The organism is Fredinandcohnia onubensis (genome assembly GCF_002734215.1).
GTDB lineage: Bacteria > Bacillota > Bacilli > Bacillales > Bacillaceae_L > Ferdinandcohnia > Ferdinandcohnia onubensis.
The window spans coordinates 17523-132865 of the sequence record NZ_NSEB01000003.1; the positions used below are offsets into that span (position 1 = coordinate 17523).

Annotated in this window: 118 protein-coding genes and 2 riboswitches (1 of these 120 only partly in view); of the genes, 73 read left to right on the forward strand and 45 right to left on the reverse strand. The window is 38.0% G+C overall.

The annotated features are described in order from the left end of the window. Nucleotides 1-213: 213 nt before the first annotated feature. The 4 genes from CKK03_RS01960 to CKK03_RS01975 are packed head-to-tail and all read right to left on the reverse strand — an operon-like array spanning nt 214 to nt 3994. Complete coding sequence (locus tag CKK03_RS01960) at nt 214-1287, reverse strand: ABC transporter substrate-binding protein (protein WP_099360954.1); 1074 nt, start codon at nt 1285-1287, stop codon at nt 214-216. Further along, nucleotides 1284-2087: an ABC transporter permease gene (locus CKK03_RS01965; RefSeq protein ID WP_099360955.1), complete on the reverse strand. Its 804-nt coding sequence runs from the start codon at nt 2085-2087 to the stop codon at nt 1284-1286. The genes CKK03_RS01960 and CKK03_RS01965 overlap by 4 nt, the downstream gene beginning before the upstream one ends. After that, nucleotides 2077-2895: an ABC transporter permease gene (locus tag CKK03_RS01970; protein WP_099360956.1), complete on the reverse strand. Its 819-nt coding sequence runs from the start codon at nt 2893-2895 to the stop codon at nt 2077-2079. The genes CKK03_RS01965 and CKK03_RS01970 overlap by 11 nt, the downstream gene beginning before the upstream one ends. Beyond that, the gene (locus CKK03_RS01975) at nt 2885-3994 is read right to left on the reverse strand and encodes an ABC transporter ATP-binding protein (protein ID WP_099360957.1); all 1110 of its coding nucleotides are present in this window, start codon (nt 3992-3994) and stop codon (nt 2885-2887) included. The genes CKK03_RS01970 and CKK03_RS01975 overlap by 11 nt, the downstream gene beginning before the upstream one ends. A 270-nt stretch (nt 3995-4264) precedes the next feature. Continuing rightward, nucleotides 4265-4350: riboswitch (cyclic di-GMP riboswitch) on the forward strand. Between the two features lie 159 nt (nt 4351-4509). Between CKK03_RS01975 and CKK03_RS01980 the strand changes: the two genes are divergently transcribed. After that, nucleotides 4510-5700, forward strand: a complete 1191-nt coding sequence (locus CKK03_RS01980) for a sensor domain-containing diguanylate cyclase (RefSeq protein WP_099360958.1) — start codon at nt 4510-4512, stop codon at nt 5698-5700. Nucleotides 5701-5729: 29 nt separating this feature from the next. On the opposite strand, the gene CKK03_RS01985 is transcribed toward CKK03_RS01980, so the two are convergent. From CKK03_RS01985 to CKK03_RS01995, 3 genes are all read right to left on the reverse strand, one after another. Beyond that, nucleotides 5730-6020, reverse strand: a complete 291-nt coding sequence (locus CKK03_RS01985; protein WP_099360959.1) for a YxcD family protein — start codon at nt 6018-6020, stop codon at nt 5730-5732. After that, complete coding sequence (locus tag CKK03_RS01990; protein WP_099360960.1) at nt 6008-6454, reverse strand: hypothetical protein; 447 nt, start codon at nt 6452-6454, stop codon at nt 6008-6010. Before CKK03_RS01990 ends, CKK03_RS01985 begins: the two co-directional genes overlap by 13 nt. A gap of 205 nt (nt 6455-6659) precedes the next feature. After that, nucleotides 6660-7997, reverse strand: coding sequence for a gluconate:H+ symporter (locus CKK03_RS01995; protein WP_099360961.1), 1338 nt, complete (start codon nt 7995-7997; stop codon nt 6660-6662). A 358-nt stretch (nt 7998-8355) separates the two neighbouring features. Here CKK03_RS01995 and cyoE point away from each other — a divergent pair, with 358 nt between their 5' ends. From cyoE to CKK03_RS02060, 14 genes are all read left to right on the forward strand, one after another. Continuing rightward, nucleotides 8356-9258, forward strand: a complete 903-nt coding sequence (cyoE, locus tag CKK03_RS02000) for a heme o synthase (protein WP_099360962.1) — start codon at nt 8356-8358, stop codon at nt 9256-9258. Nucleotides 9259-9397: 139 nt separating this feature from the next. Continuing rightward, nucleotides 9398-10648, forward strand: a complete 1251-nt coding sequence (locus tag CKK03_RS02005; protein ID WP_099360963.1) for a phytoene desaturase family protein — start codon at nt 9398-9400, stop codon at nt 10646-10648. A gap of 16 nt (nt 10649-10664) precedes the next feature. Then, nucleotides 10665-11549 carry an RNA polymerase sigma-70 factor gene (locus tag CKK03_RS02010; RefSeq protein ID WP_099360964.1) on the forward strand — a complete coding sequence of 295 codons (885 nt, stop codon included), beginning with the start codon at nt 10665-10667 and terminating at the stop codon, nt 11547-11549. A 25-nt stretch (nt 11550-11574) separates the two neighbouring features. Next, the gene (locus CKK03_RS02015; protein ID WP_099360965.1) at nt 11575-12180 is read left to right on the forward strand and encodes an SAM-dependent methyltransferase; all 606 of its coding nucleotides are present in this window, start codon (nt 11575-11577) and stop codon (nt 12178-12180) included. A gap of 174 nt (nt 12181-12354) precedes the next feature. Beyond that, nucleotides 12355-14691, forward strand: coding sequence for a helix-turn-helix domain-containing protein (locus CKK03_RS02020; protein ID WP_180271121.1), 2337 nt, complete (start codon nt 12355-12357; stop codon nt 14689-14691). 173 nt (nt 14692-14864) lie between these two features. Continuing rightward, nucleotides 14865-15902, forward strand: coding sequence for a TRAP transporter substrate-binding protein (locus CKK03_RS02025; RefSeq protein WP_099360967.1), 1038 nt, complete (start codon nt 14865-14867; stop codon nt 15900-15902). Between the two features lie 97 nt (nt 15903-15999). Next, a complete protein-coding gene (locus CKK03_RS02030; protein WP_099360968.1) occupies nt 16000-16455 on the forward strand; it encodes a TRAP transporter small permease in 456 nt (151 codons plus the stop codon). Continuing rightward, on the forward strand, nt 16452-17744 hold the full coding sequence (locus CKK03_RS02035; protein WP_099360969.1) for a TRAP transporter large permease: 1293 nt from the start codon (nt 16452-16454) through the stop codon (nt 17742-17744). Before CKK03_RS02030 ends, CKK03_RS02035 begins: the two co-directional genes overlap by 4 nt. 416 nt (nt 17745-18160) lie before the next feature. Next, nucleotides 18161-18310 carry a hypothetical protein gene (locus CKK03_RS23550; protein WP_180271122.1) on the forward strand — a complete coding sequence of 50 codons (150 nt, stop codon included), beginning with the start codon at nt 18161-18163 and terminating at the stop codon, nt 18308-18310. A 12-nt stretch (nt 18311-18322) separates the two neighbouring features. Then, nucleotides 18323-18790 (forward strand): cytochrome c oxidase subunit II, encoded by a 468-nt coding sequence (locus CKK03_RS02040; protein WP_099360970.1) that lies wholly within the window; start codon nt 18323-18325, stop codon nt 18788-18790. A 14-nt stretch (nt 18791-18804) separates the two neighbouring features. Continuing rightward, complete coding sequence (locus CKK03_RS02045; protein ID WP_099360971.1) at nt 18805-20496, forward strand: cbb3-type cytochrome c oxidase subunit I; 1692 nt, start codon at nt 18805-18807, stop codon at nt 20494-20496. 254 nt (nt 20497-20750) lie between these two features. After that, complete coding sequence (locus CKK03_RS02050; protein WP_099360972.1) at nt 20751-21380, forward strand: SCO family protein; 630 nt, start codon at nt 20751-20753, stop codon at nt 21378-21380. Between the two features lie 4 nt (nt 21381-21384). Continuing rightward, entirely contained in the window at nt 21385-21945 is a 561-nt protein-coding gene (locus CKK03_RS02055) for a hypothetical protein (RefSeq protein WP_099360973.1), read from the forward strand. Between the two features lie 110 nt (nt 21946-22055). Further along, nucleotides 22056-23198, forward strand: a complete 1143-nt coding sequence (locus CKK03_RS02060; protein ID WP_099360974.1) for a trans-sulfuration enzyme family protein — start codon at nt 22056-22058, stop codon at nt 23196-23198. 557 nt (nt 23199-23755) lie between these two features. On the opposite strand, the gene CKK03_RS02065 is transcribed toward CKK03_RS02060, so the two are convergent. Then, on the reverse strand, nt 23756-24373 hold the full coding sequence (locus CKK03_RS02065; RefSeq protein WP_099360975.1) for a hypothetical protein: 618 nt from the start codon (nt 24371-24373) through the stop codon (nt 23756-23758). Nucleotides 24374-24590: 217 nt separating this feature from the next. Further along, nucleotides 24591-25985, reverse strand: a complete 1395-nt coding sequence (locus tag CKK03_RS02070) for a sigma-54 interaction domain-containing protein (protein ID WP_099360976.1) — start codon at nt 25983-25985, stop codon at nt 24591-24593. Nucleotides 25986-26310: 325 nt separating this feature from the next. Here CKK03_RS02070 and CKK03_RS02075 point away from each other — a divergent pair, with 325 nt between their 5' ends. Further along, the gene (locus CKK03_RS02075) at nt 26311-27513 is read left to right on the forward strand and encodes an ornithine--oxo-acid transaminase (protein ID WP_099360977.1); all 1203 of its coding nucleotides are present in this window, start codon (nt 26311-26313) and stop codon (nt 27511-27513) included. Between the two features lie 72 nt (nt 27514-27585). Here the strand turns inward: CKK03_RS02075 and CKK03_RS23555 are convergent, their stop codons facing one another. After that, nucleotides 27586-27753 (reverse strand): hypothetical protein, encoded by a 168-nt coding sequence (locus tag CKK03_RS23555; RefSeq protein ID WP_165439160.1) that lies wholly within the window; start codon nt 27751-27753, stop codon nt 27586-27588. A gap of 265 nt (nt 27754-28018) precedes the next feature. Here CKK03_RS23555 and CKK03_RS02080 point away from each other — a divergent pair, with 265 nt between their 5' ends. Next, nucleotides 28019-29008: an ornithine cyclodeaminase family protein gene (locus CKK03_RS02080; protein ID WP_099360978.1), complete on the forward strand. Its 990-nt coding sequence runs from the start codon at nt 28019-28021 to the stop codon at nt 29006-29008. Between the two features lie 57 nt (nt 29009-29065). On the opposite strand, the gene CKK03_RS02085 is transcribed toward CKK03_RS02080, so the two are convergent. Beyond that, nucleotides 29066-30388, reverse strand: coding sequence for a DUF2254 domain-containing protein (locus CKK03_RS02085; protein WP_099360979.1), 1323 nt, complete (start codon nt 30386-30388; stop codon nt 29066-29068). Between the two features lie 118 nt (nt 30389-30506). Between CKK03_RS02085 and CKK03_RS02090 the strand changes: the two genes are divergently transcribed. Both CKK03_RS02090 and CKK03_RS02095 read left to right on the forward strand, forming a co-directional pair. Beyond that, nucleotides 30507-31007: a cupin domain-containing protein gene (locus CKK03_RS02090; RefSeq protein WP_099360980.1), complete on the forward strand. Its 501-nt coding sequence runs from the start codon at nt 30507-30509 to the stop codon at nt 31005-31007. A 336-nt stretch (nt 31008-31343) separates the two neighbouring features. Next, nucleotides 31344-32744 (forward strand): tyrosine phenol-lyase, encoded by a 1401-nt coding sequence (locus tag CKK03_RS02095; RefSeq protein WP_099360981.1) that lies wholly within the window; start codon nt 31344-31346, stop codon nt 32742-32744. Between the two features lie 43 nt (nt 32745-32787). On the opposite strand, the gene CKK03_RS02100 is transcribed toward CKK03_RS02095, so the two are convergent. Beyond that, entirely contained in the window at nt 32788-33567 is a 780-nt protein-coding gene (locus tag CKK03_RS02100) for an ABC transporter ATP-binding protein (protein ID WP_099361164.1), read from the reverse strand. Nucleotides 33568-33796: 229 nt separating this feature from the next. Between CKK03_RS02100 and CKK03_RS02105 the strand changes: the two genes are divergently transcribed. The 3 genes from CKK03_RS02105 to CKK03_RS02115 all read left to right on the forward strand — a co-directional run bounded on the left by CKK03_RS02105 (nt 33797) and on the right by CKK03_RS02115 (nt 37962). Further along, on the forward strand, nt 33797-35533 hold the full coding sequence (locus tag CKK03_RS02105; RefSeq protein WP_245863957.1) for a methyl-accepting chemotaxis protein: 1737 nt from the start codon (nt 33797-33799) through the stop codon (nt 35531-35533). A gap of 119 nt (nt 35534-35652) precedes the next feature. Next, nucleotides 35653-36639, forward strand: coding sequence for a Gfo/Idh/MocA family protein (locus CKK03_RS02110; protein WP_099360982.1), 987 nt, complete (start codon nt 35653-35655; stop codon nt 36637-36639). Nucleotides 36640-36888: 249 nt separating this feature from the next. After that, complete coding sequence (locus CKK03_RS02115; RefSeq protein ID WP_099361166.1) at nt 36889-37962, forward strand: branched-chain amino acid aminotransferase; 1074 nt, start codon at nt 36889-36891, stop codon at nt 37960-37962. An 85-nt stretch (nt 37963-38047) separates the two neighbouring features. Here CKK03_RS02115 and CKK03_RS02120 read toward each other — a convergent pair whose 3' ends face one another. Next, entirely contained in the window at nt 38048-38410 is a 363-nt protein-coding gene (locus tag CKK03_RS02120) for a hypothetical protein (protein WP_099360983.1), read from the reverse strand. A gap of 526 nt (nt 38411-38936) precedes the next feature. Between CKK03_RS02120 and CKK03_RS02125 the strand changes: the two genes are divergently transcribed. Genes CKK03_RS02125 through CKK03_RS02135 form a run of 3 tightly spaced genes read left to right on the forward strand, consistent with a single transcriptional unit; the run spans nt 38937 to nt 40946 of the window. Then, nucleotides 38937-39995 (forward strand): LLM class flavin-dependent oxidoreductase, encoded by a 1059-nt coding sequence (locus CKK03_RS02125; protein ID WP_099360984.1) that lies wholly within the window; start codon nt 38937-38939, stop codon nt 39993-39995. A 19-nt stretch (nt 39996-40014) separates the two neighbouring features. Then, entirely contained in the window at nt 40015-40473 is a 459-nt protein-coding gene (locus tag CKK03_RS02130) for a hypothetical protein (RefSeq protein WP_099360985.1), read from the forward strand. A gap of 56 nt (nt 40474-40529) precedes the next feature. Then, nucleotides 40530-40946, forward strand: coding sequence for a hypothetical protein (locus CKK03_RS02135; RefSeq protein WP_099360986.1), 417 nt, complete (start codon nt 40530-40532; stop codon nt 40944-40946). Between the two features lie 84 nt (nt 40947-41030). Here CKK03_RS02135 and CKK03_RS02140 read toward each other — a convergent pair whose 3' ends face one another. Continuing rightward, nucleotides 41031-41294, reverse strand: a complete 264-nt coding sequence (locus CKK03_RS02140) for a phage holin family protein (RefSeq protein WP_099360987.1) — start codon at nt 41292-41294, stop codon at nt 41031-41033. A gap of 175 nt (nt 41295-41469) precedes the next feature. Here CKK03_RS02140 and CKK03_RS02145 point away from each other — a divergent pair, with 175 nt between their 5' ends. From CKK03_RS02145 to CKK03_RS02155, 3 genes are read left to right on the forward strand one after another with little or no spacing between them, the layout of a single operon-like run. Next, on the forward strand, nt 41470-42195 hold the full coding sequence (locus CKK03_RS02145; protein WP_099360988.1) for an ABC transporter ATP-binding protein: 726 nt from the start codon (nt 41470-41472) through the stop codon (nt 42193-42195). Continuing rightward, entirely contained in the window at nt 42192-43253 is a 1062-nt protein-coding gene (locus tag CKK03_RS02150) for an ABC transporter permease (protein ID WP_099360989.1), read from the forward strand. The genes CKK03_RS02145 and CKK03_RS02150 overlap by 4 nt, the downstream gene beginning before the upstream one ends. Before the next feature lie 18 nt (nt 43254-43271). Continuing rightward, nucleotides 43272-43925 (forward strand): TetR/AcrR family transcriptional regulator, encoded by a 654-nt coding sequence (locus CKK03_RS02155; protein WP_099360990.1) that lies wholly within the window; start codon nt 43272-43274, stop codon nt 43923-43925. Between the two features lie 43 nt (nt 43926-43968). On the opposite strand, the gene CKK03_RS02160 is transcribed toward CKK03_RS02155, so the two are convergent. From CKK03_RS02160 to CKK03_RS02170, 3 genes are all read right to left on the reverse strand, one after another. After that, entirely contained in the window at nt 43969-45183 is a 1215-nt protein-coding gene (locus tag CKK03_RS02160; RefSeq protein WP_425432836.1) for an MFS transporter, read from the reverse strand. A 4-nt stretch (nt 45184-45187) separates the two neighbouring features. Continuing rightward, a complete protein-coding gene (locus CKK03_RS02165; RefSeq protein WP_099360992.1) occupies nt 45188-45592 on the reverse strand; it encodes a MarR family winged helix-turn-helix transcriptional regulator in 405 nt (134 codons plus the stop codon). A 192-nt stretch (nt 45593-45784) separates the two neighbouring features. Then, the gene (locus CKK03_RS02170) at nt 45785-46960 is read right to left on the reverse strand and encodes an SLC45 family MFS transporter (protein WP_099360993.1); all 1176 of its coding nucleotides are present in this window, start codon (nt 46958-46960) and stop codon (nt 45785-45787) included. Nucleotides 46961-47186: 226 nt separating this feature from the next. On the opposite strand from CKK03_RS02170, the gene CKK03_RS02175 reads away from it, so the two are divergent. Next, the gene (locus tag CKK03_RS02175) at nt 47187-47966 is read left to right on the forward strand and encodes a Cof-type HAD-IIB family hydrolase (RefSeq protein WP_099360994.1); all 780 of its coding nucleotides are present in this window, start codon (nt 47187-47189) and stop codon (nt 47964-47966) included. A 77-nt stretch (nt 47967-48043) separates the two neighbouring features. Here CKK03_RS02175 and CKK03_RS02180 read toward each other — a convergent pair whose 3' ends face one another. Genes CKK03_RS02180 through CKK03_RS02195 form a run of 4 tightly spaced genes read right to left on the reverse strand, consistent with a single transcriptional unit; the run spans nt 48044 to nt 51947 of the window. Further along, nucleotides 48044-48979, reverse strand: a complete 936-nt coding sequence (locus CKK03_RS02180; protein WP_099360995.1) for an aldo/keto reductase — start codon at nt 48977-48979, stop codon at nt 48044-48046. 29 nt (nt 48980-49008) lie between these two features. Then, nucleotides 49009-49362 (reverse strand): cupin domain-containing protein, encoded by a 354-nt coding sequence (locus CKK03_RS02185; protein WP_099360996.1) that lies wholly within the window; start codon nt 49360-49362, stop codon nt 49009-49011. 59 nt (nt 49363-49421) lie between these two features. Beyond that, complete coding sequence (gene lsrK / locus CKK03_RS02190) at nt 49422-50990, reverse strand: autoinducer-2 kinase (RefSeq protein ID WP_099360997.1); 1569 nt, start codon at nt 50988-50990, stop codon at nt 49422-49424. Nucleotides 50991-51029: 39 nt separating this feature from the next. Next, on the reverse strand, nt 51030-51947 hold the full coding sequence (locus tag CKK03_RS02195) for a sugar-binding transcriptional regulator (protein ID WP_099360998.1): 918 nt from the start codon (nt 51945-51947) through the stop codon (nt 51030-51032). A gap of 323 nt (nt 51948-52270) precedes the next feature. Between CKK03_RS02195 and CKK03_RS02200 the strand changes: the two genes are divergently transcribed. The 7 genes from CKK03_RS02200 to CKK03_RS02230 all read left to right on the forward strand — a co-directional run bounded on the left by CKK03_RS02200 (nt 52271) and on the right by CKK03_RS02230 (nt 60463). Next, nucleotides 52271-53779 (forward strand): sugar ABC transporter ATP-binding protein, encoded by a 1509-nt coding sequence (locus CKK03_RS02200; protein ID WP_099360999.1) that lies wholly within the window; start codon nt 52271-52273, stop codon nt 53777-53779. Further along, nucleotides 53776-54933 (forward strand): ABC transporter permease, encoded by a 1158-nt coding sequence (locus CKK03_RS02205; protein WP_245863959.1) that lies wholly within the window; start codon nt 53776-53778, stop codon nt 54931-54933. Before CKK03_RS02200 ends, CKK03_RS02205 begins: the two co-directional genes overlap by 4 nt. Nucleotides 54934-54941: 8 nt before the next feature. Next, nucleotides 54942-55949: an ABC transporter permease gene (locus CKK03_RS02210; protein ID WP_099361168.1), complete on the forward strand. Its 1008-nt coding sequence runs from the start codon at nt 54942-54944 to the stop codon at nt 55947-55949. Beyond that, nucleotides 55942-57027, forward strand: a complete 1086-nt coding sequence (gene lsrB, locus CKK03_RS02215) for an autoinducer 2 ABC transporter substrate-binding protein LsrB (protein ID WP_099361000.1) — start codon at nt 55942-55944, stop codon at nt 57025-57027. The genes CKK03_RS02210 and lsrB overlap by 8 nt, the downstream gene beginning before the upstream one ends. 77 nt (nt 57028-57104) lie before the next feature. Then, nucleotides 57105-57986, forward strand: a complete 882-nt coding sequence (gene lsrF / locus CKK03_RS02220; protein WP_099361001.1) for a 3-hydroxy-5-phosphonooxypentane-2,4-dione thiolase — start codon at nt 57105-57107, stop codon at nt 57984-57986. A 150-nt stretch (nt 57987-58136) separates the two neighbouring features. Further along, a complete protein-coding gene (gene pepF / locus CKK03_RS02225) occupies nt 58137-59930 on the forward strand; it encodes an oligoendopeptidase F (protein WP_099361002.1) in 1794 nt (597 codons plus the stop codon). A 164-nt stretch (nt 59931-60094) separates the two neighbouring features. Beyond that, complete coding sequence (locus tag CKK03_RS02230; RefSeq protein WP_245863960.1) at nt 60095-60463, forward strand: YkvA family protein; 369 nt, start codon at nt 60095-60097, stop codon at nt 60461-60463. A 21-nt stretch (nt 60464-60484) separates the two neighbouring features. Here CKK03_RS02230 and CKK03_RS02235 read toward each other — a convergent pair whose 3' ends face one another. The 5 genes from CKK03_RS02235 to CKK03_RS02255 all read right to left on the reverse strand — a co-directional run bounded on the left by CKK03_RS02235 (nt 60485) and on the right by CKK03_RS02255 (nt 62784). Continuing rightward, entirely contained in the window at nt 60485-60736 is a 252-nt protein-coding gene (locus tag CKK03_RS02235) for a LexA family protein (protein WP_180271123.1), read from the reverse strand. Beyond that, entirely contained in the window at nt 60726-60953 is a 228-nt protein-coding gene (locus CKK03_RS02240; protein WP_099361004.1) for a hypothetical protein, read from the reverse strand. Before CKK03_RS02240 ends, CKK03_RS02235 begins: the two co-directional genes overlap by 11 nt. Before the next feature lie 96 nt (nt 60954-61049). Next, nucleotides 61050-61544 (reverse strand): L,D-transpeptidase family protein, encoded by a 495-nt coding sequence (locus CKK03_RS02245; RefSeq protein ID WP_099361005.1) that lies wholly within the window; start codon nt 61542-61544, stop codon nt 61050-61052. Nucleotides 61545-61682: 138 nt separating this feature from the next. Next, complete coding sequence (locus CKK03_RS02250) at nt 61683-62294, reverse strand: hypothetical protein (protein WP_245863975.1); 612 nt, start codon at nt 62292-62294, stop codon at nt 61683-61685. A 145-nt stretch (nt 62295-62439) separates the two neighbouring features. Further along, nucleotides 62440-62784, reverse strand: a complete 345-nt coding sequence (locus tag CKK03_RS02255; protein ID WP_425432837.1) for a cytosolic protein — start codon at nt 62782-62784, stop codon at nt 62440-62442. Between the two features lie 200 nt (nt 62785-62984). Between CKK03_RS02255 and CKK03_RS02260 the strand changes: the two genes are divergently transcribed. Together CKK03_RS02260 and CKK03_RS02265 are read left to right on the forward strand one after the other, a co-directional pair. Continuing rightward, nucleotides 62985-63698 (forward strand): YwmB family TATA-box binding protein, encoded by a 714-nt coding sequence (locus CKK03_RS02260; protein ID WP_099361008.1) that lies wholly within the window; start codon nt 62985-62987, stop codon nt 63696-63698. A gap of 142 nt (nt 63699-63840) precedes the next feature. Continuing rightward, entirely contained in the window at nt 63841-64713 is an 873-nt protein-coding gene (locus CKK03_RS02265) for an EAL domain-containing protein (protein ID WP_099361009.1), read from the forward strand. A gap of 17 nt (nt 64714-64730) precedes the next feature. Here CKK03_RS02265 and CKK03_RS02270 read toward each other — a convergent pair whose 3' ends face one another. Next, a complete protein-coding gene (locus CKK03_RS02270) occupies nt 64731-65717 on the reverse strand; it encodes a GGDEF domain-containing protein (protein WP_099361010.1) in 987 nt (328 codons plus the stop codon). Between the two features lie 293 nt (nt 65718-66010). Between CKK03_RS02270 and CKK03_RS02275 the strand changes: the two genes are divergently transcribed. Beyond that, nucleotides 66011-66523 (forward strand): YbaK/EbsC family protein, encoded by a 513-nt coding sequence (locus tag CKK03_RS02275; protein WP_099361011.1) that lies wholly within the window; start codon nt 66011-66013, stop codon nt 66521-66523. Nucleotides 66524-67144: 621 nt separating this feature from the next. Then, a complete protein-coding gene (locus CKK03_RS02280) occupies nt 67145-67474 on the forward strand; it encodes a hypothetical protein (protein ID WP_099361012.1) in 330 nt (109 codons plus the stop codon). A 114-nt stretch (nt 67475-67588) separates the two neighbouring features. Here the strand turns inward: CKK03_RS02280 and CKK03_RS02285 are convergent, their stop codons facing one another. The 3 genes from CKK03_RS02285 to CKK03_RS02295 all read right to left on the reverse strand — a co-directional run bounded on the left by CKK03_RS02285 (nt 67589) and on the right by CKK03_RS02295 (nt 69709). Next, nucleotides 67589-67945: a GIY-YIG nuclease family protein gene (locus tag CKK03_RS02285; protein WP_099361013.1), complete on the reverse strand. Its 357-nt coding sequence runs from the start codon at nt 67943-67945 to the stop codon at nt 67589-67591. Nucleotides 67946-67965: 20 nt separating this feature from the next. Next, entirely contained in the window at nt 67966-68721 is a 756-nt protein-coding gene (locus CKK03_RS02290) for a DUF2087 domain-containing protein (protein WP_099361014.1), read from the reverse strand. Nucleotides 68722-68920: 199 nt separating this feature from the next. Next, a complete protein-coding gene (locus tag CKK03_RS02295) occupies nt 68921-69709 on the reverse strand; it encodes a Cof-type HAD-IIB family hydrolase (RefSeq protein ID WP_099361015.1) in 789 nt (262 codons plus the stop codon). A gap of 325 nt (nt 69710-70034) precedes the next feature. Here CKK03_RS02295 and CKK03_RS02300 point away from each other — a divergent pair, with 325 nt between their 5' ends. Beyond that, on the forward strand, nt 70035-71741 hold the full coding sequence (locus tag CKK03_RS02300) for a DUF2207 domain-containing protein (RefSeq protein ID WP_099361016.1): 1707 nt from the start codon (nt 70035-70037) through the stop codon (nt 71739-71741). Nucleotides 71742-71851: 110 nt separating this feature from the next. On the opposite strand, the gene CKK03_RS02305 is transcribed toward CKK03_RS02300, so the two are convergent. Further along, entirely contained in the window at nt 71852-73228 is a 1377-nt protein-coding gene (locus tag CKK03_RS02305; RefSeq protein WP_425432834.1) for a Glu/Leu/Phe/Val family dehydrogenase, read from the reverse strand. A gap of 154 nt (nt 73229-73382) precedes the next feature. On the opposite strand from CKK03_RS02305, the gene CKK03_RS02310 reads away from it, so the two are divergent. The 3 genes from CKK03_RS02310 (at nt 73383) to CKK03_RS02320 (ending at nt 76682) form a co-directional block, all read left to right on the forward strand. Then, nucleotides 73383-74723, forward strand: a complete 1341-nt coding sequence (locus CKK03_RS02310) for an FAD-dependent oxidoreductase (RefSeq protein ID WP_099361018.1) — start codon at nt 73383-73385, stop codon at nt 74721-74723. 115 nt (nt 74724-74838) lie between these two features. Beyond that, nucleotides 74839-74886, forward strand: a riboswitch (PreQ1 riboswitch). A gap of 92 nt (nt 74887-74978) precedes the next feature. Continuing rightward, nucleotides 74979-75479, forward strand: coding sequence for a preQ(1) synthase (gene queF, locus CKK03_RS02315; RefSeq protein ID WP_099361019.1), 501 nt, complete (start codon nt 74979-74981; stop codon nt 75477-75479). 264 nt (nt 75480-75743) lie between these two features. Continuing rightward, the gene (locus CKK03_RS02320; RefSeq protein ID WP_099361020.1) at nt 75744-76682 is read left to right on the forward strand and encodes an ATP-grasp domain-containing protein; all 939 of its coding nucleotides are present in this window, start codon (nt 75744-75746) and stop codon (nt 76680-76682) included. Between the two features lie 71 nt (nt 76683-76753). Here CKK03_RS02320 and CKK03_RS02325 read toward each other — a convergent pair whose 3' ends face one another. The 3 genes from CKK03_RS02325 to CKK03_RS02335 all read right to left on the reverse strand — a co-directional run bounded on the left by CKK03_RS02325 (nt 76754) and on the right by CKK03_RS02335 (nt 80083). Next, on the reverse strand, nt 76754-77935 hold the full coding sequence (locus CKK03_RS02325; RefSeq protein ID WP_099361021.1) for an MFS transporter: 1182 nt from the start codon (nt 77933-77935) through the stop codon (nt 76754-76756). Between the two features lie 175 nt (nt 77936-78110). Then, nucleotides 78111-79253, reverse strand: coding sequence for a coiled-coil domain-containing protein (locus CKK03_RS02330; RefSeq protein ID WP_099361022.1), 1143 nt, complete (start codon nt 79251-79253; stop codon nt 78111-78113). A 410-nt stretch (nt 79254-79663) separates the two neighbouring features. Further along, the gene (locus CKK03_RS02335; protein ID WP_099361023.1) at nt 79664-80083 is read right to left on the reverse strand and encodes an acyl-CoA thioesterase; all 420 of its coding nucleotides are present in this window, start codon (nt 80081-80083) and stop codon (nt 79664-79666) included. A 96-nt stretch (nt 80084-80179) separates the two neighbouring features. Between CKK03_RS02335 and CKK03_RS02340 the strand changes: the two genes are divergently transcribed. Continuing rightward, nucleotides 80180-81235 (forward strand): AbrB family transcriptional regulator, encoded by a 1056-nt coding sequence (locus CKK03_RS02340; protein WP_099361169.1) that lies wholly within the window; start codon nt 80180-80182, stop codon nt 81233-81235. Between the two features lie 706 nt (nt 81236-81941). Here the strand turns inward: CKK03_RS02340 and CKK03_RS02345 are convergent. Then, complete coding sequence (locus CKK03_RS02345) at nt 81942-82418, reverse strand: DinB family protein (RefSeq protein ID WP_099361024.1); 477 nt, start codon at nt 82416-82418, stop codon at nt 81942-81944. A gap of 163 nt (nt 82419-82581) precedes the next feature. Here CKK03_RS02345 and CKK03_RS02350 point away from each other — a divergent pair, with 163 nt between their 5' ends. From CKK03_RS02350 to CKK03_RS02360, 3 genes are all read left to right on the forward strand, one after another. Then, complete coding sequence (locus CKK03_RS02350; protein ID WP_099361025.1) at nt 82582-83226, forward strand: LytTR family DNA-binding domain-containing protein; 645 nt, start codon at nt 82582-82584, stop codon at nt 83224-83226. Nucleotides 83227-83377: 151 nt separating this feature from the next. After that, nucleotides 83378-84889, forward strand: coding sequence for a succinyl-CoA:acetate CoA-transferase ScpC (gene scpC / locus CKK03_RS02355; RefSeq protein ID WP_099361026.1), 1512 nt, complete (start codon nt 83378-83380; stop codon nt 84887-84889). A gap of 146 nt (nt 84890-85035) precedes the next feature. Beyond that, a complete protein-coding gene (locus tag CKK03_RS02360) occupies nt 85036-85314 on the forward strand; it encodes a hypothetical protein (RefSeq protein ID WP_099361027.1) in 279 nt (92 codons plus the stop codon). 36 nt (nt 85315-85350) lie between these two features. Here CKK03_RS02360 and CKK03_RS02365 read toward each other — a convergent pair whose 3' ends face one another. Continuing rightward, a complete protein-coding gene (locus CKK03_RS02365) occupies nt 85351-85806 on the reverse strand; it encodes a DUF2269 family protein (protein ID WP_099361028.1) in 456 nt (151 codons plus the stop codon). A gap of 179 nt (nt 85807-85985) precedes the next feature. On the opposite strand from CKK03_RS02365, the gene CKK03_RS02370 reads away from it, so the two are divergent. Then, entirely contained in the window at nt 85986-86414 is a 429-nt protein-coding gene (locus CKK03_RS02370; protein ID WP_099361029.1) for a YbaN family protein, read from the forward strand. A 46-nt stretch (nt 86415-86460) separates the two neighbouring features. Here CKK03_RS02370 and CKK03_RS02375 read toward each other — a convergent pair whose 3' ends face one another. The 3 genes from CKK03_RS02375 to CKK03_RS02385 form a co-directional block, all read right to left on the reverse strand. Continuing rightward, a complete protein-coding gene (locus CKK03_RS02375) occupies nt 86461-86802 on the reverse strand; it encodes an ASCH domain-containing protein (RefSeq protein ID WP_099361030.1) in 342 nt (113 codons plus the stop codon). Between the two features lie 80 nt (nt 86803-86882). Further along, nucleotides 86883-87782, reverse strand: coding sequence for an ABC transporter permease (locus CKK03_RS02380; RefSeq protein ID WP_099361031.1), 900 nt, complete (start codon nt 87780-87782; stop codon nt 86883-86885). Nucleotides 87783-87791: 9 nt separating this feature from the next. Further along, nucleotides 87792-88709: an ABC transporter permease subunit gene (locus tag CKK03_RS02385; protein WP_099361032.1), complete on the reverse strand. Its 918-nt coding sequence runs from the start codon at nt 88707-88709 to the stop codon at nt 87792-87794. A 241-nt stretch (nt 88710-88950) separates the two neighbouring features. Between CKK03_RS02385 and CKK03_RS02390 the strand changes: the two genes are divergently transcribed. The 8 genes from CKK03_RS02390 to CKK03_RS02425 all read left to right on the forward strand — a co-directional run bounded on the left by CKK03_RS02390 (nt 88951) and on the right by CKK03_RS02425 (nt 95073). Further along, nucleotides 88951-89784, forward strand: coding sequence for a basic amino acid ABC transporter substrate-binding protein (locus CKK03_RS02390; RefSeq protein WP_099361033.1), 834 nt, complete (start codon nt 88951-88953; stop codon nt 89782-89784). A gap of 70 nt (nt 89785-89854) precedes the next feature. Next, nucleotides 89855-90511: an amino acid ABC transporter permease gene (locus CKK03_RS02395; protein WP_099361034.1), complete on the forward strand. Its 657-nt coding sequence runs from the start codon at nt 89855-89857 to the stop codon at nt 90509-90511. After that, on the forward strand, nt 90508-91230 hold the full coding sequence (locus CKK03_RS02400) for an amino acid ABC transporter ATP-binding protein (RefSeq protein ID WP_099361035.1): 723 nt from the start codon (nt 90508-90510) through the stop codon (nt 91228-91230). The genes CKK03_RS02395 and CKK03_RS02400 overlap by 4 nt, the downstream gene beginning before the upstream one ends. A gap of 59 nt (nt 91231-91289) precedes the next feature. Further along, entirely contained in the window at nt 91290-91826 is a 537-nt protein-coding gene (locus tag CKK03_RS02405) for an HD domain-containing protein (protein ID WP_099361036.1), read from the forward strand. 116 nt (nt 91827-91942) lie between these two features. Further along, on the forward strand, nt 91943-92566 hold the full coding sequence (locus tag CKK03_RS02410) for a TetR/AcrR family transcriptional regulator (RefSeq protein ID WP_099361037.1): 624 nt from the start codon (nt 91943-91945) through the stop codon (nt 92564-92566). Nucleotides 92567-92585: 19 nt separating this feature from the next. Then, nucleotides 92586-93470: an ABC transporter ATP-binding protein gene (locus tag CKK03_RS02415; protein ID WP_099361038.1), complete on the forward strand. Its 885-nt coding sequence runs from the start codon at nt 92586-92588 to the stop codon at nt 93468-93470. A gap of 6 nt (nt 93471-93476) precedes the next feature. After that, nucleotides 93477-94271 carry an ABC transporter permease subunit gene (locus tag CKK03_RS02420; RefSeq protein ID WP_099361039.1) on the forward strand — a complete coding sequence of 265 codons (795 nt, stop codon included), beginning with the start codon at nt 93477-93479 and terminating at the stop codon, nt 94269-94271. A 16-nt stretch (nt 94272-94287) separates the two neighbouring features. Further along, complete coding sequence (locus CKK03_RS02425) at nt 94288-95073, forward strand: DUF2705 family protein (protein WP_099361040.1); 786 nt, start codon at nt 94288-94290, stop codon at nt 95071-95073. A 33-nt stretch (nt 95074-95106) separates the two neighbouring features. Here CKK03_RS02425 and CKK03_RS02430 read toward each other — a convergent pair whose 3' ends face one another. After that, complete coding sequence (locus tag CKK03_RS02430) at nt 95107-96270, reverse strand: ROK family protein (protein ID WP_099361041.1); 1164 nt, start codon at nt 96268-96270, stop codon at nt 95107-95109. A gap of 320 nt (nt 96271-96590) precedes the next feature. Between CKK03_RS02430 and tkt the strand changes: the two genes are divergently transcribed. Both tkt and fsa read left to right on the forward strand, forming a co-directional pair. Next, a complete protein-coding gene (gene tkt, locus CKK03_RS02435; RefSeq protein WP_099361042.1) occupies nt 96591-98600 on the forward strand; it encodes a transketolase in 2010 nt (669 codons plus the stop codon). Between the two features lie 91 nt (nt 98601-98691). Next, nucleotides 98692-99357, forward strand: coding sequence for a fructose-6-phosphate aldolase (gene fsa, locus CKK03_RS02440; protein ID WP_099354003.1), 666 nt, complete (start codon nt 98692-98694; stop codon nt 99355-99357). Between the two features lie 629 nt (nt 99358-99986). Here fsa and CKK03_RS02445 read toward each other — a convergent pair. The 3 genes from CKK03_RS02445 to CKK03_RS02455 form a co-directional block, all read right to left on the reverse strand. Next, complete coding sequence (locus tag CKK03_RS02445; protein ID WP_099361043.1) at nt 99987-100892, reverse strand: nuclease-related domain-containing protein; 906 nt, start codon at nt 100890-100892, stop codon at nt 99987-99989. Between the two features lie 112 nt (nt 100893-101004). Next, nucleotides 101005-102111: a PAS domain-containing sensor histidine kinase gene (locus CKK03_RS02450; RefSeq protein WP_099361044.1), complete on the reverse strand. Its 1107-nt coding sequence runs from the start codon at nt 102109-102111 to the stop codon at nt 101005-101007. Beyond that, nucleotides 102104-102757 (reverse strand): response regulator, encoded by a 654-nt coding sequence (locus tag CKK03_RS02455; protein WP_099361045.1) that lies wholly within the window; start codon nt 102755-102757, stop codon nt 102104-102106. The genes CKK03_RS02450 and CKK03_RS02455 overlap by 8 nt, the downstream gene beginning before the upstream one ends. 211 nt (nt 102758-102968) lie before the next feature. Here CKK03_RS02455 and CKK03_RS02460 point away from each other — a divergent pair, with 211 nt between their 5' ends. The 8 genes from CKK03_RS02460 to CKK03_RS02495 are packed head-to-tail and all read left to right on the forward strand — an operon-like array spanning nt 102969 to nt 109601. Beyond that, on the forward strand, nt 102969-104054 hold the full coding sequence (locus tag CKK03_RS02460; protein ID WP_099361046.1) for a hypothetical protein: 1086 nt from the start codon (nt 102969-102971) through the stop codon (nt 104052-104054). Further along, complete coding sequence (locus CKK03_RS02465; protein ID WP_099361047.1) at nt 104041-106209, forward strand: molybdopterin oxidoreductase family protein; 2169 nt, start codon at nt 104041-104043, stop codon at nt 106207-106209. The genes CKK03_RS02460 and CKK03_RS02465 overlap by 14 nt, the downstream gene beginning before the upstream one ends. Continuing rightward, nucleotides 106210-106767, forward strand: coding sequence for a 4Fe-4S dicluster domain-containing protein (locus CKK03_RS02470; protein WP_099353997.1), 558 nt, complete (start codon nt 106210-106212; stop codon nt 106765-106767). Nucleotides 106768-106809: 42 nt separating this feature from the next. Next, nucleotides 106810-107337 carry a Rieske (2Fe-2S) protein gene (locus CKK03_RS02475; RefSeq protein WP_099361048.1) on the forward strand — a complete coding sequence of 176 codons (528 nt, stop codon included), beginning with the start codon at nt 106810-106812 and terminating at the stop codon, nt 107335-107337. Then, nucleotides 107327-107512 (forward strand): hypothetical protein, encoded by a 186-nt coding sequence (locus tag CKK03_RS02480; protein ID WP_099361049.1) that lies wholly within the window; start codon nt 107327-107329, stop codon nt 107510-107512. Before CKK03_RS02475 ends, CKK03_RS02480 begins: the two co-directional genes overlap by 11 nt. Before the next feature lie 5 nt (nt 107513-107517). After that, nucleotides 107518-107829, forward strand: coding sequence for a hypothetical protein (locus CKK03_RS02485; protein ID WP_099361050.1), 312 nt, complete (start codon nt 107518-107520; stop codon nt 107827-107829). Then, nucleotides 107816-108103 (forward strand): hypothetical protein, encoded by a 288-nt coding sequence (locus CKK03_RS02490; protein ID WP_099361051.1) that lies wholly within the window; start codon nt 107816-107818, stop codon nt 108101-108103. Before CKK03_RS02485 ends, CKK03_RS02490 begins: the two co-directional genes overlap by 14 nt. Next, a complete protein-coding gene (locus CKK03_RS02495; protein ID WP_099361052.1) occupies nt 108096-109601 on the forward strand; it encodes a nitrate/nitrite transporter in 1506 nt (501 codons plus the stop codon). Before CKK03_RS02490 ends, CKK03_RS02495 begins: the two co-directional genes overlap by 8 nt. A 170-nt stretch (nt 109602-109771) precedes the next feature. Here CKK03_RS02495 and CKK03_RS02500 read toward each other — a convergent pair whose 3' ends face one another. After that, the gene (locus CKK03_RS02500) at nt 109772-110203 is read right to left on the reverse strand and encodes a GAF domain-containing protein (protein ID WP_099361053.1); all 432 of its coding nucleotides are present in this window, start codon (nt 110201-110203) and stop codon (nt 109772-109774) included. A gap of 312 nt (nt 110204-110515) precedes the next feature. Here CKK03_RS02500 and CKK03_RS02505 point away from each other — a divergent pair, with 312 nt between their 5' ends. Next, nucleotides 110516-111247: a Crp/Fnr family transcriptional regulator gene (locus tag CKK03_RS02505; RefSeq protein ID WP_180271124.1), complete on the forward strand. Its 732-nt coding sequence runs from the start codon at nt 110516-110518 to the stop codon at nt 111245-111247. A 426-nt stretch (nt 111248-111673) separates the two neighbouring features. Next, nucleotides 111674-113185, forward strand: a complete 1512-nt coding sequence (locus tag CKK03_RS02510) for a sodium:solute symporter family protein (protein WP_099361055.1) — start codon at nt 111674-111676, stop codon at nt 113183-113185. A 178-nt stretch (nt 113186-113363) separates the two neighbouring features. Here CKK03_RS02510 and CKK03_RS02515 read toward each other — a convergent pair whose 3' ends face one another. Beyond that, complete coding sequence (locus CKK03_RS02515) at nt 113364-113687, reverse strand: DUF192 domain-containing protein (RefSeq protein ID WP_099361056.1); 324 nt, start codon at nt 113685-113687, stop codon at nt 113364-113366. Between the two features lie 240 nt (nt 113688-113927). Between CKK03_RS02515 and CKK03_RS02520 the strand changes: the two genes are divergently transcribed. From CKK03_RS02520 to CKK03_RS02535, 4 genes are all read left to right on the forward strand, one after another. Continuing rightward, on the forward strand, nt 113928-114104 hold the full coding sequence (locus CKK03_RS02520; RefSeq protein WP_245863963.1) for a Flp family type IVb pilin: 177 nt from the start codon (nt 113928-113930) through the stop codon (nt 114102-114104). A 68-nt stretch (nt 114105-114172) separates the two neighbouring features. Further along, nucleotides 114173-114682 carry an A24 family peptidase gene (locus tag CKK03_RS02525; RefSeq protein ID WP_099361057.1) on the forward strand — a complete coding sequence of 170 codons (510 nt, stop codon included), beginning with the start codon at nt 114173-114175 and terminating at the stop codon, nt 114680-114682. Further along, the gene (locus CKK03_RS02530) at nt 114679-115095 is read left to right on the forward strand and encodes a TadE family protein (protein ID WP_099361058.1); all 417 of its coding nucleotides are present in this window, start codon (nt 114679-114681) and stop codon (nt 115093-115095) included. The genes CKK03_RS02525 and CKK03_RS02530 overlap by 4 nt, the downstream gene beginning before the upstream one ends. Further along, a protein-coding gene (locus CKK03_RS02535; protein WP_099361059.1) for a Tad domain-containing protein crosses the window boundary here: on the forward strand, nt 115096-115343 show its beginning. It continues 733 nt past the right edge of the window; the window shows 248 of its 981 coding nt (coding positions 1-248); its start codon is at nt 115096-115098; its stop codon lies off the right edge, out of view.

Consider the following 115343-nt stretch of genomic DNA (forward strand, 5'->3'; position numbering starts at 1 on the left):
GGGAAATCGACTCGCTGTCGTTAGGGTTTTCCTCTTCATCCGGCTTATGAAGGGGAAATCGACTCGCTGTCGTTAGGGTTTTCCTCTTCATCGGGCTTATGAAGGGGAATTCCGCTCGCTGTCGTTAGAGTTATCCTCTTCATCCGGCTTATGAAGGGGAAATCGACTCGCTGTCGTTAGGGTTATCCTCTTCACACCAATTATGAAATCTAGTTAGTTCTGTCCCATTTTAAATTCTAGGAAAAGCTGGTTATAGATAGCGAGATTCTTTTTCCCTAGGTTTTCATAAACCTCAAGCTTTTCGGTTAGCTCTGGAGATGGATAGAAACGTTCATCAGATACCATATCTTCAGGCATATATTGTAGTGCCTTTTTGTTTGGAGTGGAATAGCTGACGTATTCTGTGTTCTGCGCGGCTACTTCCGCATCCAACATAAAATTAATAAACTGATGTGCGCCATCAATATTTTTGGCTGTCTTCGGAATGACCATATTATCAAACCAGAGGTTAGAGCCTTCGCTTGGCACGACATAGTTTAAATCCTCATTTTCCCACATAATATCTGCAGCATCACCAGACCAAACAATTCCAATTGCTGCCTCGCGATTTTGAATCAGCACTTTTCCCTCGTCGCCAACAATGGCTTTTACATTAGGTGTAAGCTTCATCAGTTTTTCCTTTGCTTCGATTAAGTGGTCAAGATTGGTATCATTCAATGAATAACCAAGAGAGTTAAGGCCCATTCCAATGATTTCTCTAGCACCATCAACCAAGATGATTTCATTTTTGAGGGAAGGGTCCCAGAGATCGTTCCAGCTTGTAAATTCTTTTCCATCAAGCATAGTTGGGTTATAGACAATGCCAACTGTTCCCCAGAAATAGGGGACAGAGTATTGATTACCTGGATCAAAAGGAAGATCCATGAACCGTTCATCAATGTTTTTTAAATTTGATAGTTTAGAATGGTCAAGAGGGATGAGTAGGTCCTCTTGGCGCATTTTATCAATCATATATTCAGATGGAACCGCGATATCGTAAGTGGTTCCACCTTGTTCGATTTTTGTCATCATTGCTTCATTAGAGTCGAAGGTTTCGTAAATAACCTTAATTCCAGTCTCTTCTTCAAAACGATCAATCAGTTCTTCGTCGATATAGTCGCCCCAGTTATAAATCGTTAAGGTGTTCCCACCAGCGAGACCCTGAGATGAATTTAAATGGTGGATAAGGTAGAGTAACCCACCAGATACAAGTGCAATTGCGATAAAGGCACGGATGAGTTTCGTCATTTTCGAACCCCCAATCCACGTGTGTTACCTCGTTGTGCGATAAAGTAATACCCGACAACAAGCAGCATTGTAAAGATAAACAGAAGAGTTGACAATGCATTAATATTTAACGAGATTCCGCGTCGTGCAAGGGAATAGATTTCAACAGAAAGCGTTGAGAAGCCATTTCCTGTTACGAAAAATGTAACAGCGAAATCATCGAAGGAATACGTAAGGGCCATGAAAAAACCAGCAAAGATTCCAGGTGTGATGTAAGGGATAATCACCTTTGTTAGAACCTGCATTTGGCTTGCTCCGAGATCTTTCGCTGCATCTATTAGAGAAGGACTCATCTCTTTTAGTTTTGGCAGGACCATAAGTACGACGATTGGAATACTGAAGGCAATATGTGAAAGTAACACAGAATAAAATCCTAATTTAATTCCAGCCATTGTTAATAAAATCAAAAAGGAAGCACCGATAATGACATCAGGACTTACAATCAAGACGTTATTTAACGATAGGAGTGTATTTTGAGTTCGTCTTTGTTTAATTGAATGAATCCAAATGGCTCCAAGCACACCAATAATGGTTGAAACAAGAGCTGAGAGCAAGGCAATCACAAATGTATTTAACACGATGATGAGAAGTCTAGTATCCCCGAATAGCTCCTTATACCAATCCAAGGTAAAGCCCTCAAAATTGCTCATCGTCCCACCACTATTGAATGAGTAATACACGAGATAGAAAATCGGTGCATATAAAATGAAGAAAATAATAAATAAGTACGCCTTAGAAGAAATAGCCAGTTTATCTCTCATTTTTAGCACCTCGTTTCTTGCTGTTTCCAGTTGCGACCATAATTAATACCATAAAAATAATCAGGAAGACAGCAATTGTTGAACCCATGCCCCAATCCTGAGTGACAAGAAACTGCTGTTCAATAGCAGTACCGAGTGTAATCACTTTGTTTCCTGCAATTAGTCGTGTCAGCATGAATAATGATAGAGCAGGAATAAATACAACCTGACAGCCTGATTTTACCCCTTGAATCGTAAGTGGAAAAATCACACGACGAAAAGTAGTCCATTTAGATGCCCCAAGGTCGCGAGAAGCATCTAGCAGACTAGGGTTCAATTCATTTAGTGAGTTGAAGATTGGTAAAATCATAAACGGAATAAAAATATAAACAGATACAAACACAAAGCTAAAATCCGTAAATAATAATTGTTTAGAGCCAATACCAAACACTTCAAGAATAGCGTTCGCTGTTCCATACGTTCCAAAAATCCCGATAAAAGCATAGGCTTTTAATAGTAGATTAATCCAAGACGGAGCAATGATTAATAATAACCAAAGATGTTTATGCTTGGTTCTTGTTATTAGATATGCTGTAGGATATGCAACCAACAGAGTTACAGCTGTAATTAAGAACGCATACCAAAAAGAACTCAGAGTCATTTTTAAGTAAACGGGTGTGAAAAATGTTTTATAGTTTACTAAAGATAAATTTCCCTCAATATCAAAAAAAGAATAATAGAGAACAAGTGTAACTGGAGCGATAACAAATATGAGAATCCATAAAGCATAAGGAATAAAAACAAGATTACGGGTTACCTTATTTTCCATGGCTTTCCCCGTCCACATATGCCTCTAAGCGACGATCATATTCTTCTTCTGTTTCACCAAGACGCATAACATGAATTGCCTCTGGGTCAAAATAAAGTCCAATTTCTTCGCCGACTTTCGCCTTCTTTGTTGAATGCACAAGCCACTCGTTTCCATCTTTGTCCAAACCGCAAATTTCATAGTGTACGCCTCTAAATAACTGGGAATCTACTACAACTTGCAGTTTTCCTTTTTCAACAGAAGTAATTTCTAAGTCTTCTGGACGGATGACAATATCTACTAATTCATTGTCTGAAAAACCTTGGTCAACACAGTCAAAAGTCTTTCCGACGAATTCAACGAAAAAGTCTCTATGCATTTTTCCTTTTACGATATTAGATTCACCGATAAAATCAGCAACAAAACGATTGATTGGTTCATCATATATATCAATAGGGGTGCCGCTTTGTTGAATTCTTCCTTCATTAAGTACAAATATCTCATCAGACATGGCAAGAGCTTCCTCTTGGTCGTGTGTAACGAAGATAAAAGTAATACCAAGACGCTTCTGAAGGTCGCGAAGCTCGTATTGCATTTCGGTACGAAGCTTCAAATCAAGAGCGGATAAAGGCTCATCCAATAATATAATCTCAGGTTCATTAACAATTGCACGTGCAATCGCAACACGCTGTCTCTGACCACCAGACATTTCTTGAATTTCACGATTTTCATAGCCTGCAAGATTGACGAAGCTTAGAGCTTCTTTTACCTTTTTATCTATTTCAGATTGCTTCAATTTCTTTATACGTAACCCAAAAGCAATATTTTCAAATACATTAAGGTGTGGAAATAGGGCGTAATCCTGAAACACTGTATTTACTTGACGTTTATTGGCAGGTGTCGTATTTACTTTTTTACTATTAAAATAAACCTCACCACTTGAGGGTTCAATAAATCCTGCGATCAACCGTAGTATCGTGGTTTTTCCACAACCAGAAGGACCGAGAAGGGTATAAAACTTTCCTCTTTCTATTTCAAAGCTAACATTGTCGAGAACAGCTGGATCATTGTCATACTGTTTTGTGACATTTTTAAATTGGATAATAGGTATACTGTTCATAGCAACCCCCTTCTTTCTATTAATAGAGATAAGATTCGTAACGCAATCCGGCATAATTATACACGAGTCGCCAAAAAATTCAATAATAATTATAATTGTCAAGTTAGAAATGTATGGAAGACTATTTTCTTAGTTGTGTATAGGACATTCGGATTAGGAAAAATTTCACATTTTTAGTAAAAGATTATATCGAATTCATTGACCAAAGAGGAAAATAGAAATATAATTATAGTACAATTTAAAATACTCTTTCTTTAGTGGGTTAATTGAATAAAGTAAGGGCAAATTCATTGAAAGATGAAGACGCAAAACTATAGGGGCTAAAGTCCAAATGGACATGCCAGCCAGTTACCGAGTACAGCTCGTATCGAAAGAACGCAGATTAATCGGTATATGATTAGTCTTTTTTTTATACCAATTTATCAATATGTTACTACTATATTACTAGATTTTTGGAATTGGAACTGTTCAAACGACTTTTGGAACATCCTCTAAAAAAATTTGGAAGTGATTACATGGAGAAAACAATCCAGAATCTTAATGTACTAAAAAAACTAAGTGAACTAATTGAGAAGATTGGTTCTGAGAAGACTCTGATTTCTGACGAGGTTCGTACTTTTTTGTATCAAGCATGTCAGGAAAAAGAAGAGCAAGAGATTACCAGTACCCTTTTAACTCAACTCCAAGAAATAAACGAACAAATGGAAAACATGCATTGGATGAACAAGCATTACCGAATCCTACATGATTTTGCTCAAGTCTGCAGTAAAACATTAGATGAATCCGTCCTTCTCCAAAAGTCTTATGAGATGGTTTCACGTGTTATGCCAACAGATGCATTTTATATTGCATTGCATAATCCTGGTGACAAACATATTCATTTAGTCTTTATTATGGATAATGGCGAACCAGCCCCTCCAAGTATCGTTGACTTTGGCGAAAATTACACATCAAAGGTCATCAAAACAAGGGAAATCGTCCACCTCAAACATCAAAACCAGAACATTGAATATGATACGAAAATGGGTGAAGGGGACGCTGACACAAGCTCCTGTCTTTTCGTACCTGTTGTCATTGATGACCAGGTCAAAGGTGTCATCTCAACTCAGAGCTTAAAAGATTTTGCTTACCGGAAAGAGCATGAGGAACTTTTGCAAATGATCGGTGCGCAAGTAATCAACTCGATTGAAACAGCCCGTTTATATGAAAAAATATACACGATGTCTCGTACGGACGAATTAACAGGTTTAAAAAACCACCGTGCCTTCCATGAGGATTTAGCACAACTGATCAAAAATGAGAACGATGAAATAACGGTTATGATGATTGATTCTGATGATTTAAAACAGGTCAATGACCGCTTTGGGCATGACGCTGGTGATTTATATTTACAAGTACTAGCAGACGGAATGAAAACGGTATGTAATGATAAGCTTGAGGGTTATCGTTATGCCGGAGATGAGTTCATGATTCTTATTAAAAATAGTAGCGACACGTGTGTAAAGGAAATTTACGCAATTTTAAATGAGTATTACAATGAAAACCCAATCATCATCGAGAATGAAAAAATCATTGTTTCGATCAGTACGGGTGTCGGGATGTATCCGCACCATGGAACGACTGTAGATTCTTTGAAAAAGGCAGCTGACCAAGCACTTTATGCTGCAAAAGAAAGTGGAAAAAGACGCATTGTAGTAGCGAAATAAAAAAAGCTCATCCCAAATGGATGAGCTTTTTACTCGTTGATATGAGCAATAATGCCTTCTTCGTCGTCTAAGACAAGTTTGATTCCGGCATATGGGTCACGCTTAAGAAATTCGCCAAGCCATAAACGTATTGCTTCGATTAAGTTCGCCATAATGAGAACCTGTTTTCGATCGTTTACATATACTTCTGCGGAGAATCCGTAATCGTCGTCATACATGAGTTCTACTTCAACCTCTTCAGGCTTTACTTGCTTTTTTAAGCCGATATAAACACAAACTGCATTTATAATTTCTTGTTCAGAAAGAATTAGCGTTGCCATGGATCAGTCTCGTTTTTCTTTCTATCTTTAATCATGACGAAGATTTTTCGAATGATTACGATCAGAACATAAATCGCAAGAACGTTAATCATTAATCCTAAAAATGAACCAAGCATACCCATTCCACCTAATAGACCACCGAATAGGAATCCTGCAAGTCCACCAAGCATAAGACCTTTCATTAATCCACCAGACATGAATCCACCTTTAGGAGTGGTTGGAGTAGTAGATTTGTTTGTAACATTGTTATCTTGTTTTTTCTGTTGTTGCTGGAAGTTTGATTTATTTGTGTTCCCAATATTATTATTGAATCCTCTTTTACCTGATTTGTATCCTTTTGCTTCAACAGATGTTGGTTGGTCTTGGAAAACAAAGCTCCCAAGCGGGGAAAAAATCAAAGTAAGTGCTACTAATGCTGATAATACCTTTTTCATATAATAGAAATACCTCCATAAATTAGTTGTTTTATTTATAATAGTATACCTTATTATTCATTCTAATGCGCTTCGTAATACCTCCTCTTATACTTTCTCCCTTATATACGATGAAAAGCGGGTTTTGGTTTCGCTTTTTAAGAAAAAATAGGACTGGTAAATAGTAACAAAACCCTAACGAAATTGTTAGGGCTTGCAGGAAGTATTACATAAACATATCGAGAATCAAGACAACACCTAAACCTACAATTGAGGTTGTGAACAATAGTAGACCCCATGTTTTAAAGGTATCTTTAATGCTTAAACCAAAATACTCTTTAAATAACCAGAATGATGCGTCGTTAACGTGGGTGATTGTATTACTACCTGCCGCTGTTGCAAGTACCATTAATACCGGGCTAACATCAAATGTATCAATAAGAGGGCCTACAATACCAGCAGCCGTTATCGCTGATACAACACCTGTACCTGTAGCAATACGAAGTAATGCAGTAATGAACCAAGCCATGATTAGCGGTGAAATTGTTGTATTCTCCATCATAGACGCAATATAATCACCAACACCAGAATCAAGAATGACTTGTTTAAAGGCACCACCTGAACCAACGATAAAGATAATCATCGCAATTCCTTTAATAGCACTTGAGAAAGAATCCATTACGGTTGAAATGTCACGTCCTGTGCGTAAACCAAATACATAGATTCCTATTAAAACAGCCACAAGTAAACTAATTTCTGCACTACCTAGGAAGTTAATAATTTCATGGAACGTGCTTCCTTCTTCGATGAACATATTTAAAATAGTAGCAGTCATGATCATGATTGCTGGGATTAATGGAACAAAAAGACTTAAACCAAAACCAGGCATTTCTTCATCAGTGAACTCTTTTGGTTTTTCCATTAATTTTGGAATCGGACGATCTAAATTTTTCATCATTCGTGGCAAAATGATTCCAGCCGCGATAACTGCCGGAATAAAAACAACAATACCAATTATATAAACCATACCCATATCTGCGCCATAAGCATCGACCAATGCAGTCGGACCAGGCTGTGGTGGGAATAAGCTATGTGATAGAGTAGTAGCCGCAACCATTGTAATTCCAAGCTTTAAGAATGGAATTTTTGCCTCCATCGCAATACTAATAACAAGTGGAGCTAGAATAATAAAGGCAACCTCATAGAATACGGAAATTCCGAATACCATACCAATAATGATAAGGGCCCATTCTACTTTTTTAACACCAAACTTATTTAATAGAGTGGAAGCAATACGTTGGGCCGCCCCACAATCAACCATTAATTTACCTAATACAGCACCTAAACCAATGATAAGAGCAAGGCTTCCAAGTGTACTGCCAAGGCCTGCCTTAATAGTTGAAACAATACTTGTTAGATTCATTCCATTTAATAAACCAACAAGGATTGCTGATAGTAACAGGGCGATAACACTATTTAGCTTAAGCTTCATATTTAGAAAGAGAAGCAAAGCAACCCCAAGAATTACCGAGATAATCGGCAAATTGTCTACAAACCAATCCATTTTCATTTCCTCCTGAATCTCTTAGCTGTAATATCGTTTACATTTGCTTCCGTAAGTTTTGTTCTATTATTGAAAAATATAGTTAGATAACTGAGTGCGTTTTCAAATTAGAGAACGCTCTATTAATTTGTTTAGGAAACAAACAAAAACAATGGACTTATTTTACACAATTTTTTTGAGGAGAGCAATGAGAAAGTTTTACAAGTTAACTATAGGGAGCGGAAGGATATTGAAGTTGGGTAGATTTCACTATAGAAGTAGGTAAAAAGTGGTTTTCTTATCCTAAGGGCCATAAAAATGGTATAGTATATTTGAAGCATAATGTTCTTCTAATAGAACTGTAGGAGAGAGGATATCCATGCAATCAGAAATTCAATTACAAAAAACATCCCTCATAGCTGATCTTAAATCACTTTTTAAGGCAGGGGTTTTATTAGCAAATGTTCTACCCGTATATTCAGGATTTTGGTTAGCCATTTACTTTACGGGTGCATCTTTTCAGGACAACCTAGGATTGTTTCTATATACAATGATCGGGAGTACGCTCGTTATGGCGGGGGCTCTCATCATAAATAACTGGTATGATGTTGACATTGATACAGTCATGGATCGAACCAAAAAACGACCAACTGTAACAGGCCACTTTTCATTGAAATTTGTTCTGGTATTAGGAATTGTTTGTTCTGTTTTAGGGTTCATTTTTCTATTTTTCACAACCTTTGAAGCGATCTTTTTTACATTTATTGGTTGGTTTACGTATGTTGTGTTATACACGATGTGGTCAAAGCGCAGATTTACGATTAATACAGTGATTGGAAGTGTTTCTGGCGCCGTTTCTCCTTTAATGGGGTGGGCCGCGGTTGCACCTATCGATCATATCGTTCCAATTATGCTCTTCTTAATCTTGTTTGTTTTTCAAATGCCTCATACGTATGCGATTGCGATGAGAAAGTATGAAGAGTATAAAGCGGCTAAGGTTGCAATGCTTCCAGTCGTTCATGGGTTTGAGGTGACGAAAAAGCATTTTCTGTTCTGGGTCATCTGTTTGTTGCCCATGCCTTTCTTTTTAGGGGACCTTGGAATGGTTTTCGTCGTACTCTCGACATTGCTTAATATTGGTTGGATTATATTGAGTGTCAAAGGATTTACGGTTAAGGATGATATGAAATGGGCTCGCTGGAACTTTCTGTATTCCGTGAATTATATTTTGATAATCTTCCTATTAATGGTCGTTGTTACATTACCGAAATATTTTGGATAGGCTTGGCTGAACCTCGTTACATTCAATGTAGCGGGGTTTTTTGTGCCAACAATATTTTACAACCAAATTCAAATCTTTTTGTCACAAATTCCACCCCTTAGTCGTCTTGGTTTTAAAACAATTAGTGGGAGTGGATATTATGCAACTTGATGAAAAAACGTGGGATTGTGTCATTATAGGCGGTGGCATCGCTGGGTTAACTGCTTCTATATACTTAGCGCAAGCCGGAAAGTCAGTCCTCGTTTTAGAAAAATCGAATAAACTAGGTGGCAGAGGAAAAACGACGAAAAAAATAGATTCCTATTTAAATCTTGGGGCACATGCACTTTATTCAAAAGGAAAATCAATGAAGGTCTTACGTGAATTAGGTATTAAAATAGAGGGGGGCGTTGTGCTGACAAAGGGAAAGATGATTTATAAAGATGAAATTTATGATATTCCATCCACACCTATTAGCCTATTGACCAGTCCACTCCTAAATTGGAATGCCAGGAAAGAGTTGTTCTCTTTTTTTCTTGAATATAAGAAAATAGAAACTAATAAGCTAAATCACATACCATTACGTCAGTGGTTGCAGCATAAGATAAAGGATGAAGTGGCAAGTCAACTGATATTAATGCTGTCTCGTTTGTCAACATATTCGAACGAACCTGATTTACTAAGTGCAGGTGCAGCACTAAAGCAGCTTCAATTAGGGAATGCTTTTTACCTAAATCATGGTTGGCAAAGTATGATAGATGCTTTAGAGGAAAAGGCTACCGGTTTAGGAGTCCATTTTCAAACGAGCAAAAACGTAAAGAAAGTGAATGGTTCAAATCCTCAGTTAACCGTGCATACAAACGAAGAAACCATACATGCTCGAAATGTACTATCCGCTTCAAGTCCTCATGAAACAGCTAAAATATTGTCAGAACACGAAAGAACTCCAGAAATAAAAATCAAAGATTGTATTCCAGTACATGCAGCCTGTTTGGACCTCATTTTATCTAGACTACCTAACCCGAAAATTGACTTTGCAATGGGGGTTGAGGAGCCCTTTTATTATTCGAATCATTCCAAAATAGCAAAGTTAAGCGAGCGAGATTACCAGGTTGTTCATGTGATGAAGTATAAAACCTCTACTGAAGATACAGAAGGGGAATTAGAGAACTTTATGGAAATAGTTCAACCAGGATGGAAGGAATATGTAGTGTATAAACGATATCTTCCAAGAATGACTGTTTCAAATCGTTTATTTGTAGCCTATCAAAATGAAAGGCAGTCTCCATCAGTTGAACAGATACCTGGAATGTATGTGGCGGGGGACTGGGTAGGAGATGGAATGCTTGTAGATGCTTCGTTTCAAAGTGCTAGAAAAGCAGCCATGTTAATCCTTGAAAATCTGCATTAAAAGGGGTGGGGGCAATATGTTAGACGACCAGTTTTACCAGGAATATAAGCCTCTTTTGTTTTCGATTGCCTATCGAATGACTGGTACGGTAACAGAAGCTGAGGACATTATACACGATGTTCTGCTCGGTTTTGGGGAGTTGAATGGAGAGCAAATTGAAAATATAAAAGCATACTTATGCAAAATGGTAACAAATCGCTCCATCGATTACTTGAAATCGGCGAGAAAGCAACGAGAGGTATATATAGGTCCATGGTTACCAGAACCATTCATTATCCATGATGTAAATCCAATGCATGAAGTCTTAATGCATGATAGTATTTCATATGCTCTCTTGTGCTTAATGGAACAGCTCACGCCTGTTGAACGAGCGGTATTTGTCTTAAGAGAGGCATTTGGATATGAATATGAGGAAATTGCTTCTATTCTAGAAAAAGAGGTAGCAAACTGCAGAAAAATTTTAAGTAGAGCAAGAAAAAAGATAGATTACAAGGATGATGTAGACCCTATAAAGGTCAATCAGGAGGAAGTGCAGCATTTGGTCCAGTCTTTTCTACTTGCCGCAACAACCGGAAATACTGAGAGTTTCCTTACCTTACTTGCGAATGATGCAGTCCTATACTCAGATGGTGGGGGCAAGGTGAAGGCTGCTTTAGTACCTATCGAAACAAGAGAACGGGTTGCACAATTTATCTTTGGGCTCCTTCGAAAGTTTGGGCAGGATGATGAACTAAAATTTGAATTAGTCAACGTAAATGGACAAAGTGGGATCTTGATTAAACGATATAACAAACCAGAAAATGTGGTATGCTTTGAAATAGAAAAAAATCAAATCAAACATATCTTTTCCATTCGTAATCCTGAAAAGCTAACATTTGCTTTGAGAGGGATACCATTTTAATCAGATCATGGCAAGGAGACTACCAATGGATGATAAGTATTACGATGCACTTTTACATGTAAAAACAAGTGGAGGACAAAAGGGATTTAGCCCTTCTGTTCATTATCACCGTTATGAACCGACACCATATGAAGGGCTCGATGCACTATTTTTGCATTATCAATTGAAGGAAACAGACCGGGTGGTGGATTTCGGATGTGGCAAGGGTAGACTTCTTTTTTATATTCATCACCATTTTGGGGCATCTGTTGTAGGGATTGAGATTGACAAAAGTCTCTATCATGAAGCGGTTGAAAATCAAGTGCGCTATCTAAAAAAGTCAGGTTATCAAAAAGGAGAAATTGAAATTCACCATTGTGCCGCACAGGATTATGAAATCAACTCCCTTGATAATCGTTTTTACTTTTTTAATCCTTTTTCTATTCAGGTTTTTAAGCATACATTGTCTAATATCCTACATTCATATGAACAGAATCCACGAAACATAGAAATCATTCTTTATTATGGATCAAACGAGTACACCTATTTTATTGAAACCAATACACCTTTTCAAATGAAGAAAGAGATTATCATTCCCGGATTGTTTGAGAAAAACACATATGAGAGATTTTTAGTTTATCAACTCTTATGAAAATAGCTTCCAATAGGAAGCTTTTTTGTTTCTATTTTAAATATAGCGGTTTGACTAAATTGAATAGAGATATAAATTAAGTGCTAGATGGTTTAGAAAAAATGATATTATAATTGTAATATAAAAAAAGGACTATGCTATTAATAATTGGATTGGTTAGATTGGAGAAAAATGTTGGAGAATTTCAAAACCATACTAAATAAATTGAAGAATAGGCTTAACAGTCTATTCGTAAGGTATTTCATTATTCATATCGCGATACTAAGTACGATTATTTTGGTTTCAACCATTACTATATATAATCATTCTGTGACAACTATAAAAAGAAATCAACATGACGCAGAAACCAACCTGTTAAATCAATATAAAAATTTGCTGACCTTAACTTTCAAAGAAGTAGAAGAAATAATAGAGCTAACAGCAAAAAACTCAAATACTCAAAACTTTATTTTGGAATCGCTACCAAGTGAGGAAAAACAAGCCAATGAAAATCTTTTAAAACTATTGAATAGCTTAAAAAATGTTGCTAATGCGAATAACATTATCGTTTCGGCATATGTTTACTCAACTGACAAAAAAATGATTATCAGTTCTAATCAAAAAAGCTATAGTACTGAAAGTTTTTATGATACAGACTGGCTCCAATTCTACAATGATGACTTGGTAGGGACTCATATTATGGAAACACGAAAAATCCAAGATGGATATGGAAATGAGTTTAATGTGTTGACGTTTATTAGAAATCTTCCTTATGGATCATCTGATAAGAAAGGTGCAATTGTTGTCAACGTAAATGTTGACCGGCTATATAATACAATCGTCGGGCCAAATAACAATTCAAACGGGACTTTTTATGTAATTAACCAAGAAGGTAAAGTTATTTTGCACCCCAAACAAAGGGCATTATATAGAAATATAAAGGAACTTAATATCCCGATTTCTACGTTTAGAAATAAATCCGATAATTTTATTGAGAAAACGAAAAAGGGGGACCAATTATTTACATATATAACTTCAATGAATAATAATTGGAAATATGTATATGAGGTTTCTGCAAAAGATTTAAATGGAATTTTCAGAAATATTAAGATAGTAGTTGTTCTCAATATTATAGTCGCCATGTTATTAAGTTTATTACTAGCGTATATTATCACCAAATATGTTAGTAATCCTTTGCAAAGATTATTAAGTTTAATCCGTAAAAATAGTAATGAAAAGTTTAACCCAAAAAAGTATAAGAATGAATATGAGTATTTAGATAATGTATACAGTAGTATGATGTTTGATAATAAAAATTTACAAACAATTGTATCAGATATTAAACCCCTGATTAAAGAAAAGTTAATTGACACTTTAGTTTCTAATAAAAAGATCACGATTGGTGAAGTTAAGGAAAAACTAACACTATTAGATATAAATTTTGAACATAAATATTTTATTGTGCTAACGTTACAAATTGATGATTATATTGCATTTTACCAAAATCGAAATGAGTTAGAGAGTAGTATTCATAAGGCAAGTCTTACTAAACTAATTGAACAGTTTTTCAACAATAGATTTGTGTGTATTTGTGGTGAAATTGAAACTGATAAGCTTGCAGTCATAATTAATTATTCTAATCAAATCTTGTCAAGCCATATAAATGAAAGTATTGTCCCGATGGTACATCAATTGCAGGAAAAGGTAAATGAAGAATACCCATTTACTGTAACGATTGGGATAGGACGATCATATCCAGAAATCCTTAAGGTTCATAAGTCTTTTAAGGATTCATTAAATGCACTTAAATATAAATTTTATCAAGGAAAAGATCAAATAATTAATGTAGATGATATTGATGATGCAAAAAATGAATTGTATTACTACAATAGTGATCGAATCAAAATACTAATGAATAATTTAACAATCGCAGATCGTGAAGGTGTCAAGAAAGAATTGGACCTTTTGTTCGATGAGATAACTACGAGTGGTAGGATGCCATACGATTATACAAACCAAATGTTTTTACACTTAGTTAGTTTTGTTATTGAACTAACAATTAATAACAACATAGATATGAATAAGGTATTTGGTGAAGATTACGATATCTATGATATGTACAGAAGCAAACAAACAATTCATGATATTAAAACATTTTTTCTGGAAATAACAGATGCTATTGCTATAGAAATTTCTAATATGAATAGTGATAAATTACCAAAAACAGTTGAAAGGATCTTAGAGTACGTAGATAACCACTTTCAAAATGACATCTCATTAAATGATGTTGCCGATTGGATTGGGCTAAGTACTACTTATATTAGCAAAGTCATAAAAGAGACTACTGGCAAAAGTTATTTGGAATATGTAAATAGTAAAAGAATAGAAAGAGCGAAGTTATTGTTAGCAAGTACAAATTTAACAAGTAAAGAAATTGGTTTCAAGGTTGGGTTTAATAATATTCAAACATTCATGAGAGTCTTTAAAAAATATGAAGGTATAACTCCTGGCCAGTATCGTGAAAAAGTGTAATAAATTCAAAATTTGTTGCTATTAATCTATATTTTTTATTAACATAATCAGATATTCATGAACAAAAAATTAATGTGAATGGTTTTTGAAAATTGTTAATTTACACTGAAACCCCTTTCATTTAAAGTTGAAAACGCAAACACATTCATATTACAAAGGGGAGATTTAAAACAATGTTTAAAAACAAATCATTTTTGGTGTTAGTCAGTTTGTTAGCAGCAATTCTATTACTTGGTGCTTGTTCAAGTGGTTCCAGCTCGGAAGGAAATTCGAGTGATTCAGAAGAGGGGTCCGGAAAAAAGATTGAACTTAAATTTGCAGAAGTAAATCCAGAGGGACATCCTATGACAGATGCAGCAGAAAAGTTTGCAGAAATAGTTAATGAAAAAAGTGATGGTCGAATTACAATAAATGTTTATCCTGCAGGTCAGTTAGGCGATGAAACAGAGAATGTGGAAGGTCTTCAAATGGGATCTGTTGATTTCATGAGAGCAAATGCCAATGTATTAGCATCTTTTGGTCTTGAAAAGATGAATGTTACTTCACTTCCATTCTTATTTAGAGACCGTGAGCATTTATGGAAGGTTTTAGATAGTGATATTGGTACAGAATTAATGAATGATATTAATTCAAGTGATACAGGAGTTAAAGGTGTTTTCTATGTGGAGGAGGGAGCTAGAAACTTCTTCTTCACCGACAAGGTAGTCAAAACACCTGCTGATATGAAAGGGCTTAAAGTACGTGTGCAAGAGAATGAATTAATGGTCGATTTAGTAAATGCTCTTGGTGCTTCTCCAACTCCAATACCTTACAGTGAATTATATAGTGCATTACAAACTGGGATTGTTGAAGGTGCTGAAAACCCACCCGCAGCCTATCTAGCAAATGCATTTTACGAAGTAGCTGATAAGTTAACCATTGATCAGCACATTTTTGCGCCAAACTTTATTTTAGCTTCAAGTAAAGCATGGGAAAAGTTAAGTGAAGATGATCAGAATCTTTTATTAGAAGCAGGAAAAGAAACACAAGAATATGTAAAAGAAAGATCACAACAGGCTGATGATGAAGCGCTTGCGGAGTTGAAAGAAAAGGGTGTTGAAATCATTGAGGTAGAAGATCAAAAAGTATGGCAAGACGCTGTCCAGCCGCTCTATGAGAAGCATGGAGCTGGATATGAGGACTTAATTAAACAAATTATTGCAACAGAATAATAAATAAGAAAATCACTTTAAAAGTGAAGGAATAAGGAATATAACACAATATATTCCTTATTTTTCTTTAATAGTAGGGTGTGGGGTGAGACAAAAGTTGAGTAAACTATTTAATCAATTTAATAGTACGATAGAAAAAGTCTGTAAAATATTATTAGTAGCTATGACATTGGTCGTAACCTATGTTGTTTTTATGCGGTATGTAATGGCAGATACTCCTGTCTGGGGAGAAGAAAGTGTAAGATTAATGCTTGTATGGCTGACATTTTTAGGAGCAAGTTTAGGATTAGGAAACGATACACATATAAGATTAAATGCAATTGATAATTTTCTTTCACCTAAAATGTTAAAACTTTTAGACTGGTTTAGTATTATAATTCTTTTCTTGTTTTCTCTCTTTATGATTACTGAAGGACTTAATATGGCGAAATTAGCTATGGGAAGTACAATGCCAGGGCTTAGAATTCCGTCTGCCTGGATATATGGTATATTTCCAGTCGCAGGGGTCCTTAATATTATCCAGTTAATAAATAAAGGGAGGAGTCTATTATGAGTGTAGAGGCAATTGGAGCATTAATATTAATTGGAAGTTTTTTGCTTCTTATCCTTCTTAGAATACCTATTGCTTTTGCATTGGGATTTTCTTCCGTAATTACAGCGATTTATTTAGGAATTCCCTTAATGCAACTTGTTCAGTCCATTGTTAACGGTGTCAATGTCTTCTCCTTGCTAGCAGTACCCTTTTTTATTTTAGCAGGAGAATTAATGAGCCAAGGTGGAATTTCAGACAGGCTGATTGCTCTAGCGAAAATTTTTGTTGGCCGATTCCGAGGTGGATTAGGACAAGTTAATATATTGACAAGTACATTTTTTGGTGGAATCTCTGGTTCTTCTGCTGCCGATACGGCATCTCTAGGTCCAGTTCTTATTCCGATGATGAAAAAAGAGGGATTTGATACTAGAACTGCTACTTCAATTACAATGGCAAGTTCAGTCCAAGCCATTCTTATACCACCAAGTCATAATATGATTATTTTTTCGTTAGCTGCAGGAGGAGTTTCAATTGGTGGTCTATTTTTAGCTGGTTTAATACCAGGGATTCTATTAGGTCTTATTTTAATGGTTTATACCTATATTATTGCGGTTAAGAGAAAATATCCTAAGTCTGAATCTCCAGCAGGGCAAACGTTTAAAATCATATCAAGTGCGATATGGGGGCTATTAACGATTGTAATAATTCTGGCAGGAGTTGTCACAGGGGTATTTACTGCAACAGAGTCTGCAGCAATTGCCACTGTTTGGGCATTCATTGTAACCTTCCTTATTTATCGGGATATCCCATTAAAACAATTTGGAGCAATTCTTAGAAAAGCTTTACAAACAATTTCGATGGTTATGATACTAATTGCAACATCTAATGCTTTCGGTTGGTTATTAACTTATGTAAGGATTCCGAAGCTTGTATCTGAAGCTATTTTAGGAGCTACTGAAAGCAAGATAGCTATTATGCTATTAATTTTGTTTATACTTTTGTTACTAGGCATGATTATGGATATGGCAGCAATTATTTTGATTGCAACTCCGATATTCTTGCCAATTGCTACTTCGATTGGAGTAGATCCTATTCATTTCGGAATCATTATGATGCTTACGTTAGGACTTGGACTAGTAACACCGCCGGTAGGGGTTACGCTCTTTATCGGTAGTGCTATTTCGGGGGAAAAAATAGGGGCTTTATCTAAAAATATGATTCCTTTCTATTTATTGTTCTTATTAGCAATACTTATTGTGACTTTCATCCCGCAAGTATCACTGTTTTTACCGGATTTGTTGATGAAATAATAACGATATTTTGTGCAGATTGAATATGGTTAATACCAATATAAAATATTTCTAGATTTTCTTACAAGGCTGGTTTCTTAATTGAAACCAGCCTTTTTATTAACTGTTTTTTTGAGGTTCACTTACTTATGTATAAGGGACTTGTATTTTTAATGTTTTGAAGTGGGGTAAGTTCACCAATTTGTCATTTTTGGATTTCTTGGAAGGGTACAAGGAAGAAACGGTCTACAAAATGCCGAATTAGAGCGGTTTTAATGAGTTTTATTAGTATGTCGAGGGACGAGAAATAGCATTTTTTCTCGTCTTTTTTTAATGAGTGTATTAAAAATTACACTTGATGTGTGATTCAGTTCACAACATTGAGAACCGTTCCTAATTATGATGTAAGTAAGAAGAACATAAGGAGGTTGAGTTGAATGGGAGCTTCAAAAGTTAACCGCAATAAAAACACAAACGGGGGAAATTCGGAACGATTAGTTGGAACCTGGATTTCAGTTGGTGTTGTTGGAGCAGTCATTCTTGCTACGTATCTATTACTATTCGGCCTATTTATGGCTAGATTCTAGGAGGGGAAAAAAATGAAGATGCATCGTGATGAAAAAATATGGCTTACCATAAGTTTCGGGCTTATCATTGGATTCATGCTTATAACAGGATACCAAACATTTGCATTAGAAATGGGACCACCAAGCAATATGGAAACAATCGATCCTCAGAAAGTTGATGAAACAGCTCCATTCGACAAACCAGGTGTTTATCAAATCGGAGAAAATGAATATGAAGTAGTTATGACGTTACAAATATTTAGTTTTACACCAGCAAAAATCGAAGTACCTGCGGGTGCAAAGGTTCACTTTATCATGACATCTAAAGACGTAGTTCACGGATTCCAAGTTGCAGGTACAAACTTAAACGCAATGGTAATGCCAGGACATATTCAAAAAATCACTCAAACGTTCGACGAGCCTGGTGAGTATTTAATTCTATGTAATGAATATTGTGGTTCTGGCCACCAATTAATGTCTACAACAATTACGGTTAAATAAAGGAGGGGAGACCATTGGCAACTATATTAAAAAATTCAGATTTGACATTTAAAGAAAAAACAAACAAAGTTTTAGGGGTTAATCTAGAAGATGCAAAAATTTCAAAATCCTATTTATCAGTAGCATTTATCGCATTATTATTAGGTGGACTTTTTGGATTATTCCAAGGATTAAATCGTGCAGGTCTTCTAGAATTACCAAGTTGGCTTAATTATTATCAAGTATTAACAGCACATGGTCTATTATTAGTAGTAGTATTTTCAGCATTTGTAACCATTGGTTACTTTTACGCAGGTCTTTCTCATGATTTAGGTGGATTATTACCTAAAGTTAGAAGGATGGCATGGGTTGGCTTTTGGACGAAAATCCTTGGTATCGTATTAGTCGTCATTCCTGTTCTAATGAATGAAGCATCTGTCATGTACACTTTTTATCCACCAATGGCAGCACATCCAGTGTTCTATATCGGGTTAGCATTAGTGGTAGTAGGTATTTGGATCTTAGCAGTTGGTGCATTTATTCAAGTAGCAAACTGGAGAAAGAATCATAAGGGTCAGCATTTACCAATCCTTTCTTTCTTTGCTACAGGTGTATTTATTCTACTAGTTGGTGCAACAGCATTTGTCGCAGTTGAAGTATTATTCTTGATTCTACCATGGACACTTGGCTGGGTAGATACAATTAACGTAATGGTCTCTCGTACACTTTTCTGGGCATTCGGACACACAGCAGTTAATATCTGGTATTTAACAGCTGTATCTGCTTGGTATGTCATTATACCAAAAATCATTGGCGGAAAACGTTGGAGTGACACACTTACTCGTGTAGTTGTTATTGCCTTAGTTATCATGAACATTACTGGTGGTTTCCACCATCAAATTATTGATCCAGGAATTAATTTATCAGTAAAATTCCTACACGTATTCATGAGTTTAGCAATTGGTTTCCCATCATTAATGACAGCATGGGCAATGTTTGCAGTATTTGAACGTACTGGAAGAGCAAAAGGTGGTAAAGGTGCCTTAGGTTGGTTTAAAAAGTTACCTTGGGGAGACGTTCGTTTCCTATCACCATTTATCGCAATGGCTGCCTTTATCCCAGCGGGTGCTGGTGGTATTGCACAAACAACGAACCAACTTGACCAAGTTATACACAACACAATGTGGGTTGTTGGACACTTCCACTTAACACTAGGTATGTCAGTCGTAATGACATTCTTCGGAATTAGTTACTGGTTAGTCCCACATATTTCAGGCCGTGTATTAACAAAAGGAATGAATAAATTAGGTGTTGTTCAGACCATCATCTGGACAACTGGTATGGTTATCATGGCGATCACAATGCACTGGGTTGGACTTCTTGGCTCACCAAGAAGAACATCTTTCACAGACTACTTTGGTAGTGCACAAGCTGCAGGCTGGGAACCATTTATGATGGTAATTGGTATCGGTGCAACACTATTACTTGTAGCGGTAATCATCCAAGTATATGCAGTATTCAATATGATGTTCTTTGCACCAAAAGGCGAAACAGAATTCCCAATTGCTGAAGTAGAAGAAACAGCTTCAAAAACTCCATTCTGGACAGAACGTTGGGGACTATGGGTTGTGCTTATGATTCTAGTAATTGCAATGGCATATGTATTACCATTAACTGAAATGATTGTAAACGCACCTCCAGGATCACCACCATTTAAGACTTGGTAAAAAGAAAAGCGAAGGCGAGCATTTAGCGACGTACGGACTGGACTGAACCTGTAGGAGATAAAGGAAACACGGGGAGCGAAGCGAGCCGATGTTGACCTTATCGTACGGAGGGTGAGGGAAGTCTCGCTAGTCGCTGCGAGCCGTAGCTAGACAAATAGAAAACCGGAGGGGCCTTAATAGAGAGAGATAGCGAAACTTCTGCTATCTCTTTCTAATATTAGTAAAGGAAAAACTAGAAATAGGATGTGATCTCCGTGATCAAAAAAAATCAAACGACATTCGCTTGTATACTAATTTTATTATTTGGATGTGTGCTGTTCTATACGGGAACCGATGGATTACGGGCATTTACTGCAGAAACAGCGAGAGTAAACCAACTAATAGAGGATAAGCCAGCATTTCCAGATGTAACATTTGAGGATAGCGAGGGGCGGACATATCCTATTTCTGAGTTTGAAGATAAATATGTGTTCATCACCTTTATTTACACAGCCTGTACAACAGTTTGTCCACAATTAGAAATGAATATGGCACAAGTATATGAGCAGATTCCTCAAGAATACATCGGTAAAGATATCGTCTTTTTAAGTATAAGCTTCGATCCCACAAGGGACGATCCAGCAACTTTAAGTAAATATCGCACCTTCTTTGGATCCGACGGAGAAACATGGAGAATGGCTAGGATTTCGAACGAAACGGAATTACAAACCTTACTAGATACATTTGGTGTAATCGTAATCCCTGATGGAAAAGGAAACTTTGCACATAACTCAGCCTTTTATTTAGTGGATCCCAATGGTTTACTGATTGAAGTAATGGATTATCAGGAAATTGATCAAGCCGCTACAAAGGTGACTAGTATTTTAGAAAATAAGGGGGAATAGGGCTATGAAACAATTTTTAATCGGACTAGGACTGTTATTTGTATTAGCGCTTCCTCCTGTTGCTAATTTACTAGAGTCAATCATGATCATCCATATGCACATGCAAATGCCTTCAATTGTAATTGCTGGATTTTTTATGGGTAAACTGTTTCAACAAAAATTCCCGCAGTTTTTTGAAAAATGGAACCAAAACGGAATACCAGGGATTTTGTTATTCATTGTAATCATGGTGTATTGGACAATACCAAAAACAATGGATGAGACATTAACGATTACAAGCATGGAAGTATTTAAATTTCTTAGTTTATCTTTTTTAGCGGGAGTTCCGTTACGAGATAGCTGGAAGAAACTAAGTGAACGTGCAAAAAATCTCGTCTTTATCTTTTTTACATTGAAATACTTGGGTATGGGCGTGTTATATATAAATACAAATATGCAACTATGTAATAATTACCTCGTAATCGATCAAATCACTCTGGGCTGGGGCTTTATTACAACCGCGATTTGTATTGTCATTTATTTGGTTTATAACAATTATACGGACCAATCAATCTATAAAGAATAGGTGAGAGAAGCTGCTGGTGCAGCTTCTTCTTTTTTATAGTATTCTGATTGACATGCTTTAAAATAAGGTTCAGAATAATAGCAATAAATAACTAAAAAAGGGTGAGATAGATGGTAAAACGGTTTGAGACAAAATTAATACATAGTATAGAAAAAGCGAAATTACCTATTAGAAGCAAGGTAACACCAATTTATCAAACATCGGCTTTTACCTTTGATAATCTTGAAGATTTAGAGGGTTATTACCAAGGAGAAGGAAATTACTTATATTCGCGAACTGGAAATCCAAATACGGACGAGCTTGGTCAAATGGTAGCAGCAATTGAAGGAGCACCAGCCGGTATCGCGACATCTTCAGGACTATCTGCAATTTTAGCTGGAATTCTGTCTGTTGCAAAAAGTGGAGACCATATCGTCGCAGCAGAGGACGTATATGGGGGAAGCTTTCATCTTCTACACGAAGAGTTGCGTAATCTAGGCGTGGAAACAACCTTTGTTTCCTTTGCAGACCTTGAACAAGTAGAAAAGGCCATCCAACCGAATACAAAACTGCTTTATACTGAATCGATTACAAATCCACTTTTACGAGTAGAAAACCTACCAGCAGTGGTCGAACTTGCGAAACGGAACAACTTAGTCACTGTCGTAGATAACACATTCGCGACACCATATCATTGCAACCCATATGAGCTTGGGGTGGAGGTAGTTGTTCACAGTGCGACAAAATATATTGGTGGACACAGTGATGTAACTTCGGGAGTTGTTGTGGGAAGAGAGGACTTGGTTGCAAAAGCGCGTGCAAAAGTTGTGAATATAGGTGCAAATGTAAGTCCTTTTGAAGCTTGGCTTACAACTCGTGGCTTAAAAACATTGGCCGTTCGCATGCAGGTACAGTCTTCAAATGCTCGAAAACTTGCGGACGCTTTGCGTAACAATCCTAATATAGCAAGAGTGTACTATCCGTTTGAGGCAGAAGCTACAGGATATGGAGCAATGGTATCTATCGAACTTGCAAAAACTGTTGATGTGAACCAATTTTTCAAATCGATAGGCTGGGTGAAGCTAGTTCCTACATTAGCTGGAGTTGAGACAACTGTGTCTCATCCTCTAAAGACTTCCCATCGTGCACTACCGCCAGAGGCACTGGAATCATTAGGAATTACAAACGAACTTGTGCGAATCTCGGTGGGGATCGAACATTTCGAAGATATCATTTCTGTATTTGAACAAGCTATCGAAAATTCATTGAGATAAACAAAACGAGTATCCGTAGAAATTCAAAAATAATTTTGAATAGCACCCTTATTTGCAACTTGACGATAGGCTACTGTCGTCGTGCGAATAAGGGTGTTGTTAGTTTGCTTATCAATTCTCGAAGAACTTTTTAGTCCTTCATGATATCACATTTACTTTTTTTTGGATTTTGCGAATGGTTTTAATCTAGCGATGTTTAAGAAAGCATACGCAATTCTATTTTACGTATGCTTTTATCGCTTTTTTTCTCAAAAATGATACGCAAATGGATAATATTTGTATTTTTTATCTCTTTTGAAATCATTTATACCACTTTATGGATTTTGCGAATGATTTTAATCTAGCGATGTTTAAGAAAGCATACGCAATTCTGTTTTACGTATGCATTTTTCGCTTTTTTTCTTAAAAATGATACACAAGTGGATTATTTTTACATTTTTTAATTCTTTCAAAATCATTTACACCATTTTTTGGATTTTGCGAATGTTTTTAATCTAGCAATGTATAAAAAAGCATACGCATTTTTATCTTACGTTTGTCCCTTTTAAAGCATCCTTTTACCTGAAAAATCTTGCAAGCTCCTCGGTTGAGTAATTTTCCTTTATACCCGGTTTGTTATCAAGATACTGAATGATTTCCTCTTTAGAATAATATTCTTTAAGACCTGAAATAATCGTATCCAAATATTCATAGGAAGGTTTATTATAAGCAATAGCATCTATATCCCAAGTGGCAGTAAACGTAAAAATTGGATAACCGCCATCATCACCAAGATACAGAATTCTCCCATACCACGCCTTTTCACGGAATATCATCGAACCTGATTCTTTCACTTTTTGCAAATCGATATCAAACTGCATACCGCTATTCTCTTGTTTTAACACATCAATAAACTGCTCAGATGTAATTAAATACTTCTTGCTATAGGTAGCGGCATTCTCATTAGGGGATCCATCAATAAAAGCAACACCCTTTGAGTCCCATCTCCGAGCTTCCTTTGCAAAATATAATGGGTAAGGGATGGTAAAGATTCCTTCATCAATTGGAGATGAGGGATCTTTACACCCAACCTCCGTTTCAGTAGAACCTTTAGGTCTGCCACCTTTTATGTAACAAAGAAATCGTTCCCTGTTAATATTTGAGCCATAACTCGCATACCAGACATATTGTTTCACTAGAACCACCAGCCTTTAACTATTAATCATACGTCGAAATCCCTTTCTTGAATAGTACAAAACAAAAGCTACACTTTTCCTAGAATCTATAACATATTATTGATTCGACTTATTTCAACTCATTTCCCGAGCAATATTTGTACAAAAAAGGGGGAATATGTTGATATTTGTAAGATCTTAGATAACGAGTAAAGTGTGTAATTAAGACAAGGATATCTCACCTAGGCTTTTTAATTCCATATTTTTTTAACCGATATTGGAGGTTTTGACGACTCATGCGAAGTGCTTCGGCAGTCTTTGTGATATTAAAATGATAGTGTTCAAGTACCTGTTTTAGGTATAAGGTTTCTGCTTCCTCCATGTAATTGTCTAACGGCTGAACCTCTGTGAGCACAGAAGGTTGTGGAATTGTTTTTGTAGGTACAGGTTTAATATGTGTTTTTTTTCGAAAATGCATGGGGAGATGGTTATAAGAAATCGTATCCTCATAGGTAATGATATTTAATGCTCCCTCTATAATATGCTCTAGCTCCCGAACATTCCCAGGCCAATCATATTGAATCAATGTCTGTAATACCTCATCAGCTATGTTGGTTACTTGCAAACCAAACAGATGATTATATTTTTCCATAAAAGCAAAAGCGAGTTCCTTAATGTCTTTTTTCCGATTTCGTAATGGTGGAATAAAAAGGGTTACAACACCTAATCTGTAATATAAATCCTTTCGAAGTCTACCCTCTGAAATGGCATCAATGGGGTCCTCGTTCATTGTAGCCAGGATCCTCACATCCATTTTTTTATCCTTTGTGTCACCCACTCTTCGTACCATTTTTTCTTGAATAACTCGTAGAAGCTTTGCTTGTAGAGCAGGATTCAATGAATTAATCTCATCTAAAAGCAAAGTGCCTCCTTCTGCTTGTTCAAATAAACCTGGGCGATCAATGGCACCTGTAAAAGCTCCTTTTTTTGTACCGAAAAGGAGACCCTCAATTAGATTATCCGGTAAAGCGGCACAATTTTGAGAAATAAAAGGGGCAGATGACCTGCTGCTTCCATTGTGAATACTTTGAGCAAAAAGCTCTTTTCCTGTACCGGTATCTCCAATAATGAGAACGGAGGAACTTGTCCTGGTAGCACGTTTGCTAGCTTCAATAACCTCCGAGATTGCAGCGCTTTTTCCTATGATGCTATCAAATGTATAATGAGTATCACTTCTCCGATTCATATTTTCACGTAATAATTTCTCAACTTTTGTAACATCACGGGCAATTTCCATCGCTCCAATTCGATGTTTACCATCCATAATCGGGATTGTGTTATTGATGGTTGTGATTTCCTGACCACGATTGTTGTAATAGGTCTGTTTAGCATTATTTATGGAAACACCCGTTTTAAGTACTTGAAGCAACGTACTATCCTCGTTTTTGTGAAATGAAAAAACATCAACAAGCTTTTTGTTTAGAACATCACCTTGGTTCATCCCCTCAATCTGAGCCATCTTTTGATTATAAATAATCGTTGTGCCTTGAGAATCAACGACGTGTATACCAACGTCCACTTCATTCACTAATTGCTCAGTTGCTTTGTTTTTTAATAACTCAACTTGTTTCATGATATCCCCACCTTTTTCCTTAATTCCTATTATAAGAGAAATAAAAAAAGGGGCAAATTATATTTGCATTAACTTAGGAAAACTGAAAAGGATTTTTGCGCAAAAAACATAGTAAGTGCAAAGGAAACTTGCATTCACTAAAGGAGATTAATAAATTATCTTATTTCTTAAGCTGGTCATTTGTATGAAAAATTGAGTATAATGTGCTCTTTTTAAAGAAAAAGATGAAAAATACTCCTATCTGAGAAGTTTGGCATGATTCTTGCATAAAATAGTAGACAAGAAGAAATTCTCATTAGAACTATAACTACTGGAGGTTAAATAGATGGCTCAAATTAAAGGCGACTCAAAAACAATCATTGATCAAACGGAAAAGTTTGGTGCAAATAACTATCATCCACTACCAATTGTCATTTCAAATGCAGAAGGCGTATGGGTAGAGGATCCTGAAGGAAACAAATATATGGATATGTTAAGTGCGTATTCTGCAGTTAACCAAGGTCACCGTCATCCCAAAATCATTCAAGCTTTAAAGGATCAGGCGGATCGCGTTACACTAACATCACGAGCATTTCATAATGACCAGCTTGGTCCATGGTATGAATTAATTTGTAAAATGACAAATAAAGAAATGGCACTACCGATGAACACAGGGGCAGAAGCTGTTGAAACAGCTATTAAAGCGGCACGTAGATGGGCATATGATGTTAAGGGAGTAAAGGATAATCAAGCTGAAATCATCGCGTGTATTGGAAATTTCCATGGGCGTACAATGACGGCCGTTTCGTTATCTTCTGAAGAAGAATATAAGCGTGGATTCGGTCCAATGCTACCGGGAATTAAGCTAGTTCCTTATGGTGACATTGAAGCACTAGAAAATGCGATAACTGAAAATACAGCAGCATTTCTCTTTGAACCCATTCAAGGAGAGGCTGGGATCATTATTCCGCCAGAAGGTTTTCTTAAGAAAGCTTTTGAAACATGTAAACAAAACAATGTCCTGTTTATTGCGGATGAAATACAAGCGGGGCTTTGTCGTTCTGGAAAAATGTTTGCATGTGAATGGGATGATGTAGAGCCTGATATGTATATTTTAGGTAAAGCATTAGGAGGCGGGGTATTTCCAATATCCTGTGTCGTTGCCAATAAAGACGTCTTAGGTGTATTTAACCCAGGTTCTCACGGTTCTACATTTGGAGGAAACCCAATAGCTTGTGCGGTTTCCATTGCTTCGCTAAACGTTTTAATTGAGGAAAATTTAGCACAGCGTTCTCTTGAACTTGGTGAAGATTTCTTAAATCAACTAAAAGAGATAAAAAATCCAATCATTAAAGAAGTCAGAGGTCGTGGCTTGTTTATCGGAGTTGAACTAACAGAAGCTGCACGCCCGTATTGTGAAGCATTAAAGCAGGAGGGGCTCCTCTGTAAAGAAACCCATGACACGGTCATCCGATTTGCTCCTCCTTTAATCGTAACGAAAGAAGAGTTAGATTGGGCAATCGAACGAATTGCGAAAGTTCTAGGATAATCATGTAGTGTCTTATATCTAAAGAACCCCCTTGGTTCCATCATGGGGGTTCTTCTTTTTAAAATGCTTTCATTAAGGCATTTCGTCTTCTTTCACTCGGTTCTTAAAAGCTTCATGAGAGACAATGCCTTCCATTTGTTCAAATTGTCGACTATGGTCTTTTTCTTCACTTATGCTGTTCTTTGGAAAGTTGCCAGGATGGCCTTTTTCTTTGTGGTTAAAGCTTTTTCCGCGACCCATATTCATTTCTCCTTTCAGATGCTATCCTTCGTAGTTTTTGCATTCATGGGTTTTGTATGTATTCCGGATTAATTGGTAAATCGCGGAAAGTAGGGCTTACCTCCTAATATTTGTAATATGCGAATAATGACCGTACGTGATCGTATGAATGAGGACTTAGATTATGATGAAATCGCGTTGGTGTTTAAGGGGATCGCAAGTGGCGGTTCCTTTTTCCTTTTAATGATATGATGGGTAAAAAGATAAAATAGAAAGAAGGGATACCGTGCTCATATTATCAGAATCTCAAATTCGATCGTTATATTCTATGTCGGATGCAATTCAAGATTTAGAAGCTGCACTTATACACAATCTTGATGGTAAGGTAATGAATCCTCATCGAACGGTTCTGGACTTTCCAGAAAAAGAAGCATCTGCTTTATACATGCCAAGCTCAATGGAACCGGTTGGAAAATCGGCCGTCAAGGTTGTGACCATTTTTCCGCAGAATCCTTCCGTTGGAAAGAAAACGACACAAGGTGTCATTTTACTAAGTGATACTGAAAATGGAGAGCATCTCGCCTGTATCAATGCTTCGTATTTAACTCGTTTGCGGACCGGGGCTGTTAGTGGAATTGCAACAAAGCATTTAGCGAAAAAAGACGCTTCATCTGTTGCTGTAATTGGAACGGGTGCGATGGCAGAGGAGCAGCTACAAGCGGTTTTAGAGGTACGTGAGATAAAGGAAATCATGCTATATAACCGAACAAAAGAAAAGACTAGAATGTTTGAAAAAAGAATTGAAGAATTAAGCCCGGGATATACGGGTTCGATTGCAATCATGGATCATCCTGATCAAGCGGTTTCTAAAGCAGATATTGTTATCTGTGCGACTCGATCCGAAACGCCTGTTTTTTCAGGGAGATCATTACAGCCTGGAACCCATATAAACGGGGTTGGCTCATATCTTCCGCATATGCAAGAAGTCGGTGAAGAGACGGTCTTGAAGTGTTCGAAGATCGTTGTGGATACGATTGAAGGGGTAAAAAATGAGGCAGGTGATTTGATTATTCCGGCGGAAAAAGGGCTATGGAATTTCTCGCACTTACATGGCGAATTAGGAGAACTCGCTTCAGGAAAGATTATAGGTCGTGAAGACAACGAGGAGATTACATTTTTTAAATCCGTTGGAATCGCCTATTTTGATCTCGCGGTAGCAGCTGCAGTCTATGAGAAAGCATTGAAGATAGGGGTAGGCACTCAGGTTGAAATTTAGGTAAATAATTGGGGGAGAAGAATAGCACTCCCTCCATTTTTTTACAAACACCACTTATTATAGCGATTGATACTCTTTGCTATATCCTGTAGCATTCGCAAGTCTTTTAAGTTGTTTGTTTAGATATTGTCGATCAAGTGATAGCAATTCCCCTTTATTAATTCTCTCTACCACAAACTGGGCAAAGTCCCATATCGTCTTTCTAGAGTGTTGGGAAGAATCGGCGATCGAAGTAAGTACACGAAATACTGCCAAAAGTATCGTTACATCATGGACACCATAACTGAGTATTTGAGAAAAGCTTTTATATAAATAATCAGAATAAGTTGGCTGGTCAAAAATAACACGAAGGTTTCTATTTTTATCATTAAAATAGGATTTAGGTAAGTGCTTTTTACTCAGTTTTATTAAAATTCCACCTAAATTATCAATGCAGTTAATAGCTGTATTGGGATCATTTATTGCGGGTGAAAGTGCTCGTATAGCGATTTCTACAATTTTTGTCATACCAAGCTCGATGTTGGGAAAAGGCGATTGCTTTGAACCGATAGTGATAAATGTTTTATAATCCATTAATGAAGTTTCTTCTTTTTTACCCCAGATTGATAGGACAACCGTCTCCTCATCCACAAAATCATTGATGTTTCTTTCAACTCGAATAATACAGTCATCATGATAAGCTTGTTCAATAATTCCATTAATATCAATAGATTGTATATACCCTGCTTTGTCCAAAAAAATTGGTTGAGGATTTATATGCTTAATTTCCTCACCTTCCCAATCATCCCAAGGAGGATCTTCGGTAACATCCTTCAAGTCAGCTAGATCATTCTCAATTCTTTTTGTTGTCCTTTGCGTAATATTGTAAATAAGATTACTTACTTGAATCCAGCTTGTTACATGATGGATGAAGAAAACAAATACAAATAAGCAAACGATTGAAATCGCAATGGCTAGTGAAGGAACAATATATCTCGTACCAGAACCAGTATCCTCTAAGACAAGTAGTAATACAATGGAATAAACAAAACCACCTACAAACGTTCCTAAAACACGCTGAGTGCTATGGTTTGTAATAAAGTTCTGAAGTGTCCGTGGAGAAAAGTTAGATAGATAGGTCGTTAATACGACTAGGATTGTTGAAAATGTTATGGTTGTAATGGTCAATAATGAAGCAGAAATGGTACTTAAAATGGTACGAGCTAGGCTAATATCTGTAAAGAGCGCGCTTGGAATGATGTGTTGAAGGGCGCTTTGTTTCATAAAAATTGCTTCTAGCTTTATACTAAGAAGTGCCATTAAAAAAGCAACAAAGCCATACAAGGTAGGAAGATACATGAAGTTTGAACGAATTTTTAAAAACAGGTTGGTAAAAGACATAGATATCCTCCTTAAGAGAAGTGAATATATATAGTTTTTTACCAAATAGAGGTATTATTCATTGTACCAGGAATGATGTTTCAGAATATCAAAGAGCATACGTGGAGGGAATATTTTAATGAACACAAATGATGCACAATTCTACATATCACATCTCGGGCTTGAGCCACATCCAGAGGGCGGGTTTTACAAACAAATCTTTGCTTCAGGTGTGACGATTCATACTGAGCAAGATAAACAAAGAAAACTATATACAAGTATTTATTTTTTACTGAGATCTGAAGACATCTCTCATTTACATAGATTGAAATCAGATGAGCTCTGGTATTACCATGGGGGAAGTTCCTTAACCGTACATATGATTGACGAACAAGGAGAATACAAGGAAGTAAACCTTGGCCTAAAGCTTGACGAGGGAGAGGTTCCGCAAGTTCTTGTGCCAAAAAACTCAATATTCGGGTCTTCAGTTAAAGAAGAAAATACATTTTCACTTGTTGGCTGCATGGTTTCTCCGGGATTTGAATTCGAGGATTTTGAATTATTCTCACAAGAGGAATTACTAAAAGAGTATCCGCAGCATGAGGAGGTCATTCGCAGGCTCGCGTTGGAAAAGAAATAGAGTAGAATAATAAAACGGCTGTTTTACGATATATAACAGCCATTTATTGCATGACAGAATCACGTTCAAACAAACGTTTGATTGAAATTCAAATTGCCTGAGCCACTTAGTATAGGGTGCTAAACAAACGTTTGTTTGAAATGAGTATTGCAAAATGAAACAGATTGTTTTGAAACCATATTTCAATAATATTTTCAAACGCCTATCCTTTAACTTTGGAAGGCGTTTTTTTACTGATTTAAAGCGTTTATCGTGTACTGGGAATTCTTGAGAAAGAGGCATAGAATATTCTACATTATAGATAGACTGAATTTTCAAAAATGCGGAGGGGTTAGGGTGAAAAGAAGAACGGCAGAACCATATAAAATTAAAGCGGTAGAGCCATTAGCGATGTTAACTTATGCGGAACGGAAAGAGGCGCTAAAACGGGCCGGCTATAATACGTTTTTAATTGATTCTCAGGATGTCTATATTGACCTTCTAACAGATAGCGGGACGAGTGCAATGAGTGACAGGCAATGGGGTGCTCTAATGGTTGGTGACGAAGCCTATGCGGGGAGTAAAAGCTGGAAGAAACTCGAGCAGGCTGTTAGAGAGATTTATGGATATAAGTATGTGTTGCCGACTCACCAGGGACGTGGTGCAGAAAACATTTTATCTCAGCTGAAAATAAAACAAGGTGATGTCGTACCAGGAAATATGTATTTTACAACAACACGTGCCCACCAGGAGCTAAACGGGGCAAGATTTGTTGATATCATCATTGATGAAGCACATGATTCAACGACAGAGCATCCTTTTAAAGGGAATGTGGATCTTACTAAATTAAAGTCGCTCATTCAAGAGGTTGGAGCAGAACGGATTCCTTATGTTTGTGTGGCGGTAACCGTGAATATGGCTGGTGGACAGCCGGTTAGCATGGAGAACATGAGAGAGGTTTATTACCTATGTAAGAGCTTTGGAATTGATGTGATGTTTGATGCTACAAGATGTGTAGAGAATGCCTATTTTATTAAGGAAAGAGAAGCGGGATATGAAAGTCATCGGATTAAGGATATTTTAAAGGAGATGTTTTCGTATTCAGATGGTTGTACGATGAGTGGTAAAAAAGATTGTTTAGTGAATATTGGCGGCTTTTTGGCAATGAATGATGAGGAGTTATATGCAAGGTCGCGTGAGTTGGTGGTTGTTTATGAAGGGATGCCATCTTATGGCGGCATGGCGGGACGCGATATGGAAGCGATGGCACAAGGAATCTATGAATCTGTCGATGACCATTATATCCATCACCGGATTCAACAGGTCCGTTATCTTGGTCAGCAGTTAATTGAAGCAGGGGTACCTGTTGTTCAACCAATTGGGGGCCATGCTGTTTATTTGGACGCAAGAAAATTTTTATCTCATTTAAATCAAGAAGAGTTTCCTGCACAAGCATTGGCAGCGGCACTTTATTTAGATTCAGGTGTTAGAGCGATGGAGAGAGGGATTGTCTCAGCGGGTCGAAATAAGGAAACGGGAGAACATAACAAACCGAAGCTAGAGCTCGTTCGTTTAACGATACCTAGAAGAGTCTATACGAATAATCACATGGATGTTGTCGCTGATTCCGTGATTGCACTCTTTGAAAAGAGACATCAGATAAGTGGTTTGCGAATGGATTATGAACCTCCTACGTTACGATTCTTTAATGCGAGGTTTTCACCACTTTCAAAGAACTTAGAATTGATGCCAGAATAATAAAATGAAAGCCAGCCCTATTTAGATCTGGGGCTGGCAATTTTTATTTTCCTTTTACTAGGTAAGGACGGGAATTTTCCCATTTAACCTGAACTGGGAGATTAAAATAGTCTGATAGAGTCTCGCTTGTAATGATTTGATCGGTTTGCCCTGAAGTAAATACTTCACCACTTTTTAAAAGCAAAGTTTTCGTAAACACAGGAAGAATTTCTTCCACATGGTGGGTAACATATATAATCGTTGGTGCATCTTCTTTGATGGCTAGTCTTTCGATGGAATCTAGTAATTGCTCTCTGGCGATAAAATCTAACCCATTGGTAGGTTCGTCCAAAATAAGTATGGATGGATCTGCCATTAACGCGCGTGCAATTAATACTCGTTGTTTTTCACCTTGGGACAGGGTCGAATATTCACGGTTTGCATAGGCAAGACATCCTAGTTCTACAAGAAGTCTCTTTGCCTTTTCTCTCATGTCGTCCGTAGGGGTATCATACAGGCCAATGGATGCAAAAGCTCCACTTAAAACAACCTCAAACGCATTATCAGTAGGGTAGAACTTTTCTTGTAAGGAAGCAGACACAAAGCCAATTTTCTTCCTGAGTTCCTCACCTAAATAAACCTTCCCGAACTTAAACCCAAGTACAGTCGCATTTCCGCTAGTAGGGAAATTATAGGCGTTGATTAAATCCAATAATGCAGTCTTACCAGAACCATTTAACCCATAAAGCACCCAGTGCTCGCCTTGTTCTATCTGCCAATTAATATTCTGTAGGATGAGCGCATCATCACGTTGTAGTGTAACATTCATCAAATCTAAAACCACCATAGATCCCTCCTTGTTTAATAAATTAATAATATCAAATAATTCAGATAAAGGTGTACTAGAAATTAAAAGAAGCGAGGCAAAAGATAATGGTTTTTGAACCATGTAGGGCGGTACTAGTTGTTTGAGTAAGCCTGTAAATGCACCCTTTACATAATCTTTACAATGGCTTTACATAGCTTGATTATAATGAAATAGGTTAAAAGTCTCGGATTTGGGGGTTCTACATATGGGAATAAAGTTGCGAAAGCCAAAAATGCCAGATAAAGAGAGTGATGGTGGAAAAAGCCTTTTTCAAACGTTTCTGCAAAAGATCAATTTAAGTGCACGGTTATTTATCCTGTTTGTTTCTTTACTTGTAATTTCTGTAGTAACGGTTGGAACAATCTCATACATAAAGGCTAAAGAAATGACAATTGAGTCGATTGAAAATAGATTAGTAAGTGAAGCAGAGCTAATGGGATATATTGCAGAAAGTTTAAAATTTGTTTATGTCAGTGAAGATGATTATTTTATGCAACAGATAGATGGGAATGTACGAATGCAGCAGGATAAGCTTGAAGGAGATGGGATGCAAGCGGAATTTTTCTATATAAAGAATGAAGAAGTAGTACCTTTCAAGGTGAGTAAAGATGCGATTCCTGCTATTTCAGAAAAAACAATCACTACACTTGTTGATCTCAAAGATGGAGTTATTCATGAGAGAATTAATGGCGATGATTACACGATTTCGTTTCATAGGATTGAAGAAATAGGCGGAATTTATGGAATCCTCATTCCGACGAAATCCTATACAGGTCCGATTAACCAAATGGCCTATTTTACATTACTAGTGATGGCGATCAGTATCGTAGTGATGACGGTCGTGATTATCCTATTAGTGCGAACCATTGTAAAACCATTAAGTGCCTTGCGTAATACGATGAAAGAAGTAAGGGAAGGGAATCTCAAGCACTCCGTTGATATACGTACAACGATTCCTGAAATTACTTCATTGAATAAAAGCTATAATGCAATGATTGATCAAATGAGAAGTATGCTTAATGAATTGAAGACTTCAACGAAAGAACTAGAAACAACTGGCGATGAATTAAATGTTTCATCTAGGGATGCACTTGAATCAAGTCATCAATTAATCTCGGCGATCGATACAGTAAGACAAGGTGCGGAGCATACTGCAAGCAGCTCTGAGAAGAGTGCTTACGGTTTTAGGACCATGTCAAATCGGATCGTGGATATTATGAGAAACATGGAAACTGTCATTGGTAGCTCAAAGAGTATGAATCTCTCAGCTGGCCGCGGTGAACAAAATATTGGTCAGTTGATTGCAACGATCCAATCATTTGAAAGTGACTTCAATCGTCTTACAAAGACAATTAGAGAAGTGAAAGAGTATTCACTTGAAATTACATCGCTTGTGGAATTAGTTACGGATATCGCGAAACAAACAAAACTATTAGCTTTAAATGCAACGATTGAGGCAGCCCGAGCAGGTGATGCCGGGAAAGGATTTGCTGTCGTAGCACAAGAGGTTCAGAAGCTTGCCGAGCAATCAACGAAGGCAACTGATGAAATTACAAATGCTATTACAAAAATGGAATCTATTACAATATTGGCTTCAAAGGAATTTGACCAAATGCTTATTCAGATAAATTCCAACCTTCAATTAGCAAATGACTCCAAAATCTCAATTAATGAGTTAATGCAGGGGATTTACGAGGTCAGTGGAAACATTGAAACGATGCAGGAAGAAATAACGGGACTCGAGAGTATTGTTCCAGAACTACAGCAATCTGTTACTCAATTCTCATCTGTGTCACAGGAGACATTAGCGAGCGCCGAAGAAATGTTAGCTTTTAGTGAAAGTCAAATTCAACAAATGGAAAATACAAACGGGGTAGGAAAAAGACTGCATACTCTGTCCAAGTCTCTTTTAGAAATAACCCAACGTTTTCACGTCAAATAAGGTAAGTTGAGCTCTAGGTCACTTTACAAAATTAAATTGTAGAGTGGCTATTTTTGTGATGGCTAAACTTTTTGGGGTATACTTTATGATGGAGATAATTGACAGGGGGGAGTTTAAGTATGGCATATAACAAGATTCGGTGGGGGATTATTGGTTGTGGGAATGTGACGGAAGTAAAGAGTGGTCCAGCATTTCAAAAAATCACGAATTCCGAGTTGGTTGCAGTCATGAGAAGAACAGGTGAGTTAGCGGAAGATTATGCAAAAAGGCATAATGTATCGAAATGGTATGATAATGCGGACAAGCTTATCAATGATCCAGAGGTTGATGTAATCTATATCGCAACTCCCCCAGGATCACATAAAGAGTTTACACTGAAAGCAGCACAGGCTGGAAAACCAGTATATGTTGAGAAGCCTATGGCTCGTACTTTCACAGAATGTCTAGAAATGATTGAGGCTTGTAAAGAAGCAAATGTTCCTTTGTATGTCGCTTATTATCGCAGAGCACAAGAGCGGTTTTTGAAAATCAAAGAACTACTGGACAACGGTGCAGTGGGGGATATCCGCTTTGTGTCAACTACACAATATCGCAAAGCTTCAGAAGATCCGAACAACCTTCCATGGCGAGTTCAGCCAGAGTTATCAGGTGGTGGGCTGTTCTTTGATTTAGCAAGCCATACTCTTGATATATTAGATTTCTTGGTTGGACCGATTAAAGAGGTTCATGGTTTTGCTTCCAATCACGGTAGCCTATATCTAGCAGAAGATATTGTTACGGGTACCTATGTATTTGAATCTGGCGTACATGGTGTTGGGAATTGGTGTTTTACAGCATTTCAAAATGAAGACGTGAATGAGATTGTGGGTAGCAAAGGAAAAATTACGTTCTCTATGTTCGGAAATGAGCCTGTCGTGTTAACAACAACTAATGGAACGGAAGAGTGGAGCTTTAAACGTCCTCAGCATGTACACCAACCATTAGTGGAAACCATTGTTGCAGAATTAACAGGTAAAGGAGTCGTTTGCCCAAGCACAGGCGAATCAGGAGCTCGAACAAACCGGGTAATGGGAGAAATGGTAAAAGGATATTATTCCAATCAGTGAGGATCTAGCCCGCGGGAAGTACGTATTGCTTCTTCGGGGGCTTATTTTTTTGTTGCTAAACCACCATTGGTTTTTATCGGATTTTTGTATTTAACTTTAAATGGAAACAAAAATTAAAAGATTGCTATACTTTAATACACTTTTTTTAGCAATATTGTGATAAAATAGTTGATATTATTATCAGAATAATATAAGATTTCGATTAATAAAAACTTAAAAGATTTAAATTAAATGAAAGCTGGGATTAACATGACGACAGATTTTACAATTGATATCACCCTTACAACTGACAAGAAGGAAATTCCTCCATTCGATCAGTTGGTGTTTGGAACAAGCTTCACTGACCATATGTTTATGTGGGATTATACGGAAGGAAAAGGTTGGCACGATGCGCGAATTGTACCTTATCAATCAATTCCTTTGGATCCTGCAGCTACTATTTTTCATTATGGTCAATCGGTATTTGAAGGATTAAAAGCCTATCGTACAAAGGACGAAGAAATTTTATTGTTCAGACCGGATCAAAACATGAAAAGATTCAATAAGTCTAACCAGCGTTTGGTCATGCCGCAGTTTGACGAAGAATTTGCCATTCATGCTTTGAAGAAGCTAATTGAAATCGATAGAGAATGGGTGCCAAATCTTCCGGGTACTTCGTTATATATCAGACCATTTATGATTGCTACGGAAGCACATCTTGGCGTTAATCCGGCTAAAAACTATAAATTTATGATTATATTATCCCCAGTGGGTTCTTATTATAAAGAAGGTATCAATCCTGTAAAAATTGCTGTAGAAAATAAATATGTTCGTGCAGTTGCAGGTGGTACAGGTGATGCAAAAACAGCAGGGAACTATGCTGCGAGTTTATTAGCATCAGAAATTGCAAGTGAAAATGGTTATTCGCAAGTATTATGGCTTGATGGTAGAGAGAAACAATATATCGAAGAAGTTGGCAGTATGAACATCTTCTTTAAAATCAATGGAGAAGTTGTCACACCAGCATTAAACGGTAGTATTTTAGATGGAATCACTCGTAAGTCGATTATTGAACTCTTAAAATACTGGAATGTTCCTGTAACTGAGAGAAAAATTTCAATTAATGAGGTTCAACAAGCTTATAACGATGGCGTGCTTGAAGAAGTCTTTGGAACAGGCACAGCTGCTGTTATTTCACCAGTTGGAGAGCTTTTCTACAATAATGAAAAATCTATTATTAACAACGGTGAAACAGGAGAGTTATCGAAAAAACTATATGATACAATTACTGGAATTCAAAACGGTACAGTAGAAGATCCGTTTGGCTGGACTGTAAAATTATAAGGAATAAAAAAGTGCTTACCGATGTGGTAGGCACTATTTTTTTGCGGTGGGGACAGGTTCCTTGTCCCAGAAGCACAATGCTATTTTAAAAGATAACGAGCCAATAAATATAAGATGCTACTAACAAACCAGTGTATGCCCACGATAGCTTACGTTGCCATGTGGCTGGTTGAAAAGTGGTAAATAGAAATGTGATAGGTACTAGTGTCCAAGGCAGTAAAAGTAATAGACTTAGGAAAATCAAACCGAGGGACATACCAATAGATCCAACTCCTATTGAAACTTTGGCTAAGTAAGCTGACGCCCCTAATCCAAAAGGAGAGACTAGAAGCAAGAAATAACTTTTAAGACGGAAGGCTAAGAAAAACGTACTAAGAGATTCTGTTTCGAAAATTCCGAAATTAAAATGTGAGAGTGGCTCACGAATTTTCTCAGGAACTAATTGCATGTTCATCACTCCTAATAGAATGGTATATGAGGTATGTAAAAAAATCCTATATATATAGTATACGAAATAAACAGTAAAAAGTTTTACAATTATACAATAATATTCCAAATAATTGGATTTTTTGGCTAGTGAGATGGAATATTCTTGCCCTCACTTCCCTGACCTAAGGTGACCAAGGGTACGAAAAGGTGTTAATCATACCCTCACATTGCTGACCTAAGGTGCCTGAGGGTACGAAAAGGTGTTAATCGTACCCTCACAGTCCTGACCCAAGGTGACTGAGGGTATGAATAGGAGTTAATCGTACCCTCACAGTGCACGCCTCTAGTGACTGGTGGTACGATAACAATCTTTTTATGTCACTCCTCAACCGTCTTATAGCAGTCCCGAGGTCGATTCCTTCGACTCCACTCACCGCCCCCAACCCAACCCAAAGTCTAAAAAATTTGCTTCAAAACCAACAATATTAAATAATAGAAGTAGTTTAGCAATAAGATAAATGAAACAATAATAGGGGGTACAGACATTGGAAATAGGAATCAGTACTTTTGTTGAGACAACGCCGGATCCTCGGACAGGCGAGGTCTTTAGCCATGCCGAGCGAATTCGTGAAGTGGTAGAGGAAATTGTTTTAGCCGACCAAGTAGGTCTAGATGTATTCGGTGTGGGGGAGCACCACCGTGAGGATTATGCAGCTTCAGCACCTGCTATTATACTAGCAGCGGCTGCATCGCAAACAAAGAAAATTCGTCTAACAAGCGCGGTTACCGTACTTTCGTCGGCCGATCCTGTTCGCGTGTTCCAGGATTTTTCAACCGTTGATGCTATTTCGAATGGACGAGCTGAAATTATGGCGGGAAGAGGATCTTTCATCGAATCATTCCCTCTATTTGGCTATGATTTAAAGGACTATGATGAGCTTTTTGAAGAAAAGTTAGATCTACTTCTTCATATTCAAAGGTCGGAGAAAGTGACCTGGCAAGGGAAGCACCGACCATCCATTAACAATAGAGGCATCTATCCAAGACCTGTTCAAGATCCATTACCAATCTGGATTGGAAGTGGAGGAAACCAAGAATCAGTGGTACGTGCGGGTCTTTTAGGACTACCACTCATTCTTGCAATTATTGGAGGAAGACCCGTTCAATTTGCTCCACTTGCTGAACTATACAAGAGGGCTGTTGCGCATGCGGGACATGATTTTTCAAAGTTAGCGATTGCCTCCCATTCGCACGGGTTTGTTGGTGAAAGCATGGAAGAAGCGGCCGAAAAATTCTTCCCATCAACAGCGCAGTCGATGAGTAAATTAGGAAAAGAGCGTGGCTGGGGACCATATACCCGGGATACCTTTGACCATGCCCGAAGCTTTGAAGGTGCTTTATATGTAGGTGACCCTGAATATGTTGCCAATAAAATCATCCACTTGCGTAAAAACGTTGGGGTTACTCGTTTTATGCTTCATTGCCCTGTTGGAACAATGCCGCATGAGGATGTCATGCGCTCAATTGAACTACTAGGGAAAGAAGTAGCCCCACGTGTCAGGGAAGAAGTAGCGAAATGGGAAGCAGAGAACGAAGCGAAATAAGAAAATAGAGGAGAAAGTAATGGGGAATCTATCTCATAAACAGTTAGCAACAGAATGCTTTAACAAAGTGTGGGATCTATTAGAAATTACGAATCGTACGGAATATGAAACAGAGGAAATGATGCATCTAAGTCATGCTTCGTTTTGGCATTGGACGCAGGTTACAGATCATACCGAACAAAATCGTTCAATTGGATATTGGCAACTTTCACGAGTTTATGCTGTAGTGGATAATGGAGTTCAGGCCCTATACTTTGCAAAGCAATGCGTAGAAATCAGTAAGAAGGCAGAGCTAGCTCCATTTTATATTGCTTACGCATACGAAGCGTTGGCGAGGTCTTATATCGTTCTAGATGAAATAAGCCAAGCTGAAGAAACCATTATTCAAGTTAAAAAGTACACAGAACTTGTAAAAGTTGAAGAAAGTAAGAAGCTCTTATTGGCAGATTTAGCAGAACTAATGAATAAAATATCATGACCTGCATGCATAACTTATGTTAAAAATTGGGATATTACTACTTGAGGTGAATAATTATGAAAAAAATAGTAATATCCCTGATTACTCTTGTCATCTTATTCCCATTCCAAGTCGGTGCACAAGCAAGAGTTGAATGCCCGAGTGTGAGTCTGTTAGAGGATACATCAACCATTAATAAAGATGAACTCATACAGGCATTAGAAACAATCATTCCTCGTACATTTGGCGAAAGTGATTATGGAAATCATTTTTCGGATTGGGAAGTCGTAACAGCGCAACCTTTAGATGAAAAAGTTGCGAAAGAGTACCAAATGTCTACCAAATATTGTGGACAAGAAGTTGCAGACAAGTCGTGGTTAGTTACATTGCATTTTCCAAGATGGGAAGGAAAAAGTGACGTAGCAGCGGATGGCCAAATCTTTGTATCAAAAAATAAAGATAATGGTTGGTTTGTCTGGTACAGAAATCAATAAAATAACGCAAACAAACGCTTGGAAAAAAATCCAAGCGTTTCGCTTTTTTAATATGTGGAAAATAGATTAGTGCGTAAAGGTGAATTATATTTTTTTAACTCTTGCCTCAGCCGTTTGTTTATACAGTTGATGACCGAAAACAGCAACCCCAGCTGCAATTACTCCGTTATATAAAGCCTCTGCAGTAAAGCCGTAGAAAAATGTGCCACCTGCTAGAGATACCCCTAATAGAATCCATGTAATAGCCCAATTCGGAATAGTCGGCGTTGTTTTTAGGAAATACCCTATCACCCAAAGTACAGGGACCAACATATAATAATTTTCATTTAAAAATTCAAGCAAGTCCATGGTTGTCACCTCCTTAGTTCATCGTATGAAAGGTAAGCAAAATGTGCTTGTTCGAATATCCCAATAATAAAAATTTTTATGTGAGTGAATACTCACTTTTTTATTGACGTTCTCCAAAATACAAACGATAATGAAAGTGAGTAATCGCTCATTTTTGTGAAGAGGAGGCAGTTTAATGGCCGATACGGTAGTAATTAATAAAGTAAGTAAAAGCTTTGGGAAAAACGTGGTGCTAAATGAAATTGACCTATCTATTGAGGAAGGAACGATTTACGGTTTTATTGGACCCTCAGGTGCGGGTAAAACCACATTAGTCAAAATGATTGTAGGAATGGACTCGCCAGATCAAGGCTCTATCCAAGTGTTAGGAGAGAAAATGCCTAATCTTGAGCTTTTGCAGGATATTGGCTATATGGCTCAATCCGATGCATTGTATACAGAGCTAACAGGGAAGGAAAATCTTGCTTTTTTTGCTTCTCTTTATAAGTTAAATCGTGCCCAAACGAAAGAACGAATTGCATATACCTCAAACCTAGTCAATCTGTCGGATGACTTAAATAAAAAGGTATCTACGTACTCCGGTGGGATGAAACGACGTTTGTCTCTCTCCATTGCGTTGATACAAAACCCGAAAATACTGATTCTTGATGAACCAACTGTTGGTATTGACCCTGAGCTGAGGCTCTCTATTTGGAATGAACTAATCCGCTTAAAAAAAGAAGAAGGTAAAACGATTATCGTCACAACTCATGTCATGGAAGAGGCGGAACGCTGCGATTATATCGCAATGGTCCGAGATGGTCGGATCATAACGAGAGGTACACCAAGTGATCTGAAAGAAGCATATGGTGCCAGCAATTTTGATGAAGTATTTTTACAAGCAGGGAGGGTGGGACAATGAGAATCATCGCACTCATAAAAAGAATTTTTCAGCAGTTGCTTCGTGATAAGCGGACATTAGCCTTGCTATTTGTTGCCCCACTGCTCATTTTGTCTCTCATGAATGTATTGTTTGATGGACCTTCCGTTAATCCTACTATAGGCGTTGTAAATATTGAGGATAAACTTATTGAAACCATTAAAGAAGCAGATATTGAAATAGAAGAATATAACGAAGCGACAAATCCTGAACAAATGATCCTAGACAATGAACTTGATGGCTTGCTTGTGATGGAGAATAATCAGGTAGTCTTAACGATAACTAACAGCGACCCATCATCCGCAAAGGCATTGCAGATGAAGGTCAACCAGGCATTTGCCTCACAGGCACAGGAAAATCTAGTCAATCAAATACCTACACTCAAGGATTTAGCTACAATTGATTTAGAAATAAACTATGTCTACGGTAATAGTGATACTGTTTTTTTTGATGTGCTTAGTCCAATTTTGATCGGTTATTTCGTATTCTTTTTTGTATTTCTAATTTCAGGAATTGGTTTGCTAAAAGAAAGAACAACAGGTACGTTAGAGAGATTAATGTCAACTCCTATCCGTAGGGGAGAAATTGTGACTGCATATTTAGTTGGCTTTGGCATATTTGCTATCATTCAAACAGTTATTGTTGTGTTTTTTACTATTAATGTGTTGGATGTCGTGCTAGTAGGCTCAATATGGAATGTTATTCTCATTAATTTAGTGCTTGCGTTAGTTGCTTTATCTTTAGGAATTCTGTTATCGGCATTTGCTGCATCTGAATTTCAAATGATTCAATTTATACCCATTGTCATAATCCCGCAAATATTTTTCTCTGGAATTATCCCACTAGAGGGAATGGCCGATTGGTTGCAGATTGTTGCAAAAATCATGCCGATCTATTACGCAGCGCATGCATTAAAGGGAGTTATGTATCAAGGTTTAGGATTATCAGATATCGGCTTTGACTTATTTGTGTTAATCATGTTTGCAGCCGTTTTTATTAACCTAAATGTTTTCGCACTGAAAAAGTATCGCGCATTATAGTAAGGAAGTGAAAGGAACTTGTCTAAAGAAAATCTATTAGATGTCATAATTGAACAAACAAAGCTATCCAAGAAACCAACTGAAAAACAACAGAAAATAATTGAATCAGCCATAAAAATGTTTGCAGAAAAGGGATATGCCAATACGTCTACAAACGAAATCGCAAAAGCAGCAGGAGTTGCAGAAGGAACCATTTTTCGTCATTATGGTACGAAAGATAACCTACTGCTTTCGGTTATGATTCCGTTCTTAAAAGAGGCTTTACCGGGAATGGCTGAAAAAGTATTTAAAGAAGTACTAACTGAGGATACACTGTATTTTGAAGATTTTTTAAGGAGGATCCTCAAAAATAGAATTGAATTTATTAATGAAAATCAGGAAATTTTTCAAATCATCGTCAAGGAAATATTATATAGTGAAGCATTAAGAAAGGAACTTGTTCCGTATTTCTCTTCCAATGTCATGAATCGCGTTGCACATGCAATCGAATTATTCAAGAGCCGTGGAGAAATAAAGGATCTTCCTACAGATACCCTGTTAAAAATACTAATGACAACATTCGGTGGTTTTCTTGTCACTCATTTTGTGCTTAAGCCATCCCAAGAAAAAATGGATATCGACCAAGAAGCGGAAAACTTAGTCCGTTTTGTGATGGATGGTATCAGAAAATAAACAGAGCCTTGCCCGACAATACATGCCGAGCAAGGCTTTATTTTTACATGGATAATGGTAATGTTTGATTTTTTCGACCTGCAGATTCCTTCTTCCCATGCATAAAGAAGTAAAGAATAATACTCGCTAAAGCCACAATTCCTAGAATAGAATAGAGCTTGCTGTATCCTGTAATTGGAACAAGAAATCCTAATAGATAAGGGCCAAACCCAAGCCCTGCATCCAAGAAGATATAGAAAGTTGAGGTCGCAAGCCCCATACGATGTGCTGGTGTTAACTTGATCGCAACTGCTTGAGTACATGACTGCATATTTCCGAATCCTAGCCCGATAAGTGCACCAGAAAGTAGGAGAGTTATGCTGTTGTGAGCAATACTTAATAGAAACATACCAATTGCTAATAGGATAAAGGCTGGATACATGACGTAATTTGCACCTTTTATATCCATTAACCGTCCAGTGAAAGGACGAGAAAGCAGAATCGCAATGGAATACACAAGGAAGAAGAAGCTTGCTGCAGTTACTAATTCAATTTCAATCGCATAGAAATTGATAAACGAAAGAACACTTGCGTAACAAAGCGAAATTGCAAAAGTAACAATCGCAATCGGAAGTGCTTTCGGTTCCACATAATTCGCAATTGAAAAGCCTTTTTTCTCTTGAGTTTGATTTGATTGTACTTCGATTGGTGGCACATAAAGGATGAGTGAAGTGAGAAGAGTGATGACCCCAATCACAAGACATAGACCGAAGATAACCTGGTAGCTCGTATGCTGAGACATAAATAATCCGATAAATGGTCCGATCGCCGTTGCTAGTGTCGCACTCATACTAAAATAGCCAATTCCTTCACCTCTACGTTTAGGCGGGATGATTTGAGCAACAATTGTACCAGTCGCGGTGCTAGCGATGCCAAGTGTAATGCCGTGAATGAAACGATTAATTAGGAGAAACGTGATTCCGGCATGTACGAAGTATAAGAAGGTTGTGATTGTAAAAAGAATCAACCCAATAAATAATGTTTTTTTACGACCAATCATATCGATATAACGGCCAATAAAAAGTCGGCCAATTAACGTTCCGACAATAAAGATACCTGTGACAAGCCCTGCTTGGCTCGTAGAAGCACCATATTCATCAACCGCATAAACGGCAATGATGACAACCAATAGATAAAAGATAAAGGTTAAGAAAAAGTTGATGGAGGACACAATAATAAAATCCTTCGTCCACAGTTTTTGATTATCCAAGTTGAAAATCCCCTCACTTTATTAAATTGTTTCGTATTGTTTTCATAATCTGAATGGCTTGGAGTAGTTCCTTTTCAGATACCCCCTCTATTATTTCCTTTTCAAATTCATCAACTGTTTCCCTGACTTCTAGATACACTTTTTTACCAAGGTCAGTAAGCTGCATTCTTTTTTCTCGCTTGTCTTTCCCAGGAATGTTTTCTACATATCCGAGTTCTTCTAAACGATTGATGGTTCTTGTAACAGTTGGCTTTTCGACTCCTAGGTAATTAGAAATTTCCACGAGTGTAGGTGAGCCAAAGTTTACAATGTAGTACAGTATGGACCATTGTGCTCTATAAAGCTGGTGTTTACCAAGTTCAACATTCAGCTTACTCTCAAATGGTCGATATAATTGAGTTAGTTGTTGAAAAAACAATTGAAAATTTTCGATTGAATTTCACCTCTTTTGGAAATAGTTACTCAAGGTAATAGTTAACGAGGGTAACCATTTGATTATAATATCAGACATCATTGTAATAGTCTATGAAATAAACATATAAAAATGAAAAAAGCGTGATAAAACTGTTTCCAGTTTACACGCCTTTTATGATCATTGCTTGAGGATTCGCTATGAGCCAAGCACCGGGCTTTCCTGCTCTTTTACCCTGGTAATAAAAACCAATGCAAAAACTAGGCTCCCTGCTGCAGCAAGAAATAACACACTGAATCCAAACAGGTCAATTAAGTATCCAAGAGTCGGGGGTGACGTGATCGCTGCCAATGAGGAAACTAAATAATAAAGCCCCGTTCTCGTTCCGAAGCTTTTTTCACTTCCCGTCGAAACAATAAAGGGGTATGCGTTAATGTTAACAAATGCCCAAAATATGCCTCCCAAAAATAAAATCGCCCTCAAGAGAATAACCGAATCAACCCAGTTTAATAGTAAAAACGAAACAATTAGCCCAATGACACCGATGACAATAACTTTTTTCTTGCCAATTTTTGCACCTAGGAGGCCACTTGGAATGGCTGAAATCACAAAACTTAATGAAAAAAAAGTAAGTGAAAAAGCAGAAGCGCTTCTGGAAAGACCTAATTCATTTACACCATATAGGGTAAACAAAGCCTCCATTCCTTGTATGGCAATAAACCAAAAAAAGATAGCTGCCAAGAGGTACATCGTCGAGGCATTCAATTCTTCCTTATAATTTATCCTTGGTATAACTGTTTCTGTATAGGAAAGGGCATCACGTTGTTCTTTTATCTGTTTAAATACAATCCAAAGGGTGAGTAGGAAAACAACGGAAACGGCAAGAAATGGGAGAGTCTCATCGACGCTGAATAAGAATGAGCCGATACTAAATGCTAAGATAGCACCACAGCCCCCCATAAAATTGATAATTCCGTTTGCTTTTGTACGGTCTTGTTCTGGGGTGATATCGGGCATCAAAGCTATCGTAGGGGAACGGAAAATCGACATCGATAAGTTCATACATAACATAAATATCAGTAAGGATATTAGCCCAGTGTGGAAGGGAATGAGGGTGTAAAATAGGGCTGCAAGTGGCACACCAACAAGTAAATAAGGCATCCTGCGTCCAAAGCGAGTTCGAGTTCGATCACTTAATTGTCCAATATACGGCTGTAAAAAGAGAGCAATATAATTATCGATGGTCATAAGAAACCCGATCAAAGCTGTACTAGTAATGAAATTATCCAGAAAAAAAGGAACAAATCCGTTATACAAAGACCATCCTAGACTAATGCTAAAAAAGCCAAACCCTAATAACCAAGTTTTTTTCATGCTCGCTCTCCTTGATGTAGATCAAATGCGCCTTGGCGTATTTGTACCCATTGGGACTTCTACTGAATATATCAAACATACTTCTAATTTATGCCAGATCATAGTGCTTTTTGCCTGTTTTTATACCTATTCTTTAAGATTTGTTTCATTTGTTTAAAGCGCGAAAATAATGTATCGTAGACAATATGTGATTGAGCAAAAGTGAGATAGAAAGTGGGAAGATGAAATGAAAGAACGTAGCTTAATTTTTTTTGACATAGATGGAACACTCTTGAACCATGATAAAAAACTGCCATCTTCAACGAAGGAAGCCATCTTTAAACTAAAGGAACTCGGACATGAAGTTGCGATTGCTACTGGCCGTGCTCCTTTTATGTTTGAAGACCTTCGCGAAGAGCTAGGAATCGGTACATATGTTAGCTACAATGGGCAGTATGTTGTGTTAAACGGTGAAGAAATCTATACAAATCCGTTAAATGAAGAAGCCCTTATTCAATTAACTGAAAAGGCACTTGCCAACAATCATCCGATCGTTTACATGGACCACGAGGACATGAAAGCAAATGTGCCTGAACATGAATTTATTACGGAAAGCATTGCAACATTAAAAATCAAAAGTTTTCCAACCTATGATCCAAAGTATTATGAAGGACGTAAATTGTTCCAATCGTTATTATTTGTCCAAGAAGGCGAAGAAGGGCAATATGAAAAAGAATACAAGGACTTTGATTTTGTGCGCTGGCATCCGGTTTCTGTAGACGTCATCCCAAGCGGGGGTTCAAAAGCAAACGGAATAGAGAAACTTGTTGATAAAATAGGGATTCCTTCAGAACGCATTTATGCCTTTGGCGATGGGTTAAATGATATGGAAATGCTCACCACTGTTCAAAATAGTGTAGCCATGGGGAACGGACTGGACGAAGTAAAAGAAGTAGCGAAGTACGTAACCAAATCAGTTGAGGAAGACGGAATCCTACACGGACTAAAAATGGTAGGGTTGTTATAGAAATAGTCGTGAACCAAAATGAAAAGAGCAAAAGCACGAAAAACCTTGTTGCTTTCGCTCTTTTTATGTTTCATCATTCATGATTTAAAGATATCATCTATATCCTGAATTTCTTTTGGTGTTAATGTTATTTCTAAAGCTTTAAGGTTACTAACAATTTGTTCCGGTCGTTTTGCCCCAGGGATAACAGAATCAATTCCATCACGACTTAAGTACCAGGCAAGGACAAGATGTGCCATTTCAACATTTTTTGATTCGGATATGGTTCGTAATTGCTCTACCTTTTCAAGATTTTGCAGGTATGATTCCGCTTTAAAATAAGGTAATCTTGCTCGAAGGTCAGTGAATGTGGAGTCCTTTGAAAACTTACCGGTTAGCAAACCTGCTGCTAAAGGATAAAATTGTATAAACGAAATATTGTTCTCAATCGTGTAAGGTATAATGTCATTTTCTAATCCTCTATCTAATAAATGATATCCACCCTGATATACATCTACGTAACCGTCCTGGTTCGCTTCTCTTAGTTGATCTATTGAAAAGTTTGATACCCCGATTACTCGTATTTTCCCTTCGTCTTTAAGCTCTTTCAAAGCACCGATAGCCTCAGCTTTAGGCGTTGTTTTATCGGGTTTGTGAATATAATAGATATCAATATAGTCTGTTTTTAAGCGCTTTAGGCTTTCTTCAACCTCTTGCTTTAGGAAAGAAGGGGAGTTATCAAATTGTATTTTTTGATTAATAAGCTTGGGGCCACCCTTTGTTGCAATAATGACATCAGCGCGATTTTTCTTCTCACTTACAACTTCACCAATCAATTCTTCTGACCTTCCAAATCCATAGCTATATGCCGTATCTATAAAATTGATTTCATGATGAAATGCTGTTCTTACTAAATCTTTCCCAACCTCATCATCGAGGTTTGAATAGATATTATGACCACCAATCGCATTTGCTCCCAACCCGATTGGATTAATATATATATCGGTTCTACCTAAACGAACTTGTTTTGTCATGTAAAGCATCTCCTCTAAGCGAAAACATTTTATTTCAAGGGCTTATAATCAACATCAACTTTATCTTTTTCCTGATAAGGGGAGAGCATAAATGCGGCCTTAAAATTTGTTTCCCCTTTATTCACAAGATAATGAACTTTTTTCGGCTCGACATGGATAAAATCCCCTTTAGTGCAATTGAAAACTTCGCCATCGATGTGGATTTCCAATTCGCCTTCAAGAATAAAGAAATTTTCCTCCATAACATTATGGTAATGGGCAGGGAAGTCTTGACCAGGTTTTAAAACGACTACACCAAAGTTCATTCTTGGACCTCTTTGAAGATATTTCGGACCACTATCACCAAATCTGTATTCCTTTTCGCTCTCATTAATAACCGTCATTGTTATCACTCCAAGTCGCTTATTTTAAGCCTAATATTCGGGCGCAAATTCGCCGAGGCTCATTTGATTCCAGGTGCTATCCACATATGCTCAGTTAAACCACTATTTGCTAATTCAAGCTGATGCTTGTAAATGTCCTTCCACTTACTGAATAACTCATCATACACTTCCCGATTTTCTTGATTTGGTAAATAGGTTCTTTCGAAATGAATGACTTTTGCTATAGCATCATTAAAATCCTCATAGACCTTCGCGCCCACACCTGCACAAATAGCGGCACCTAGGGCAGTCGATTCCTTTACAACCGGAACTTTTATAGGTTTATTAAGGACATCGGAAACAATCTGGCACCACAACTCACTTTTCGAAGCTCCACCCGCAAAAATAATTGATTCAGGGGAAGTATTTGTTAAAGCATTAACCAATTCGATATTCCCTTTTGTTACAAAAGCTGAATTTTCCATAATAGATCTATAAAAGCTTGCTTTGTTATACTTCTGGGAATCAAGTTTAAAATTAATAAAACCAGGGGCGGCATGCTTCCAAGATTTATAGTTCATTTGATCTGAAAAAGTGCATAGCAACCCAAAGCTTCCGGCAGGAATGTTTTGTGCTCGTTTTTCCATCTGAACATAAATACTTTCTCCGGTTTTATCTTGAATGTCCTTTTCAAGCTCACAAAAACTATCTCTAAACCATCTCATCACTAAGCCTGGAAAAAAGGCAATTGCTTCGTATTGCCAAGTATTAGGTACAGCATGGCAATTAATTCGAACTCTGCATTCATCGTCGATTTCAACATGATTTGTCGTATATTCGTACTGCCAGAAGCTCCCTCCAAAAATAGCGGCATCTCCTTCATTAATAACCCCTACACCAATACAACCAAGCTGCGCATCTCCACCTCCAGCAACAACAATTGTTTGAGGGCTTAATCCTGTAAGCGTTGCCATTTTATTCGTTACGTTTCCAATTACCGTACCACTTTCATATACAATTGGAAAAATATCATTTCTCAAGTTTACTTTTTCGGCGATACTTGGATCCCATAACCTGCTTTTTAAATCAAAGAGTCCAGTAGTACAGCCGTTTGAAGGCTCGACTGAGATTATATCTGTGAGACGATAGGTTATCCAGTCATTAAGCATCGTTACGTATTTTATCTTTTCGTATGTGTCAGGGAGGTTATTTTTAACCCAAAGTATTCGAGGGATGGCACCTAAGGAAAATGTCTGACCAGAGAGTTTATAAATCTCGGATTCTAGTGAATCGCTCTGGCTATATAGATTTGCAACTTCATTGGTTGAACGTGAGTCAACATTCGCACATGCCCATAATTCCTTGCCTTTGTCATCATATAAAACGATGGCTTCTCTCATACTAGTCGTAGAAATGGCAAGTATATCACTTGGGTCTATTTTACTTTTGTCGATCGTTTCTTTGATGAGGTCAGTAATGATACTGATATTTTTATTGATATCAAAATCCATAGAGCCTGGATATCTTTTATCTTCATGATGTGTCCATTCAGCCTGTGAAACGCAAACCTCTTGGCCAGTTGTGTCAAATAAGATTACTCTCACACTTCCAGTTCCAGCATCGATAGCCATTAGGAATTTCCCCTTCATTCCTATTTCCCCCTTATCAAAAAAGATAGTGTTCTCTCTTTATATCAAACCTTGGGCAACTGATTCATCAGTAATTAGAACATCAATATATCCCCCCTTAAGTGCACCAATTATTGCATCTTTTTTTTCAAGGCCGCCAGCAACAGCTACTACATGATTAAGGGATTTTAGTACATCAATTTCAGTACTAATTAGTTGTTTATGAAAATCTAAATCTAAAACATTGCCATTGATGTCGTAAAACTGGCATAGTAAATCGCCAACTGCACCTTTTGACTTTAATATTTCAAAGTCATTTGTATTGAAATAGCCTTCTTTAATTAAGGTGGCTCGATCATTCAGAGCGCCTATTCCGATTACTGTTAAATTCGTATACGGTATCATATCTAATATTTTGCTTACTGATTGTTCCTTTCGTAAATGCTCTGCAATATTTTTAGAGGAAACGATTAAGGGGGAAGGAACAATGTAATGATTGTAGTTAGGGTTCGTATAGTAGTCTGATCTCGTATCGATAGCAGTAGGCATGTAGAATTTTACACCGCCAGAAAGAGAAACAAATGTCACTTTGTATTTTGTTGAGATACGCAAATGTCCTAAAGTTCTAGATACAGCTTCTCCGTAACCAATACTTAACATCGTATCACTTGTAATTCGATCTTCTATATACTGGGCAGCAGCTATCGTTAAACTTTCAACATTCTTTTGATTTGACGTAGGTACAATGATGATATCCTTTAGATTATATTTTTTCTTAATCTTATTTTGGAGACTAAGATTCTCAATTTCTTCCAGGTTGATTTTAAATTGTATCACATTGTTTGTTTTTGCTTTTTCAAGGTATTTAATAACCTTCATTCTTGATAAATTAAGAGATTCTGATATCTCATTCTGCGTTAAACCTTCAATATAATATTGCCACGCAATTTTTACGATTAAGTCATTTTCATAGTTCATTATAATCACTCTTCTTAACTATATTTTTGGTTAATACAATTTATTCATATGCCAACAAATGTTCAAAAATGATACAAACATAACATCCCAATTTCCAAAGTTCATGAAAAACCATTTACAGAAAAAACCTTTTATTATTATGCGAATAATCTCGAGACTAGGAATATATATGTAATATAAAAGTTCTATGACTTATAAAATTTTAATAATTATGAAAATGGATAATTTTATCCTGCCTTAATAAAATGTTTTAAAACCAATCTAAAACCGCTAAAAGAAAGCGATTACAAAAATAGAGAGATTTTTAGGTATGGGGGGTTTTTATGGAAGTGAAAAATAGGTTGGTAAGGCTAGACAATATCTATAAGACTTTTAACCGAAATGAAGTCCTTAAGGGTGTCTCTCTAGAAATTTATGAATCTGAAGTAATCTCGATTATCGGTGGAAATGGTGCTGGAAAGAGTACACTGATGAAGATTCTTACAGGAGTCTATAAAGCGGATAGTGGAAGTATAGAGGTAAATGGAGAGAAGATGAACCAATTTAATCCATCGATTGCGCACGAAAAAGGAATCTACTTGGTGCCTCAAGAACCCTTATTATTTCCAAATATGTCAGTTGAGCAAAATCTCACAATTGGGTTGAATAGGAAAAAACAAGAGGTAAGGGAGCAGGCAAAGAAATTAATTCACCAACTAGGCTGGGATTTGGATTTGAATAGATATGCAATTTCATTGTCAATTGCTGAGCAGCAACAAGTAGAAATCATAAAAGGTCTGTTAAGGAATGCGAAGATCCTTATTTTAGATGAACCAACATCTTCTCTAACATTTGCAGAGACGAAAAGCTTATTCAAACTAATTGAGAAGTTAAAGGCCGATGGTGTAGGAGTTTTTTATATCACTCATAGACTTGATGAGGTTTTTCAGATATCGACACATGCTGTCATTCTACGAGACGGTAAAGTGACGTTAAAAGGTGAAATCCAGGACTTCACAAAAGAAATGTTAATTAATGGATTGTTACCAGTAGAAAGCAAACGAAACGGTAAAGAAGAATTTAGGAAAAGGTTCATAAATCGTGATAAAGAAGAACCGATCCTTAAGGTCAAAGATATTAGTGGTGATGGTTTTAAAAATATAAGCTTCGATGTTTATAAGGGGGAGGTAGTCGGCCTTGCAGGTCTTGTTGGGGCAGGTAGAACTGAAATTGCAGAGGCTATATATGGAATTAATAAGATAAGTAGCGGGAAAGTTTATTTGAATGGAAAGGATATTACGGACTTACCAGCAAACGAAACAATTGAAAGTGGCTTAGCCTATATTCCGGAGGATCGGTTTCTAAACGGAACTTTTTCAATTAGTTCGGTAAGTAGTAATATCACTGCACAAGTAATCAGAAATCAAGGCTTTTTCCTAAAGAAAGATTTGGAAGAAGCAATTACGAATGAATACGTTAATAAATTAAGCATTAAAATAAGTAGCCAAAATGATGAAATTAAATCATTGTCTGGCGGAAATCAACAAAAAGTAATCATAGCCAGGATTTTATCAACGAATCCACAGCTTATCATAATGGATGAACCTACCAGGGGAATTGATGCAGCAGCGAGAAGTGATATTTACTCGATTATCACTCAACTAAAAGAACAAGGATATTCGATTTTATTGGTCTCTTCAGATTTAGAAGAAATTGAAAGAATTAGTGATCGAATATATGCCATTTATCGTGGAACGTGTGAGGATTGTCTTGGATTTGATGAGATTAATGCAACAAACGTGATGAGTGCTGCATTTGGAACATACAAGAATCCAGTTCAAAAAGGAGGATGAAAAGGACCGAGAAGATCAAGGCGGTGCAGCTTCGAGTACCGGAGCGTATGCAGTTAATACGTGAGGAACGGAGAAGCAAGCCAACGCAGAAATTCGATGCGTCATTTTTACCCGACTTTTTGAACATCCTCTTAAAGGAAGAAGTGATAGGCATGTCTAAAATCATCAATCTAACAAAGCATAGGGAATTTAGAACCATTATCTTCTTGATTATCATTTTTTTGCTGGTAGGTCTAGTTAACTCTGACTTTCTTGCTCTGGAAAATATACTAAATTCTGTGAAAAATAGTTTGCTATATATAGTCCTTGCTGTTGGATTGACTTTCGTTCTATTGACAGGAGAAATTGATATCTCTGTTGGAGGTACTTTGGGACTAAGCGCTGCAGTAAGCGGTGTCATTGTGAGGGATGGAGGAAGTATCTTCCTAGCATTTATTGTAGCGATTGCCATTGGCGCGTTGATCGGTTTAGTCAATGGAATAGGGGTTACAAAACTAAAAATATCTTCGTTCATTATGACTCTAGGTATGTTGGAAATTGTAAGGGTTGTACAAGTAATTTACACAGATGGAAAATGGATTGAAAATCTTCCTGCAAATTTCAAGCAGATCTCACAGATTGATCTACTGGGAATGAATCTATTAGGGATTATTGTGATTTCAGCCGTTATTATCCTACATCTTTACTTGTCAAATAGTAGGAAAGGGAGGTACTTCTCGGCTATTGGTGATAATGAGGATGGAGCTATATTAATGGGAATACCCGTAATAAGGTATAAAATCATATCATTTGTCATTTGCGGAATCTCAGCTAGTTTAGCCGGACTCATCTTTGCAAGTCAGGTTGGTTTTATTTCAACCACTGCGGGGTTAGGGATAGAGATGACGGTAATCGCAGCCGCTGTTCTTGGAGGAGTCTCCTTAAGCGGGGGCATAGGTTCTGTCATTGGTGCGGCGATTGGAGCCATTATTATGAGTTCAATTAATTCGGCTTTAGTATTCTTAAAAGTTCCAGCATTTTGGAATGCCACAATCTCAGGGTCTCTATTGATCATTATTGTGGTAGTTGATGTACTCATTTTCCGTAGAGCTAATAAGAGGGCGAAAAAGGAAAGGTTAAATGCGAGAGTGCTAACTTTGAAGGAGGAGGTGTGAAGTTTGAGATGCTGAAAAAAATACCGAAGTGGAATTTGATCCTTTTTCTAACGTTAGTTGGTGAAATTATTATCTTTGGTTTAATTAACCCAAGGTTTTGGAATATAAATGTTCTTTTAAATAGTTTTAATGACTTTGTGGGAATTGCCATCATTGCTTTTTTTGTGACATTTGTCGTTATTACAGGTGGTATCGATATTTCAGGGGGATCTATTATCGGGCTAACCTCTGTAGTAACGGGTATTCTAGCACAATTTGTTGGAATGAATATTTGGATTGCGGCTCTTTTAGCAGTACTAGTTGGAGGATTCTGTGGTTTGCTGAATGGAGTACTTATCGCATATGCCAAAGTTCAGGCCATGGTTATAACGCTAGGCGGAATGCTTTTATATAGTGGAATTGCAATTGTATTAGTTGGTTTATCGGGAACAAGCACATATGAAGGGATTTCTGGATTTTCGCAAGAGTTTATAAATCTAGCAAATGGAAAAATTCTTGGAATACCAAATTCCGTTATCCTCTTTCTTGTAATACTAGTGATTGCTTATATTCTACTTCATAGAACGAGATATGGGAGATACATCTATTTAACTGGAATTAATCAAAACGCTGCGGATTACTCAGGTATTGATACTAGGAAGATTATCACTAGTACCTATATTTTATCTGGGTTAAGTGCAGGTGTTGCTGGGGTAATTTTAACTTCGTATTTGGGAAGTTCTCGAGCCGATTTCGGTGCGGAGTATTTAATGCCAATTTTAACAGCTGTTGTCCTAGGAGGAACATTAATAACTGGAGGTAAAGGGGGTGTTATCGGCACTGCACTTGCAAGCATAGTTGTTGGTTTCTTAAAGCTAGGATTGCAAATGGGAGGAGTTCAAACACAATATATAGGTTTAGCTACAGGATTGCTCTTAATTACTTCGGTTGCATTCTTAGGTGTTCCAGGATTCAAGTCCAAGGTGAAAAGGTTCTTAACGATTAAAAAGGACAGAGGGGGAAATCTACATGCGTAAATCCAAGTTTTTTAAACTATTAACGGGAGTGGCTCTTTCCACATTATTATTAGCAGCCTGTAGCGGTAAAGATGCTGGAAACAGTACAGATAATGGTTCCGGTGGAGAAAAAGATGCAGGAGATATTGAAGTAGTCTTTATTCCGAAAATGACGGGGAATGCATTTTTTGAATCAGGAAATGATGGAGCACAAGAAATGGCCGAAAAGATTGGATTTAATGTGAAATATGATGGTGCACCAGAGGGTACAGTTGCAAATCAGGTGCAGATTATTAATAGTGCAGTCAATAGTGGTGCGGATGCAATTGCGATATCATCAGTTACCTCAGATGGTTTAAATCAAGCTTTACAAAAAGCATTAGATGCAGGAATTAAAGTTGTTACGTGGGATTCAGATGTTGACCCGAAATATCGAACTGCATATATAAATCAAGGTACACCAGACATCCTTGGTGCAATGCTAGTCGACATGGCAGCAAGTCAACTTGAAAATCCTGATGAAGCACAACAGGTCGCATGGTTCTACTCAAGTCCAACTGTGCCTGATCAAAATTCATGGGTTGATTATGCAAATAAATATATAAAAGAAAAATATCCTAAATGGGAAGTTGTAACAACTCAATTTGGTGAAGGGAATGAACAAAAATCTCTCCAAGTGGGTGAAAGTATTTTAGATTCATATTCAGATATCGATATCATTATTTGTCCTGACTCAACTGCTCTACCTGCAATGGCACAAGCGGCACAAAATAAAGGACTAAATAAGGATGATGTGATCATTACTGGATTTGCATCTCCAAATTCTATGAGACAGTATATTGAAAATGATACGATCGAAAACCATGGTTTATGGGACGTAAAAGACCAAGGGGCTCTCGCAGTCTATATTGCATACTATTTAGCTCAAGGAAATGAACTAAAAGTGGGTGACACTGTAGATGTTCCGGAACTAGGGGAGGTAAAAGTAGAGCCAAATACTGTTCAAGGTTATGAGTACGAGGCCGAAGATTCCGGAATTATTGTATTACCTGAAAGGATCGTATTCACGAAGGATAATACAGGCGACTATGATTTCTAAAACCCTACTTTGGACGAATTTTCGCTTATTTCTTTTTGATACGATTCTAGATATACAGTAAGGAGAGGAAGAAAAAAATGGCAGATGTAATTGGAAACAAAGCGGCAAAGAAATTTTTAGAGGAAACTCCTTTTGCCAATAACGGTAACTTTCATGTGAAAGGAGCAGCTAATTTAGATTGGGGAATGAAGGATCGATTATCAAGAATTTTTAATCCTAAAAGTCAAAAGACAGTCATGTTGGCTTTCGACCATGGATATTTTATGGGACCAACATCTGGCTTAGAAAGATTAGATATCCTTATTCCAAAATTAGCAAATTACGCTGATTGCTTAATGGGAACTAGAGGGGCAATCAGAAGTAGTGTCCCCCCAACCTTTAATAAATCAATAGCGCTCCGGGCGTCATCAGGCTCAAGTGTATTGCAGGATGACTTGAGTCACGAATCGATGGTTGTTGATATTGAAGATGCAATTCGAATGAACGCAAGTGCGATAGCCATCCAAACCTTCATCGGAGCTGATGGGCAAAAGGAAACAATCGAACAATTAAATAAAGCAGTCAATTTAGGAACGAGGTATTCCATACCAACTATGGGTGTTGTTGCAGTCGGGAAGGAAATGGAACGCACAACCCAATTCTTCCTCTTAGCAACTAGAATGCTAGCAGAATTTGGTGTGCAAATTGTCAAAACCTATTATTGTGATGATTTTGAAAAGGTAGCCTCCGCTTGTCCTGTACCATTAGTAGTTGCGGGCGGTAAGAAGATCCCTGAAAAGGATGCACTTTCCTTAGCTTATAATTCGATACAGGGAGGAGCAGCTGGAGTTGATATGGGAAGAAACATCTTCCAATCAGAATACCCTGAGGAAATGATTCAGGCTGTTGGAAAGGTTGTTCATGAAGGATATACGGATAAAGAAGCATATGAGTTTTTCTTAGATTTAACGAATCAATAATCCAAAATTATTAGACATCAAGCTTCTGCCTAGATAAAGGTAGAAGCTTGATTTTTGTTGGTCTTTTCAGAAAGTATTTTAACTTTTTAGATTAGTACGATATAATTTAGTTATATTTCGTTTTACGAAATATTGAAAGGGGAAATTCAAATGGCATTATTACGTTCAGAAGTACCTGTTGAGCAAACATGGAACCTACAAGATTTATTTGAAACAGATGAAGCTTGGGAGAGAGAGCTTTCGTCTGTTGAAATTGACATCCAAACCGTAACTCAATTTAAGGGGACTGTTGGAAAGAGTGCTAAGAACTTGCTGGATTGCTTATTGGCAAAAGACGCACTTCAGGAAAGAGTTATGCGTGTAGTGAGTTATGCAGATTTACATATGTCGGTAGACGGTACGAATTCCGTTTATCAAACAAATGCTGCCAGGGCTGCATCCTTGGTCTCCAGTGTAAGTGCGAGTATGTCATTTATAAAATCAGAGCTACTTGCATTAGACTCAGAAACCATCCAATCTTACATACAAGAGGAACAAGGATTACAGGAGTTCATAAAAACGTTATCAGATATCTTAGAGGCCAAGGAATATACACTATCCCCTGATGCAGAGGAAGTGTTAGCTGCGTTTGGTGAGGTGATGGATTCTCCATATATGATCTACCAAAGAAGCAAAACATCAGATATGCAGTTTTCAGCATTTAAGACGAATGATGGCAACGAACATCCACTTACCTTTAACTCATTCCCAAAATATGAGGACTCTCCAGATACGGAATTGCGTCGTAAGGCTTCTGCAGCATTTGCTGAAACACTGGATAAATATAAAAATACCTATGCTGCCACATTGGCTACAGAGGTAAAAAAGCAAGTCATTGAAGCGCGCTTACGTGGGTTTGAGTCTGTAACAGATATGCTACTTGATGAACAACAGGTTACAAAGGAAATGTATCATAATCAGTTACATACCATTCAAACTGAGTTAGCGCCACATATGCGACGCCTTGCTAAATTAAAGCAGCGCGTACTAGGGCTTGAAAAAATGTATTATTGTGATTTAAAGGCTCCGCTTGATCCAGACTTTGACCCAGAGGTAACGTATGAGGAGGCTTCAAAGTATGTTCTTGATGCCATCCAGGTTATGGGGCCGGAATATAGTAAGATTATGGAGGAAGGCATTCATAATCGCTGGGTCGATTTAGCTGATAATGTTGGGAAACGATCGGGTGCATTTTGTTCGAGTCCATATGGTGCCCACCCATATATTTTAATGACATGGAATAATTCTATGCGAAATACGTTTACTCTTGCACATGAATTGGGACATGCTGGTCACTTTGTGCTAGCGGGGCGTAATCAACGCATCTCAAACAATCGCCCTTCACGTTATTTTATCGAGGCGCCTTCTACCATGAATGAGATGCTGTTGAGTAGACATATTCTTTCACAATCCAATGATGAACAGATGAAGCGCTGGGTGATTTTACAATCGTTAGGTACCTACTATCATAATTTCGTAACACATATATTAGAAGGTGAATTACAACGTCGTGTCTATGAGTTGGCTGATAAAGGAACTCCAATTACAGCAAAACTGTTATGTGAACAAAAAACAGAGTTGCTGTCGACATTCTGGGGAGATGATGTCGTAATGGATGAGCTAGCTGCTTTAACATGGATGCGTCAGCCACATTATTACATGGGTCTATATCCATATACGTATTCAGCAGGTCTGACTGCTTCAACAGCTGCCTCCCAGATGATTCAAGAAGAAGGACAGCCTGCAGTGGATCGCTGGTTATCTGCATTAAAAGCAGGTGGAACACTGAAACCACTTGAGTTGATGAAGCTTGCAGGTGTGGATATGTCAACTCCAGAACCAATTAAAAAAGCAGTTGCCTATGTTGGTTCATTGGTAGATGAGCTTGAAAGAAGTTTTAATTAAAACGATTCAACCTAGTCATTTTGGCTAGGTTTTTTTGTGTAAAAATGATTTTGAGGCATAAGATAAGGAAAGTGAAATTTTAAAGCTTGTACAATGATTCATTTATTCGCCTATGTAGTACAATAGTAGTAAAAGATTCAGATAACATAAAATGGGGGATTCACATGGATGAAATGGAAAAGCATTATTCAGACGATAAATTTTGGGAAAAACTTAAAAAGTTTGCGTTAAGAGCGGGCCATTCAGTCGTATATACGGCACTATTACTTTACTATGTACTTCAAAAACCTGATTTACCTGCAAAAGCAAGGGTGACGATCCTGGCAGCGTTGGGGTATTTTATTTTTCCAGTGGATCTCATTCCAGACCTTGCAGTAGGTATCGGCTTTACAGATGACTTAGGTGCCTTAGGTGTTGCTCTATTCCAAGTGGCCATCCATATTGATGACAATGTCAAAGCAAAGGCAAAAGCAAAGTTAGTTGATTGGTTTGGAGATGATGTCGATACCTCAGAAGTGGATGAAAAACTCTAAAAAAGTTTAACAGAACTACCCTTACTTTGCCTGGGGTAGTTCTTTTTTTAGAGTGATGGATCGTGGTGTTCTGGGTTCATAATGCAGGACTCCTTTTTCTTTAAGGCGATCCAGATATGCTTTAATTGTGCTTGTTGAACTCACCGAAGTACAGAGTCTAGAAAGTTCACGCATCGTCGGAGCTTTGTGGAATTTCTTCATATATTTTTCAATTTGTTCAAGTAATTCCTGTTCGGTGTCCTCCATTCGCATCTGCAGTGTTCTAATTTGCAAACTTAACAACTCCTTTTTTCCTTGGTACATCTGCAGACAAAATGCTATCTATTTTAAACGTTCTTTTTTTATGACGAAGCAAGCAATAGGCTTTGATAGTATGTTCATTGATTTCGTAAACCTTGATTAGACGTTGTGTAAGTATGCCATTTTGAGACATATAGATGATTTCGATAGGTGTGTGCTGAATTAGTGCACGTTGTAAAATCCCGCGCATGTAATCATCTCCTTTTTTCTATTATATACGAACATATATTCTATTATCAACAAAAACAAGAACATTTATTCGTGTTTTGGGGAATGTGAAAATAAATTAAGGATGTATGAAAACAGGAGTACCGATTGGAATGGTTCGTGCCAGTTCCTCGACATCACGGTTATACATTCGAATGCAGCCTTTTGAAACGAATTTACCGATAGAGCTTGGTTCATTGGTTCCGTGGATTCCGTAGTGTTCTTTCGATAAACTCATCCACATTGTGCCAAACGGTCCGCCTGGATTCGGTGCTTTATTAATGATGATAAAGTTTCCGATAGGTGTGGCATGAAGCATTCGGCCAACCCCAATAGGGTATTGTTTCTGTAAGACTCCATTTTTCAGTAATCGTAAATGACGGTTCTGAGTAGAAATCTCAATTTTAAAGGGAATCGTTGAAGGGTCTGGGAAACCTGGAATAATAATGGATTGTCCAGGATAAATCAGATCGGGATTAATAGAAGGATTTGCTCGAATGATTTCAAAAAGTGGTTTCCGATAATCTCTGGCGATTTGATTCAGTGTTTCGCCAGGTTTTACTGTATGATTCAATAGGAGTACCTCCTTCTTTACAGGCAGGATTTATTATTATCTTATTTACTTGACCATGAAAAGAGCCTGTACCTGTGGTTTGAAAGTCATCCTATGTTAAGTGGAATAAAAAAACACCAGGCTACAAGACCTGGTGTTTTATGATTTGGGTGTAATGGTTGAAGTTGATTGTTGCGTTGGGTCTGCAATTCTTTTTCCGGGAATGCCGTTTGTCTCCAGCAATTCGATGATCTTATCAAGATGTTCTTCATTTTCAACAACAACGAAATTGAAGAATGGGAATATACTTTTGACCTTAATCGTTAACTTATAGCTGAAATTTATACGGTCGTTAATGCCATACAAATCATGCCACCGGACAATTCGTTCGACTTCATATTCCTTGACTCGGCTATAGGAAAAATATCGGCCCTGAAGGATAATACCTTTTGGTAATAAAAAGAGGTTTCCACGGTGGCGAACTGCACTAATGAGAGCAAAAAAGAAATAGGCCATAGAAAAAAAGGAAGACCCTAAATAATCTGTTGTAAGAATGACAAGTAATAGTCCTATGAGAACTACGATTACAGCCGCCGTTCCCCATTTGACAATTTTATAAGATCTCGTTGATTTAGAAAGTGGCTCCATTTCCTTATACTCACTTGGGATGAGGAGGCCACGGAACTCTTCTTCCGTTTGCGGGAAAAGGGCTTCTTTTGAAAGATCGACTGCCTTTTTAATACTGATTCTGTATTGAATCAAATAATGCACACCAAGTATGAAAACAATCGAAAAAAAGATATCTACAAACAAATAATCACCGACTTTTATTTTTACATTATTTTCTATATATCTATTTTTTCATACTTTTGGCTTTTTGAAAAGTAAAAAAGACCACATTGATGTGGCCTTCCTATTATGCTTGTTTTGCATCTTCAACGATATGGTATAGCAGGTGAGCGAGGTGATGGATTGCTCCATACTCCTGCTCTTCGTCCTCTGATTCTTCATCTGAGAACTCGAGGTCATTCAGGTACAATGCCATAAATTCATAAAAATCCTTAAGCTCAAATGAGAAACAGTATGTAGGTTCTTCACTATCCTCTTCATATTGAAGGACAAGATAATGGATATTCCCTTCGGCATCAGCGCCATCGAAAAAGACGAAAAAACCAATATTTGTATCAAGCTCAAATAAGTGTCTTGTACCACCTTCAGTCACTCGATTAAAATCGTCTTCTTCAAGTATACCGACCTTCATTGCTTCAACAGCATCTTCTTTATGAAATGAAACATTTATTGATTTCAAAGATCACACCTCCTTAGGCTCATCTTTAGATTGTACTAAAAATATAAAAAGTAAAACAGCTAAAAGAAATTTATCGATTTTTAAGATTACTAGATTTTCAGGTATAGAACCTAAAAACCCTGGCTATCCTTGTTAAAGAGGTGAGGGACAAAATGAAAATGACAATTGCATTAATCCTATCGTTCGGAATTTTAACAGGATTTTATAACAATCAGGAAGAAATCATTCAAAAAAATGATCTAGTGGATATTAAAGAAATGGCAGATAAAAATGAAGTTGAAATTTCATCTTGGATGGCCTTATCTCGAGGTAAGGTCGGACAAGCAGATAATGTACATGAAATGAAACAACAAATTGAAACATTCATGAGTAATCATGGTTCATATAATTGGAAAAGCATTCTTAAAGAAGAAAACAGCCATTATGTTTGGCAAGGATTAAAAGAAAATGATAACGGAATTACGGAGTCCATTAAGCTAAAAGCCTATAAATCGGGTGATAAGTACGAGATCGCGATTACGAATGAAGCAAAAGGTAATCAGCTTACTGCAGACCATGTTGAGTGGGTAAGTGAAACTTTTCTGGAAAGTAATACTTTTTATACAGTTTCCGGTGTGATGAAATCCAAAACCAACCAATTAGATGAGGTTGCCGCAAAGATGGTTGGAGATGTGAATGCAACGATGGTGGAACAGTTACAAGAAAAGAAATTTGTGTCAGTTTCAGCTTATTCAAAAGTTTTCGAATCTGAATTGAAAACAGCGAAAGAGGAAAAAATTAATCTTCAACTAGGTTTACGAGCAGATGCAGATAAAAATGAAATTGATGTAACGATTGGAACACCAATTATTACAACTGAATATTAACGGAGTAGGCTTGGAGAGAATTCCAAGCCTACTTTTATTTACAGAAACTTTACAAAATCTTATCGTTTCAAAGAAAGCTCTCACTTTATAATATAGATAGAGATATAGACATCATGTTAATTTTGTACAAAGGTAGGGGCCCATGAAGACAAATCATTTACGTAATCTACTGCATTTTCTAGCTTTTTTGAATAAGAAAAAGGGCACATTATACCAAGAATACAAACGAGACGAAGAACTTAAGAAACTCATGGATAAATCAAAAGTAAAAACAGTTTTTCAACCGATACTCTCGCTAGGTGAAGGATCTACTATAGGCTTTGAAATATTAAATAGACCTGAAAGCACCGTACATTTTCCGACAACAGAAACCTTTTATGACTATGTTGGGGAAAGCTCCTATGTCTTTATGGTGGAACAATTCTTACGAAATCTTTCGATTGAACGGTTTGCGGAGCAGGTGAAAAACCAAAATGGCTATACGACTCCGGTTGTGTTTCTTAACATACAAACGCAAGTATTGGCAGACCCCTGTTGGCGGAGCGGGATTACGAAGGAATTACTAGAAAAACATAATCTATCCCCGAGCCAAATCGTATTAGAGTTAACGGAAAAACAATCTGTCATAAACTATAATCAATTTAAAGAATTAATCGAACATTATCGGAAACAAGGTTTTCGAATTGCGGTCGATGATGCGGGCACTGGATATAATAGCTTACAAACTCTCGTGTACCTTAAGCCTGAATTCATTAAGCTGGATAAATCCCTTATCCGGAATATCCACTGTTACCGTGAAAATCAGCACTTAGTGAAGCTGTTAGTAAAATATGCGATGCAGGTAGGGACAAAAATTATCGCCGAGGGCATTGAAACAGAGGATGAACTTAAATATTTGCAAGGTATTGGTGTACACATGGGGCAGGGATATGCACTTGGAAAGCCGATGCCAGAGCTCCAGCAAGGAAGAGTGCCTAAAGTAAATATGCACCAGCAACTAGCGTTAACCCTGTAAAAAAGGAAGGCCCTTGTTTACACAAGAGTCTTCTTTTTTATGTTCTCTTCATAGTCTTCCAGTGTAAGGTATATACTGTTTCTGATTGATTTACAGTAGCTTTTTACTTTTGCTGATTCCTTGCTTAATTGTTCAAGAGATGTAATGTGTCTCTCTTTATTTTGAATGATTGCAATAGAGATGCTAGCCAAGGGTAGTTTTTCGAAAACCCCTTGTCTATTTATCCCCGTCACATATCCTTTTTCAAAGTCCTCCTTCGAGTAGAAAATCTGCAAGGAATCGGTAAACCGCGCAATGATACTGTCACATATGGCTCTATAGTGGTGATGTGGAATCGTTGCAATAAAATCATCACCACCAATATGCCCGATAAAGGTAGGATCATTTTCGGTGGTCGTGATTACTTCAGAAAGAATCAATGCAGTTTCTTTAATGAGTTCATCCCCCTTTGAAAACCCGTATGTATCGTTAAAAGCTTTAAATGAATCAATATCAATATACAATACACTGAACCTATTAAATGTTAGAACCTCTTGCAGTGTTTCTTTTATTACATTGTTTCCGGGTAATCCGGTTAGTGGGTTCGAGTAGCGTGCATTTCTTATCTGTATTTCAGCGAGTTTCATAATAAGTTCTCGAATACTAACGATTCCAAAGAAGGCATTTTTCTTTGTTACAATCACAATATCGTATATATGCTCTAACTTCCGATTCATTGCAAGAGAACTCACTTCTGTTAATGGAAGGCTATAATCGACAATTAAGATTTCTTTGTCCATAACGAGATCAATCGTCCGCTTCATAAAAAGATCAAATCCATATTTGGTGGAAAGCCTTTGAAAAAAGTGTGTCTTCATGACCAACCCAACTGGTTTATTGTTCATGCAAACTACAATTCCCTCGATGCTAGACTCTTTTTCAAATATTGTATACACATCTTCACATTTTGTTGAAGGAGACACAATGAAACTATCTTTTGCTATTTCTCCTACCACAATGTCCATTTAACTGTCATCTCCCATACTATTATTTTTCTAGATGCAGCTACTACATTTACATTCCTATAGGAATAGAGAAATAATACCAATTACCCATAATAAGATTATCAATCTCCTATTAATAATTTAATGTAACATCGTTAATATTTTGTAAATAAAGTATTAATTTTCAAGTTTTTGTCAATAAGTATAACGTTCATATTAGCTTCATTTCCTTGGAGGCGTGTGAGCATATTTTGTGATTTTTTCAAATTGTATGCTAAATTAATAGAATATACTTCGAAGAAAGGATGAATAGTATGTCACTTGAGAGTGTAAAAGAGCATTTTAAAAAATGGAACCGTGAAAAAGATGTGATGGAGTTTGATTCAGTAAGTGCAACCGTTGATCAGGCTGCTGATACAATCGGCGTTGCTCCTGAACGGATTGCAAAAACCCTTTCCTTTCGAGGAAAAGAGGATGCTGCCATTTTAGTTGTAGCAGCAGGGGATGCAAAAATTGATAATAAAAAATTTCGTGATACCTTTGGATTTAAGGCAAGAATGCTGTCTGCAGAAGAAGTGGTCGAACAAACTGGACATGTCATAGGTGGTGTTTGTCCGTTTGGCCTAGCAAATAATCTTGACGTTTACTTGGACGAGTCCCTAAAGCGTTTCACCACCGTATTTCCAGCATGCGGCAGTATTAATTCTGCTATCGAACTAACCTGTGATGAACTATTCCAATACTCCGAAGCAAAACAATGGGTCGACGTATGCAAAGGCTGGCAACCCGAACAAACAGAACAAAAAGAAGCAGTCCAAAACAAATAAGTGGGTCGGAGGGACAGGTCCCTCGTCCCACCATATTTTTACAGGGATAATGAAATCGTTTGGGTGGGTACAGGAGAATCACCTTCATCGAGGGTATGAAGGGGAAAACATTGCGGTGGATCCAGAGAAATCCCTTCATCGGGGTTATGAAGAGGAAAACGAGTTGGTAGATCAGGATAAATCCTCATCATCGAGGTTATGAAGGGGAAATCATTGCGGTGGCTCCAGAGAAATCCTCTTCATCGAGGTTATGAAGAGGAAAATGAGCAGGTGGATCGCGATAAATCCTCATCATCGAAGTTATGAAGGGGAAATCATTGCGGTGGATCCAGAGAAATCCTCTTCATCGAGGTTATGAAGAGGAAAATGAGCAGGTGGATCGCGATAAATCCTCATCATCGAAGTTATGAAGGGGAAAACATGGCCGAGGCCCCCGATAAATCCTCATCATCATGTTCAATTTGCCCCCCACGTCCCAAGCCAATTCCCCGACATTAGCATTATTTAAATCTTGTACAATACCAAAACACAATTAATCGGAACCCATCAAACCCAACTAACATAATCTGTTATGAAGGCCCAAAAATCCATACTAAAAAATGAGCAACAGGAGGGTTACAGATGTTTTATGCACGGTTGGTTCAATATACACTAGGAAATGGGCAGAGGTTAACTGCAGAGAAGCTAACAAAAGAGTTTGATCGAGTTAGTAGAGAGCTAACGGGATTTAGAGGGAATGTTTATTTTTTTGATGATTCCTCTGGTGAATATCGAGCAGTAAACTATTGGGATACCAAACAAGATGCCGAGTCTGCACATAAGGTAATCTCTCCAAAATTAGAAGAAGCGTTACAGCAATATACCAATGTAAAGCCTATTTATCGCTTCTTTGAAGTATTTGATGCCATTGATGATGGAGAGATTATCTCATCACATACCATAACTAAATGAAGAAACGAGCTTGGAAACTCAAGCTCTTTTTATGTGCCAACAAATAGTTGGGACGGAGGAATGTACGACTATACCATATTTTCACAGGGACAATGGACCTGTCCCTGTGTCCCATTATTTTTTCTTGTTGTATCCACGTTCATCGTAGGGTTGGAGGTGTTCTAACCATTTGTTTTCGAGTTCTTGTAATGCTTCTTTTTCATTGAAGTAGGGATCGTTTTTCTTTTTGAGTGTTTCTAGTATCTCAAAATTGAATGCACTTGCGCCGTAATGATTCCAATCTTCTTGGAGTGCTTTGTTCGTAGGTGAGGCTGTGCCTGCTTCTAAACTGAATTTTAACCCGTTTAACGTTTTAAAGTTTCTCGTGCTTCCAATGAAAAGCTTCCCATTCTGATTGTTCTTTATCTGGTAAACACCTGCTTCAATTGGCATTTCTTTATATTGTTGTTTCAGTTCTTTTTTTCGATCCATAGTGGACACTCACTTTCTTCTCATTGTTTTAGCCAATATTGACTGCCATCTTTCTTTCTTTCTAAAAATCCATAACTGATTAAATATCTTCGTATCAATACAAAATCTTCATACAATCCTTTTAATATCTGGTTGATTTCTCTTTCGGTGTATGTGATGTTACTCTCAAAACGTTTTGTTATTTCTCGCAAAACAATCAGTCTTTGTTTTTCTTTTGGTGGGAATTTTAATAAACGACCATTGATCCCTTCTGGTAAAAACTTATCAATGATTTCTTGTTGCTCCTGCTCTGTAACAGCATATCGATCATCAACCATTGTCGCTGTTTTATGAGGGGTAACAAAGGCTGGTGCGTATTGATCTTTTTCTTTTAGCAGCTCCATGATGGCTAGGAAGGTCTTGGCTTGGCGTTCTTTTTCTTTCAATGCAAAACGATGATGTCTAATTGTAGAGGTACTGCCAATCCCCATGTCTGCTTGAACTTCTTTATCGCTTTTTCCTTGGTAGAAAAGACGAAGCAACTGATTTTGATGATCCGTAAGCCCAGTTAGTTTTTTATCAAGCTCGATTAAGTAATCAAATACAGATTGATGGGTGGCTTCGATATGAATACGCATATACCTCTCCGCTTCATAAAGAACTTTTTTATGAGGATAAATGACCCCTTTTTCTATTTTCTTCCCGCATAAAAGGCAGACATATGAATCTGACTCTTGGATATACCCCTTTTTAAGTTCATCTAGTGAGGCGTTCCAAAAATTTCCCGACATATCCATTGTTTAAACACATCCGTTCAAAGTTTGGTTGAGAACAAACACTTTTAAAAAATGTTCATCTTTTAACCAAAATTCTATAGTGCCTTTAGCTGAAAGTCAAACACTTTATCCAATTGTTTGTATAAAAGTAAACGTTTTGTATGAAGGTTTAATTTTTACGCAAAAAAAGACTAGGACCTATTTATCCTAGTCTTTTCATTTATTCAACCAGCCCCAGCTGTTTTAATCCGTTGTATACGCCGGAGTGCTCGACATCCGTTGTTTTATATTTTGCATAAGAAAATAAATCGGGATTGGCATTCCCCATGGCAAATCCAGATCCGACTGCTGACGGCATTTCTTTGTCATTCATGCCATCTCCAAAAGCAGCCGCTTGTTCAGTTGATATGTGAAGGGCAGCTAACACAGCTTTTACGGCAACCCCTTTGTTTACCTTATCACGAATGACATCGTGACATGTCCTCATACCATCCACATTAACGGAGGAGAGGTGAATCCCATCGATATGTTCGAACCTTTTTTCTGAATGTTCCTCAGTCGTAATAATCGTCGAACCTAAAATTTCTTCTTTTTTCGTTTCATCGTAAATCGCATTTTTTCGTAGATGGAAGGTTTTGATGAACTCTTTTACAATTTTAGATTCCATGCTAGTGAAGATATTTTTGTTTTGCGAATATAGAACAATATCGTAATTGTTTTCCTTGGTCGTATGTAAAAGGTTGTCAACTAAGCTAGCTGGAAGTGGTTCGTTAAACAGTGTTACACCACGATGAATGGCAAATGCACCGTTATATGCAATATAGGATGAAATTGAGAGTTCATCTCCAATATCCGTTATTTCATGAAGCGGTCTACCAGTTGCGAGAAATACTTCAATTCCACTTTGCTGAAGGTGAGCAACCGCCTTTTTGGTGGATTCTTCAATGGTATCGTCCGGTCGTAAAATCGTTCCGTCTATGTCAAGAAAGACAATTTTTATATCAGGCATTTATTTTCTCCTTTTTAACTTTATTCAGCGTTCATCGCTCATTTAATACAATTAGAAATTAATTCATAGTGGAGGTTCAAACTTAAAATGAATAAAGTTAAAGCCTCCGGCGGATGCCACGATTTTTCAAAGGTAATTTTTCGAGCTTAAGATCAAAGACTAAAAACGCTACGTCCTGTGGCAACGTTTTTGTGACCCACATCGTGTGGGCCTAAAAAAAACGTGCTCCAAATACGCAAATCCGTATTTGATAATAGTATACCACGTTAGTTTGAAACCATATGGGGTGTTTATTCGTATTAATAAGTATGAAGGAGGGGACGACATGCGTGTAAAAATGGGAGGCATCATATTATTACTAGTATTCCTTTTACTTTTTCCGATGCAAGGTTTTGCGGTCGATTTTTGGATCAATGATGTAAAAATGGATGCGCAGTTGCAGGATGATGGTACTGTGCACGTAACGGAAACACATACATATGAATTTGATGGTGAGTTTAACGGGATAACAAGGACTGTCATCCCGAAGGAAGGAAGTACGATTAAGGACTTTTCCGCTACTGAAAATGGAGCGGAGTTACGAGTAGAAAAGGAAGATGAACTTTATAAAATTCATCGTAAGGGTGAGGACGAGACAATAACAGTCACACTTACCTATACGATTGAAAAGGGCTTAGAAATTTACCAAGATGTAGCCCAATTTTATTGGCCATTCTTTGATAATCGGAATGAGGCAACTTATGAAAATCTCGTCATCACCGTCCACCCGCCTCAATCAACAAGCGACGTGATTGCGTTCGGGTATGATGAGGCATTTCAAAAGGAAACTGTGAAATCGGACGGCTCTGTTGTTTATCAGTTCGGAAAGGTTCCGAGTGAAACAAATGGAGATATTCGGATTGCTTATGATGTTAGTCTTTTTTCTGGAGCAGGCTATGTAACCTCTGATAAACCGATGAAAGCAGAAATTATGAATGCAAAAAATGAACTACTTGCAAAAGCGCAGGAATGGACAGAGACACAAGACACTCTATCTAAGGTAGCGATTGTGTTAGTACCGCTTTTGGCATTAGTCTTTATGATCATAATGATTCGAAATCGGATGGAAGGTCGAGCAAGGTTAGCTATGATAAAAAGGGAGATGACAAATCCGGGTGCACTCCCGAAACAGGATCTTAGCTTGCCTGCAACTATCCGTTTTACTAACTACAATTATTTACCGCAAGGGCAGTCGATGGCAGCTGCGTTATTGGATTTGGTGAGGAAGAAAATGGTTAGACAGGTGACGGATGAAAAATTCCAGCTTATGAATCAGTCCGGGGCACTGCCACATGAGAACATCTTAATTGAGTGGTTATTTGAAAAAATTGGCCAAAATGGGGAGTTTAGTTTTAAAGACCTAGAAGACTATTCAAAAAACAAGAAGAACTCTGATAGTTACTCAGGCTTCCAAATGAAATGGGGCGAGGCTGTTCGAAACGAAGTAAAGGAACGCCATCTCTATGAGGACAAATCAAAGTTTAAATTGTTTCTTGGGCTGTTAAGCATTTTACTGGTTCCATTTTTAATCTTGTTCCCAATGTATGAGTTATTTTCTTGGTTTGTTTTGGATTTGATTTTATTTGGGGGAATCATCATTTATTTGATTGCCTATCGTCCGAAAAATAAGGAAGGCTTGCGAATACAGCATGAATGGCAAATGTTTAGAGAACGTTATAAAACATTGTCAGCGGATGAATGGAAAAAATGGTCCGAGGATGACCAGATGCGTGCCTATATTTACGGACTTGGTATGGGAGATAAGGAAATGAAAAAGCAGAACGAGGATTTGATATCCGCGATCACTAAGCCTCATTACAATAATAGCGCTGGTTTTTATCCGTATTCGGTAGCCTCATTTGGCTATGTTGGACCTAACGCATCAGCCCACTTTGAATCTGCCAATGAATCCATAGGAAGTGGGAGCAGTAGTTCAAGCAGCATAGGTGGAGGAGGAACCGGTGGCGGTGGAGGCGGTTCTGGCGCATTTTAGGGACACAGGGACAAGTCCCGCGTCCCACCATATTTTTACAGGGACAGTGTAGCTGTTCCTCTGACCCACAAATTAAAGCGGGAGCCCAAGGGCTTCCGCTTTGCCTATTGTCAGTATAATTTTCCTTGTCGAAATAGGACTGTTGATAGTCTTGTGACGGCATGAATATAACAGTTTTGACGCAGTGTGAAGGAGTCTCCGAAGAACGTCGGTAAGATCCCTTCCAATGTTGCCTTCATTTTCTGCAATAGCTGACTAAACACTTCTTCCTCGGAATAAAATTGAGTTTCGCGACCCTGCAGCCACTCTAAGTAAGAAACGATAACACCGCCTGCGTTTGCGAGAATGTCCGGTACAATCAGGACACCTTTTTTACCTAAGAAATCGTCCGCGTCCTTAGTTATAGGGGCATTCGCACCCTCGACAATAATGGGTGCTTTAATTTTCTCCATATTATCCTTATTGATTTGATCCTCTAAGGCAGCGAGAATGAGGGTGTCTACATCCAGATAAAGGATGGCTTCTCGGTCAAGGATTTCAGCCTTAACGCCAGCTGCGGCTAGCTCCTCATCAGAAATAGGGAGATCTCCTTTGTTACTCTTCGTGAATTTTACAAGGGATGGGACGTTTAAACCGTCCTCATTAAATAAAGTAACATTCCGGTCACTAACAGCTATAACTTTATTTTGCAAATTAGAACATTGATAAGCCTCTAGAGCCGCGACAGAACCAACATTTCCGAAGCCTTGTACTGCGAGCTTCAATGCCTGATTTTCAAATTTGACCACTGTCTTTGCAAACACATTATCGGTTTTCGTAAGTAGGCTCTTTTGATTTTGGAGAAAATCATGAAACAGATATCGGAACGTAAAATAGACACCTTTCCCGGTAGCTTCACGTCGTCCTAATGAACCGCCATTGACCACGCTTTTGCCGGTAAAACTCCCGCGATATGGTGTGCCAGGTCGGATGCTTTTATATTCTGCCATCATCCAATCCATCTCACGCTCGCCTGAACCAACATCTGGTGCTGGGATATCTTTATCAGGACCGAGACTATCTGAAAAGTAACGAACATATTTTTTACAAATGAGATGTAGTTCTTTTTCAGAAAGTGTTCTAGGATTGATAACGAGTCCGCCTTTTCCTCCACCAAAAGGAACGTCATGAAGGGCATTCTTTAATGTCATCAGAGATGCGAGGTTAATTACTTCATCTTCATTAACTGTTTCGTGAAAACGAATCCCACCCTTATAAGGACCTAAAGCATTATTATGCTGGACGCGATAGGCTGGAATACGAACCACCTGACCATTTTCTAATGGGATTCTTAAAAAAGACTTATGAACATGATTCGGGGTTGATAGTATTGAGGCTAGTGAGGTAAAAGCTTGCTCACGTGTTTCCCCAGATAACTCTGGAATAAACGTGTCATCCTTCATTAATGCATCTAATGATTCTTGGACAATCATCTTTGTTTTATTCAATTCCATTCCTCCTTGTTGAAAGCGTTGTTACACCTACAATTGTAACATATTGACGGTGAAAGTGTGGGTCTGGGACACTGGACCTGTCCCCTTGTCCCGTTGCGCTACATAAAACTGGCAGATGGAAGGAAAATACTAGAATGGAGGGATTTTGATGAAATTTATTATTATTGGTGGCGATGCAGCGGGTATGAGTGCTGCTATGCAAATTGTACGGAATAGCTCAGGAAATTCGATTACCGTGTTTGAGAAAGGTGGTATTTATTCATATGGTCAATGTGGGTTGCCTTATGTGATAGGTGGAAAGATTGAGTCCACAGACAAAGTGATTGCAAGAACACAACAAGAATTCAAAGAAAAGTATGATATTGATGCAAAGGTCTTTCATGAGGTAAAGAGCATAGATGCGAAACAAAAAGTCGTACGAGGAATTAATCTTTCCACAGGGGAAAACTTTGAACAAGAATATGACCGTTTGCTAATTGCGACGGGTGCCAGTCCAGTTGTCCCAAATTGGGAAGGGAGTTCACTCCAGGGCGTCTTCACACTTAAAACAATACCGGATACTGAAGAAATTTTAGATTATGTCTACAAGGGCTTCCGTGATGTTAAAGACGTAACTATCATCGGTGGTGGTTACATAGGTCTTGAAATGGCAGAAAGCTTTGCGGAAATAGGAAAAAACGTCACTATCATTGAGAGAAATGATCAGCTTGCTGGAATTTTCGATCGAGATCTTGCTGACCTTATTCATGATGGGGCGAAGAAGCATCATCTAGCATTAAGACTTGGGGAATCAGTAGAAGGTTTTATTGGAAATAGCTTTGTTGAATCTGTAAAAACGGATAAAGGTGAAATTAAATCGGATTTGGTTTTAATTGCCGTAGGAGTGAAGCCAAATACAGCGTTTATTAATGGTACGGGAATTGTAACTGGAATAAAGGGAGCAATCGAAGTAAATTCGTCTATGCAAACAAATGTGGAGGATATTTTTGCAGCAGGTGACTGTGCAACACAGTATCACCGAATCAAGGAGCGGGATGATTATATTCCCCTTGGGACTCATGCCAACAAACAGGGGCAGATCGCTGGCTTGAATATGGTCAATTTACATAAAACCTTTAAAGGTGTAGTTGGAACATCGATTATCAAGTTTTTTGATTTAACGCTTGGTCGAACTGGGCTTTCAGAAAAAGAAGCGGAAAGGTTGAATATACCCACTGATTTTGTCACAATCCGTGCCCGAGACATTGCGGGCTATTATCCAGATGCAAAGAAGATGACCGTGAAATTAATCTACCATAAAGTCACCCGTAAGCTTCTTGGTGGACAAATTATTGGCGAAAGTGGCGTAGACAAACGGATTGACGTCCTATCCACGGCCCTATTTCACAAGATGTCTATAGACGAATTATTGGATTTAGATTTAGCATATGCGCCACCATACAATGGTGTTTGGGACCCCATTCAGCAGGCTGCAAGAAAAGCGAAATAGGGACGTAGGTTTTTGTCCTACCAAAAATTGGTGGGACAAGGACCTGTCCCTGTGACCCACCATGCTTGACGTTTTTGGTGGGGTCTTATATTATATGGGAAGATACTTGGTTTAATCGAGAGAGGTTCATAGCTCATAACCCTCTATAAAAAACTATGGATACATGACTATGATGCCATGTCCATATTGGACGTGGCTTTTTATATGTTTGTCCAATATAGTTTGAAAAGAATAGTAGAACAGGGAGGTTTTTTCATGTCAGGAAGAAGTCATGAAGAAGGATTGAATGATTTAACTTTACTTGGAAATCAAAATACAAAATATAGTTTTGAGTACGCACCAGAGGTTTTGGAGTCTGTTGATAATTTACATCCAGACCGAGATTATTTTGTGAAGTTCAATTGCCCGGAGTTTACGAGTCTTTGCCCACTGACACATCAGCCGGATTTTGCAACGATGTACATTTCGTATGTTCCAGATAAGAAAATCGTAGAAAGCAAGTCTTTAAAACTGTATTTATTTAGTTTCCGTAACCATGGTGATTTTCACGAGGATTGTGTGAACATCATTATGAATGACCTTATTAAACTATTGGATCCACGTTATATCGAGGTATGGGGCAAGTTTACTCCGCGCGGAGGCATTTCAATTGATCCTTGGTGTAATTATGGTAAACCGGGTACAAAATATGAGGAAATGGCACAGTTTCGCTTGATGAACCACGACCTCTATCCTGAAAAAGTAGATAACCGATAAGAGATTGTTTTCTATATGTAAATGCACACGTGTCCATAACGTGTGCATTTTTTATGCTCTGAAAAATTGGTAAATAATGCTTCTTCTAAATGTAATCCCTTTTACTTGACATGAACTAAATAAAATAGTTAAATCATATATGTTTAGTATGAATTAATTTTTCGATAAATCTCTCTTATAAGATAAATAAAATTACTAGCAAATGTGATTCAGAGACTAAGTGATCAATAGGATCAATAGGTAATACGAAGGGAGACGTTCTATATGTCTAAAAAAATATATATTATCCATGAAAATGATGATTGGACTTCACATTTAACAAAACGATTGGAGGAGTTAAATTTACCATATGAGGCATGGCATCTTGATAAAGGGGTCATCGATTTAACTGCAGAACCACCAGAGGGTGTTTTTTATAACCGTATGAGTGCTTCTTCGCACACAAGGGATCATCGATTTGCTCCAGAATTAACAGGCGGTATTTTAGATTGGCTCGAATTTCATAATCGCACTGTTTTTAATGGGAGTAATGCCCTTCGTCTTGAGTTAAGTAAAATCAAGCAATACACAGCGCTTGAGAAAAATGGGGTGCGCACCCCGAAAACAATTGGGGCTGTGGGCCGTGAGCAAATTATTGAAGCTGCTGAAAAGCTAGGAACAGTACCTTTTATTACAAAACATAATCGAGCAGGTAAAGGACTTGGCGTCCAATTATTCCAAACCGTAGATTCCTTGAAGGCATACGTAAATAGCCCTGCATTTGAAGAGCCAGTCGATGGGATTACGCTCATTCAAGAGTATATCCAATCACCAGAATCCTATATTACAAGAGCAGAATTTGTTGGTGGTAAGTATGTATATTCTGTACGAGTTGATACGTCAGAAGGATTTGAGCTTTGCCCTGCAGATGCATGTCAAATTGGCGATCTGTTTTGCCCAGTTGGGGAAGAGGTAGAAGTACGTCCTAAGTTTGAAATTATCGATGATGTAGATCCAGAACAAGTAGCACGTTATGAAGCATTTTTAAAAGATGTAAACATTGATGTAGCAGGTATTGAGTTTGTAAAAAATGCAGATGGTGAAGTCTTCACCTATGACGTTAATACAAATACTAACTACAACTCCGATGCAGAAGCGAAAGCGGAAAAATACGGAATGCTTGAGCTTGCAAAATTTCTTGGCGAGGCACTTAATAGAATTTAGGGACCATAGGGACGGTTCTATTGGTTCTTTCCAATTTAATGGTAAAGTGAAAACAAAGGGTAGAATGATTGCTACCCTTTGTTCGTTTGTGCCGTATGCTTTTTCTTCGTTTTTGCTGTATACATTCTAAACAATATGAAAGCGACAGCGGATAGGAATATACCGGATATATAGGGTAATCCCATTGAAATTGTATAAAGTAGTCCACCTAAAATAGGTCCAAGAATTCGTCCAAGTGAGTCGAAGGAGGACAATAATCCTGTGACACTTCCGTGTCCCGTCTTGGATCGCTTCGTCAGTAATGCCGAAACCGCAGGACGAATGATACCATTTCCTACTCCAAAAATGGTTAAATAAATCGCAGCTGTAACGAAATCCTTTGTAAATAAAATAAGGAAAAAACCAACGGCTGACACGAAAATCCCAATTTGAATGACAAAGCCTTCACCAAACCGTTTCGTTAGCCTTCCAACTAATCCACCTTGTACTATCGCTCCAGCAAGTCCCATAATCATAAAAATATAACCGAGCTCAGTCGTTCCCAACCCAGCTTTTTCCGCCGCAAAATAAGCAAACGTAGCTTCAAGCCCTGATAGGGATAAAGTGATAAAAAGAGAAAGGAAAAACAGCACACTTTCAGGACCGTTAAGTGCCTTTAACAGACCAGGTCTTTTTCGGTCTTTCGGATGTCTTTGCTCTTTTGATAGAGATTCTTTAAGGACAATCATGACGAGGAAAAAAGTAAGTAAAGACAAGGTACCTGCAATGTAAAATGGCATTTGTAAGTCTGTTTTTGAGAAAATCCCACCAATTGCTGGTCCAAAGATAAACCCTAAACCAATTGATGCACCAATGACCCCCATTCCTTTACCACGGTCTTCCTCAGAGGTAATATCGGCAGCATAGGCCATTACGGTTGGCATATTTGCGGCTGAAAGAAAGCCACCAATGATTCTGGCTGCAAACAACATCCATAATTCTGTCGATAACGCCATGAGAAAGAATGAAATCGCAAGTCCCAAAATCCCAATCATAATAACAGGCTTACGCCCAATCCGATCGGAAATTCTTCCCCACATCGGTGCGAACAAGAATTGCATTAATGAATAGACAGCCATGAGTAGCCCTAGTTCAGTAGGTGAAGCACCAAGATCTTCTGCATAAAAGGGTATAACAGGAATAATGATCCCGAACCCAACATAAACCAAAAACATAACTGCAAATAATATAGGTAATGCTTTTTTTGTATCCAACGTATGTCACTCCAGTATGATAGCTTACTTTCCTATCATAAATTAAATGAAAACAATTTGAAAGTAATCGGGGGGAGAGTCAAAAAACTTTTTTTATAAGGGACCAAGATCTTCCCATCTTCTTAACAAAAAAAGCATCTTCAAATTGAAGATGCTTAAGTCTTGGGCTCGTCCATTACATAACTCGTCTTACGTGCCCTTTAAAATGGTTTTTCCAATAGCCGCTTGTCATATCAGCAATACCAACACCGGTAGAGCTTTGTGAGCCGATAAATTTACCGCCACCCATATAAATTCCAACATGTCCATCTTTTTTATAGGTGTCAAAGAATACCAAATCACCGGGTTTCATGTTACTAACTGATACAGCGGTACCTTGACTTCTTAATACGCTTGTACTAGAACCAACACTTACACCAGCTTGTGCGAATGCCCAGTGTACAAATCCAGAGCAATCGAATCGGCCATTTGCAATATCATAAGCACTTCTTCCACCACCAAATACATAGACGGAGTTTCCTATGTATTTATAACCTGCATTTATTACTGTGCTGATTGAACCCGTAACCTTTGGTGTAGAGGTAGGGACTGAAGCAGTAGCAGTAGTATTAGATGTTGTTGGAGCAGAACTAGATGAAGCAGTAGTGCTAACAGCAGGAGTTGCAGTTATCATACTAGCACGAAGGTCTTCAATGTCCGCTAAAGTTTTTTGTTCTTTTGATTTTAGGGCAGCCTTTAATGCGTCATTTTGAGCTTTTTGGTCTTCAATTTGACCTTGCATGGCTACCAATTCTTCTTTTTCGTTTGTTAATGCAGTTAGAGTCTCTTGAATCTTAGCTTGCTTTTCTTCTACCAGATTAATTGCTTTCGCTTGTTCATCAATTATTTCTTGGTCAGCTTGCATAATAGTAGAGACTGCACTCACACGGTTAATAAAATCAGAAAAGCTTTGTGCACCAAAAATAACATCTAGGTAACTAATCGTTCCACCAGATTGTTGCATCATGCGGGCACGTTCTTTTAAAATTTCATTACGAGCTTCAATTTCTTTTTCAAGTTGTTCAATCTCTACTTCTAGAGTTTTTACTTGTTCTTCTGTTTTCTTAATATTCGCTTCTGTTTGAGCGATCATTGTACGGTTATCTTCAATTGCTTTGTCGACCTTTGCAATTTGAGCATTTAAATCCGCTAATGCTTTTTGTGTGTCAGAAAGGTCAGTTTGAAGTGTACTCATGGTTTCTGCACTAGTTGATATTACATATGGAGAAAAGGCACTTATCATTAAAGTGGCACTTAAGGTTACGAGTGTCTTTTTCAAGAAAATTCCTACTTTCTTACTAATCTACTTAGTCTATATCCGAGTCTTTTACTCTACCATATTATCATAAGTTTCTATAAAATTCTCCATTTGTCGCGAAATTGTTACATATTGTTAATATTGTAATGTTTCAAAACCTACTAGAATCAAGGTTTCGTAAAAGAGCAAATATGTCAATGTCGAAATATATTTGTAATATAAGCGGAATATTATTCCTACTAAAGTAGGATTTGAAAGGACCTCGTGCCTATGAGGAGATTGAAGGAAGTCGGTAACGTGATTGGAGTATTTCGTTGCTTTTTCAAACAATCGTTTGATTGAATGTGAAAACCCTTGGAAAAAGAGAGAAAAGGCGCTAAACAAACATTTGATTGAAAAATAAGGTGTCTACTAGCGCCTTCATTTTAGGTCTATAAAGCTTCAAATTCTTGTATTCTATGTTTAATGTCATCAGGTATAGGTGTAGATGTTTTAGTAACATTGTTGTAATTTACTTGGATGGTTTCGGCTTCAACTAAGATTTCATCATCTCGTGTTATGATACTCTCAAGGGTGAGGCTGGAAGTACCCAATTTTTTTACCCGAACATAAATAGTGATGAGATCATCTAGTAATGCTGGTTTTTTGTACTCAACGGTACTTTTAACAAGAACTGGTTCAAATTGGGAAGAGTGTTGATTTGTAAGCCAATCAGGCCCAAGAATTTCACGCATGTATTCAGTGAAGCCGATATCTATATATGTAAGATAATGCGCGTTAAAAACAATTTTTTGACCATCGATTTCAGAATACCTCACGCGAATAGTATGTGAAAAATGAAAGTTTTCCAAGCTGTTCCCTCCTTTTTACAAAGTATATTCTGCAAAGAGGGGATTTTTCCTGCATATTATAATAGAAGAATGAAAAAGGAGAAAGGTCGAATATATATGAAATTTTCACAGCAGAAAGGCTTAATAGAGTCCTATATTGTAGCGGGTGCGGGGGGAATGGCGTTCTATTTATTACACTTTCCGATTCCGTGGATACTGGGACCGATGACATTCATGATTTTATACAAAGCCATTACACATCGAACAATGGTTGTGTCAGCACGCTTGTACAATGTTGGACTCGCGACACTAGGAATCTACTTCGGATTGTCCTTTACTAAAGAAACCTTTATTACGGTCTATCCGTATATCATCCCATTTTTAATTATGACAATTTTGCTTTTGACGGTCAGTGTAGTAAATAGTATTTTTGTAACCCGATTTATTAAAATTGATCCGATGACCAGTGTGTTCGGCTCAATCCCTGGGGGACTATCCGAAATGGTTGCCGCAAGCCATTCGTTAAAAGCAAATTCTGCAATGGTAACGATTTTTCAAACGGTTCGTTTGTTAACGGTTGTGTTCATGGTTCCGTTTATTGTGACGCATTGGTTCATAGCAAGTGTTGGAAATCCATTTGAGGTCACAAAAAATCTCAGCAGTGTACCTGCTTATGCATATTTATGGTTCAGTATAGCTCTCTTAGCGGGGTGGCTCCTTCGAAATAAGCTCCCGGCGGCGTATGTGATTGGTCCACTTGCAGTTACGGTTTTACTCGGTGTAGTGGGAGTGGGGTTACCACCTATTCAACCATGGTTACTAATTCTTGCCCAAATCACGGTTGGGATGAGAATGGGGAATAATATCAATCTAAGAGATTTAAAGATTGGTGGAAAGTATTGTGGAGTTTACTTTATTCTCACGTTGTTATTACTCGTATTCTCATTTGGCTTTGGCTATCTATTTGCCATAATTTCAGATTTAGATGTACCAACTGCATTACTGAGCTTTTCACCGGGCGGTTTGGTTGAAATGGTATTAACCGCGACCGCAATCGGAGCAGATCCTGCAGTAGTAAGTTCATTACAGCTGATTCGACTATTGTTCATTATTTTAATCGTACCGAGCTTTTTAAAATGGATGTTTACGAGAAGGGAAAAAGTAGCTGCATGACAAAAAGAGCATTCAAACAAACATTTGATTGAAGCTGGGAACCCTTGTGTACCAAGGGATGTAAGTTAAACGGGCGTTTGAAGGTAGAATTTGTAGTTTCTAGAAATTCTGTAAGCAAAAATTCAAACAAACGCTTGATTGAAAATGGAATCCCTTGTGCCCCAAGGGGTAGACCGCTAAACAAACGTTTGATTGAAAAAGATTATGTCAACTAGAGTGTGGTTTTACGCTTGTAAGAGCGTATATCGGAGTAGCGGTGTCTTCTAAAGAGGCTAGAGTACTATCAACTTCCTAGGAACTGGAAAATGATGTCGCTCTGAAAGGCTTAGAGTACCATCAATATCCTAGAAATGGAAATTGATATCACTCTGAAAGGCTTGGAGTGCCATCAACATCCTAGAAACTGGAAATTGGTGTCACTCTGAGTGGCTTGGAGTACTATCAACATCCTAGGAACTGGAAAGTGATGTTACTCTGAAAGGCTTGGGGTACTATCAACATCCTAGAAAATGGAAAATGATGTCACTCCAAAGGATTTAGAGTACCATCAACTTCCTAGTTAATGGAAAGTGGTACCACTCTATGAGGCTAAAAGCATCCTGAAACTAGACCCTGATCACCCTAAACTCATTTAGAACGAATCACCCAAAACCAGACAATACTAAAAAGCCACTAGGGTACCCTAGTGGCCAAACTTAATGTTAGATTATGCGCCCCATTCTTCCTTTGATGGACCGTAAACGCCAGGGACTTTTAATCCAGCTTGACGCATTAGGATTGTCATTTGTCCGCGGTGATGGATTTGGTGGGTATTCGTCATGCCAAGTATCACGGCAACAGGCATTGGTTGACCAAACATTTCTTTCATTTCCTTCAATGTTGCATCGTTCCATTGTTCTTTAATCGCAGAAACTAAGTTTTCACTTGTTGTACGGTAGCTATCGGCCATTTCCTTTGCTGATGCTGGAACTGCTTCACCAGCCGCACCTTCGAACTGAAGTCCAGTTTGTGAAATAATTTGATGTACGGAAGTCACAACATGCCATGCAAGTTCACCTAATGTACGGTGACCAGCTGCAACAGACTGTGATAATGACTCATCTGTTAAAGCGTCAAGGATTTGTTGAGTGGCACTACCTTCATAATTCCAATCTTGTAAGAATTCTTCAAGTGTATGGTACATATGTATTCCTCCTAAAACGTGATTACTAACATTATACTTCATACACAAGTAAAAGCCATTTTAAACGCACATGATGAATTTTTGTGAAGGATGATGTTTTATCTATGAATTACTTGTAAAATAGAAGAGGATACTAGATTTCTACAACAAAGGATGTTGACGTGTGAAGGATATAACAATTGGCTCACTCTTAGATGTGATTGGGGAATTGTTCTCCGACGAGATATCAATTGCTGTCTCAAATACAAAAGAATATCTTTATTATCGACCAAGTAAACGAATTGATTTGAAAATTAAACCAGGTGATGAAGTAAAAGAGGGGACCATTGCGTATAAAGCCATTACGTCAAGACAAAAGGCTTCCGAATTTATTAATCGTGACGTATTTGGCATTCCTTATCATGGCATGGCCGTACCTTTTTTTCATGGGGAACAGTTGGAAGGATGCGTAACGGCAATTTACCCAGCATTAACAGATGGAAAATCGGTGGTAACCGTAAAGTCTCCAGATGGCTGGATTCCCATCCCGTTCTCAGATGTGCTTTACCTTGAGGCAAAAGATAAAAAAACGCATGTGTACACAAAAGGTTTCTCGGGGACACATAAATATTCGTTACAGGAATTTGAATACACGTTGCCAAAGGACTCTTTTATTCGCTGCCACCGTTCATTTATCGTGAATGTGAATCAAATCAAAGAAATACATCCCGATACTCATTCCACATTTGTCTTAGAAATGAAAAACGGTGCCCGGGTCCCTGTTAGTCAAAATTATTCAAGTTACTTTCGGAAACTTTTAGGATTCTAATTTTCTAGAAAAAGAACAAATCTTCTGCTTTGGGGGTTTGTTCTTCTCTTTTATCGAATTATTATGTTCTTTACTCCAGAAATCCCACTTCATGTAGAGAATATAGGTAAAATTATCTTAATATTCAATTTCATAAAGGGGATGGGAGAATATGACTAATAAACTAGATCGCATTAAGGACACCCGTCTACATGACCGTGTTGTAACACCCGAAGAAGCAGCAGAGTGGATTCAGGACGGTATGACATTAGGCCTCAGCGGCTTTACACGTGCCGGTGATGTGAAAGCGGTACCATTTGCACTTGTAAAACGTGCCGAAACGGAAAGCCTAAAAGTAAACGTATATACAGGGGCATCATTAGGCTCTGATGTTGATAAATTATTCGCTGAAGCAGGAATTTTAGGTAAACGCTTACCATTCCAAGCTGATCCAACAATGAGAAAAGGTATTAACAATGGGGACTTCTTGTTTGTAGATCAGCATTTATCTCATACATCAGAATTAATTCGTTCAAATGTGATGGATGTCGATGTTGCAATTTTGGAAGCGATATCAATTGATGATGATGGGTTAATCATTCCTACAACTTCAATCGGGAACTCTTTAACCTTTGCACAACATGCTAAATCAATCATTGTTGAAATCAACCTTGCACAAACAACAGAGCTTAAAGGAGTTCATGATTTATATGCACCAGGTAAGCAAGGCGAAAGAGAACCTATTCCGTTAACAAAGTCAGATGATCGAATTGGTTTGCCTGGAATCAAAGTAGATGTTGAAAAAATCAAGGGAATTGTGTTTACAGACCAAACTGATTCTCCGTCAACAATCGTACCACCAGATGAAGAAACAGAAATAATGGCACAGCATCTTTTAACCTTTTTACGAAAAGAAGTTGAGGCTGGCCGTTTAACAGAGAAACTTGCACCCCTACAATCTGGGATTGGATCTGTGGCAAATGCAGTACTTCACGGTATGCTTGATTCGGATTTCACAGATTTAGAGGTTTATTCTGAAGTATTACAGGATGCGGTATTTGACTTAATGGATGCTGGGAAAGTAAGCTTTGCTTCCTGTTGTTCGATAACTTTATCAGAAGAAAAAATGAAAAAAGTGTTTGGAAACTTTGACAAGTATCGTGATCGTTTAATTATGCGACCACAGGAGATTTCAAATCATCCTGAAATTATCCGTCGTCTCGGACTTATTTCTATAAACACAGCACTTGAACTTGATATATATGGAAACGTCAATTCAACCCATGTGCTTGGTACAAAGATGATGAACGGAATCGGCGGTTCTGGTGACTTTGCTCGAAACGCACGCCTAGCGATTTTTGTTACAAAATCAATTGCAAAAGGTGGCGACATTTCAAGTATCGTTCCATTTGTCTCACATGTGGACCACACAGAGCATGATGTTGATGTCATCGTAACAGAGCAAGGATATGCAGATTTACGAGGACTTGCGCCGAGAGAACGTGTGGAATTATTGATTGAAAACTGTGCACATCCAATGTATAAGCAACAGCTTCGTGATTACTACCAAGAAGCACTTACAAGAGGTGGCCAAACACCACATGTATTAGAAAAAGCATTCTCATGGCATACAAACTTTGCACAAAAAGGTACTATGCTAGAAAAAGAATTAGTAGAAGCATAAACCTTAGAGCCGTATAAAGAAGAAATTCTTTATGCGGCATTTTTTTGTGAGAAAACCCTGTATCGAACATAGGCAAAAAGTAATATGTCCTACCAATTGTAATCATGGTACGATTAACCAAAAGTGAAATAGAGAAGAGGGGTAGAATGAAACAAGTTAAGGCATTTGTGGGGTGTTTTTTCATCGCGGTTTCTGCTTTTTTGTATGCCACAAAACATGTTACGGCTGCGATCATATCCTCTAATATGAATCGTCCAGACGTGAATTATTACGAAGGGGCATTCAAGGTTGTTGGATTTGGCATTAATTTTTGGATAATTGCATCCTTACTTGTCGGGGTTGTTCTATTAATAAGTCTACTTACACAAGGAGCCACATTTCCATTTAAAAAGAAACAAGCACTCGAAGAAAATCCCCACCAATGAATGATGGGGATTTTGTAGAATAAACAGTTATATCATTTAAAAAGGCTTTAAGATCATTAATGCAATGATAATCAAAAAGACTGTATTCTCGATATGCTCTACTCGAAAAAGAGCTTTTGCCAAAGGATAGTATTCAGCAGGAATGTCTTCACCTTGATGTGATTCTAATAAAGCTTTTACTGGCTTTGATTTAGGGGTAAGGGCAAATGGTCCCATTGCGAGCGCAACAAGAAACAGCAATAAGCTTGTCACATACCAGCCCATCGTAAAGAGATAAGGATTAATAGCCCCCATTAAAAGTCCAGAAACGAGCAGGAGTATACCACCAACCATGACAAATATGTGTAGCCTATGTCTAATTGCATACGAATGTCTAAGCTCTGTCATCGTATCTCCCGACTTCACAACCGTTGTTAAAATAAAGCCAGGTCCCATTCCAAGGATGGCTGAAAAAATATGTATGAAAACAAGTGCTTGATAAACAACATCCATTTTATGGTCCCCCATTTACAACATATTCCACTATTATGATAGCACTATAATAAAAAAGGTAAGTGATGTAACTCACAACTCCCTATTCATAATCTTACTATTTTGTGACAGTGGTTTTCCAGTAAAAGATACGTGGTATAATAGGAAAGAAGTCCTTATAGTCATAGAAAGGGGACATTATGGTGAAGAATATCACGAAATTTTTATATATTGTTTTAGGTTTTATTTTCTTTGGCCTTGGGGTAGTAGGAATCGTATTGCCCATCATCCCCACTACGCCCCTGTTACTACTAGCATCATTCTTTTTTGTAAAAGGATCGGAAAAATTTGATCGGTGGTTTAAAGGGACTAGTATCTATAAAAAGCATTTAGAAGGTTTTGTGAAGCGGCGTGAAATGACGTTAAAACAAAAGTTGACCATTTTGTTAACCGCAGATGCGATGATTGCAGTTCCATTTTTTATTTTAGATAGCATCTGGTTAAAGTTGTTTTTGGTCGCAGTTGTTATCTACAAATACTATTATTTCATCACAAAAATAAAAACGGTAGCACCTGAAGATTATGCATTACACCAGCAGACACTTTTTGAAAAAACAAGTCATAAATAGAGAAAACCCTTGTCCACCTTATAATGACAAGGGTTTTCTGATGTTTTTAATTGACTTTACTAAACTCATGAACCCAAACTTTCATATGAGGAAGCCAAGGCATGCCAGGATGGTAGGAAAGAATCGATTCTTTATATTCGTCAACAGTATCAAAGCCTTCCCGTTTTGCATCCGCATCTGTCAACTCACCTAGGGATTGTTCAAATACACGGTCAATTTTAAATTGTTGACCCTCAAGAGTCATGATTTCTCCTACGTCTGCATATCGACCATTTCTGCGTGTAGCTGTTTTTTTACCTTCTAACACTTTTTTTACGTCTGACTCCATTGTCACAAGACGCTCAATGGTGCATGTTTTAGCTGGTAATTCATTATTTGGTGTAGTCATTAACAAGCTCCTTTCAACTTACAGTTTTCAATAATATTTCCCATCATTTACTATACACTTTAACAAGGAATATTGACAACTTAGGTTGTTTTTCGATCAAAATACCTTCTCAAGCCTTCCCCTAGAATGGTAAAAGTAAACATCGTAAAGGAGATTGCAACACACGTCCAAAATGGAATCCAAATCGAGCTAATCATGTCTTTTCTAGCCTGTCCAAGTAACGTTGGCCAGTTAAGACTTGTATTAATCATCTCTCCAGCACCATAGTTGGTTTGAACAAACACTTGTGAAAGAAACACACCAAAAATACCTAACTGTGCGATTAAAAGACAGGTTCTTCCGATATCAATAAAGAAATTTACCATAATTGCAGGATATGTATTGGGTAAAATGTTTCCTAACGCTAGTCGAAGCGGGGAAATGCCGACTGTAATTCCAGCCTCTATATACGGTTTTCTTACGATTCTTTGGGTTTCCTCACGGATGATGTGACTTACTTTTCCAACCTCAATTAATGCTAAAAGTAAAACCGACCACCATAAACGATTTTCATTCATTACAAGGGCTGGAATTGCCAATAAGAGCAGTGAAGAAAAAATAATCGGAATACTCGAAAAGACATTGTTCCAAGTCGTAACTATCCAGGAAAAGGGATTATTTTTACGTGTTGCTAATAACCCAAGAGGGATAGCTAAACAATAGCGAATAACCACAATGCCTAAGATGATTTTTAGTGTATCTTTCGCACCAACGATGATTACACTTAATAAATCTCTACCTTCATGGTCAGAGCCAAAAGGAGGTTGTTGCCCTGGTGAAAAAGGTGCTTTAAGCAAACCCTTACCACCGTCTAAAAAACGAATTCTGCCCTCTTCAATTCCTTCTTTGACATATGGAATATGTGGACCCACAAAGGTAACGAGAAGAAGAATACTTAACATAAATATGCCGGTGATTAAAAACCAATTTCGATTTAACATAAAACACCCCTATTTTGGATCTAATCTCATTTTGAGTACTTGGCTTATCATATGAGCCACCATTACAAGTATTAGAAAGCTTATACAAATCCCAATGATTAGACCACGTTCATCGGCACCGCCACCTGGTGGGATATAGTTGGTATAGCCAATTGCTGAAAATAATCGATAGGCAGCTCCTTGGTAACCTAGTAAATATTCGACAACCAATAGGTTTGATAGAACAAATACCATTATTGATTGCAAATGACTAGAAACCGTGATTAAGCAGGACCTCATCATATGATTGAGCAACACTTTATTTTTTGTGAATCCCTTAGCAAATGCCACTTGAATGTAGGGTTCGCGGTCCTGAGTAAGAAGTGAAACCGACGTGATTCTTGCTACATAAAGCATTGGCGCAATTGATACGAGAATACTAGGTGCGATAAATTTCCACCAGGCTTCTGTTCCCATGATGCTAAAATCTGGTACATATAATAGTAGAAAATAGCTTAAACAAATGATAATAAAAAAGTCAGGAACTCCTGAGAAGAACCAGGTGGCACCACTTCCTAAAAAGCTCTTTTTTGAATTTGTCCATCGATAGTCAAGAATCCCTTTTACTATTCCGAACACGACACTAAGAATGAACCCAATCAAAATGATTTTAAGACTTCTCGGAAAAAACTTCGCAATTTCATCTTCGGCTGAGAGGGAGGCGAATTTAGTTCCTCCAAGACTTTTATTCTCATAAACATTTTTTAAAAATGTGCCTACACTCGTTGTATATTCTTTCAGATTAAAATGATAGGAATACTCAACAGTCATTGCCTTACCGGAAAAATCAATACTAGGTTCGCGAGGGAAAAGTACAAATAATATCACACATAGAAATACACATAAATAAATGGCTAAAATCTTTCCGAACTCTTTCACAACCCCCACAAAGACACCTTCCTTTTCGAAAATAGCTACTATTCTAAATATATTCGAAATTCCAGTTCCTGTCACCACCGTTTTGTCGTTTAGTTAGTTCTATAGTTCTATATAAGGTTCATAAAATGTAACGATAGTCATTCATCAAAGGGGGAAAACAATTCTATATTTCTTTTAGACTACCATTGTGATAATATAAGGAAAAAGTTAACTATTTTAAATTTTATAAAAAGTGAAAGGGGTTACATATGTGAAGAAAATAACGGTTTTTTCAATCATGCTTGTATTTCTCTTCTTGGCAGCCTGTGGAACTAGCGATACGAGTGGGACAGGTGGAGAAAAAGAGGGAGAAGATACAGGAAAAAAGACACTTAAGGTTATGACAGATGCGGCATATGCACCATTCGAGTTTATGGAAGGTGACAAAATCGTTGGTTTCGAAATTGATGTGCTTCATGCTGTAGCTGAGGAGGCAGGCTACGAACTAGATGTTAAACATACGGGTTGGGATCCAATTTTTGTTGAATTAAATAAAGGTTCGTATGATATGGCAATCTCGTCAATTTCGATTACCGAAGACCGTAAGAAGGAGTATCTATTTACGATTCCCTTTTTCCTATCAACAAATAAAATTATGATTCCTGAAGATAGTAATATTCAAACTGCTGATGATTTGAAAGGAAAAAAGGTAGCGGTTCAAGCATCGACCACTGGACATTTCGCTGTCGAAAAAGTACTTGGTGAAAAGCATCCTGACATTAAAGCATTTGAAAATAATAACTTAGCCATTCTTGAGCTTGAAAGTGGTGGAGCGGATGCGGTTGTAGCGGATAACGGTGTTATTGAATACTACGCTGCGCAAAATCCAGACAAAAAGCTAAAGGTTGTTGGAGACAAAGAAACATTTGATGCTGAATTCTACGGCATGATGTTCCCTGAGGGCAGTGACGACTTAAAAGCTGATTTAGATAAAGCAATTGAAGCCATTATTGAAAGCGGAAAATACACAGATATTTATAAAGAATGGTTTGGAGCAGAGCCAGATTTAGAAGCATTAAAGGCAGAACAAGAAGCTTCGAAATAAACCAGTGAAAAATTGCGTAACGACTTCAATGTGTTACGCAATTTTTGGCTTATAAAAAGGGGGACACACCATGGATTTTAGGTTTGATATTATCATAGATTATCTTCCCTATTTTGGGAGAGGAGCATTATTAACCATCGGCTTATCGATTGCCGGAATCTTACTTGGGACAATCCTAGGTCTATTTATTGGCCTAGGAAAAATGATCCGTAATAAATGGATTTCTCTTCCATTTATGTTTTACATAACTTTCTTCCGCGGGACACCACTACTTGTCCAAATCTTCTTAGTCCACTTTGGGGTTGTTCCCCTATTTTTAGGTGGAACAAACGGAATTGTCGCTGGTGTTATTGCACTTACATTAAATGCATCAGCCTACATAGCAGAGATTTTTAGAGCAGGTATCCAATCCCTTGACCGTGGGCAAATGGAAGCCGCTCGCTCCTTGGGAATGACACATGCTCAAGCGATGAGATACGTCATTATCCCTCAAGCATTTAAACGAATGATCCCTCCATTAGGAAACGAATTTGTTATTCTTATAAAAGATTCGTCCCTTCTTTCGGTAGTAGCAACTCCGGAATTAATGCACTGGGGTCGTATGATGACTGGCCAATATGCGCGTGTGTGGGAACCATATTTAACTGCGGCCTTCATTTATTTGATTTTAACTCTTTCATTGACAATCCTACTAAACTATCTTGAAAAGAGGTTGAAAACAGAATGATCAAAGTAGACAATATAAAAAAGTCTTTTGGGAAGAATGAAGTGTTAAAAGGGATCTCAGTTGATATTCAGCCCCAGGAGGTTGTGGTGGTCATTGGTCCTTCGGGATCCGGGAAATCAACCTTTTTACGTTGCATTAATTTATTGGAGTCCATAGATGAGGGGCATGTTTTTATAGAGGGTGTCGATATTACTGATAAGAAAACAAATATCAATTCAATTAGAACAGATGTCGGGATGGTGTTCCAGCAGTTTAATTTATTTCCTCACAAAACCGTCATGGAGAATATTATGCTTTCGCCATTGAAAGTAAAGAAGGTTTCGAATGAAAAAGCGTATAATAAAGGGATGGAGCTATTGAAAAAGGTTGGTCTTGCAGAGAAAGCAGACGCTTATCCGGATTCATTGTCTGGTGGTCAAAAACAGCGTGTTGCGATTGCAAGAGCACTTGCCATGGAACCCAGAATCATGCTGTTTGATGAACCAACTTCTGCGCTTGACCCTGAAATGGTTGGGGAAGTTTTAGAAGTTATGAAGCAACTGGCACGAGAAGGAATGACAATGGTGGTCGTGACCCATGAAATGGGTTTCGCTCGTGAAGTGGGTGACCGTGTTCTTTTCATGGATGGTGGCTATATTGTTGAGGAGAATCAACCAAAGGAATTATTTGAAAGTCCACAACATGATCGTACGAAAGCCTTTTTGAGTAAAGTACTTTAATTGAGGATACCTGGCATCATTGTGTGTCAGGTTATTTTTGATAGGAGGAGATCAATATCATGGACATGATTGAGAAAGCAATTATTGTTGCGAGTAAAGCACATGACGGGCAGTATCGTAAACTAACGAATATTCCATATATCACACATCCACTTGGGGTAGGCCTTATTTTAATGAAGATAAATGCGCGCACGGAACTAGTAGCTGCAGGAATATTACACGATACGGTGGAGGATACCGAGTTAACTCTAACGGATATTAGAGATGGCTTTGGTGATGAGGTAGCAGAACTTGTGGACGGTTGTTCAGAGCCGGATAAATCTCTGCCGTGGGAAGCAAGGAAGGAACATACGATTTCATTTCTAAGGACTGCCTCAGAAGATAACCGAACAGTCGTATGTGCGGATAAGCTACATAATATCCGGTCAATCATCCGAGACTATGAGGAGCAGGGCGATCAAGTTTGGCGCAGATTTAGCCGTGGTAAGGATAAACAAGAGTGGTATTACCGGAATGTAGCCGAAAGCCTAGGTCATACCTCAACTTTTTCATTATTAGAAGAGCTTAAAAAGGAAATCGATCAATTGTTTGGTTAGGACTGACTGTGTCTCAAAGGTAATCTTTGGGGCCTTTTTTTATTATTGACCGACGTGGTCAACAAGGGATATAATGGAATTGACCACATCGGTCAATGTTAATTGGAGGTTTTACCATGCTTTCAAAATTCTTCAACTTAGAGCGAGAAAAGCAAGAACGAATCTTAAATGCAGCCACCAAAGAGTTTGCTGAAAAAAACTATGCGAATGCATCAACAAATGAAATTGTAAAGCAAGCGGGAATATCAAAGGGGCTGTTGTTTCATTATTTTAAAAATAAAAAAGAACTATATCTGTTCTTATATGACTATTATTTAGAGTTAATGGTTAATGACTTATTTGCCAATATTGACCTTGATGAGCCTGATATTTTTACTAAATTTCGCAGTATAACATTGATTAAATTTGAACTAATGAAAAAACACCCAGAGATGTTTAACTTTGTAAGACTTGCCTTTGAGGAAGATTCACCGGACATTAAGATTGAACTTGAAAAAAGAAACAAGGATATCCTTACCAGTAGTTATTCGAAGCTAGCGAGTTCGATTGATGTATCAAAATTTAAGGAAGGAATCGATATTCAAAAAGCAATGAATATTATTTTTTGGTCACTCGAAGCCTTTGGTTATCAAAAGCAAGAACAAACAAAAGAGATCCCGTTAGACCAGTTAAATCTCGAAGATCTGCTTGAAGAAATGGACGGATACATTGAAATGCTAAAACTAGCATTTTACAAATAATGTAGGGAGGTCTTGGAAAATGAATGTCATTGAAATTCAAAACCTAACAAAGATGTATGGAAAGTCGCGGGGGATTGAAGATATTAGCTTCCATGTGGAGGAGGGGGAGATCTTCGGATTTATTGGGCCGAATGGTGCTGGAAAGTCCACAACCATTCGAACCATGCTGTCCCTCATCTACCCGACAAGTGGAAGTGCAAAGATCTTCGGGAAAGACACAGTTCAATTCTCGTCTGAAGTTAAAAAGGAAATCGGTTATTTACCATCAGAAGTCTTTTACTATGACAATATGAAAGTGAAGGACCTGCTTAAGTATTCGGCAAGCTTTTATAAAAAGGATTGCTCCAAGAGAATCAAAGAACTAGCTGAGATTATGGAACTCGACCTTAATCGTAAAATTGATGATTTATCACTTGGAAACAAGAAAAAGGTAGGCATTGTCCAGGGACTTCTCCATGAACCAAAGCTTGTGATTCTTGATGAGCCAACGAGCGGGCTCGATCCATTAATGCAGCAGCGCTTTTTTGATTTGCTAGAGGAAGAAAATAAAAAAGGTGTGACGATTCTTTTCTCTTCCCACATTTTAAGCGAGGTTCAACGCCTGTGTGACAGGGTTGCTATTATCAAGGAAGGTAAAATCGTAACCGTTGAAAAGATTAGTACTTTAAAAGATAACAATTTTAAAAGATTTGAGGTTGAACCATTAGCTCCAAATGAAAAAGACTATTTTTCAATTCCAGGGGTAATTGATTTAGAGGTTACAGATCAGAAAGTTAGCTTCCTGTTTAAAGGTAATATCAATAGTGTAATGGAAAGAATCGCTGGAATTGAGATTACCAATCTGTCCGTATCAGAGCCAGACCTTGAGGAGATTTTCATGCATTATTACGAGAAGGAGGCCTAAAATGATATGAACGTCTTTCTTCATGAATGTAGGGCCTATCGAAAAACCACGCTCATTTGGACATTATCGCTCGTTGGAATGATGGTCTTGTTTATGTCGATATTTCCCACAATTGCAAAGGATATTGAAGATTATAAAAAGGTGTTGGATGGTTTTCCGGATGCAATGAAGCAAGCATTAGGACTACAGGTTGATACCTTTGGTTCCGTTCTCGGATTTTACTCCTACGTGTTTGTGTACATTAGCCTTTGTGGGGCGATCCAGGCGATGAATTTTGGCACGGCGATTGTGTCAAAGGAAGTAAGAGAAAAAACTGCGGACTTCTTACTAACAAAACCAATCACAAGAAAAACCATTTTAACGGCAAAAGTTTTAGCTGCATTTACATCGATTCTGTTCACAAGCATTGTATATATAGTTGCCTCGTGGCTTATGGTAGCCGCAGTGGCAACGGATGAATACAGTACAAAAGCGTTTTTACTAATTTCGATTTCGTTGTTTTTATTGCAAGTCATTTTTCTTGCGATAGGGATCTTCCTTTCCGTTTACTTGCCGAAAATAAAATCGGTACTCTCCGTTTCCTTAGGAACTGTTTTTGCTTTTTTCATTATCGGGATGCTTAGTTCAAGTGGTGATGAGTTTAAACGATATCTGTCTCCTTTTAAATACTTTGATTCGTACTATATGATTGAACACACTAGCTATGAGGGAGCATTTTTAATAGTTGGATCAGGGATTGTAGCTGTTGCAATTATCGCGAGCTATATCTACTATACGAAAAAAGATATTCATTCTGTGTAAGAAAGGAGGTCTTTGTATGAATGTATTTTTAAGAGAAATGAAGGCATACCGAAAGTCTCTCATCATTTGGAGCATCGGACTTGTCCTCTTAATATTCATGGGAAACACCGAATACTCGAGCCTTTCTTCATCTGGGCAATCCTTGAATGAACTTGTAGAGTCGATGCCAAAAGCACTTCAAGCCTTAATGGGGACGGGTACGTTAGATTTATCAACACCGATTGGGTATTTCGCGATTCTGTATTTATATTTGCTTTTGATGGCGACAATACATGCCTCGATGATGGGGGCTTCCATCATTGCAAAGGAAGAACGGGATAAGACCTTTGAATTTTTATTTGTAAAACCCATTACCCGTACAAAGGTAATTACGATGAAGCTAGTAGCTGCATTTATTAATCTTATCGTTTTTAATGCTGTTACAACGATTGCGACGGTTTTGATTTTTGAAATGGATAATGGGTTTGAGGACCTACTTAAGTTAATGGGCGGAATGTTTATATTACAAATCCTTTTTTTAGTGCTTGGTTCTGCACTTGCAGCAGTTATCCGAAAACCGAAAAGAGTAGCTCCCATTGCTACAGGAATTCTGCTATTAACTTTTATTTTATCGATTGTCATTGATTTAAGTGAAAAACTTGAAGTCCTCAAATATGTTGTCCCATTTAAGTATTTTACAGCGGAAAATATGCTGACAGGGGATGGGTTTGAAGTAGTGTTCGTCGTTATCTCCATTTGCTTGATCGTCATTCTAACAGCAGTAACCTATGTTTTTTATAAAAAAAGAGATCTGAACGTATAAAAAGGAGCAGGCTCCTGCTCCTTAGATGGTTATTCATTCTTTATAGGTTAAATTTAAAATGGGTACGCCTAAAAAGCGTTTGATTGCAAAGGCACATGCACCCATTCGAACGGTTCTTTTGCCTAAGGTTGAAACCGATAATTCACGATAGTGACTGATAGAAGAGGATAAATGCTCTTCTATTTTTTTTATAGAATCGGGGTAGAGACGTAAGATTTCTCCATCAAGTATAATGGTATCCGGATTATACATGTTAATCATATTATTTAAACCAATGGATAGGTAGTAAATAAAGTGTTCGAGACGCTCAAGGATATCTTGGTCGCTTTCAGCAATTAGCTTTTTCAAGTCATCATATGTAAAAGAGGAAAGACCTTTTTCCACTCTTATATTTTCTAAAAAGACGGACTCTGAAGCATATTGTTCCCAGCACCCTTCATTGCCACAAGAACATGACCTCCCGTGTGGAACGACGATCATATGACCGACTTCACCAGCGAACCCATCATTTCCGCGAAAGAAATGATTGTCCATAATTATCCCAAGCCCGATTCCAGAATAAATCGTGGTACATAGTAGGCTGTTCGTTTCATGGTGAAGAAAGACCCTTTCAGCAAATGCGGACATATTTGCATTGTTTTCAATATGAATCTCGAGCTCGCATGCTTTTTCAAGGTCTTCCTTCAAATTAACAGAGCGCCACAAGAATCGAGGTACAAAATGAATCTTTTCATCTTTTCCAACAAGTCCGTGAATCGCAATTACGACACCGATAATGCCATAACGGTTGTCACTGTATTCCTCATCAAGTAAATTTATTTGTTCAATTAGTATCTGAAGAATGTCCTCGTAGGCTCGGCTTTTACATTCGATCGACTTTTCAAAAACAAGCTTCCCGAGCAAGTCCGATATCGTGAATGAGATTTGGTTGTAATCCACATCTATTCCCAGCGCATAACCGGCCCTAGCGTTTAATGAAAGCATAATTGGCTTTCGCCCAACACTATTATGCTCTAGCTGAGTTTCAATGATTAAGTCTTCATCTAATAAATCAGCAACCTGTGCAGAAACGGTGGCCCTTGTAAGTGCTGTTGCTTTGGAAATGTCAGCCCTCGAGATCATGCCTTCTTGAACGATTTTTTCTAAAATAAGCGAGCGATTTATTTTTTTTATATATGCTGCATCTCCAGTAATCATACAAATCCTCCATCTGGTAGTTGGTACAACTAAATTTTAAAAAGAAGATTTCATCATTAAGTTATACATAATTAATGGCAATATGTGAATTTTTTCTATGGTGACGCTTTCAAAAAACTAAATTTACATTTGACATAATTGTTTGTATTTAGATAATTGACGAATAAAGGCTAGGGTGGTACATTATAAATGGTTATAATTTGTTTAGTGAACGAATTAATTATACAACTTATTTTAAAGATTGAAAAGATTGGTTTTTTTAGGTAGGGTATAACAATAGGATTACTATCTTTAATTTAATAGATTAGGAGTGTGGTTACATGAAAACAGCTTTAAATAACAAAGAATTAGATTTGTTAGCAATTAATACGATTCGAACTCTATCAATTGATGGTGTAGAGAAAGCAAATTCTGGACACCCAGGAATGCCAATGGGTGCAGCTCCAATGGCTTACACTCTTTGGGCAAAAGAAATGAATCATAACCCTGCAAATCCAAACTGGTTCAACCGCGACCGCTTTGTATTATCAGCTGGACATGGTTCCATGCTTTTATATAGCTTATTACATTTATTCGGTTACGATGTAACAATGGACGATTTAAAAGGTTTCCGTCAATGGGGAAGTAGAACTCCAGGACATCCTGAGTTTGGTCATACTCCAGGTGTTGAAGCAACTACAGGTCCACTTGGCCAAGGTGTTGCAATGTCTGTTGGTATGGCAATGGCAGAAAGACATCTAGCTGAAACTTATAACAAAGACAATTATGAATTAGTAAACCACTTTACATATGCAATTTGTGGTGACGGAGACTTAATGGAAGGTGTTTCCGCAGAAGCGGCTTCACTAGCAGGTCACTTAAAATTAGGTCGTCTTATCGTGATGTACGATTCAAACGATATTTCATTAGATGGTGATTTAAACCTTTCTTTCTCTGAAAGTGTTGAAGATCGCTTTAAAGCATACGGCTGGCAAGTTATCCGCGTTGAAAATGGTAATGATACAGAAGAAATTCAAAAAGCATTACAAGAAGCAAAAGCGGATTTAAACCGTCCAACATTAATTGAAGTTAAAACAACAATCGGTTTTGGTTCTCCAAACAAAGGTGGAAAATCTGCTTCTCACGGTGCTCCACTTGGTAAAGATGAAGTGACTTTAACAAAAGAATCATACGGCTGGACTTATGAAGAACCATTCTTCGTACCAGAAGAAGTTAAAGAACACTACAGCCAATTCGTTGAAGCTGGCAAGCAAAAAGAAAGTGTTTGGAATGAATTATTTGCAGAATATAAAAAAGCATACCCTGAATTAGCAACTCAATTTGAAATGGCATTAAATGGCGAGCTACCTGAAAACTGGGAGGCTTCACTTCCAAGCTTTGATGCTGGTTCTTCAGTTGCAACTCGTGATGCTTCAGGTAAAGCATTAAATGCTGCTGCTACTGCAATCCCACAATTAATCGGTGGTTCAGCAGACTTAGCAGGATCAAACAAAACACTTATCACTTCTGAAAAGAACTATGCAATCGACAGCTTTGCTGCTCGTAATATCTGGTTCGGTGTTAGAGAATTTGCAATGGGTGCTGCTATCAACGGTATGGCACTTCACGGTGGTGTAAAAGTTTTCGGAGCAACTTTCTTCGTATTCTCTGACTACCTACGTCCAGCAATTCGTCTAGCAGCTTTAATGAAGCTACCTGTAACATATGTATTTACACATGATTCAATTGCAGTTGGTGAAGACGGCCCAACTCATGAGCCTGTTGAGCAATTAGCTGCTTTACGTGCAATGCCAGGTCTTTCTATTCTACGTCCAGCTGACGCAAAAGAAACTGCTGCAGCATGGCGCTTAGCAATTGAAAGTACTGACACGCCAACAGCACTTGTATTAACTCGTCAAGGTTTACCTACATTAGAGCTTGATCAAGAAGCTGTTTATGAAGGTGTTAAAAAAGGTGCTTACGTTGTTTCTGAAGCAAAAGGAGAAGTTGCGGGTCTATTACTTGCAACAGGTTCTGAAGTTTCATTAGCAATTGAAGCTCAAAAAGAGCTTGAAAAAGAAGGCATTTTCGTATCAGTAGTAAGTATGCCAAGCTGGGATCGCTTCGAAAAGCAATCTGCTGAATACAAAGAAACCGTTCTTCCAAAAGCTGTTAAGGCTCGTCTTGGAATCGAAATGGCTTCTCCACTAGGGTGGAAAGAATTCGTTGGCGACGAAGGTAAAGTTCTTGCAGTTAACACATTTGGAGCATCTGCACCAGCGGGTAAACTTCTACAAGAATACGGCTTTACAGTTGAGAATGTTGTAAAGAACTTTAAAGAAGTACTGTAATTTTTTACTAACTCATTTGACCCACCAATAAGTATAGGTGAGTCAAATGTTTCTAACAATATGGAAGATAAGATACTGGAGGGAAAAAGAAATGAAATTTTTTATCGATACAGCTAACTTAGATGACATTAAAAAAGCGTATAAAATGGGTGTACTATCTGGTGTAACAACAAACCCATCACTTGTTGTAAAAGAAGGCGTTAAATTTGAAGACCGCATTGCTGAAATCCTTCAAACTGTGCCAGAAGTAGAAAGTGTATCTGCTGAAGTATCTCCAGATGCGGAAACTGCTGAACAAATGATCGCGGAAGCTGAAGAGCTTCTCAAAATCAACGGTGGCGACAAAAACATCACTATCAAAGTTCCAATGACAGTAGCTGGATTAGAAGCAACTCGTTACCTATCTAAAAAAGGCGTTAAAACTAACGTTACTTTAATTTTCACGATGAACCAAGCTCTATTAGCAGCTCGTGCTGGTGCAACTTATGTATCACCATTCTTAGGTCGTCTAGACGATATCTCTGAAGATGGCGTACAGCTTGTAGCAAAAATCGCTGAGCTATTCCGTGTTCACAACTTAGACTCTCAAATCATCGCTGCATCTGTAAGACACCCAGACCACGTTACTCGTGTAGCTCTAGCTGGTGCGCATATTGCAACAATTCCATACTCTGTAATTGAGCAACTTACTAAGCACCCACTTACAGACCAAGGACTTGAAAAATTTGCAGCTGACTGGGTTAAAGCAGTAAAATAATTGAGATTTAGTTTTTATATGGGAAACCCCGATTCGCAAGTGTTGTTGGTGCGGATTGGGGTTTTTTGTTTTGGGGAAAATAGATATGGATATGGGTCCGAGTTTGTTACCTGGGGTTGGTGAAAGGGAAAAGGGACTAGTAATTTGTAATAAATCCCCTTCATCGAATGGATGAAGGGGAAAAGAGCCGATGGAATAGTTGTGAATCCCCTTCATGGAGTGGATGAAGGGGAAAGTGTACAAGGAATTAGCTCCGAATCCTCTTCATCGAGCTGATGAAGAGGAAAAGAGCCGATGGAATAGTTGTAAATCCCCTTCATGGAGTGGATGAAGAGGAAAGTGTTCAGGGAATCAGCACTGAATCCCCTTCATTGAATAGATGAAGGGGAAAAGCGTCGAAGAAATAGTGCTGAATCCTCTTCATCAAGTGAATGAAGAGGAAAAGAGCCGATGAAATATTTGCGAATCCTCTTCATCGAGCTGATGAAGAGGAAAAGCGTCGAAGAAATAGTACTGAATCCTCTTCATCGAATGGATGAAGAGGGAAAGTGTAGAGGAATTAGTATGAAATCCTCTTCTTAAAGTATCCCCAGTTAACAAAACGCAAAACGATCCAACACCGTTTTAATTCAAACAAAATATGACCATTGGCGAACCCCAACCATAGTAAAATTCTTTGATAGAATGTAGCGTATTCTCTCTTTTGACTGTACAATCTTACACCACTCATAAATAGCATTGGTAGTAATCTTTTGGTCTGGAAATAGTATCATAAATTCGTTAGCACTTCGTATTACAGCGTCAGCGACCAACTCTTTATGTCCACACTCTTCACATCTACATAACCTACCTTCAACCACTACAGAAAATGAATCACATTTCCCACAAGTAATCCCTTTGCGAAGATGCTCGTAATGGTAATTTGGAATTTTAGTAAATGGGGATTTGGCGATATGCAATGACATTAATAAATCCGCTATTTTTTTCTGTTTTTCGTTTATTTTTACAGGGGTTGCGTCCAATGTCTTCATGTAGTTATTGATTTGAGTTGGTAATATCGCCGGTAAATTTAGGGGTGCTTGGTAAAGAGTGAATGAGGGATTGATAAAAACAACAGAAGCATCAATTGGGAGGTGACATCCATGGTTGCGAAGCAATTGGTTTAACAGAGTTTCGCTTCTACTTAATTGTAGTAGGGGGTTGCTCACTTCGTGTTTGGGTTTCTTGAATAATTTATTTGCCTCATAATAGTAGTCGCCTTCATAATTTTTAATCTCATAAAAGTGAGTTTTCCCATTGATCAGAGTAAGAGTGTCTATTTGGAAGGTTGTGTTATTTACTTCTAGTAATAATCCATTTAATAGTAAGCATTCGCACTGAAGTTGTTCCGTCAAGGTATCGAATCGTACTTCTCCTTCGTAACCTTTTTTTTGATTAGATAAGTACTGCATATCCTTGCTAGACAATTCACTTCGCTTGTCTAATAACTCGAGAAGAATCAGTTCATCCGGTTTTGTTCGGTGTTTTAAGATCATAGCATACATCCTTTCTAGTAATTACCTTCATTATATTTGAAAATTTAGTAGATTCAAAGGAGAATCCGAAATGTGGTATAAAAAAATGGCCTGCATCAGAGCAGGCCAACCATTATTTCGGTACCACTAACACTAATGAAGTACCTTTACCAACCTCGGATTCCAAGGTAATGCTACCACTGATCCCTCGAGCACGTTCTTCCATGCTGAAAAGGCCCACACCGTTTCCTTTTTCATCAACTGTAAAGCCTTGGCCTTTGTCGATGATTTCAACGGTAACGTCCGAATCGCCTTCTTGAATCTTAACAACCGCTTCGGCTACATTGGCGTATTTGGCGATATTGGTTAACGCCTCCTGGACAACGCGATAAATGGTTGTTTCCTTATGAATATCGAGGCGTGTCTTTAATGTACATTCGAACTCCACATTAATTCCGTAATGCTGGGAGTAGTGTTCAATATATTTTCGAAGGGCTGGAACGACACCGAGATCGTCCAACACAGAAGGGCGAAGTTCCCAGGCAAGACTGCGGATGTCCTCCATCATAAAGGAAACATCCTGCCGCAAACGGCCAAGGCGCTCATCCGGCTTTTCGCTAAGTAATTGATCGAGTTGAATCAATAATGAGAACATACTTTGACCAATGCCATCGTGAAGTTCGCGTGAAAAACGTTTGCGTTCTTCTTCTTGGATACTGATGACGCGGGTCATCATGCTTTTTAGCTCTTCCTGTGTTTCTTTTAAGGCGGTAACCTCATGTCGTACGGCTAAATACTGATTGGGGCGTCCATTTTCAGATAAAATGGGAACAATCGTCGTATCGACCCAATAAAATGATCCGTCCTTCGCTTTATTCTTAATTTCACCTTTCCATACATGGCCAGACCCAATCGTACGCCACATTTCCTTCCAGAATTCCTTGTCATGATGGCCAGAATTAATGATTCGGTGGTCCTGCCCCATTAACTCTTCCCTCGAAAATTTTGAGATTTCGCAGAATTTATTATTGATATATTGAATTTTTCCTTGTCGATCTGTAATGGCAACAATTGAGGATTCATCTAGTGCGAAGGTTAAATCAGCAAGATGACGTAATGATTTCTCAACATCTTCGCGAAAAGCAGGGTCCTCAATGTGATTATCTAGATCGGCCAAAAGCTTCAAAACATTTGGGCCGCCAATTTCAGATTGGTGTTTGAGTCGGTCAATTTTATTCAAAGTGCAATAATCCTTTCTTCATTGCGTATTTCACAAGCTCTGGTCGAGATTTCAACCCGAGTTTCTCCATTAAGTTGCTTTTATGTGATTCAACGGTTTTTACACTAATCACTAAACGCTCGCCGATTTCTTTGTTTGAATAACCCTTAGCAATCCATTCGAGCACTTCTTTTTCCCTTTCTGAAAGCAACGCGAATGTGTCCGCATTATCTCCCTTTTTGACGCGGTCCAAATATCCACTCATCAAAACCTTTGTTGCAGAGGGTGTTAAATAGGCATTCCCTGTTGAAACTGATTCTATTGCTCCCAGCAAATCCTCGTGTGGAGCATTTTTTAAAATATAGCCTGAGGCTCCAGATTGGATCGCCCTAAATAAGTATTCCTCATCATCGTGCATGGTTAAAATGAGGATTGCGATGTCTGGCATGAGTTCGTGAAGCTCCTGTGTTGCTGTTAATCCATCTTTTCCATGAGGCATGCTTAAATCCATTAGCACGACATCCGGGTTTAATTCCTTTGCTTTTTTTATCGCTTCGTCACCCTCAGAGGCTTCCCCAATTACTTCTATATTATTTTTCCCGTTCAATAGCATCATCAGTCCCGAACGGACAACTGCATGGTCGTCCACAATCAGTAATTTAACCACGATATTCCTCCCCCTAAAAACGAACCAGACGTTTTCCATTTACAATAGTTCCATTATAGCATGTTCTAGCGCTTTTTTAGAAAATCAATCGTTCAAGGAATTGTTACAAATAAGGGGTTTTTCTTCCAAAGATAGGGGGGTTCCCTGATATGTTTTAAATCACACTTCTTCTACAATAGGTTTATGTTAATTGATTTGAGGAGGAGTTCGTATGCAGGCAAAAGCTGCAGCAATCCAAAAAAGGCAAACACCAGCTTATAATAACGCGTTTGCATCAAAATTTGCCAAGTCCATGTTTTTATCTGTGCTAGGGCTGGCGGTTTTATCATTTATTGGAACGAGAATGTTTACACATGTTGACTTAAATTTATACGGCTATATGGTAGGAACGATTGTTTTCATTGGAGGTTTCTTTTACCGCTTCATTGCTTGGGGAGAAAGACCGCCAACGAAGATCATTATTAAAAAAGGTATAAAACTAATATTTCGAAAATCAACCCCAAAAACATCTGTTGAGCATTTAGCTACCTACAATTTCATTTGGAATAGGGGAATTTACCGATGGACCCAGCATATTTTAATCGGTTGGGGTTGCATCCTTTCTTGTTTTGTTACATTTCCGCTAGTCTTCGGTTGGATGTATTTTACGATGGACGAGAATGGCTATTACAACATCATTGCGATGGGGATACAAGTCATGACCGTACCTGCAGATGGTATCATCGCGAATCTTTCTTATAATGCGTTAAATATTACCGCAGTAATGGTAATTGCAGGGGTTTGTATGGCATTGTACCGCCGAATGAAAAATCTACAGGCAAGAGCTGAACAAAAATTTATGTATGACTTGCTGCCACTTTATATGCTGTTATTAGTCAGCATTACCGGTTTACTTTTAACCTTCATGAACATTTTCTTACATGGTGCAGGTCAGCCAGTGATGTCACTCATCCACCAATGGTCAGTAATTATCACATTGATTTACCTGCCATTCGGAAAGCTTGCTCACATTCCATTCCGCCCTATGAGTGTGTTGGCAAGAAACTATCGTGAGCATTATGCAGAAAAAGAAACGAAGAAATGTAAGGTTTGTGGAGAGGGCTTTGTATCGACTGAACAGTCACAAGATGTCATCAATGTACTTGATGTGAACGATATTCATTTTAAAACAAGAGAAGGCCATCATTTAGCAGAAATGTGTCTTCCTTGTCGCAGAAAATACCGGATTGCACAATTTTCCGGCTTCCCAACCCACGAGGTTAAAGTCAAGGAGGCAAATCAGAATGCAAAGGGATAAGTTTTTTAAAGAAGTTAAAAATGTCATTCATCCGAACGAAAAATTAATTAAAACACATTGTAGCTATTGCGGTATGCAATGTGGAATGAATTTACGAGTCAATACAACCACCAACAAAATAGTTGGGGTCGAGCCGCGCTATGATTGGCCGGTAACCGTCGGAAAAATGTGTCCGAAAGGGGTAACAGCATACCAGCAAACGAACCACAAAGACCGAATCTTAAAACCACTTATTCGTGATGATGCTTCATTAAAAGGGACAAAAGAAGGATTTCGGGAAGCAAGCTGGGATGAAGCATATGATTTAATCGTAAAAAACTTCAAGAAGCTGCAAGCAGAACACGGCAAGGATTCATTATCCGTCTTCAGCGGAGTTTCAATGACAAATGAAAAATGCTATTTAACAGGAAAATTTGCTCGGGTCGCACTAGGTACTCGTTACATTGATTACAATGGACGTTTCTGTATGTCTAGTGCTGCCGGTGGATTCCTTCGCTCCTTTGGGGTTGACCGTGGTTCGACAATACCATGGACGGATATCCATGAAACAGATTGTTTGTTTATCGCAGGAAGTAACACAGCAGAGTGCCATCCGACTTCCATGTTCCGTGTTTGGAATGTACAGGAGCGAGGAGGCTACATTATTGTCGTTGACCCACGCGAAACACCGCTAGCAAGAAGAGCAGATGTACACCTTGATTTAAAACCAGGTACAGATTTAGCCCTAGCAAACGGGATTTTACATTTACTTATTGAAAATGGATATACAGACGAAGAATTTATTGCCAATCACACGAATGGCTTTGAAGAGACAAAGGAACTTGTGAAGGAATTCACACCTGAATACACAAGCGAATTAACAGGAATTGCACCAGAAAAGATTATCCGCGCTGCTGAGATTTATGGTAAAGCACCAAACGCGGTTGTAATGTTTGCACGCGGCATTGAGCAACAACATAAAGGCGTTGATAATGTATCTGGATATACAAATATGGCCCTTATTACAGGAAAAATTGGCTGTCCAAAATCAGGCGTAGCCACTTTTACAGGTCAAGGAAATGGGCAAGGTGGCCGAGAACATGGTCAAAAATCAGACCTGTTACCAGGCTATCGCAAACTGACGAATCCGGAGCATGTTAAAGAAGTTTGCAGTGTTTGGGGAATTACTCCTGAAGAAATGCCAAAACCAGGTGTTTCTGCATATGAAATGTTTGAATTAATGGATCAAAAAACAATTCGTGGACTCTATCTCCTTTGCTCAAACCCAGCAGTATCTGCACCAAACTTAAACTTCGTAAGAGAGGCACTTAAATCACTAGACTTCATGGTGTGTGCAGATTTTTACCTATCAGAGTCAGCTGAGTTTGCAGATGTCGTTCTTCCGTCTGTGACATGGTCAGAAGATGAAGGAACAGTTACGAATATTGAGGGGCGTATTATTAAAATCAATAAAGCACAAGAACCAATTGGTGAATCCAAGCCTGACTGGCAAATGCAGGTTGAACTTGCAGAGCGTCTAGGTAGAGGGGAATATTTTTCACACTTAAAAACAGCAAGAGACGTTGCTGACGAGTTCCGACTTGCAAGTAAAGGTGGCTATGCCGATTACTACGGGGCGACATGGGATAAAATCGAAAAGCAAGATGGCGTATTTTGGCCGTGCCGTGATGAGGAAGACAAGGGAACACCACATATGTTCCTTGATAAGAAATTCTATCATCCAGATGGAAAAGCGAAAATTTGTGCATTGTCATATCGTCCACCTGCAGAAGAACCGGATAAAACATATCCACTTCGCTTAACAACAGGACGTGTCGTGTACCACTACTTATCTGGAAACCAAACAAGACGTATTTCGTTTCTACATGATATGTGTCCGGAACCATATGTCGAGGTTCATCCAGAATTGGCGGCAGAATATGAAATTCAGCATGAAGAACGTGTTCGCCTTTTTACAAGAAGGGGCGAAAGTATTTATAAAGTGAAAATCACGGAAGCTATTCGAAAAGATACGGTATTTGTTCCTTATCATTTCGGTCATGAGGAATCTATTAATCTACTGACAATTGCAGCACTTGATCCAATTTCAAGAATGCCAGAGTTCAAGGCATGTGCTGCCCAGATTGAAAAATTAGTTGCAAAGAAGGTGCAGTAAATGCAAAAACGGCTTTACCTAGAACTTGAAAACTGTATCGGTTGCCGCTCTTGTCTTGCGGCATGTACACAATGCGGTGGGCATGAACAACGAAACCGAAACTATGTATATGATGTGAATCCGCTTGTGAATAGACAGACCATGCCACTTATGTGCCTTCACTGTGTAAACCCAGCTTGTGCTAGAAGCTGTCCGGCACAGGCGATCCAAATCCATGAGTCAGGTGCCGTGTTATCCGCACTCGTGGAAAAATGTATTGGCTGTCAAAACTGTACGATTGCATGCCCATATGGAATTCCGAAATTCGATGAAGAGCAAAACTTAATGTACAAATGTGACCTCTGTATTGATCGCTCAAAGGATGGCATTCCACCAATGTGTGCAAGTGTTTGTCCGTCTAACACCATCCAGTGGTTAACAGATGAAGAAATCGAAAATAAGAAGAAGCACCATAATCTTGATAATGGAAAATGGGTTACAAGCATGCCGCTTGAAGGAGAAACGAACGTAAAGATAAGTTTACCTGGTATTTTACAGGGTATTCAGAAGTTATTTTAGAAATATGTTCAAAAAGGAAGCATCCGCTAAGGAGTGATGGGAATGCCGTCTGATAAAAATAATAAAATCCCTTTTAATGAGGATAATTACACGCATAATATTAACCGCAAAAATGAACGAAGCCTTGACCGCCGGGGCTTCATGAAGACTTTAGTTGGAGCGGCGGGAGTGTTTGCAATTTCATCCCTGCCATGGGGGGCTGTTGCTGCTAAGGAATTAATGGGACTTGGAGAAAAAGAATATTCCCATAAAAAAATCACCGATGTGAGTAAAATAGCTGTGGGTGATTCTATTGATTTTACTTTTCCTGGTGACCATGATGATGCCATTTTAATTAGACTTTCCGAAAACAAATATGTGGCCTATCAAAATGCATGTACCCATCTACGTTGCCCTGTTTTTTGGGTGAAGGAGGAGGAACAAATGGTTTGTCCTTGCCACCATGGATTCTTTGATGTAGAAACTGGTGCACCAACTGCAGGTCCACCACGCCGTCCATTGCCGGAAATTCAAGTGAAGGTGGAAAATGGTGTAGTCTATGCGGTGAGGGTGAAACGATATGAAGCGTAGTTACCAAGGTGTACTCCTCCTATCCGTCATCTTGTTATTAAATATCATTTTTACACAAAAAATGGTTCATCAATACTTTTATGAAAACTATGTAAATACGCTGATCTATTGCGGCTTAAACATTGTGTTATTTCCAGTCGCATTGGTTGTATATAAAAAGTTGAAAAAGGCGTGACGTACATGAACAGTGAAACCTATCTTGATTTTTGTTTTATAAGAGAGGCAACCGGAAATTTTACGGAAGAAATTAATGAGCTCTTAACAAAGCTGTTTAAGGGCATACGATTGAGTTGGTACTTAGAGGAAAAGACGGAGGAAGGCATTGAAATCGTGATTGCTGAGGTCAAAGGAATGAGTAGATGGCAATCCGAGGATGAAACCATCGAATACATCGAAACACATGCAGACGATGCCTTTTGGTCCTATCTTCAAGGTTATAAAATGTTCATCTATCCAGTTAAGAGAGGGTGTGGCAGCTGTGGAGTTAACTGAAATTAGTAGCTTGGAATCTTTTATTTTGGGAAATGTGGAAGTTTCTATATTGGATGAAGATGGGGATGATAAAGCTCCTTTCGTAAAAAAGGAAATTATTAAAACAGAGCTTTGCCCGGATCGGACCCACCTCCGCCTTTATTTTGACCGGTTGCAGTTCTTTGCGGTCCCTTTAACTGCAGAGGTAGCGATAAGTGACGATATTTGGTCGGCTTTTGATGAGCAAGCGGGATTAACCTATGTCGTAAAAAAGGTGTGTGGCCAGGATGGTTAGAAAAATTCAACTTCCCCTTCAAACATTAAACCTTGTTGTTGGTTTTATGGTCTGGGTGCTTATTTCATCGCTCTTGCCTTTTATGAAAGAGGATATTCATATACCAGCAAATCAATTAGCATTGGTTACTGCAATACCCGTTGTCCTTGGTTCAATTTTGCGAATTCCACTTGGGTATTACGCAAATCAAATTGGGGCACGAATCATCTTTTTACTAAGTTTCATTTTATTGTTGTTCCCAGTTTACTATATTAGTATAGCTGACACAGTAACTGACCTATTGATTGGCGGGCTGTTTCTGGGTATCGGTGGAGCTGTTTTCTCAGTAGGGGTTACTTCATTACCTAAATACTACCCAAAAGAAAAACACGGATTTGTTAATGGGATCTATGGTGCGGGGAACCTTGGAACGGCAATTTCAACCTTTGCAGCACCAGTGATTGCTACAAAAATCGGTTGGTCGTTAACCGTTCAATTATATTTAATTGTTCTTGCCATTTTTATCGTAGCAAACTTTTTATTAGGAGATAAAAAGGAAGTAAAGGTTCAAACTCCTTTAATGGAGCAAATTAGAGGAGTCTATAAAAACGAAAAACTATGGCTTCTAAGCTTATTCTACTTTATTACGTTTGGGTCTTTCGTTGCTTTTACCGTTTATTTACCAAACTTTTTAGTGGAGAATTTCGGTTTAGATAAGATTGATGCGGGGATTAGAACAGCAGGCTTTATAGTGCTTGCAACCTTGATGCGACCAATAGGTGGTTGGCTAGCGGACCGTTTCCATTCTTTAAAACTATTGATGTTTGTGTTCGGGTGCTATACGGTTTCTGCCATGATCCTTTCATTTGCTCCTTCAATCGGTTGGTATACAATCGGATGCTTAACAATTGCTTTCTGCGCGGGAATGGGAAATGGGGTTATTTTTAAATTAGTACCAATGTATTTCCAAAAGCAAGCGGGGATTGTGAATGGTATTGTATCAGCAATCGGTGGACTAGGAGGATTTTTCCCACCTATTCTTCTTGGGATCCTGTACCATGTCAACGGACATTACGCAATCGGATTTATGGCCTTATCTGAGGTGGCATTAGCAAGCTTAATTCTTGTGGTGTGGATGTACTACAATGGAAGAATGGAACTTGCGAAACAGGTCATAGATCATACTGCAGAAGGAATCATGGTTACGGATGTACATGGAAAAATCATTTCTGTGAATCCAGCTTTTACGACGGTTACAGGTTTTACAGAGGAAGAAATTATCGGGAAGACACCAAATGTCCTAAAATCTGGTAAACAGCCAAAAGAATTTTATGAGGACCTCTGGCAAAAAATCGAAACAGAAGGCTTCTGGCAAGGACAAATCTGGAACAAACGTAAGGACGGATCGAACTACTTACAATGGCTCACGATCAGTGCCATTAAAAATGATTCTGGCGATATCGTACAATACGCTGGTATGCTAAGTGATATGACCGGAAAACAAGTTAAACAAGGTTAAAAAATCGGGCGCAAATGCGCCCGGTTTTTTTGAGCAAACTCGAAACATTTCTTTTGCTAATCGTGGTGTCCGCAGGAGGCATTTCAAATCTTTAGTGGCTCATACCCTAAACCTAATTGAAGTGAAAAATCTACTGATGAAAAATAAAAAATGAATCCTATTTACGGGATTCATTTTTTTATTTCAGCAAATTCGCTTGCTGTCTTTTTTAATAACTCTATTTGGTCGGTTGTGTATTTTACTTCAGTGCGTGAGCCGATTAGAAGGACCCCAGCAACCTTACCATTCACATGGACCGGGACTGCAACAGCTGAAACTAGGTTTTCTGCTAGCATGATTGGGTATTGGAGTCGTGTTTGCTGTCGGTTTGGTGTATCAATGTCTAGGATCATGGTAATACCGAAACGGACAACGGAGCCAGATAGGCCTTTGCCTGGACGAATGACCATATTCTTAAAACGGTTATTTGTAAAACCGTAGGCATATTCCCAGCGGATTGTATGAGTTTCTTGATCGACATTCGCATATGCAGAGAAATCACTTGAGGTATTTGTACACAAATCATGAAGTTTTTGTTCAATTTCCACGTGTATTGCTTCCATGAGTAATCTCTCCTCGATATTGTTCGTGATTTCTTCTTTATATAGACGTAATAGAAATTTTATATCTTCCTATCTATTGTAAATCTTTTTAACAAGATTGTATGTCAGGGAATTCCCTTATCTTTATGGTCATTAAAGATGAATTTTATGTTCGTCGTAGGGGGAGTTCTTAGAGGATGTGCTTGTCTAGGGGAAAATCACGGGAAATTAAATAGGGGAATTCGGAGAAAAAGTTCAGGAGTTCCCCTGATACCGGTTTTTCACTATTGGCCGTATGATTATAGTATAAAGTCATGGCGGGGGGAACCAAAAATGGCAATGAGTATACAGGAACTAAATAGCGAGATTCCTCATATAGAGTCAATTAACGAAAGCATCGATCAATTTTTATCTGAAGAAAATTTAAATAAATTGCAAAGTATTATGCGTACAAGAAAAGTAGGAGCGGGAACTCACCTCTTTTGGGATGGTGAGGAAGCGAAAGAAATGTATTATATCAAGTCTGGCAGAGTGAAACTCCGTGCATCCTCAGAAGCAGGAAAGGACTTCTTACTATCAATTAAAGAAAAAGGAAGTCTAATTGGCGAATTTGGCGGCTTCACTGAAAGCCTATACTACAATTATCGTGCAGATGTAGAAGAAGCTGCTGAGATCGGCATTATCCATATTAATGACTTGAAAAAGTTATTATATCAATTTGGAAACTTTGCAGTCGAATTCATGAGTTGGATTGGCTGGACACAGCGTATCATGCAGAACAAATTATATGATTTCCTGTTTTTTGACAAGCAAGGAGCACTGGCATCTACATTAATTAAACTAACCACAACACATGGTGTTAAATGTAAAGATGGCATTCTGCTTGCAATCGAACTAACAAACAAAGATTTAGGGGATTTCATCGGCACTACTCGTGAAAGTGTCAACCGTATTTTAAACAGCTGGAAAAGAGAAGGAATAGTTGAAATGTACGACCATAAAGTGGTCATCAACCGAATCAATTGCTTATACGAGATTTGCGACTATTCGGGTGGGGTCCATTAATAAATGAATAATAATTTCAATATGTAAATGTGATTATTAACAAGGGACAGTTTGATGAGCTGTCCTTTTTTTATTGCAAATTATGTCAGATATCTAGGTTATTTTGGGAGATTATTACATTGACAAAATATGTTTGAAGGAATAACCTACCATTATCTTTATATTCACAGAATACTATATTTAGAAAATATACAGCATAGTTTGAAAATTTATTCGACGTGTGTACCTGTGATTGAGGATGAAGTGAAAGTATTTGTGAAAGGTAGGTGTCTTTATGTTTATAGCAATGATGTTCTGGGTTGGGGTTATGGTATTTAGTGTAGTGTTAAATACATTTCTTTGCTATAAAGTAGAAAAATCCGGTGTAAAGCGTTGGGGAGCTACTGGAAAATTATTTAAATATAAATAGAAAAGTGAGGGGATTCGATGGTTTGGTACATAGCTGTATTTGCTTTTTATATTGTTTTTCTTATCTGGGCAAACCTCAAAAGCCTTAAGGCTGCAGAATCAATCGATGATTTCGCAATCGGTGGGCATAGACTAGGTTTGCTGATGAGTATCGGTACTACAACCGCTACATGGGTAAGTGTGGCATCGGTTATTGGAATACCGGGTTATCTTTATAGTACTGGAGTGGCTACGATTATCGGTTGGGTAGCCGGTTGGGCCTTTGGTGGAGCATTACTACCACTTGTCGCCTACAAAGTCAGAAGGCCAAAAGTACCTGCAAGGACATTCCCGGAATTTATTCGATTTCGATTTGAACCTTTTAAGAAAAAGAGTTCCCTCCAAGCCCTGGTTGGAATACTAATGTTTATTGGTTACTTGCTCTTAGTTAATATTCAGGTAACAGGTTTCGGTATTGTGTTTTCCACGATAACAGGCATTCAATATGAATTTGCTATTTTTGGTTTCTTACTATTCATACTATTAACAAGCCTGGGAGGGTTCTGGTCAGTTGCTGCAACTGACACATTAAACACAATCCTTATAACAATTGGTGTTATATTAGCAGCTGGTGTTGTCTTGGTTTTGACTGGCGGAATGACCAATATCCTCGATACACTTGCTACCACTACAGCGCCAACAATTGTAGGGGGACCCGAACTTGAAAAGGGAATCCTTCTTTCACCAGTGGGGTCATTTGGTCTTGGAGCATTATTTTCTATTTTTATCTCAAATTCACTTGGAACACCTTCTTCACCACACTGGGTAGCAAGAATGGTAGCACCCAAAAATATTAAAATTGCAATCTTACAGATCATGGGTACCATATTTTTATTAATTTTTATCATGGGGCCACTTATCATCGTTGGCCTAGGTGCAAAAGTATTAATACCTAGCTTACCAGTTGGGAAAACAACAGATTATATTGTTCCATTGCTGATCCAAGAGTATATGCATCCATTTATTGGAGCCGTTATACTTATCGCCATTTGTGCGGCAGCAATATCAACTGCTAACTCAATGCTTTTACACTGTGCAACGTCACTTTATTATGATGTGTATTTAAACATCTCTTCGAAAAAGGTTTCAGACAAAGGTTTTAGAAATTGGTTGCGATTAAGTATTTTTGGAATTGCAATCGTAGCTGTTATCCTTGCAATTAAACCACCATGGTTTATCGCAATGGGCTTCACGTATGTATACGGTGGCTTTGGTGCAGCTTTCTTCTTAGTTGTATTTTTTGGACTATATTGGAAGAGAATGAACAAAGCAGGAGCCTATACAGGAATTTTAGTGGGTTCAGTAGTGTATATTATCGCAAAAGCGTTGGAAGCTACCAATCCATTTGTCGTAGCCGTAACAGCTTCATTAATCGGAGTTCTAATCGCTGTATTTACAACTAAAAAACCTCCAATCGAAGCATACGAACCATACTTTGACGCAGAAGTCAGCGAATCCACAGAAGCACTATATGCGAAAATCAGAGAATAACTGGGACACGGGGACAGGTCCCTTGTCCCACCAGTTTTTCCTGGGACAGTGACCTGTCCCTCTGACCCAATATAGAAAAAGGTGACCTATTTTTTGTAGGTCACCTTTTGTGTTTTATATAGAGAACATAATGTGGGGTGGATCAAATAACAATCTAGCGAACGACGAACTGAACTTTTTAAAGAACAAGTTTGTCGCCGATTTGTAGATTGTATTTTTTTATAGTCCCCGTTGGGAGCTCTAATGTAGAAAAAGCTCTTCTTTTAGGAATCGCAATCCTCCACGGCTGGAGATTATAGCGGACATCTACTATTCTATTTTCCTTATCTAAAAAAACAATATCTAGCGGAAATCTCATAAAGAACATATGTATAGATTCACACGGTGTTAAATGAAGCCCTTTATTTACGTATGGTTTCCTTTCAAACATCAAGCCCTTGAATCGCTTCATAAATGTATCAGCCTTGATAATTGGGAGATCTAGGTCTAAAGAATGCTGCATAATCCATTCCTCCTATTAGTTTGTTCCGTTAATGTTCATTATATAGTATATTTTGTTCTAAATAAAAAACAAAATAGTAAGAAAAAGAGAGAAAAAGAGAGATTAATAGAGAAAGATGGTCATTATATAGAACAAATGGCCTATTTTCGCTGTTTCCAATATAGAACGTTCGATATATACTAAAGTCAAGTTCAATATAAAGAACAAACATAAAACAAAAAAATTTAGGAGGAAACAAAAATGATGAAAAACTTAGTAGGAAGATTGGTTAAGGAAGAAGAAGGACAAGCATTAACAGAGTATGGGTTATTGGTTGGGTTGATTGCAATTGTTTTGGTGACTGCAATCACATTTCTAGGTACAGAGTTAAAAGAAGTATTTGTTGAAATAAAAAATCAAGTGGCAAAGATCGTTTAATACAACAATTTACAATTTAAAGCCCTGCTCCGGCAGGGCTATCATTTTAATAAATTGGAGGTATACCAATGGAAAACTTAATCATCTGCCTCATTCTAATCATCTCCGTAATAACAGATCTTCGCAACCGAAAGATCCTTAATATTGTTACCTTTCCAGCCATTATCGGCGGCCTCATTTACTTTACTATTTTCTCTGGGTTTGATGGTTTTATATTTAGTGGGAAGGGTTTTTTAGTGGGACTCGGATTACTTTTTATTCCATTTGCAATGGGAGGTATAGGAGCTGGAGACGTTAAACTATTAGCCGCAATCGGAGCCTGGAAAGGAGCAATGTTCGTTTTTTATACGGGGATATATGCTGTGATTATCGGAGGAGTCATTGCGGTTGTCATCCTGATTAAACAGAGGAAGTTGGGATTCACATTTAAAAGTATGGTATTTTCACTAATGTTCTTCAGAGGAACTCAAGGTTCATTAGAGATCAACTCTGGTAATCAAGGAACGGTATCCATTCCATATGCCGTACCAATAGCGATTGGAGCTCTACTAACCTTTATGTGGGAGTTTTTACTATGAAATCACAAAAAGGTCAATCATTAGTCGAGACAGCACTAATTCTACCAATCATATTAATGATTTTATTTGGGATTACAGATTTTGGCCGTGTCTTTCATGCATATTTAACACTTGATCATGCAGGGCGGGAAGCTGCTAGGGTTGCAACAGTTGGTTCCACTTTAGGAACAATCCAAACTAAAATTACGAATGCTACAGACACATTAGAAAGTAATACTCCAGGTGAACCCAAAAAGGTCGGACAAACCATATATTTTGGTACTTCGGTGGTAACTGATAGTACAACCACTCCTACAAGTGGTGATGAAGTGAAAATAGAACTAACCTACAAAGTTGACTTTTTAACGCCGATTATAAGCCAAATAGTAGGAGAGTTCGATTTAAAAGATATAACGGTTATGAGGGTGGAATAAATGAAAAGAACCTATCAATTTATTAAACATTTTTATCACGACCAAAGTGGTGTTTCAATGGTTCTTGTTGCTCTCCTAATGGTAGTATTGCTTGGTTTTTCAGCAATCGTAGTGGATGCAGGTGCTTTATATATGAAGAAAAGTCAGCTTCAAAATGCATTGGATGCGGCTGTACTTGCCGGAGCCCAAGAACTAAGAGGAGTAGCCTTTGATGGAACAATCAGGGCAAAAGCAAAACAGGCAGCAAT

Coding starts and splice junctions, on each gene's coding strand:
- CKK03_RS01960 (WP_099360954.1), bottom strand. CDS start 1,287: ATGACGAAACTCATCCGTGCCTTTATCGCAATTGCACTTGTATCTGGT.
- CKK03_RS01965 (WP_099360955.1), bottom strand. CDS start 2,087: ATGAGAGATAAACTGGCTATTTCTTCTAAGGCGTACTTATTTATTATT.
- CKK03_RS01970 (WP_099360956.1), bottom strand. CDS start 2,895: ATGGAAAATAAGGTAACCCGTAATCTTGTTTTTATTCCTTATGCTTTA.
- CKK03_RS01975 (WP_099360957.1), bottom strand. CDS start 3,994: ATGAACAGTATACCTATTATCCAATTTAAAAATGTCACAAAACAGTAT.
- CKK03_RS01980 (WP_099360958.1), top strand. CDS start 4,510: ATGGAGAAAACAATCCAGAATCTTAATGTACTAAAAAAACTAAGTGAA.
- CKK03_RS01985 (WP_099360959.1), bottom strand. CDS start 6,020: ATGGCAACGCTAATTCTTTCTGAACAAGAAATTATAAATGCAGTTTGT.
- CKK03_RS01990 (WP_099360960.1), bottom strand. CDS start 6,454: ATGAAAAAGGTATTATCAGCATTAGTAGCACTTACTTTGATTTTTTCC.
- CKK03_RS01995 (WP_099360961.1), bottom strand. CDS start 7,997: ATGGATTGGTTTGTAGACAATTTGCCGATTATCTCGGTAATTCTTGGG.
- cyoE (WP_099360962.1), top strand. CDS start 8,356: ATGCAATCAGAAATTCAATTACAAAAAACATCCCTCATAGCTGATCTT.
- CKK03_RS02005 (WP_099360963.1), top strand. CDS start 9,398: ATGCAACTTGATGAAAAAACGTGGGATTGTGTCATTATAGGCGGTGGC.
- CKK03_RS02010 (WP_099360964.1), top strand. CDS start 10,665: ATGTTAGACGACCAGTTTTACCAGGAATATAAGCCTCTTTTGTTTTCG.
- CKK03_RS02015 (WP_099360965.1), top strand. CDS start 11,575: ATGGATGATAAGTATTACGATGCACTTTTACATGTAAAAACAAGTGGA.
- CKK03_RS02025 (WP_099360967.1), top strand. CDS start 14,865: ATGTTTAAAAACAAATCATTTTTGGTGTTAGTCAGTTTGTTAGCAGCA.
- CKK03_RS02035 (WP_099360969.1), top strand. CDS start 16,452: ATGAGTGTAGAGGCAATTGGAGCATTAATATTAATTGGAAGTTTTTTG.
- CKK03_RS23550 (WP_180271122.1), top strand. CDS start 18,161: ATGGGAGCTTCAAAAGTTAACCGCAATAAAAACACAAACGGGGGAAAT.
- CKK03_RS02040 (WP_099360970.1), top strand. CDS start 18,323: ATGAAGATGCATCGTGATGAAAAAATATGGCTTACCATAAGTTTCGGG.
- CKK03_RS02055 (WP_099360973.1), top strand. CDS start 21,385: ATGAAACAATTTTTAATCGGACTAGGACTGTTATTTGTATTAGCGCTT.
- CKK03_RS02060 (WP_099360974.1), top strand. CDS start 22,056: ATGGTAAAACGGTTTGAGACAAAATTAATACATAGTATAGAAAAAGCG.
- CKK03_RS02070 (WP_099360976.1), bottom strand. CDS start 25,985: ATGAAACAAGTTGAGTTATTAAAAAACAAAGCAACTGAGCAATTAGTG.
- CKK03_RS02075 (WP_099360977.1), top strand. CDS start 26,311: ATGGCTCAAATTAAAGGCGACTCAAAAACAATCATTGATCAAACGGAA.
- CKK03_RS23555 (WP_165439160.1), bottom strand. CDS start 27,753: ATGGGTCGCGGAAAAAGCTTTAACCACAAAGAAAAAGGCCATCCTGGC.
- CKK03_RS02085 (WP_099360979.1), bottom strand. CDS start 30,388: ATGTCTTTTACCAACCTGTTTTTAAAAATTCGTTCAAACTTCATGTAT.
- CKK03_RS02090 (WP_099360980.1), top strand. CDS start 30,507: ATGAACACAAATGATGCACAATTCTACATATCACATCTCGGGCTTGAG.
- CKK03_RS02105 (WP_245863957.1), top strand. CDS start 33,797: ATGGGAATAAAGTTGCGAAAGCCAAAAATGCCAGATAAAGAGAGTGAT.
- CKK03_RS02110 (WP_099360982.1), top strand. CDS start 35,653: ATGGCATATAACAAGATTCGGTGGGGGATTATTGGTTGTGGGAATGTG.
- CKK03_RS02115 (WP_099361166.1), top strand. CDS start 36,889: ATGACGACAGATTTTACAATTGATATCACCCTTACAACTGACAAGAAG.
- CKK03_RS02120 (WP_099360983.1), bottom strand. CDS start 38,410: ATGCAATTAGTTCCTGAGAAAATTCGTGAGCCACTCTCACATTTTAAT.
- CKK03_RS02130 (WP_099360985.1), top strand. CDS start 40,015: ATGGGGAATCTATCTCATAAACAGTTAGCAACAGAATGCTTTAACAAA.
- CKK03_RS02135 (WP_099360986.1), top strand. CDS start 40,530: ATGAAAAAAATAGTAATATCCCTGATTACTCTTGTCATCTTATTCCCA.
- CKK03_RS02140 (WP_099360987.1), bottom strand. CDS start 41,294: ATGGACTTGCTTGAATTTTTAAATGAAAATTATTATATGTTGGTCCCT.
- CKK03_RS02145 (WP_099360988.1), top strand. CDS start 41,470: ATGGCCGATACGGTAGTAATTAATAAAGTAAGTAAAAGCTTTGGGAAA.
- CKK03_RS02150 (WP_099360989.1), top strand. CDS start 42,192: ATGAGAATCATCGCACTCATAAAAAGAATTTTTCAGCAGTTGCTTCGT.
- CKK03_RS02170 (WP_099360993.1), bottom strand. CDS start 46,960: ATGAAAAAAACTTGGTTATTAGGGTTTGGCTTTTTTAGCATTAGTCTA.
- CKK03_RS02175 (WP_099360994.1), top strand. CDS start 47,187: ATGAAAGAACGTAGCTTAATTTTTTTTGACATAGATGGAACACTCTTG.
- CKK03_RS02180 (WP_099360995.1), bottom strand. CDS start 48,979: ATGACAAAACAAGTTCGTTTAGGTAGAACCGATATATATATTAATCCA.
- CKK03_RS02185 (WP_099360996.1), bottom strand. CDS start 49,362: ATGACGGTTATTAATGAGAGCGAAAAGGAATACAGATTTGGTGATAGT.
- lsrK (WP_099360997.1), bottom strand. CDS start 50,990: ATGAAGGGGAAATTCCTAATGGCTATCGATGCTGGAACTGGAAGTGTG.
- CKK03_RS02195 (WP_099360998.1), bottom strand. CDS start 51,947: ATGAACTATGAAAATGACTTAATCGTAAAAATTGCGTGGCAATATTAT.
- CKK03_RS02200 (WP_099360999.1), top strand. CDS start 52,271: ATGGAAGTGAAAAATAGGTTGGTAAGGCTAGACAATATCTATAAGACT.
- CKK03_RS02205 (WP_245863959.1), top strand. CDS start 53,776: ATGAAAAGGACCGAGAAGATCAAGGCGGTGCAGCTTCGAGTACCGGAG.
- CKK03_RS02210 (WP_099361168.1), top strand. CDS start 54,942: ATGCTGAAAAAAATACCGAAGTGGAATTTGATCCTTTTTCTAACGTTA.
- lsrB (WP_099361000.1), top strand. CDS start 55,942: ATGCGTAAATCCAAGTTTTTTAAACTATTAACGGGAGTGGCTCTTTCC.
- lsrF (WP_099361001.1), top strand. CDS start 57,105: ATGGCAGATGTAATTGGAAACAAAGCGGCAAAGAAATTTTTAGAGGAA.
- pepF (WP_099361002.1), top strand. CDS start 58,137: ATGGCATTATTACGTTCAGAAGTACCTGTTGAGCAAACATGGAACCTA.
- CKK03_RS02230 (WP_245863960.1), top strand. CDS start 60,095: ATGGATGAAATGGAAAAGCATTATTCAGACGATAAATTTTGGGAAAAA.
- CKK03_RS02240 (WP_099361004.1), bottom strand. CDS start 60,953: ATGCGCGGGATTTTACAACGTGCACTAATTCAGCACACACCTATCGAA.
- CKK03_RS02255 (WP_425432837.1), bottom strand. CDS start 62,784: ATGAAGGTCGGTATACTTGAAGAAGACGATTTTAATCGAGTGACTGAA.
- CKK03_RS02260 (WP_099361008.1), top strand. CDS start 62,985: ATGAAAATGACAATTGCATTAATCCTATCGTTCGGAATTTTAACAGGA.
- CKK03_RS02265 (WP_099361009.1), top strand. CDS start 63,841: ATGAAGACAAATCATTTACGTAATCTACTGCATTTTCTAGCTTTTTTG.
- CKK03_RS02270 (WP_099361010.1), bottom strand. CDS start 65,717: ATGGACATTGTGGTAGGAGAAATAGCAAAAGATAGTTTCATTGTGTCT.
- CKK03_RS02275 (WP_099361011.1), top strand. CDS start 66,011: ATGTCACTTGAGAGTGTAAAAGAGCATTTTAAAAAATGGAACCGTGAA.
- CKK03_RS02280 (WP_099361012.1), top strand. CDS start 67,145: ATGTTTTATGCACGGTTGGTTCAATATACACTAGGAAATGGGCAGAGG.
- CKK03_RS02285 (WP_099361013.1), bottom strand. CDS start 67,945: ATGGATCGAAAAAAAGAACTGAAACAACAATATAAAGAAATGCCAATT.
- CKK03_RS02290 (WP_099361014.1), bottom strand. CDS start 68,721: ATGGATATGTCGGGAAATTTTTGGAACGCCTCACTAGATGAACTTAAA.
- CKK03_RS02295 (WP_099361015.1), bottom strand. CDS start 69,709: ATGCCTGATATAAAAATTGTCTTTCTTGACATAGACGGAACGATTTTA.
- CKK03_RS02300 (WP_099361016.1), top strand. CDS start 70,035: ATGCGTGTAAAAATGGGAGGCATCATATTATTACTAGTATTCCTTTTA.
- CKK03_RS02310 (WP_099361018.1), top strand. CDS start 73,383: ATGAAATTTATTATTATTGGTGGCGATGCAGCGGGTATGAGTGCTGCT.
- queF (WP_099361019.1), top strand. CDS start 74,979: ATGTCAGGAAGAAGTCATGAAGAAGGATTGAATGATTTAACTTTACTT.
- CKK03_RS02320 (WP_099361020.1), top strand. CDS start 75,744: ATGTCTAAAAAAATATATATTATCCATGAAAATGATGATTGGACTTCA.
- CKK03_RS02340 (WP_099361169.1), top strand. CDS start 80,180: ATGAAATTTTCACAGCAGAAAGGCTTAATAGAGTCCTATATTGTAGCG.
- CKK03_RS02345 (WP_099361024.1), bottom strand. CDS start 82,418: ATGTACCATACACTTGAAGAATTCTTACAAGATTGGAATTATGAAGGT.
- scpC (WP_099361026.1), top strand. CDS start 83,378: ATGACTAATAAACTAGATCGCATTAAGGACACCCGTCTACATGACCGT.
- CKK03_RS02360 (WP_099361027.1), top strand. CDS start 85,036: ATGAAACAAGTTAAGGCATTTGTGGGGTGTTTTTTCATCGCGGTTTCT.
- CKK03_RS02365 (WP_099361028.1), bottom strand. CDS start 85,806: ATGGATGTTGTTTATCAAGCACTTGTTTTCATACATATTTTTTCAGCC.
- CKK03_RS02370 (WP_099361029.1), top strand. CDS start 85,986: ATGGTGAAGAATATCACGAAATTTTTATATATTGTTTTAGGTTTTATT.
- CKK03_RS02375 (WP_099361030.1), bottom strand. CDS start 86,802: ATGACTACACCAAATAATGAATTACCAGCTAAAACATGCACCATTGAG.
- CKK03_RS02380 (WP_099361031.1), bottom strand. CDS start 87,782: ATGTTAAATCGAAATTGGTTTTTAATCACCGGCATATTTATGTTAAGT.
- CKK03_RS02395 (WP_099361034.1), top strand. CDS start 89,855: ATGGATTTTAGGTTTGATATTATCATAGATTATCTTCCCTATTTTGGG.
- CKK03_RS02400 (WP_099361035.1), top strand. CDS start 90,508: ATGATCAAAGTAGACAATATAAAAAAGTCTTTTGGGAAGAATGAAGTG.
- CKK03_RS02405 (WP_099361036.1), top strand. CDS start 91,290: ATGGACATGATTGAGAAAGCAATTATTGTTGCGAGTAAAGCACATGAC.
- CKK03_RS02410 (WP_099361037.1), top strand. CDS start 91,943: ATGCTTTCAAAATTCTTCAACTTAGAGCGAGAAAAGCAAGAACGAATC.
- CKK03_RS02415 (WP_099361038.1), top strand. CDS start 92,586: ATGAATGTCATTGAAATTCAAAACCTAACAAAGATGTATGGAAAGTCG.
- CKK03_RS02420 (WP_099361039.1), top strand. CDS start 93,477: ATGAACGTCTTTCTTCATGAATGTAGGGCCTATCGAAAAACCACGCTC.
- CKK03_RS02425 (WP_099361040.1), top strand. CDS start 94,288: ATGAATGTATTTTTAAGAGAAATGAAGGCATACCGAAAGTCTCTCATC.
- CKK03_RS02430 (WP_099361041.1), bottom strand. CDS start 96,270: ATGATTACTGGAGATGCAGCATATATAAAAAAAATAAATCGCTCGCTT.
- tkt (WP_099361042.1), top strand. CDS start 96,591: ATGAAAACAGCTTTAAATAACAAAGAATTAGATTTGTTAGCAATTAAT.
- fsa (WP_099354003.1), top strand. CDS start 98,692: ATGAAATTTTTTATCGATACAGCTAACTTAGATGACATTAAAAAAGCG.
- CKK03_RS02445 (WP_099361043.1), bottom strand. CDS start 100,892: ATGATCTTAAAACACCGAACAAAACCGGATGAACTGATTCTTCTCGAG.
- CKK03_RS02460 (WP_099361046.1), top strand. CDS start 102,969: ATGCAGGCAAAAGCTGCAGCAATCCAAAAAAGGCAAACACCAGCTTAT.
- CKK03_RS02465 (WP_099361047.1), top strand. CDS start 104,041: ATGCAAAGGGATAAGTTTTTTAAAGAAGTTAAAAATGTCATTCATCCG.
- CKK03_RS02470 (WP_099353997.1), top strand. CDS start 106,210: ATGCAAAAACGGCTTTACCTAGAACTTGAAAACTGTATCGGTTGCCGC.
- CKK03_RS02475 (WP_099361048.1), top strand. CDS start 106,810: ATGCCGTCTGATAAAAATAATAAAATCCCTTTTAATGAGGATAATTAC.
- CKK03_RS02480 (WP_099361049.1), top strand. CDS start 107,327: ATGAAGCGTAGTTACCAAGGTGTACTCCTCCTATCCGTCATCTTGTTA.
- CKK03_RS02485 (WP_099361050.1), top strand. CDS start 107,518: ATGAACAGTGAAACCTATCTTGATTTTTGTTTTATAAGAGAGGCAACC.
- CKK03_RS02495 (WP_099361052.1), top strand. CDS start 108,096: ATGGTTAGAAAAATTCAACTTCCCCTTCAAACATTAAACCTTGTTGTT.
- CKK03_RS02500 (WP_099361053.1), bottom strand. CDS start 110,203: ATGGAAGCAATACACGTGGAAATTGAACAAAAACTTCATGATTTGTGT.
- CKK03_RS02505 (WP_180271124.1), top strand. CDS start 110,516: ATGGCAATGAGTATACAGGAACTAAATAGCGAGATTCCTCATATAGAG.
- CKK03_RS02510 (WP_099361055.1), top strand. CDS start 111,674: ATGGTTTGGTACATAGCTGTATTTGCTTTTTATATTGTTTTTCTTATC.
- CKK03_RS02515 (WP_099361056.1), bottom strand. CDS start 113,687: ATGCAGCATTCTTTAGACCTAGATCTCCCAATTATCAAGGCTGATACA.
- CKK03_RS02520 (WP_245863963.1), top strand. CDS start 113,928: ATGATGAAAAACTTAGTAGGAAGATTGGTTAAGGAAGAAGAAGGACAA.
- CKK03_RS02525 (WP_099361057.1), top strand. CDS start 114,173: ATGGAAAACTTAATCATCTGCCTCATTCTAATCATCTCCGTAATAACA.
- CKK03_RS02530 (WP_099361058.1), top strand. CDS start 114,679: ATGAAATCACAAAAAGGTCAATCATTAGTCGAGACAGCACTAATTCTA.